This window comes from Micromonospora sp. ZG13 (genome assembly GCF_059359355.1).
Map to the genome: position 1 here is coordinate 1 of NZ_JCADBQ010000005.1, position 113,551 is coordinate 113,551.

General features: G+C 73.6%; 104 protein-coding genes (1 of these 104 cut by a window edge). 39 read left to right on the forward strand and 65 right to left on the reverse strand.

Translation table 11 applies throughout. The features are described 5' to 3' along the window. Positions 1-339 precede the first annotated feature (339 nt). Entirely contained in the window at positions 340-696 is a 357-nt protein-coding gene (locus tag AC5L34_RS12780) for a VOC family protein (RefSeq protein WP_441174680.1), read from the reverse strand. 161 nt (positions 697-857) lie between these two features. On the opposite strand from AC5L34_RS12780, the gene AC5L34_RS12785 reads away from it, so the two are divergent. Beyond that, entirely contained in the window at positions 858-3,713 is a 2,856-nt protein-coding gene (locus AC5L34_RS12785; RefSeq protein ID WP_494825026.1) for an aconitate hydratase, read from the forward strand. Positions 3,714-3,997: 284 nt separating this feature from the next. On the opposite strand, the gene AC5L34_RS12790 is transcribed toward AC5L34_RS12785, so the two are convergent. From AC5L34_RS12790 to AC5L34_RS12825, 8 genes are all read right to left on the reverse strand, one after another. Continuing rightward, a complete protein-coding gene (locus AC5L34_RS12790; RefSeq protein ID WP_358090356.1) occupies positions 3,998-4,609 on the reverse strand; it encodes a GTP-binding protein in 612 nt (203 codons plus the stop codon). Then, the gene (locus tag AC5L34_RS12795; RefSeq protein WP_363902771.1) at positions 4,590-4,976 is read right to left on the reverse strand and encodes a DUF742 domain-containing protein; all 387 of its coding nucleotides are present in this window, start codon (positions 4,974-4,976) and stop codon (positions 4,590-4,592) included. The genes AC5L34_RS12790 and AC5L34_RS12795 overlap by 20 nt, the downstream gene beginning before the upstream one ends. A 5-nt stretch (positions 4,977-4,981) precedes the next feature. After that, positions 4,982-5,404: a roadblock/LC7 domain-containing protein gene (locus AC5L34_RS12800; protein WP_088999398.1), complete on the reverse strand. Its 423-nt coding sequence runs from the start codon at positions 5,402-5,404 to the stop codon at positions 4,982-4,984. Positions 5,405-5,495: 91 nt separating this feature from the next. Continuing rightward, positions 5,496-8,051 (reverse strand): nitrate- and nitrite sensing domain-containing protein, encoded by a 2,556-nt coding sequence (locus AC5L34_RS12805; RefSeq protein ID WP_441174682.1) that lies wholly within the window; start codon positions 8,049-8,051, stop codon positions 5,496-5,498. A gap of 190 nt (positions 8,052-8,241) precedes the next feature. Then, the gene (locus AC5L34_RS12810) at positions 8,242-9,810 is read right to left on the reverse strand and encodes a prenyltransferase/squalene oxidase repeat-containing protein (RefSeq protein WP_494825029.1); all 1,569 of its coding nucleotides are present in this window, start codon (positions 9,808-9,810) and stop codon (positions 8,242-8,244) included. Next, entirely contained in the window at positions 9,807-10,724 is a 918-nt protein-coding gene (locus tag AC5L34_RS12815) for a terpene synthase family protein (RefSeq protein WP_441174684.1), read from the reverse strand. Before AC5L34_RS12815 ends, AC5L34_RS12810 begins: the two co-directional genes overlap by 4 nt. After that, positions 10,721-12,061, reverse strand: coding sequence for a cytochrome P450 (locus AC5L34_RS12820; protein ID WP_441175127.1), 1,341 nt, complete (start codon positions 12,059-12,061; stop codon positions 10,721-10,723). Before AC5L34_RS12820 ends, AC5L34_RS12815 begins: the two co-directional genes overlap by 4 nt. A 229-nt stretch (positions 12,062-12,290) precedes the next feature. Continuing rightward, positions 12,291-13,208, reverse strand: a complete 918-nt coding sequence (locus AC5L34_RS12825) for a GNAT family N-acetyltransferase (protein WP_494825031.1) — start codon at positions 13,206-13,208, stop codon at positions 12,291-12,293. Positions 13,209-13,287: 79 nt separating this feature from the next. Between AC5L34_RS12825 and AC5L34_RS12830 the strand changes: the two genes are divergently transcribed. Further along, a complete protein-coding gene (locus AC5L34_RS12830) occupies positions 13,288-13,536 on the forward strand; it encodes a DUF2630 family protein (RefSeq protein WP_101411608.1) in 249 nt (82 codons plus the stop codon). 43 nt (positions 13,537-13,579) lie between these two features. Here the strand turns inward: AC5L34_RS12830 and AC5L34_RS12835 are convergent, their stop codons facing one another. From AC5L34_RS12835 to AC5L34_RS12845, 3 genes are all read right to left on the reverse strand, one after another. Next, a complete protein-coding gene (locus AC5L34_RS12835) occupies positions 13,580-14,515 on the reverse strand; it encodes a serine protein kinase RIO (RefSeq protein ID WP_357721418.1) in 936 nt (311 codons plus the stop codon). A 173-nt stretch (positions 14,516-14,688) separates the two neighbouring features. Then, positions 14,689-15,333: an HAD family hydrolase gene (locus AC5L34_RS12840; RefSeq protein WP_088999391.1), complete on the reverse strand. Its 645-nt coding sequence runs from the start codon at positions 15,331-15,333 to the stop codon at positions 14,689-14,691. Positions 15,334-15,395: 62 nt separating this feature from the next. After that, positions 15,396-16,262 (reverse strand): carbon-nitrogen hydrolase family protein, encoded by an 867-nt coding sequence (locus AC5L34_RS12845; RefSeq protein ID WP_494825351.1) that lies wholly within the window; start codon positions 16,260-16,262, stop codon positions 15,396-15,398. 109 nt (positions 16,263-16,371) lie between these two features. Here AC5L34_RS12845 and AC5L34_RS12850 point away from each other — a divergent pair, with 109 nt between their 5' ends. From AC5L34_RS12850 to mug, 6 genes are all read left to right on the forward strand, one after another. Beyond that, positions 16,372-16,944: a TetR/AcrR family transcriptional regulator gene (locus AC5L34_RS12850; RefSeq protein ID WP_101411614.1), complete on the forward strand. Its 573-nt coding sequence runs from the start codon at positions 16,372-16,374 to the stop codon at positions 16,942-16,944. Positions 16,945-17,059: 115 nt separating this feature from the next. Then, positions 17,060-17,971: a TIGR04222 domain-containing membrane protein gene (locus tag AC5L34_RS12855; RefSeq protein ID WP_441174689.1), complete on the forward strand. Its 912-nt coding sequence runs from the start codon at positions 17,060-17,062 to the stop codon at positions 17,969-17,971. Continuing rightward, a complete protein-coding gene (locus tag AC5L34_RS12860; RefSeq protein ID WP_441174690.1) occupies positions 17,968-18,786 on the forward strand; it encodes an MbnB/TglH/ChrH family RiPP precursor modification enzyme in 819 nt (272 codons plus the stop codon). Before AC5L34_RS12855 ends, AC5L34_RS12860 begins: the two co-directional genes overlap by 4 nt. After that, positions 18,783-19,229, forward strand: coding sequence for an SCO6045 C-terminal-like domain-containing protein (locus tag AC5L34_RS12865; RefSeq protein WP_494825035.1), 447 nt, complete (start codon positions 18,783-18,785; stop codon positions 19,227-19,229). Before AC5L34_RS12860 ends, AC5L34_RS12865 begins: the two co-directional genes overlap by 4 nt. A gap of 130 nt (positions 19,230-19,359) precedes the next feature. Beyond that, positions 19,360-20,127, forward strand: coding sequence for an SDR family oxidoreductase (locus AC5L34_RS12870; protein ID WP_494825037.1), 768 nt, complete (start codon positions 19,360-19,362; stop codon positions 20,125-20,127). Further along, complete coding sequence (mug, locus tag AC5L34_RS12875; protein WP_441174695.1) at positions 20,127-20,753, forward strand: G/U mismatch-specific DNA glycosylase; 627 nt, start codon at positions 20,127-20,129, stop codon at positions 20,751-20,753. Before AC5L34_RS12870 ends, mug begins: the two co-directional genes overlap by 1 nt. A 65-nt stretch (positions 20,754-20,818) precedes the next feature. Here the strand turns inward: mug and AC5L34_RS12880 are convergent, their stop codons facing one another. From AC5L34_RS12880 to AC5L34_RS12890, 3 genes are all read right to left on the reverse strand, one after another. Then, the gene (locus tag AC5L34_RS12880) at positions 20,819-22,798 is read right to left on the reverse strand and encodes an ABC transporter ATP-binding protein (protein ID WP_494825353.1); all 1,980 of its coding nucleotides are present in this window, start codon (positions 22,796-22,798) and stop codon (positions 20,819-20,821) included. Positions 22,799-22,910: 112 nt separating this feature from the next. Then, positions 22,911-23,678, reverse strand: coding sequence for an enoyl-CoA hydratase/isomerase family protein (locus tag AC5L34_RS12885; protein WP_088999386.1), 768 nt, complete (start codon positions 23,676-23,678; stop codon positions 22,911-22,913). 46 nt (positions 23,679-23,724) lie between these two features. After that, complete coding sequence (locus AC5L34_RS12890) at positions 23,725-23,952, reverse strand: helix-turn-helix domain-containing protein (RefSeq protein WP_007462679.1); 228 nt, start codon at positions 23,950-23,952, stop codon at positions 23,725-23,727. A gap of 237 nt (positions 23,953-24,189) precedes the next feature. On the opposite strand from AC5L34_RS12890, the gene AC5L34_RS12895 reads away from it, so the two are divergent. Further along, a complete protein-coding gene (locus tag AC5L34_RS12895; RefSeq protein WP_357659236.1) occupies positions 24,190-24,789 on the forward strand; it encodes a cadmium resistance transporter in 600 nt (199 codons plus the stop codon). Between the two features lie 77 nt (positions 24,790-24,866). Here AC5L34_RS12895 and AC5L34_RS12900 read toward each other — a convergent pair whose 3' ends face one another. After that, positions 24,867-26,471 (reverse strand): ABC-F family ATP-binding cassette domain-containing protein, encoded by a 1,605-nt coding sequence (locus AC5L34_RS12900; RefSeq protein WP_494825044.1) that lies wholly within the window; start codon positions 26,469-26,471, stop codon positions 24,867-24,869. A 245-nt stretch (positions 26,472-26,716) separates the two neighbouring features. On the opposite strand from AC5L34_RS12900, the gene ypfJ reads away from it, so the two are divergent. Continuing rightward, positions 26,717-27,634, forward strand: coding sequence for a KPN_02809 family neutral zinc metallopeptidase (ypfJ, locus tag AC5L34_RS12905; protein ID WP_441175129.1), 918 nt, complete (start codon positions 26,717-26,719; stop codon positions 27,632-27,634). Positions 27,635-27,719: 85 nt separating this feature from the next. On the opposite strand, the gene AC5L34_RS12910 is transcribed toward ypfJ, so the two are convergent. Next, positions 27,720-29,060, reverse strand: a complete 1,341-nt coding sequence (locus AC5L34_RS12910) for a carbohydrate-binding protein (RefSeq protein WP_494825046.1) — start codon at positions 29,058-29,060, stop codon at positions 27,720-27,722. A 217-nt stretch (positions 29,061-29,277) separates the two neighbouring features. On the opposite strand from AC5L34_RS12910, the gene AC5L34_RS12915 reads away from it, so the two are divergent. After that, on the forward strand, positions 29,278-30,273 hold the full coding sequence (locus AC5L34_RS12915; RefSeq protein ID WP_494825048.1) for a helix-turn-helix domain-containing protein: 996 nt from the start codon (positions 29,278-29,280) through the stop codon (positions 30,271-30,273). 179 nt (positions 30,274-30,452) lie between these two features. After that, positions 30,453-31,238, forward strand: coding sequence for a dioxygenase family protein (locus tag AC5L34_RS12920; protein WP_441174702.1), 786 nt, complete (start codon positions 30,453-30,455; stop codon positions 31,236-31,238). A 122-nt stretch (positions 31,239-31,360) separates the two neighbouring features. On the opposite strand, the gene AC5L34_RS12925 is transcribed toward AC5L34_RS12920, so the two are convergent. The 12 genes from AC5L34_RS12925 to AC5L34_RS12980 all read right to left on the reverse strand — a co-directional run bounded on the left by AC5L34_RS12925 (position 31,361) and on the right by AC5L34_RS12980 (position 42,571). Beyond that, a complete protein-coding gene (locus tag AC5L34_RS12925; RefSeq protein WP_494825050.1) occupies positions 31,361-32,692 on the reverse strand; it encodes a helix-turn-helix domain-containing protein in 1,332 nt (443 codons plus the stop codon). After that, the gene (locus AC5L34_RS12930) at positions 32,689-34,038 is read right to left on the reverse strand and encodes a helix-turn-helix domain-containing protein (RefSeq protein ID WP_494825052.1); all 1,350 of its coding nucleotides are present in this window, start codon (positions 34,036-34,038) and stop codon (positions 32,689-32,691) included. The genes AC5L34_RS12925 and AC5L34_RS12930 overlap by 4 nt, the downstream gene beginning before the upstream one ends. Positions 34,039-34,082: 44 nt before the next feature. Beyond that, entirely contained in the window at positions 34,083-34,736 is a 654-nt protein-coding gene (locus tag AC5L34_RS12935; protein ID WP_441174706.1) for an acVLRF1 family peptidyl-tRNA hydrolase, read from the reverse strand. Positions 34,737-34,873: 137 nt separating this feature from the next. Then, positions 34,874-35,500 (reverse strand): LysE family transporter, encoded by a 627-nt coding sequence (locus AC5L34_RS12940; protein ID WP_441174707.1) that lies wholly within the window; start codon positions 35,498-35,500, stop codon positions 34,874-34,876. A gap of 214 nt (positions 35,501-35,714) precedes the next feature. After that, positions 35,715-36,149, reverse strand: coding sequence for a metal-sulfur cluster assembly factor (locus AC5L34_RS12945; RefSeq protein ID WP_494825054.1), 435 nt, complete (start codon positions 36,147-36,149; stop codon positions 35,715-35,717). Then, positions 36,146-36,622, reverse strand: a complete 477-nt coding sequence (gene sufU / locus AC5L34_RS12950; RefSeq protein ID WP_494825055.1) for a Fe-S cluster assembly sulfur transfer protein SufU — start codon at positions 36,620-36,622, stop codon at positions 36,146-36,148. Before sufU ends, AC5L34_RS12945 begins: the two co-directional genes overlap by 4 nt. Before the next feature lie 43 nt (positions 36,623-36,665). Further along, the gene (locus AC5L34_RS12955; RefSeq protein ID WP_441174712.1) at positions 36,666-37,970 is read right to left on the reverse strand and encodes a cysteine desulfurase; all 1,305 of its coding nucleotides are present in this window, start codon (positions 37,968-37,970) and stop codon (positions 36,666-36,668) included. A gap of 32 nt (positions 37,971-38,002) precedes the next feature. Continuing rightward, positions 38,003-38,776 carry a Fe-S cluster assembly ATPase SufC gene (sufC, locus tag AC5L34_RS12960; protein WP_088999375.1) on the reverse strand — a complete coding sequence of 258 codons (774 nt, stop codon included), beginning with the start codon at positions 38,774-38,776 and terminating at the stop codon, positions 38,003-38,005. Continuing rightward, positions 38,776-39,102, reverse strand: coding sequence for a non-heme iron oxygenase ferredoxin subunit (locus tag AC5L34_RS12965; protein ID WP_494825057.1), 327 nt, complete (start codon positions 39,100-39,102; stop codon positions 38,776-38,778). Before AC5L34_RS12965 ends, sufC begins: the two co-directional genes overlap by 1 nt. After that, complete coding sequence (gene sufD, locus AC5L34_RS12970) at positions 39,102-40,244, reverse strand: Fe-S cluster assembly protein SufD (protein ID WP_441174715.1); 1,143 nt, start codon at positions 40,242-40,244, stop codon at positions 39,102-39,104. Before sufD ends, AC5L34_RS12965 begins: the two co-directional genes overlap by 1 nt. Before the next feature lie 138 nt (positions 40,245-40,382). Next, positions 40,383-41,813 (reverse strand): Fe-S cluster assembly protein SufB, encoded by a 1,431-nt coding sequence (gene sufB / locus AC5L34_RS12975; RefSeq protein WP_441174716.1) that lies wholly within the window; start codon positions 41,811-41,813, stop codon positions 40,383-40,385. Next, a complete protein-coding gene (locus tag AC5L34_RS12980) occupies positions 41,810-42,571 on the reverse strand; it encodes a helix-turn-helix transcriptional regulator (protein ID WP_441174717.1) in 762 nt (253 codons plus the stop codon). The genes sufB and AC5L34_RS12980 overlap by 4 nt, the downstream gene beginning before the upstream one ends. 97 nt (positions 42,572-42,668) lie before the next feature. Between AC5L34_RS12980 and AC5L34_RS12985 the strand changes: the two genes are divergently transcribed. Further along, positions 42,669-43,631, forward strand: coding sequence for a COX15/CtaA family protein (locus tag AC5L34_RS12985; protein ID WP_441174719.1), 963 nt, complete (start codon positions 42,669-42,671; stop codon positions 43,629-43,631). A gap of 40 nt (positions 43,632-43,671) precedes the next feature. Here the strand turns inward: AC5L34_RS12985 and AC5L34_RS12990 are convergent, their stop codons facing one another. The 3 genes from AC5L34_RS12990 to AC5L34_RS13000 all read right to left on the reverse strand — a co-directional run bounded on the left by AC5L34_RS12990 (position 43,672) and on the right by AC5L34_RS13000 (position 46,291). Beyond that, positions 43,672-44,595 carry an ATP-grasp domain-containing protein gene (locus AC5L34_RS12990; protein WP_441174721.1) on the reverse strand — a complete coding sequence of 308 codons (924 nt, stop codon included), beginning with the start codon at positions 44,593-44,595 and terminating at the stop codon, positions 43,672-43,674. Positions 44,596-44,601: 6 nt separating this feature from the next. Then, a complete protein-coding gene (locus tag AC5L34_RS12995; RefSeq protein WP_088999368.1) occupies positions 44,602-44,934 on the reverse strand; it encodes a hypothetical protein in 333 nt (110 codons plus the stop codon). A gap of 397 nt (positions 44,935-45,331) precedes the next feature. Continuing rightward, a complete protein-coding gene (locus tag AC5L34_RS13000; RefSeq protein WP_441174722.1) occupies positions 45,332-46,291 on the reverse strand; it encodes a heme o synthase in 960 nt (319 codons plus the stop codon). A gap of 265 nt (positions 46,292-46,556) precedes the next feature. Between AC5L34_RS13000 and tkt the strand changes: the two genes are divergently transcribed. The 6 genes from tkt to pgl all read left to right on the forward strand — a co-directional run bounded on the left by tkt (position 46,557) and on the right by pgl (position 55,035). Beyond that, positions 46,557-48,695, forward strand: a complete 2,139-nt coding sequence (gene tkt, locus AC5L34_RS13005) for a transketolase (protein ID WP_441174723.1) — start codon at positions 46,557-46,559, stop codon at positions 48,693-48,695. A 16-nt stretch (positions 48,696-48,711) separates the two neighbouring features. Beyond that, on the forward strand, positions 48,712-49,890 hold the full coding sequence (gene tal / locus AC5L34_RS13010) for a transaldolase (protein WP_101411662.1): 1,179 nt from the start codon (positions 48,712-48,714) through the stop codon (positions 49,888-49,890). Beyond that, complete coding sequence (locus AC5L34_RS13015) at positions 49,887-51,536, forward strand: phosphoglucose isomerase-related protein (protein ID WP_441174724.1); 1,650 nt, start codon at positions 49,887-49,889, stop codon at positions 51,534-51,536. Before tal ends, AC5L34_RS13015 begins: the two co-directional genes overlap by 4 nt. An 11-nt stretch (positions 51,537-51,547) precedes the next feature. Further along, positions 51,548-53,089 (forward strand): glucose-6-phosphate dehydrogenase, encoded by a 1,542-nt coding sequence (gene zwf, locus AC5L34_RS13020; RefSeq protein WP_374208799.1) that lies wholly within the window; start codon positions 51,548-51,550, stop codon positions 53,087-53,089. A gap of 91 nt (positions 53,090-53,180) precedes the next feature. After that, complete coding sequence (locus AC5L34_RS13025) at positions 53,181-54,197, forward strand: glucose-6-phosphate dehydrogenase assembly protein OpcA (protein WP_441174726.1); 1,017 nt, start codon at positions 53,181-53,183, stop codon at positions 54,195-54,197. Between the two features lie 67 nt (positions 54,198-54,264). Next, positions 54,265-55,035, forward strand: coding sequence for a 6-phosphogluconolactonase (gene pgl, locus AC5L34_RS13030; protein ID WP_357721353.1), 771 nt, complete (start codon positions 54,265-54,267; stop codon positions 55,033-55,035). Between the two features lie 77 nt (positions 55,036-55,112). Here pgl and AC5L34_RS13035 read toward each other — a convergent pair whose 3' ends face one another. From AC5L34_RS13035 to rapZ, 8 genes are all read right to left on the reverse strand, one after another. After that, positions 55,113-55,463 (reverse strand): RNA polymerase-binding protein RbpA, encoded by a 351-nt coding sequence (locus AC5L34_RS13035; RefSeq protein ID WP_441174730.1) that lies wholly within the window; start codon positions 55,461-55,463, stop codon positions 55,113-55,115. 131 nt (positions 55,464-55,594) lie between these two features. Continuing rightward, positions 55,595-55,858 carry a preprotein translocase subunit SecG gene (gene secG / locus AC5L34_RS13040; protein ID WP_088999360.1) on the reverse strand — a complete coding sequence of 88 codons (264 nt, stop codon included), beginning with the start codon at positions 55,856-55,858 and terminating at the stop codon, positions 55,595-55,597. A gap of 95 nt (positions 55,859-55,953) precedes the next feature. Continuing rightward, on the reverse strand, positions 55,954-56,745 hold the full coding sequence (gene tpiA, locus AC5L34_RS13045) for a triose-phosphate isomerase (protein WP_441174732.1): 792 nt from the start codon (positions 56,743-56,745) through the stop codon (positions 55,954-55,956). Then, positions 56,745-57,944 carry a phosphoglycerate kinase gene (locus AC5L34_RS13050; protein ID WP_441174733.1) on the reverse strand — a complete coding sequence of 400 codons (1,200 nt, stop codon included), beginning with the start codon at positions 57,942-57,944 and terminating at the stop codon, positions 56,745-56,747. Before AC5L34_RS13050 ends, tpiA begins: the two co-directional genes overlap by 1 nt. Continuing rightward, on the reverse strand, positions 57,941-58,945 hold the full coding sequence (gene gap / locus AC5L34_RS13055) for a type I glyceraldehyde-3-phosphate dehydrogenase (RefSeq protein WP_088999357.1): 1,005 nt from the start codon (positions 58,943-58,945) through the stop codon (positions 57,941-57,943). Before gap ends, AC5L34_RS13050 begins: the two co-directional genes overlap by 4 nt. 264 nt (positions 58,946-59,209) lie before the next feature. Then, positions 59,210-60,190, reverse strand: a complete 981-nt coding sequence (gene whiA, locus AC5L34_RS13060; RefSeq protein WP_088999356.1) for a DNA-binding protein WhiA — start codon at positions 60,188-60,190, stop codon at positions 59,210-59,212. Between the two features lie 54 nt (positions 60,191-60,244). Beyond that, entirely contained in the window at positions 60,245-61,327 is a 1,083-nt protein-coding gene (locus tag AC5L34_RS13065) for a gluconeogenesis factor YvcK family protein (protein WP_494825065.1), read from the reverse strand. After that, positions 61,324-62,211 (reverse strand): RNase adapter RapZ, encoded by an 888-nt coding sequence (rapZ, locus tag AC5L34_RS13070; protein ID WP_089003340.1) that lies wholly within the window; start codon positions 62,209-62,211, stop codon positions 61,324-61,326. Before rapZ ends, AC5L34_RS13065 begins: the two co-directional genes overlap by 4 nt. Before the next feature lie 212 nt (positions 62,212-62,423). Here rapZ and recQ point away from each other — a divergent pair, with 212 nt between their 5' ends. Continuing rightward, positions 62,424-64,262 carry a DNA helicase RecQ gene (gene recQ, locus AC5L34_RS13075; RefSeq protein ID WP_441174737.1) on the forward strand — a complete coding sequence of 613 codons (1,839 nt, stop codon included), beginning with the start codon at positions 62,424-62,426 and terminating at the stop codon, positions 64,260-64,262. Positions 64,263-64,406: 144 nt separating this feature from the next. Here the strand turns inward: recQ and uvrC are convergent, their stop codons facing one another. Next, the gene (gene uvrC, locus AC5L34_RS13080; RefSeq protein ID WP_494825067.1) at positions 64,407-66,413 is read right to left on the reverse strand and encodes an excinuclease ABC subunit UvrC; all 2,007 of its coding nucleotides are present in this window, start codon (positions 66,411-66,413) and stop codon (positions 64,407-64,409) included. A 197-nt stretch (positions 66,414-66,610) separates the two neighbouring features. Between uvrC and AC5L34_RS13085 the strand changes: the two genes are divergently transcribed. Beyond that, positions 66,611-67,891 (forward strand): MFS transporter, encoded by a 1,281-nt coding sequence (locus AC5L34_RS13085; protein ID WP_494825069.1) that lies wholly within the window; start codon positions 66,611-66,613, stop codon positions 67,889-67,891. A gap of 48 nt (positions 67,892-67,939) precedes the next feature. Here AC5L34_RS13085 and AC5L34_RS13090 read toward each other — a convergent pair whose 3' ends face one another. The 3 genes from AC5L34_RS13090 to rsgA form a co-directional block, all read right to left on the reverse strand. Next, positions 67,940-68,422, reverse strand: coding sequence for a Rieske (2Fe-2S) protein (locus AC5L34_RS13090; RefSeq protein WP_088999351.1), 483 nt, complete (start codon positions 68,420-68,422; stop codon positions 67,940-67,942). Positions 68,423-68,623: 201 nt separating this feature from the next. Next, positions 68,624-71,563 (reverse strand): excinuclease ABC subunit UvrA, encoded by a 2,940-nt coding sequence (uvrA, locus tag AC5L34_RS13095; protein ID WP_088999350.1) that lies wholly within the window; start codon positions 71,561-71,563, stop codon positions 68,624-68,626. 345 nt (positions 71,564-71,908) lie between these two features. Then, positions 71,909-72,961, reverse strand: coding sequence for a ribosome small subunit-dependent GTPase A (gene rsgA / locus AC5L34_RS13100; RefSeq protein WP_494825071.1), 1,053 nt, complete (start codon positions 72,959-72,961; stop codon positions 71,909-71,911). Between the two features lie 171 nt (positions 72,962-73,132). Between rsgA and AC5L34_RS13105 the strand changes: the two genes are divergently transcribed. Then, entirely contained in the window at positions 73,133-73,849 is a 717-nt protein-coding gene (locus tag AC5L34_RS13105) for a maleylpyruvate isomerase family mycothiol-dependent enzyme (RefSeq protein WP_441174741.1), read from the forward strand. An 8-nt stretch (positions 73,850-73,857) separates the two neighbouring features. Then, positions 73,858-74,511, forward strand: coding sequence for an MBL fold metallo-hydrolase (locus AC5L34_RS13110; RefSeq protein WP_494825073.1), 654 nt, complete (start codon positions 73,858-73,860; stop codon positions 74,509-74,511). A gap of 124 nt (positions 74,512-74,635) precedes the next feature. On the opposite strand, the gene AC5L34_RS13115 is transcribed toward AC5L34_RS13110, so the two are convergent. Both AC5L34_RS13115 and AC5L34_RS13120 read right to left on the reverse strand, forming a co-directional pair. Continuing rightward, positions 74,636-75,247 carry a DedA family protein gene (locus tag AC5L34_RS13115; protein WP_101411692.1) on the reverse strand — a complete coding sequence of 204 codons (612 nt, stop codon included), beginning with the start codon at positions 75,245-75,247 and terminating at the stop codon, positions 74,636-74,638. Between the two features lie 96 nt (positions 75,248-75,343). Further along, positions 75,344-76,027 (reverse strand): class I SAM-dependent methyltransferase, encoded by a 684-nt coding sequence (locus tag AC5L34_RS13120; RefSeq protein ID WP_363902621.1) that lies wholly within the window; start codon positions 76,025-76,027, stop codon positions 75,344-75,346. Between the two features lie 185 nt (positions 76,028-76,212). Here AC5L34_RS13120 and AC5L34_RS13125 point away from each other — a divergent pair, with 185 nt between their 5' ends. Continuing rightward, positions 76,213-76,416, forward strand: a complete 204-nt coding sequence (locus tag AC5L34_RS13125; protein ID WP_088999344.1) for a cold-shock protein — start codon at positions 76,213-76,215, stop codon at positions 76,414-76,416. A gap of 51 nt (positions 76,417-76,467) precedes the next feature. On the opposite strand, the gene AC5L34_RS13130 is transcribed toward AC5L34_RS13125, so the two are convergent. The 5 genes from AC5L34_RS13130 to AC5L34_RS13150 form a co-directional block, all read right to left on the reverse strand. Further along, the gene (locus tag AC5L34_RS13130; RefSeq protein WP_494825076.1) at positions 76,468-77,841 is read right to left on the reverse strand and encodes an MFS transporter; all 1,374 of its coding nucleotides are present in this window, start codon (positions 77,839-77,841) and stop codon (positions 76,468-76,470) included. After that, positions 77,838-78,413: an ArsR/SmtB family transcription factor gene (locus tag AC5L34_RS13135; RefSeq protein WP_494825078.1), complete on the reverse strand. Its 576-nt coding sequence runs from the start codon at positions 78,411-78,413 to the stop codon at positions 77,838-77,840. The genes AC5L34_RS13130 and AC5L34_RS13135 overlap by 4 nt, the downstream gene beginning before the upstream one ends. Before the next feature lie 105 nt (positions 78,414-78,518). After that, entirely contained in the window at positions 78,519-79,427 is a 909-nt protein-coding gene (locus AC5L34_RS13140) for a hypothetical protein (RefSeq protein ID WP_494825080.1), read from the reverse strand. 147 nt (positions 79,428-79,574) lie between these two features. Continuing rightward, positions 79,575-81,257 carry a CocE/NonD family hydrolase gene (locus AC5L34_RS13145; RefSeq protein ID WP_494825082.1) on the reverse strand — a complete coding sequence of 561 codons (1,683 nt, stop codon included), beginning with the start codon at positions 81,255-81,257 and terminating at the stop codon, positions 79,575-79,577. Positions 81,258-81,261: 4 nt separating this feature from the next. Continuing rightward, positions 81,262-81,777 (reverse strand): MarR family winged helix-turn-helix transcriptional regulator, encoded by a 516-nt coding sequence (locus tag AC5L34_RS13150; protein WP_441175130.1) that lies wholly within the window; start codon positions 81,775-81,777, stop codon positions 81,262-81,264. Between the two features lie 169 nt (positions 81,778-81,946). Between AC5L34_RS13150 and AC5L34_RS13155 the strand changes: the two genes are divergently transcribed. Next, positions 81,947-84,082, forward strand: coding sequence for an MMPL family transporter (locus AC5L34_RS13155; RefSeq protein ID WP_494825084.1), 2,136 nt, complete (start codon positions 81,947-81,949; stop codon positions 84,080-84,082). A gap of 126 nt (positions 84,083-84,208) precedes the next feature. Here the strand turns inward: AC5L34_RS13155 and AC5L34_RS13160 are convergent, their stop codons facing one another. Beyond that, entirely contained in the window at positions 84,209-85,606 is a 1,398-nt protein-coding gene (locus AC5L34_RS13160; RefSeq protein ID WP_494825086.1) for a DedA family protein, read from the reverse strand. A gap of 135 nt (positions 85,607-85,741) precedes the next feature. Here AC5L34_RS13160 and typA point away from each other — a divergent pair, with 135 nt between their 5' ends. Further along, positions 85,742-87,610: a translational GTPase TypA gene (typA, locus tag AC5L34_RS13165; RefSeq protein ID WP_441174756.1), complete on the forward strand. Its 1,869-nt coding sequence runs from the start codon at positions 85,742-85,744 to the stop codon at positions 87,608-87,610. A gap of 75 nt (positions 87,611-87,685) precedes the next feature. Here typA and AC5L34_RS13170 read toward each other — a convergent pair whose 3' ends face one another. Then, entirely contained in the window at positions 87,686-88,351 is a 666-nt protein-coding gene (locus AC5L34_RS13170; RefSeq protein WP_494825089.1) for a class I SAM-dependent methyltransferase, read from the reverse strand. A gap of 65 nt (positions 88,352-88,416) precedes the next feature. Between AC5L34_RS13170 and AC5L34_RS13175 the strand changes: the two genes are divergently transcribed. Further along, positions 88,417-89,274, forward strand: coding sequence for a serine hydrolase (locus AC5L34_RS13175; RefSeq protein ID WP_494825091.1), 858 nt, complete (start codon positions 88,417-88,419; stop codon positions 89,272-89,274). A gap of 8 nt (positions 89,275-89,282) precedes the next feature. Here AC5L34_RS13175 and AC5L34_RS13180 read toward each other — a convergent pair whose 3' ends face one another. After that, a complete protein-coding gene (locus AC5L34_RS13180; RefSeq protein WP_494825093.1) occupies positions 89,283-90,080 on the reverse strand; it encodes a tyrosine-protein phosphatase in 798 nt (265 codons plus the stop codon). Positions 90,081-90,205: 125 nt separating this feature from the next. Here AC5L34_RS13180 and AC5L34_RS13185 point away from each other — a divergent pair, with 125 nt between their 5' ends. Together AC5L34_RS13185 and AC5L34_RS13190 are read left to right on the forward strand one after the other, a co-directional pair. Next, complete coding sequence (locus tag AC5L34_RS13185) at positions 90,206-91,303, forward strand: mandelate racemase/muconate lactonizing enzyme family protein (protein ID WP_101415118.1); 1,098 nt, start codon at positions 90,206-90,208, stop codon at positions 91,301-91,303. Between the two features lie 58 nt (positions 91,304-91,361). Then, positions 91,362-92,279: a C40 family peptidase gene (locus AC5L34_RS13190; RefSeq protein WP_494825095.1), complete on the forward strand. Its 918-nt coding sequence runs from the start codon at positions 91,362-91,364 to the stop codon at positions 92,277-92,279. 85 nt (positions 92,280-92,364) lie between these two features. Here AC5L34_RS13190 and AC5L34_RS13195 read toward each other — a convergent pair whose 3' ends face one another. Beyond that, complete coding sequence (locus tag AC5L34_RS13195) at positions 92,365-93,366, reverse strand: TerC family protein (RefSeq protein WP_441174761.1); 1,002 nt, start codon at positions 93,364-93,366, stop codon at positions 92,365-92,367. Positions 93,367-93,816: 450 nt separating this feature from the next. Here AC5L34_RS13195 and AC5L34_RS13200 point away from each other — a divergent pair, with 450 nt between their 5' ends. Further along, the gene (locus tag AC5L34_RS13200) at positions 93,817-94,110 is read left to right on the forward strand and encodes an antibiotic biosynthesis monooxygenase family protein (protein ID WP_091629929.1); all 294 of its coding nucleotides are present in this window, start codon (positions 93,817-93,819) and stop codon (positions 94,108-94,110) included. 137 nt (positions 94,111-94,247) lie between these two features. Continuing rightward, complete coding sequence (locus AC5L34_RS13205) at positions 94,248-95,006, forward strand: SDR family oxidoreductase (protein ID WP_441174762.1); 759 nt, start codon at positions 94,248-94,250, stop codon at positions 95,004-95,006. Between the two features lie 6 nt (positions 95,007-95,012). Here AC5L34_RS13205 and AC5L34_RS13210 read toward each other — a convergent pair whose 3' ends face one another. Next, positions 95,013-95,873, reverse strand: coding sequence for a helix-turn-helix domain-containing protein (locus tag AC5L34_RS13210; protein WP_441174763.1), 861 nt, complete (start codon positions 95,871-95,873; stop codon positions 95,013-95,015). Between the two features lie 136 nt (positions 95,874-96,009). Beyond that, positions 96,010-98,118 carry an excinuclease ABC subunit UvrB gene (uvrB, locus tag AC5L34_RS13215; protein ID WP_441174764.1) on the reverse strand — a complete coding sequence of 703 codons (2,109 nt, stop codon included), beginning with the start codon at positions 98,116-98,118 and terminating at the stop codon, positions 96,010-96,012. Positions 98,119-98,519: 401 nt separating this feature from the next. Here uvrB and AC5L34_RS13220 point away from each other — a divergent pair, with 401 nt between their 5' ends. Then, positions 98,520-99,887: a hypothetical protein gene (locus AC5L34_RS13220; RefSeq protein WP_494825099.1), complete on the forward strand. Its 1,368-nt coding sequence runs from the start codon at positions 98,520-98,522 to the stop codon at positions 99,885-99,887. 4 nt (positions 99,888-99,891) lie between these two features. On the opposite strand, the gene coaE is transcribed toward AC5L34_RS13220, so the two are convergent. Then, positions 99,892-101,073 (reverse strand): dephospho-CoA kinase, encoded by a 1,182-nt coding sequence (coaE, locus tag AC5L34_RS13225; protein WP_494825101.1) that lies wholly within the window; start codon positions 101,071-101,073, stop codon positions 99,892-99,894. A gap of 72 nt (positions 101,074-101,145) precedes the next feature. On the opposite strand from coaE, the gene AC5L34_RS13230 reads away from it, so the two are divergent. Beyond that, entirely contained in the window at positions 101,146-101,679 is a 534-nt protein-coding gene (locus AC5L34_RS13230; protein ID WP_494825103.1) for a PadR family transcriptional regulator, read from the forward strand. Next, a complete protein-coding gene (locus AC5L34_RS13235) occupies positions 101,663-102,298 on the forward strand; it encodes a GyrI-like domain-containing protein (RefSeq protein WP_441174768.1) in 636 nt (211 codons plus the stop codon). Before AC5L34_RS13230 ends, AC5L34_RS13235 begins: the two co-directional genes overlap by 17 nt. 69 nt (positions 102,299-102,367) lie before the next feature. Here the strand turns inward: AC5L34_RS13235 and rpsA are convergent, their stop codons facing one another. Further along, positions 102,368-103,963, reverse strand: a complete 1,596-nt coding sequence (gene rpsA / locus AC5L34_RS13240; protein ID WP_088999324.1) for a 30S ribosomal protein S1 — start codon at positions 103,961-103,963, stop codon at positions 102,368-102,370. A 296-nt stretch (positions 103,964-104,259) separates the two neighbouring features. Between rpsA and AC5L34_RS13245 the strand changes: the two genes are divergently transcribed. From AC5L34_RS13245 to AC5L34_RS13265, 5 genes are all read left to right on the forward strand, one after another. Next, on the forward strand, positions 104,260-105,081 hold the full coding sequence (locus AC5L34_RS13245) for a class I SAM-dependent methyltransferase (protein ID WP_441174769.1): 822 nt from the start codon (positions 104,260-104,262) through the stop codon (positions 105,079-105,081). 103 nt (positions 105,082-105,184) lie between these two features. Then, positions 105,185-105,406 carry a hypervirulence associated TUDOR domain-containing protein gene (locus AC5L34_RS13250; RefSeq protein ID WP_441174770.1) on the forward strand — a complete coding sequence of 74 codons (222 nt, stop codon included), beginning with the start codon at positions 105,185-105,187 and terminating at the stop codon, positions 105,404-105,406. Next, a complete protein-coding gene (locus AC5L34_RS13255) occupies positions 105,393-105,743 on the forward strand; it encodes a DUF3140 domain-containing protein (RefSeq protein ID WP_441174771.1) in 351 nt (116 codons plus the stop codon). Before AC5L34_RS13250 ends, AC5L34_RS13255 begins: the two co-directional genes overlap by 14 nt. A 52-nt stretch (positions 105,744-105,795) precedes the next feature. After that, entirely contained in the window at positions 105,796-106,545 is a 750-nt protein-coding gene (locus AC5L34_RS13260) for an SDR family NAD(P)-dependent oxidoreductase (RefSeq protein ID WP_441174772.1), read from the forward strand. Positions 106,546-106,592: 47 nt separating this feature from the next. Beyond that, on the forward strand, positions 106,593-106,958 hold the full coding sequence (locus AC5L34_RS13265) for a MerR family transcriptional regulator (protein ID WP_088999318.1): 366 nt from the start codon (positions 106,593-106,595) through the stop codon (positions 106,956-106,958). Between the two features lie 115 nt (positions 106,959-107,073). Here AC5L34_RS13265 and polA read toward each other — a convergent pair whose 3' ends face one another. The 6 genes from polA to AC5L34_RS13295 all read right to left on the reverse strand — a co-directional run. Further along, positions 107,074-109,773, reverse strand: a complete 2,700-nt coding sequence (gene polA / locus AC5L34_RS13270) for a DNA polymerase I (RefSeq protein ID WP_441174773.1) — start codon at positions 109,771-109,773, stop codon at positions 107,074-107,076. A gap of 176 nt (positions 109,774-109,949) precedes the next feature. Beyond that, a complete protein-coding gene (locus AC5L34_RS13275; protein WP_494825107.1) occupies positions 109,950-110,759 on the reverse strand; it encodes an amino acid ABC transporter ATP-binding protein in 810 nt (269 codons plus the stop codon). After that, entirely contained in the window at positions 110,756-111,736 is a 981-nt protein-coding gene (locus AC5L34_RS13280; RefSeq protein ID WP_494825109.1) for an amino acid ABC transporter permease, read from the reverse strand. Before AC5L34_RS13280 ends, AC5L34_RS13275 begins: the two co-directional genes overlap by 4 nt. Before the next feature lie 2 nt (positions 111,737-111,738). Then, entirely contained in the window at positions 111,739-112,650 is a 912-nt protein-coding gene (locus AC5L34_RS13285) for an ABC transporter substrate-binding protein (RefSeq protein WP_441174776.1), read from the reverse strand. A gap of 33 nt (positions 112,651-112,683) precedes the next feature. Next, entirely contained in the window at positions 112,684-113,394 is a 711-nt protein-coding gene (locus AC5L34_RS13290; RefSeq protein ID WP_088999313.1) for an ABC transporter ATP-binding protein, read from the reverse strand. Next, a protein-coding gene (locus AC5L34_RS13295) for an ABC transporter ATP-binding protein (protein ID WP_441174777.1) crosses the window boundary here: on the reverse strand, positions 113,384-113,551 show its end. The gene runs 678 nt beyond the window's last position; 168 of the gene's 846 nt are visible here — the last part of the coding sequence; its start codon lies beyond the right edge, outside the window; the stop codon is at positions 113,384-113,386. The genes AC5L34_RS13290 and AC5L34_RS13295 overlap by 11 nt, the downstream gene beginning before the upstream one ends.

The window sequence follows — 113,551 nt, forward strand, 5'->3', positions numbered from 1 at the left end:
ACCGCATGAGCGTCGACAACCTCGCCGACTGGATCGCCACCCGCGGCTACACCGCCTGACCAGCAGCCCCGCACCACCCAACGACGACAAGGGCCGACCCCCACCCGGGGGCCGGCCCTTTCGTCATACCGTTGTCGGGCGTCGAGCTAGCCGGAGGCGCCACGCCGCCGAGCCGGGACGTTGCGCCGAGCCCGGGGACCAGCCCTCTCGCCATGCCGCTGAGCCGGGCGTGAGGCGCGGGGGCGACTCAGCCGGCCGAGCCCAGCAGCCCGGGCGGGGCGGGCGCGAACAGCGATTGCGGCCGTAGCGGCCAGAGCGCGCCTCGGGGGCAGTGGCGGGTCAGTCGATCGGGGCGAGGAACTCCAGTCGGTTGCCGTGCGCGTCCTGGGAGTGGAAGCGGCGCATGCCCGGCAGCTCGTCGTCGCCCCAGGTGACCGGGTATCCGGCGGCGGCCAGCCGGGCGGCGAGCGTGTCCAGGTCCGGCCTGAGCAGACCGGGATGGGCCTTGCGGGCGGGGCGGAAGTCGTCCTCCACGCCCAGGTGCAGCTCCGCGCCGTGACCGGTGAACCAGCAGCCGCCACGGGCCGCGAGCGCGGGTGGCTTGGGCTTCTCGGTCATCCCGAGCACGCCGACGTAGAAGGCCCGCGACGCCTCCTCGGAGCCGCGTGGGCAGGCGAGCTGGACGTGATGGATCATGGTGGCACCTCCTCGTCCCGAACGATGGCACGAGGTTGCGAAGTTAGCAAGACGGACGTACGGTTTTGTTGACGACGGAGAATCGGCGGTAAGTGTCCCCTAACCACGGCGGCACCCCGACCGGTGCGACAGACTGCTCAGGACTACTCACGGTCGCTGGTGTGAAGGAGTACGACGTGGCGAGCCTCGACACCTTCGGTGCGAAGACCCAGCTACGCGTCGGAGACGCGAGCTACGAGATTTTCAAGATCAGCAAGGTGGAGGGCCACGAACGGCTCCCCTACAGCCTGAAGATCCTCCTGGAGAACCTGCTGCGGACCGAGGACGGCGCGAACATCACCGCCGACCACATCCGGCAGCTCGGGGCCTGGGAATCCGACGCCGACCCGAGCGTCGAGATCCAGTTCACCCCGGCGCGGGTGCTCATGCAGGACTTCACCGGCGTGCCCTGCGTGGTGGACCTGGCCACCATGCGCGAGGCCGTCCGCGAGCTGGGCGGCGACGCCACCAAGGTGAACCCGCTCGCCCCGGCCGAGCTGGTCATCGACCACTCCGTCATCGCCGACCTGTTCGGTCGCGAGGACGCCTTCGAGCGCAACGTCGAGCTGGAGTACGAGCGCAACAAGGAGCGCTACCAGTTCCTGCGCTGGGGCCAGACCGCGTTCAACGAGTTCAAGGTCGTCCCGCCGGGCACCGGCATCGTGCACCAGGTCAACATCGAGTACCTGGCCCGTACGATCATGGAGCGCAACGGCCAGGCGTACCCGGACACCGTGGTCGGCACCGACTCGCACACCACGATGGTCAACGGCCTGGGCGTGCTCGGCTGGGGCGTCGGCGGCATCGAGGCCGAGGCCGCGATGCTCGGCCAGCCGGTCAGCATGCTGATCCCGCGCGTGGTGGGCTTCAAGCTCTCCGGCGAGATGCCGGCCGGCACCACCGCCACCGACCTGGTGCTCACCATCACCGAGATGCTGCGCAAGCACGGCGTGGTCGGCAAGTTCGTCGAGTTCTACGGCCCCGGCGTGAGCGCCGTGCCGCTGGCCAACCGCGCCACCATCGGCAACATGTCCCCGGAGTACGGCTCGACCGTCGCGATCTTCCCGATCGACGCCGAGACCGTCCGCTACCTGGAGCTGACCGGCCGCGACGCCGCGCAGGTCGCGCTCGTCGAGGCGTACGCCAAGGAGCAGGGCCTCTGGCACGACCCGGAGGCCGAGCCGGAGTACTCGGAGCGCCTGGAGCTCGACCTGGGCACGATCGAGCCGTCCCTGGCCGGCCCGAAGCGCCCGCAGGACCGGGTCCCGCTGGGCAACGCCAAGACGCTGTTCCGTTCGGCGCTGACCGACTACGTGGCCGCCGACGAGACCGGCGGCGACCGTGGCCGCAAGTCGGGCGTACCGCAGCAGGAGAAGCCGTTCGGCGTGGAGGGCCACGCCGACGAGGCGAGCGCCGAGTCCTTCCCGGCCAGCGACTCCCCGGCCAACGGGGTCAGCGACCCGGCCGACGCGCCGCGCGACCTAAAGACGGCGGCCGTCGGCTCCGGCGGGCGGGCCAGCAACCCGACCCGGGTCACCGGCGCCGACGGCGTCGAGTACGAGCTGGACCACGGCGCCGTGGTGATCGCGGCGATCACCTCCTGCACCAACACCTCCAACCCGCAGGTGATGATCGGCGCGGCCCTGCTGGCCCGCAACGCCGTCGACAAGGGCCTGAACCGCAAGCCGTGGGTGAAGACCACCCTGGCCCCGGGCTCCAAGGTCGTCATGGACTACTACGAGCGGGCCGGCCTCACGCCCTACCTGGAGAAGCTCGGCTTCCACCTGGTCGGCTACGGCTGCACCACCTGCATCGGCAACTCCGGCCCGCTGCCGGAGGAGGTCTCCGCCGCGGTCAACGAGGCCGACCTGGCCGTCGTCTCCGTGCTCTCCGGCAACCGGAACTTCGAGGGCCGGATCAACCCGGACGTCAAGATGAACTACCTGGCGTCCCCGCCGCTGGTGGTCGCGTACGCGCTGGCCGGCACGATGGACATCGACCTGGCCAACGAGCCGATCGGCGAGGACAGCGAAGGCAACCCGGTGTTCCTGCGGGACATCTGGCCCAACAGCGCCGAGATCCAGGACGTCATCGCCTCGGCGATCGGCGCCACCGGCTTCAGCGCCGCGTACGAGGACGTCTTCGCCGGTGACGAGCGCTGGCAGTCGCTGCCCACCCCGACCGGCGACACGTTCGCCTGGGCGGACGAGTCGACCTACGTCCGCAAGCCCCCGTACTTCGAGGGCATGGAACGCGAGCCGAAGGCGGTCGTCGACATCACCGGCGCCCGGGTGCTGGCCAAGCTGGGCGACTCGGTGACCACCGACCACATCTCGCCGGCCGGTTCCATCAAGGCCGACTCGCCCGCCGGCACGTACCTCGCCGAGCACGGCGTGCCGCGCCACGAGTTCAACTCGTACGGCTCGCGCCGGGGCAACCACGAGGTGATGATCCGGGGCACCTTCGCCAACATCCGGCTGCGCAACCAGCTGGTCCCGGGCGTCGAGGGCGGCTTCACGGTCAACCACCTGACCGGCGAGCAGACCTCGATCTACGACGCCTCCGTGGCCTACCAGGAGGCCGGCATCCCGCTGGTCGTGCTGGCCGGCAAGGAGTACGGTTCCGGCTCGTCGCGCGACTGGGCGGCCAAGGGCACCATGCTGCTCGGCGTCCGGGCGGTCGTCGCCGAGTCGTACGAGCGGATCCACCGCTCGAACCTGATCGGCATGGGCGTGCTCCCGCTGCAGTTCCCGGCCGGCGAGACCGCCGAGTCGCTCGGCCTCACCGGCACGGAGACGTTCTCCATCACCGGGGTCACCGCGCTGAACGACGGCGAGACCCCGCGTACGGTCAAGGTCAGCACCGACACCGGCGTCGAGTTCGACGCGGTGGTCCGGATCGACACCCCGGGCGAGGCGGACTACTACCGGCACGGCGGCATCCTGCAGTACGTGCTGCGTCGCATGATCGCCAACTGACGACACGGACGAGGGGCCCCCTGCCACGACGGCAGGGGGCCCCTCGCGTGTCCGCTCAGATGCGGCCGGTGCCGGCGCGCTGGCACCGGTGCACGCCCGGAGATCTTGGTACGGAAGTGCCCCCGGAGGGGCCATTCCCTACCAAGATCTCATCCGGGAGCGCGGCGCAGCAGGCAGCAACGCGCCAGAAGACGCGACGCAGCGGGCACGGAACAGCGACGCGGGGCAGCCGCAACGGCGGCCACCCCGCAACAGCGGCTGCGGTGGTGGTGGCGGTGGTCCGGTTACTCGGTTGCGGCGGCGCGGCGGCGGGCCTCGCGGGTCTTCATGGCGTGCTCCATCAGCGTGATGAGCACCTCCTTGCTGGACTCCCGCTGCCGCGCGTCGCAGAGCAGCACCGGCACCCCCGGATCGAGGTTGAGCGCCGCCTGCACCTCGTCGAGCCGGTACTGCCGGGCCCCCTCGAAGCAGTTGACCGCCACCACGAACGGCGTGCCCCGGCCCTCGAAGTAGTCGATCGAGGGGAAGCAGTCGGCCAGCCGCCGGGTGTCGGCCAGCACCACCGCGCCGAGCGCGCCGAGCGCCAGTTCGTCCCAGACGAACCAGAACCGGTCCTGGCCGGGGGTGCCGAAGAGATAGAGCACCAGGTCGTCGCTGATGGTGATGCGGCCGAAGTCCATGGCGACGGTGGTGGTCGTCTTGCTCTCCACCCCGGAGAGGTCGTCGATGCCGACGCCGGACTCGGTCAACACCTCCTCCGTACGCAGCGGGCGCGTCTCGCTGACCGCGCCGACCATGGTGGTCTTGCCGACGCCGAAGCCGCCCGCGACGAGGATCTTGATTGCGGTGGGCAGTGGCGTCGCTCCCGCCGGCCGCTCAGAGTGCCCGTAGTCCATTGATTACCGCCTCGAAAACGCTGTTGTCGGGAAGGCCGGCCGTGGTGTGCGGTTCGCGTACCTGCACCAGGCTGCGGGCCGCCAGGTCACCGAGCAGGACCCGGATGGTGCCCACCGGCAGGTCAAGGTGGGCGGCGATCTCGGCGACGGACTGGATCCGCTGGCAGAGCCCGACTATCGCCAGGTGCTCCGGGCCCAGCCCGACCTCCGGGGTCACGTCCGCGCGGGTCGCCGTCACCAGGGAGATCAGGTCGAACGTGCCGGTGACCGGCCGGGCCCGGCCACGTGTCACCGCGTACGGGCGCACGACCGGGCCGGCATGGTCATCGACCCACTGGTGCTCCGAGGACTCCCCCTGCACCGTCATCGCGGCTACTTCTCACCGGTCTGCTGCTCGCCGGTCCGCGTCGGCGACGCCACGTACTTGCCGACGCGGGTGACCAGCATCGCCATCTCGTAGGCGATCAGGCCGACGTCGGCGTCCTCGCTGGCGAGGACGGCGAGGCAGGCGTTGCGCCCCGCCGCTGTGACGAACAGGAACGACGACTGCATCTCGATGATGGTCTGCTGCACCTGGCCGCCGCCGAAGCGCTTGCCCGCGCCCCGGGCCAGGCTCTGGATGCCGGCCGCCATGGCCGCCAGGTGCTCGGCGTCGTCCCGGCTGAGCCCTCGCGAGGCGGCCATCAACAGGCCGTCCGTCGAGAGCGCGACCGCGTGGTCGGCCTGCTTCACCCGGCCGACCAGATCATCCAGCAACCACGTCAGGTCGGCACTCGAAGCCGTCTTCTGCGCCACTCGTCGTCCTCTTCTCCCCCGGCAGTTGTCGCCGTGCTCGTCTCGGCTGACCGTCACGGCGCGGAGGTCCCCCGCGCCGTCGCGGCGCCGGTCAGGTCGCTTGCAGGTCGTCGCCGGCGTCGGGTTCCCCGCCGGCCTCGGTACGGCTGTCGCCCGCTCCACCGAGCAGCCGGGCGGCGTCCGTACGGCCGCGCCGGGTGCCGGTCTGGTAGGAGCTCATCATCCGGCGTACCTGCTCCGGCGGGCGCGCCGTTTCGTCGTCGGTGTCGTCGTCCCCGCCGGCGGCCGGATCGTCACGAAGCTCCGGCACGATGCTGGCCTGGCGCACCCGCACCGGCAGCCCCGAGTCGGTGCGCGCGGTCACCTGGCGGGCCGTCGGCGCCGGGCCGCCGGTCGCGGTGGACCCGGTGTCCGCCTCCGGCGCGTCCGGCGTTCCGGGCGCCTCGGGCGGCGCGGGCCGGGCGGCGGCCACCGGCAGGCCGGTCGGGAAGGTCGGGCCGTCGAGGGCGTACTGCTCGGAGCCGGCACGCGGCCGGACGGGCAGCCGCGCGTCGAGGGCCGGGGCGGCCGTCGACAGGCTCCGGCCGCGCGACCGGGTCGGCAGGCCGCCCGTGTCGGCGTCCCCCTCGGCGGGTGCGTCGGTGTCCGGAGCCGGCCGCGTACGGGGCGCGAGCGGCTCGGCGAGCGCCACCGGCACCGCGGCGAGCGGCGGCTCGGCGGTGGGCGGCACCTGGCCGGGCGTGCCGGGTGCCCGGGTAGCGGCGGGCAGACCGGCCGGGAAGCCGCCGGAGGTGCTCGGGTCCTCGTCGTCGGCGGTGACCAGCTCGGCCGGGATCAGCACGACGGCCGTGGTGCCGCCGTACGCGGACTCCTTGAGCTGCACCCGCACGCCGTGCCGCTCGGTCAGCCGACTGACCACGTAGAGCCCGAGGCGGGAGGCGTTGGCCAGGTTCAGCTCGGACTGGTCGACGATCCGGTGGTTCGCGGCGGCCAGGTCCTCCTCGCTCATGCCCAGGCCACGGTCCTCGATCTCGATGGCGAAGCCGTTGGCCACCATCTGCCCGCGCACCTCGACGGAGGTGTGCGGCGGCGAGAACGACAGGCCGTTCTCGATCAGCTCGGCGAGCAGGTGGATGACGTCGCCGACCGCGCGCCCGGTGAGCGAGACGGCGCCGAGCGGCAGCACGTTGACCCGGGTGTAGTCCTCCACCTCGGCGACCGCGCCGCGCACGACGTCGACCATCGGCACGTTACGCCGCCAGGCGCGGCCCGGGGTGGAGCCGGAGAGCACGATGAGGTTCTCGGCGTTGCGCCGCATCCGGGTGGCCAGGTGGTCGACCCGGAACAGGTCTTCCAGCTCCTCGGCGTCGTGCTCGCGGCGCTCCATCGCGTCGAGCAGGGTGAGCTGGCGGTGCACCAGCGCCTGCGTGCGCCGGGCCAGGCTGAGGAAGACCTCGCGGACGTTGCGGCGCAGCTCGGCCTGCTCGACGGCGGTGCGGATCGCGGTCTCCTGCACGGCGTTGAACGCCTTGCCGACCTGGCCGATCTCGTCGTCGCCGAACTCCAGCGGCGGCGCCTCCTTGGCGACGTCGACCTCCTCGCCGTGGCCGAGCCGCTCGACCACGCCGGGCAGCCGCTCGTTGGCGAGCCGGAAGGCGGCGTCGCGCAGCCGCTCCAGCTGCTGCACGAGGGCCCGGGCGGTGGTGATCGACACGACGATCGAGGCGATGACGGCGAGCAGGCCCAGACCGGCGGCCAGCACCAGCCGCAGGACGACACCGACGGCGATGGGCGCGGCCCGCTCCACGAGCGCGTCACCGGCCTCGATGATGAAGCGCTGCTGCTCCTCGACCACCACGTCGGCCGCCGCGCGCCACTCGGTCGCCGACACCGGTGGCGCGCCGCCCGCGCGTCCCTGCACGACGACCCGGTCCTCCAGGGCCCGGAACGTGGTGTACGCCTCGCCGCTGAGCAGCGCCTCGTAGCGGGTCCGGTCGGCGCTCGACAGGTCGGTGCGGACCTGGCTGTCGAGGTAGCGCTGGGCGCCGGTGGCGCGGGCGAACGCGGCGGTCTCCTCGGGCGTCATCCGGCCGGCGGCCAGGGCGCCGGTGACGAGGGCGTCCTCCTGGGACATGAGTTCACGGATCCGGACGAGGTCGATCAGCGCCGCGGTCTCCTGCGTGAACCGTTCGTCGTCCAGGTTGCCCAGCGACCCGTACATCCGCAGCACCGAGTCGATGAGCTCGGTGTAGGCGCGGGTGGCGGTGGCGCGGTCGACCTGCCGGTCGCGGATGGACTCGCGTACGCCGCCGAGCCGGTCGAGCCCGCTGACGACCGCGTCGATCTGCCGTTGGCTCTCGTCGGCCGCCAGGTCCACCCGCCAGCTGCTGACCGACTTGCGGAAGTCGTCGGCGACGCCCTCGGTGCGCCGCCACTGCGCGTCGAGCTGTTCCCGCTCGGCCGCGCCGGAGCCCCCCAGGTACGCCGCGGACGCGCGACGCTCGGCCTGCAACTCCAGCACCAGCGGCTCACCCGGCTGGGCGACCTGCGCGTCGAGCACCTGCACCCAGAGGAGACTGACGCCTTCCCGGAGGGTCACCCACGCGGCGAACGCCCACAGCGCAACGAGTGAGGCCAGTAGAGCCACGACTTTCCGGCGCAGATTGGAGCTGCGGGAACCCATTGAAAACCATCCCTGGCGGGGAGTCTGATTCATCCGATCGGCGGCTTCCGCATGGCGCTTCGACCGACCCGGCGCACGGTAGCAGTGTCACGACGATCACTCAAGCAGTCCTGATCATGACCGGTGCGTCATGGCGGGCACCCGATCGCCGCGCTCACCGTCCCGCGTGGCCGGTCAGCCGGGCCAGGTGCCGCGCCGCGAGCACGGCGGCCCGCACGATCAGCACCGGGTGGTAGAGATCCTTGTCATGCCACAGTGGAACGTCGACGGTGCCCTCGCCGTGGTCGTCGAGGTAGGCGAGCGCCCGGCGCACGACGCGGGCCAGGCCCGGCCGGGGCGCGCGCCCGGAGCCGAGCAGCACCTGGAGGGCGTACGCGGTCTCCTCCGGCGTGCCGGCCCACAGTCCCCACGAGCCGTCGTCGCGCTGGGTGTCGCGCACCCAGTCGACCGCCCGGTCGAGCCGCTCGCCGACGGTGTCGGGCGCGTACTCGGCGAGGCTGGCCGCGACGCTGGCCGTCGCGTAGTACGGGGAGGCGTGCCAGCGGTCCGTCCAGCTGCCGTCGGCGTGCTGGCCGTCGACCAGCCAGCCGGCCACCCGCCGCACGACGTCGGCGTACGGGCGACCCGGCCGGTGCCGGGCGTGCCAGCCCAGCGCCTCCAGGACGTGGGCGTTCGTGGTGACCGAGGCGCCGTCCTCGCCCTGCCAGGTGCAGAAGTGCGCCCCCGTGTCGTACGCCAGGAGGCTGTCAGGCGAGACCGGGCGCCCGAGGCGGGCCAGCGCGAAGAGGGTGACGGCGGTGGTGTCGGCGTCGGTCGGCAAGCCGGGCGAGGTGGCCGCGCCCGTCGGTCCGAGCGCGGCGGCCAGCCCGCCGGTCAGCTCGGCGGGGACGCCCGTCGCCGCGCCGACCCGGGCCAGCCCGCTGAGCACCCAGGCGCGCTCGAACACGGCGATGGGCGTCGTGCACGGCACGGGCCCGCCGCCGCGCGCGACGGCGCCGGTCAGGTAGGCCAGCGCGGCGGGGTCCGCACCCGGACGGGTGGGATCGCCCAGCCAGGCCGCGGTGGCGGCGGGCGAGGCGCCGACGGCACCGGAGACGGGCCGGGCCGGCAGGCACACCCGCGCCCGCGCGTCCAGCACCTCGAAGGCGTGCCACAGCTTCTGCGGCACGGGCCCGCCGGTGGCGAGGAGCCGCCCGACCGCCTCGGCCCGGTGCCGGGTCATGCCGTACGGCATCGGCAGCGCGGGCGCCGCCGGCCGGCTCCGACCGACCGCGCCGCCGTCGAGGAGCGCGTCGATCCGGTCGATCAGGGCGGGCACGATCAGGTCGACGCCCGGCATGTCCGGCACGGGCTCGACGGCCACCAGCAGGCGGTCCCGCAGCGCCGCCACTCCCCGGTCCACGGCCGGTGCGAGCCGGTGCGCCTCCCGACTGTCGGTACGCCGGGCGCTCAGCAGCGCCTCCACCGCGCTGAGGGTCGGCACCAGGCCGTACGCGCCGGGCGCTCCCCATCCGCCGTCGGCGCGCTGAGCGGCCAGCAGGTACCGCAGCCGCTCGGCGTGCCCCGGCAGCCAGGGCGCGTCGCCGACCAGCCGGCCGGTCTCGTAGATCGAGGGCGAGACCGTGCCGGCGGGGGCGGCCAGCATCGCCGCCACCAGTTCACGGCCGGCGGCGGCGAGCCCGGCGCCGCCGACGTCGGGTGCGGCGACGGGCGCCGCCGTCACGACATCCCCCAGAAGTCGGCCAGTTGGTAGAAGCCGCTGCTGAAGCCGACCTGCCGGGCCAGGTAGTCCGCCTCGCGCGGGCAGGTCGTGCGGAGCGGGACCAGCATCCGGCGGCAGCTGTCCACCAGCGCGGCGAGCCGCTGCTCCACCTCGGCGCGGTCCTCGACCAGCAGCAGCGCGTTCAGGTCGCCCCAGCGCAGGTCGCGCTCGTAGGTGCCGAGGTCGTTGACGAGGCGCAGGGCGCGCTGCACCTGGTCGCTGACCGCGACCAGCTCGTCCAGCCGGGCGAGGGTGGCCTCGTCGCCGGTGTAGAGCCAGTGCGCGACGTTGACGATCGTGCAGGCGTGGTTGTCGGCGTTGTCGAGGTAGGCGTCGAGGCTCGGCAGGGACGCCCGGTCCCCGGGCCGCCAGGCCGCCTTCCACTCCCACTCGCGGGCCATCGCCCGCACCGTCGCGTCCACCCGGTCGCGCCACAGCGGACGGTACGCGGCGAAGGCGGGGACCGTCGCCAGCTCCTCCTGGAGTGCCGCCAGGTAGGTGCCGAGATGGTCGTCGGGGGCGGGCGGCTCGCCGGCGGCCACCGCGCGGCAGCGCGCGACGAGCCCGTCGACCTCGTCGCGGGTACGCGCCCGGTGGTCGATCAGCCAGTCGAGGGCGAAGCCCCACAGCACGGTGCGGTTCGCGGCGCGCAGCTGCTCGGCCGTGCACCACGGGGCACCGAAGGCGATGGCCAGCGAGATGTTGGCGAACAGCATGGTGTCGAACGGTTCGGCGGGGAACAGTTCGGGGCGGGCCGCGGCCGACGCCTGGAGGTCGCGTTGGCCGCGTACCGCCAGGCCGCAGATGCGGCCCTGCTCCTGGGCGTCGCGCAGCTCGTCGCGCCCGTCGGGCGTCGCCGTCGGCAGCGCGGTCATGCCGGCCTCCGCTCGCGGACCGGGCTCAGCGCCATGACCACCGGCCGGCCCGGCCGCAGGGCCGCCGCCAACTGCTTGGGCGGCATGCCGGGCTCCCGCAGCCGGAAGCGGTAGCGGCTGAGCATGGTGGCCACCACCAGCGGGGCCTCCAGATTGAACAGGTACATGCCGAGGCACTGGTGCGGGCCGCCGCCGAACGGGAAGTACGCGTACCGGTGGCCGCGGCGCGACTGGTCGCCGCGGAAGCGCTCGGGGTCGAAGACGTCCGGACGGTCCCAGAAGCGGGCGAGCCGCTGGGTGATGTAGGAGCTGACGACGACGATGCTGCCCGCCTTGATCCTGGTGCCACCGATGACGTCGTCGGCGAGGGCGGTGCGCGGCAGCAGCCAGCCCGCCGGGTACATCCGCAGCAGCTCGTCCACCACGGCCCGGGTGTAGGTGAGCGCCCGCAGCTGCTCCCGGCTGATCGTCCGGTCGGTCCCCACCACCTCGTCCAGCTCGGCGTAGAGCCGTTCGGCGATCTCGGGGTGGGCGTCCAGGATCGGCCACAGCCAGGTCAGCACGGCGTACGTGGTCTCGGTCGCCGTGGCGAAGGACGCCACCACGTCGTCGCGGACCTGCCGCTCGTCGAGGGGGCGGCCCTGCTCGTCGCGGGCGCGTGCCAGGGCGGCCAGCAGGTCGTCGCCGTCGCGCGGGTTGGCCATCTCCGCGCGTACGAGCGGCAGCATGATGTCGTCGACGACGCCGATCGCGCGGCTCAGGGCGCGGTCGCCCGGCACCGGCACCGCGTCGGGCACGAACGGCAGGAGCAGCCGGGCGCGCAGCGCCGTCACGATCGTGCCCTGGGCGGCGACGATCCGCAGCTGGTCGGCGAGGCTCACCCGGTCGGCGAAGAAGACGCTGCTGATCGCCCGGCAGATGACCCGTCCCAGCTCGGTGCCGGCGTCGAACCACCGGCCGGTGCGCGCCGGCTCGTCGAACTCGTCGACGGCGTCGCTGACGGCGCGGCTCATGGTGTCCACGAGGGAGTCGATGCGCTTGGCGGTGAAGTGCGGCTGCATGCGCGCGCGGCTGGCCTGCCACTGCGGCCCGTCGGACAGGATGCCCTCGCCGGTGAGCCGCCGCACCGGACGCCAGAGCATGCTGTTGCCGCCACGCGTGTAGTTGGCCTCGTTGTCGCGCAGGACGTGCTGCACGTGGGCCGGCTCGGTGACCAGGTACGGACGGATCGTCCCGAGGTTGAGCCGGACGATCTCGCCCTCGGCGGAGTCGGCCACCGCGACGAGCTGGCCCAGCGGGTCACGCAGCAGACCCGGGAGCATCCTCCACAGTGGTATCGAGCGGGCGGCCCGCCCTCGCGCGTCGTCGACGCTCCGCCCGGCCATGGCATCCCGCACCCGCGGCTCCTCCCCCTTGGTCACGCTCCGCTGTGACAGACCGTCACGCAGACGGCTGCCTTGCGTCACGATTCGGGAAGCATGCCACCACCCGCCGAGAATCCGCTAGCCGTCGAACGAGAATTTTGCTCATGGGAATGCTCGTCCATGAAGGATTTCGTGTCGGGCGTCACTCGTGGAGGGTGCGCAGGTGGCGCCACTCGGCGGCCATCGGGCGGTACCCGCACCAGGCGTTCACCGCCCGCATCGCGTCGTTGCCGGCGTCGTTCAGGGTGCACGCCCACCGCAGGCCCGCCGACCGGGCCGCCCGCAGCGACGCGTGCTTGACCAGCCGGGCGAGGCCCCGACCCCGCCACCCCGCCCGGGTGCCCGTCATGCCCGACAGGTAGCGGTCGCGCCCGTCGGTCAGCGCGACGGTGAACGCCACCACCACCCCGTGGGCCGTCGCCACCGTGCTGAGCGCCCGGTCCAGGTCCGGCCGGTCCCAGTACGCGGCCCGCCAGTCGCCGAAGCTGATCTCGTCCATCCCGACGTCGCCCGGCTCGTCGGCGGCGGCGGTCAGGTCCGCCTCGTACAGCGGACGGGGGTCGGGCAGGTCCGCCGCCGTGACCAGCCGCACCCCGGTCGGCGGGGCGGGCGCGGGCGGCAGCACCGCCGTCGCCAGGTCCAGCCCCAGGATCACGTTGCGCCGGCCGGACCGGTACCCGTGCCGCTCGGCGAAGGCGAGCGACGCCGGCTCGTCGACGACCCGGGCGTACGCCAGGCGCACGCCGAGTCCGACGAGGCGCTCCTCGGCGGCGGCGAGCAGGGCCGAGCCGACGCCCCGCCGACGCTCCTCGGGGTGCACGACCAGGTTGACGAAGCCGAGCCCAGGCTCCGCGCTCTCGTGCAGCAGCCCCGTACGGGCGACGCCGGCGATCCCGCCGCCCGCCTCGGCGACGAGCATCCCGAAGCGCTCCGCCGGCTTGCCGGTCGCCTGCCAGGCGAGCACCTGCGGCGTGACCACCAGATGGGGGCGGGCGGCGCGGAGCAGGGCGACGACCCCTGCCGCGTCGGTGGGGCCGGCGGCCCGGACGGTGGGGACCATGGCTGGGCAACCTACCGCAGCGGCGGGCACGGCGGTGGAACCCGGGCGCGCCCCGCACGGCCTGTGCCAGGCTCAGGGGATGGACGACAAGACCATCCTGAACCGCATCTCCGAGCTGGTCGACGAGGAGCACCGGTTGCGCGCCGACGCGCAGGCCGGCGAGTCGGGCACGGACGACGACGCCCGTACCCGGCTGCGCGAGTTGGAGGAGTCCCTCGACCAGTGCTGGGACCTGCTGCGGCGACGGCGAGCCGCCCGGCAGACCCACGGCGACCCCGACGCCCAGGGCCTGCGTCCCAAGCCGGCGGTCGAGCGCTACCTCCAGTGACCCGGTCCCGGGCGGCAGGTGCCGGCCGCCCGGGACGTCGCGGTCAGCGGATCCCCGCCTCCCGCAGCAGCAACGCGGTCAGCGCGGCCGGATCGGCGTCCGCCGCCGGCAGGCCGCGGGCCGCGAACCAGGTGGCGACCACCCGGACGTCGCGGGCCAGGAACTCCGGCCCCTGCGGGTTGGCCACCACGTCGACCACCTGCGGCAGGTCGATCAACACCAGCCGCCCCGCGTGCACCAGCAGGTTGTACGGCGACAGGTCACCGTGCGCGAGGCCGGCGCGGGCGAGCACCACGAGAGCGTCGACGAGCTGTCCCCACAGCTCGCGCAGCTCCCCCGCCTCCGGCCGCAGCTGGGCCAACCGGGGCGCGGCCAGCCCCTCGTCGTGGTCGCCGAGGAACTCCAGCATCAGCTCGGTGCCGCGCACCTGCACCGGGTAGGGGACGGAGATCGTCCCGTACCGGCTGCCGACCTCCCAGAGCCGGGCCAGCGCGGCGAACTCGGCCGCCGCCCACTGCCCGGCGATCATCTGCCGGCCGAAGGCGGTGCGCCCGGCCATCGCGCGGTTCTCCCGGGACCGGCGGACCCGGCGCCCCTCCAGGTAGCCGGCGTCGCGGTGGAAGAGCCGGTGCTGGGGGTCCCGGTACCGTTTGACGGCCAGCAGGCAGGACCGGTCGGTGTCAGGGACCGCCCGGCGGACCAGGTGGACGTCCGCCTCCTTGCCGGTCTTGAGCACCCCCAGCTCGGTGTCCCTGGCGGCCAGCTCGGTGACCAGCCAGTCGGGGTGGGGCTGCGGGCCCTGCACGGCGTCGTCCCAGGAGGACCAGCTGTCCCCCGTCTCGGGGTCCGGCTCGGCGTCCGGGTCGGCGGGGGCGGGACCGGCGGCCCGGCCCCGCTTCAGGAAGAGCTGCTCGTCGTCGTCGAAGCGGCGCTTGCCGCGGGTACGGCGCTCGCGCGCCGGAAGGTCGTGATCGCGCACTGCGGTGGTGTTCCCTTGCTCGAGGCTGATGGGGGCAGGTGGAAGTGACCTGCGAAGACGGCCATGACCGACCCCCTCTCCTCGACCGGGCGCGCCCGGTTGCACGATGCGCCGACCATGCTCACGCGCCGGCGCCACCCGGGTCAACCGATTTACGCCCGGCCCGCCGCCCGTCAGGCGGCGAGCACCGCCGCGACGGCGGCGATCACGCCGTCGGCGGTGCGGGTGGGGGCGAACCGGCTGTCGACCCAGCTCCGCCCCCGGTGCAGCCAGACGCTGGGCAGCCCCACGGCGGCGGCGCCCCCGATGTCCACCTCCGGGCCGTCGCCGACCACCCAGGCGCCGCGTAACGGCAGCCGCACCCGCCGGGCGGCCAGCGCGAAGATCCTCGGGTTGGGCTTGCTGACGCCGACCTCCTCGGAGATGACCCAGTCGGCGACGAAGCGGTCCAGTCCGGTACGCCGGATGACGGCCTCCTGCTGCCGTACCGCGCCGTTGCTGACCACCACGGGCGTCCATCCCGCCTCGTCGGCGATCCGCAGCGCGCAGGCCACCAGCGGATCGAGCCGGACGTCGGCCACCACGCAGTCGTGCAGTTCCTCGACCAGGTCGATGGACGGGATCCGCAGCCGGTAGCGGTCCCGTACGGCGTCGGCCACGTCCCACCGGTCGGTCAGCCCGTCGGCGTCGATGGACAGCAGCCAGTCGATGTCGGCCGGCGGCGCGCCGACACCGGCCAGGAAACGCTCCCCCCAGGCGCGGAACGGACCGGCCCGGTCGAGCAGCGTGTTGTCCAGGTCCAGCAGGAGCAGCGGCACTCGGGCACCCTACGGGACCGCCACCGCCCGCCGACAGTGCCGAGCCGGCTTCCGGCGACCCGTCAGGCCGGCAGGGCCGCCCGGGGCCCGCCCTGGTCGGGCAGGCGGTCGAGCAGCATGCAGTGGGCGGACCGGGTCGCCGCGAGGGGCTCCGGGGCCAGCGCGACGACCAGCACGGCCTCGCCGGTGTCCGCGCCCCGGGCCAACGGGCGGCCCTCCGGGTCGTAGACGGCGGCGCCACCGTTGAACCGCCACGGGTCGGCGCCGCCCACGAGGTTGGCGAACACCACGTACATCGTGTTGTCCAGCGCGCGGGCGGCGTAGTAGAGGTCGCGGCGGTGCTCGGAGCCGGCCAGGTAGCCGCTCGGGCAGAGGTAGCCGTGCGCCCCGTCGGCCGCGGCGGCCCGGCCGTGCTCGGGGAAGCAGCCGTCGTAGCAGATGCCGAGCCCGAGCCGCCAGTCGTCGACGAGCAGGGTCGCGCCCCGGTCACCGGCGACGAACAGCTCCCGCTCGCCGCTCCACAGTTGCTGCTTGTCGTACCCGACGCGGACGTCGCCGGCCCCGTCGACCAGCAGGGCGGAGATCGTCCGCCGGCCGTCCGGGTGCCGGACGGCGGCGCCGACCACCACGGCCGCGCCGCCGTCGCGGGCCGCCTCGCGCAGCGGGTCCAGCCGCGCGTCGTCGACCGTGGCCGCCGCATCGGCCGCGACGTCGGTGCCGGCGGGATCGGCCGCCAGCGTCGGCAGGTGGTACGCGGGCAGGAAGAGCTCCGGCAGCACGGTCACCCGGGCGCCGCGCTCCGTGGCGCGGCGGACCAGCCGGGCGGCGCTCGCCGCGTTGCCGACCACGTCGCCGGGTACGGGCTCGGCCTGCACGGCCGCGACGGTCAGCGGCGCGGCGGGGACCGCGACGGCGGTGGGGAGTGGCATCACGGGGCGATCCTAACCGGCGCGTGCCCTACGGATGATCATGCGCGCGCCCCAAACCAAGCCGTACGTACGGTTTGCACAACGGAGGGTGAGCTGTCACGATCGACCCGTGCCCAGAGTAAGTCAGGACCAGCTCGACGCGCGCCGACAGGAGATCCTCGCCGCCGCGCGGGCGTGTTTCGCCCGGCACGGCTACGAGGGCGCCACCGTCCGCAGGCTGGAGGAGGCCACCCGGCTGTCCCGGGGCGCGATCTTCCACCACTTCCGCGACAAGGACTCGCTCTTCCTCGCCGTCGCCGAGGACGACGCCGCGGCCATGGTGGAGACCGTGGCCCGCAACGGCCTGGTCCAGGTCATGCGGGACCTGCTGGCCGGCGCCGTCTCCCCCGACACCACCGGCTGGCTGGGCAGCCAACTGGAGGTGTCCCGGCGACTGCGGACCGACCCGGCGTTCGCCAAGCGGTGGGCGCAGCGGTCGGCGGCGGTCGCCGAGGCGACCCGCGACCGGCTGGCCCGGCAGCGGGAGGCGGGCGTGCTCCGCGAGGACGTGCCGATCGACGTACTGGCCCAGTTCCTCGAACTCGCCTACGACGGCCTGGTGCTGCACCTGGCGATGGGCCGCCCCGCCGGCGACCTCGGCCCGGTGCTCGACCTGGTCGAGGAGGCCGTGCGCCGCCGCTGACCGTCCGCCCGCTGCCACGCGTATCGGTCCGGTAACTCGGCCCACGCGGTGGGTACGCCCTGGCGGGGCTGCTCCACAATTGGGCCGCGATCCCCCTCGCCCGAAGGAGCAGCAGATGACCGTCCCCGCCGCACCTGGTGACACCTGGGGCATCTCCGGCCCTACCTTCCTCCGGGTCTATCTCCTCGTGGCCGTCGTGATCGTCGTCGGTACGCTCGTCCACCGGCTCGCGGTCCTCGCCGGCCCGTCGGTGGGTCACGTCGGCCAGCTCGGCCCGCAGCAGGTCGCCTACCTCAACGGCGGGCAGCAGCTGGCGATCTGGGCCTCCGTCGGCGCGCTGCGCAGCAGCGGCGCCATCGGCGTACGACCGGATCGGCGGCTGACCACCGGCGGGCCGCTGCCGGCCGGGATCACACCGCTGGACCAGGCGATCCACTTCGCGGCCGGCCGCAACGCCACCACCCGGCAGCTGGCCCGCGACGAGTGGGTCGTCCGGGCGCTCGATCAGCTGCGGGCCAGCCTGGAGCAACGCGGGCTCGCGCTCGCACCGGCCCGCCGGTCCGCGCTGCGCCTGGGCGCGTTCCTGCTCACCGCCCTGCTGCTGGTCGGCGTGGCACGCATCGTCGCCGGGCTGGCCAACGACCGTCCGGTGGGCTGGCTCGTGCTGAGCCAGATCCCGCTGATCGTCGTGGCCGTCCTCCTGCACCGGGTGCCGTGGCGCACCCGCGCCGCCACCCGGGCACTGCGCGACCTGCGGCGCCAGCACACCTACCTCGCGCCCGCCTCGGCCCCGGCCTACGCCACGTACGGCGCGGCGGGCGCCGCGATGGGCGTCGCGTTGTTCGGCACCGCGTCGCTCTACGCCATGGACCCCGGCTTCGCCAGCCAGGCCGAGATCCAGCGCCAGGCCATCAGCGGCACCGGCGCCTCCTCCAGCGGCGGCGGGTGCGGCGGGGGCAGCTCGTGCAGCGGGGGCAGCTCGTGCGGGGGCGGCGGGGGCTGCGGCGGAGGCGGGTGCGGCGGATGACCGGCCCACACGGGGTGGGCATCGGCTGGCGGCCGGAGATCGCCGGGTTCGTCGCCGACCTGCCCGGGCTGCGCTTCGTGGAGGTGGTCGCGGAGGGCGTCGCCGCCTCCGGGCCGCTGCCGGCGGGGCTGGCCGCGCTGCGCGAGCGCGACGTGACGGTCGTACCGCACGGCGTGCGCCTGTCCCTCGGCGGCGCGGAACCGGTCGACCCGGCCCGCGTCGCCCACCTGGGCGCGGTGGCGGAGCTGGTCGGGGCGCCGCTGGTCAGCGAGCACATCGCCTTCGTCCGGGCCGGCGGCGTCGAGGCCGGCCACCTGCTGCCGCTGCCGCGCAGCCGCGAGGCGGTCGACGCGGTGTGCGCCAACGTCGCCCGGGCGCAGGCCGGGCTGCCGGTGCCGCTCGCGCTGGAACCGATCGCGGCCCTGTTCGACTGGCCCGACGACGAGCTGGACGAGGCCGACTTCCTCACCGAGATCCTGGACCGCACCGGCGCGTTCCTGCTGCTCGACGTCGCCAACGTGTACGCCAACGCCCGCAACCGGGGCACCGACCCGGCCGCGCTGCTCGACCGGCTGCCGCTGGACCGGGTCTCCTACGTGCACGTCGCGGGCGGCGCCGAGCACGGCGGCTACTACCACGACACGCACACCGATCCGGTGCCGCCGCCGGTGCTGGACCTGCTGCGCGAGCTGTGCGCCCGCCGCCGGCCACCCGCGCTCCTGCTGGAACGCGACGGGCACTACCCGCCCGCCCCGGTGCTGCGCGCCGAGTTGGACGCCCTGGCCGCCGCGTCCGGCTTCCCGGTGGTGACGTGAGCGGCGACCTGGCCGAGCGGCAGGCGGCGCTGGTGGCGGCGCTGGTGGCCGGTGGCCCCGCGCCGGCGGGTTTCGACCCCGCGGCGCTCGCCGCCGCCGGAGCCGCGCTGCTGCGCAAACGCGCCGGGGAGGTGGCCCGGCACTGGCCGTTGCTCGCCACCGGTCTCGGTCCGCAGTGGTCGGCGACCTTCGCCCGCTGGGCGTCGGGGCGGCCGACCGGCGGCTCGCTGCGCGACGGCTGGGACCTGGCCCGTGACCTGCGCGACCGGAGCGCGCTGCCGCCGCTGGGCGCGGAGGAACTGGCCGCGCGCGAGGCCGCCCACCGCTACGACGGGCACGCACCGCCGCGCCCGCGTCGGCTGCCGGCGTGGGGGCGCGCCGGCGGCGCCGTCGCGGTCCAGGTCGCCGGTCGGGTACGCCTGCTGCGCCCCGCCCACCGCTGAACCGCCCGCCGCTGGCCCCTCCACCGTTGGACCGTCCGCTGCCACTGGACCGTCCGCCACTGGTCGTCGGCCGCCTGGCGGTCCGAGGGCCCCGCTGGCGGATCCGGCCGGGTGCGGCAGGATCGACGGCATGGATCTCGGACTGACCGATCGGGTGTACGTACTCACCGGCGCCTCCCGGGGGCTGGGCTACGCCACCGCGGAGTGCCTCGTCGCCGACGGCGCCCGCGTCGTGCTCTCCGCCCGCGACGCCGACGCGGTGGCCGCCGCCGCGCAGCGCCTCGGCGGGCCGGAGCGGGCGATCGGGCTGACCGCCGACCTGGCCGGCGCGCAGACGCCGCAGCGCCTCGTCGCGGCGGCCCGGGAGCACTTCGGGCGGCTGGACGGGGCGCTGGTCTCGGTCGGCGGACCGCCGCCCGGCAGCGCCGCATCGGTCACCGACGAGCAGTGGCGCCACTCCTTCGAGACGGTCTTCCTCGGCACCGTACGCATGGTCCGTACCGTCGCCGAGAACCTGGCCGGGGACGCGGGCGGGGCCGTCGGGCTGGTCCTGTCGACCTCGGCGCGCGGGCCGGTGCCCGGCCTGGGCATCTCCAACGGCCTACGGCCCGGCCTGGCGGGCATGGCCAAGGACGTCGCCGACGAGTACGGCCCCCGGGGCGTACGGGTGGTCGGGCTGTTGCCGGGGCGGATCATGACCGACCGCAACGTGGAGCTCTTCGCGGCCACCGGCGACCCCGAGCGGGCACGCGCGGAGGCCGAGGCCGCCATTCCGTTGCGCCGCATCGGCGCCCCCGCCGAGTTCGGCCGGGTGGCCGCGTTCGTGCTCTCCCCCGCCGCGAGCTACCTGACCGGGGTCACCGTGCCGGTCGACGGCGGCGTACTGCGGAGCCTGTGATGCCCGCGCCCGCCGGCAGGTCGGCCCCCGGCTCCCCCGCCCGGCGGCGGGCGGGAACGACGGACGCGGCCGCACGGCATCCGCGCCCCACCCGGGAGGAACTCGCCGCGGCCGCTCAGCGCACCATCCCCGACGTCATCGCCCCCGGCCTGGACGTGCTCTTCGTCGGGATCAACCCGGGCCTGTGGTCGGCGGCGACCGGATGGCACTTCGCCCGGCCGGGCAACCGGTTCTGGCCGGCGCTGCACCGGGGCGGGTTCACGCCCCGGCTGCTGCACCCCAGCGAGCAGGACGAGCTGCCGGGCTACGGCCTGGGCATCAGCAACATGGTCGCGCGGGCCAGCGCCCGCGCCGACGAGCTGACCCCGGCCGAACTTCTCGAGGGGGCGCAGATCCTCACCGCCAAGGTCGCGCGGTACCGGCCCCGGTGGGTGGCCGTGGTGGGGGTGACCGCGTACCGGATCGGGTTCGCCCGGCCGAAGGCCGCCTTCGGGCCGCAGCCGGAGCCGCTGGCGGGCGCCCGCCTGTGGGTGCTGCCCAACCCCAGCGGGCTGAACGCGCACTTCACCCCGGAGACGCTCGGCGCCGCGTTCGGGGAGTTGCGGGCGGCGGTCACCGCCGACTGAGGCGCCGATCGGCAGCGGCAGTCGCGCCGCCGACCGGCGGTGATTGGCCGCGACTCCCGGCAGCGTCAGTTGGCCGCCGCCGGCGGGAGCGCCTCGTCGGCGAGGTAGGGCCGCAGCGGCGGCACGGCCACCGGCTCGGGCCCGGTCGCGTCGACGTACGGGGTGGGCGAGTCGGCGACCGCGAACTGGGTGCGGTAGAGCTCGGCGTAGAGCCCGCCCACGGCCACCAGTTCCTCGTGGCGACCCCGCTCGACGATCCGCCCGCCGTCGAGCACCAGGATCTGGTCGGCGTCGCGGACGGTCGAGAGCCGGTGCGCGATCACCAGCGCGGTACGCCCCGTCAGCGCCACCGACAGCGCCCGCTGCACGGCGGCCTCGCTCTCCGAGTCGAGGTGCGCCGTCGCCTCGTCGAGGATCACGATCGACGGGGCCTTCAGCAGCAGCCGGGCGATCGCGATGCGCTGCTTCTCGCCGCCGGAGAAGCGGTAGCCGCGCTCGCCGACCAGCGTGTCCAGCCCTTCCGGCAGCGCCCGGACCAGGTCGGCGACCTGCGCCCCGGCCAGGGCCGCCCAGATCTCGTCGTCGGTGGCGTCCGGCTTGGCGTAGCGCAGGTTCTCGGCGATGGTCTCGTGGAACAGGTGCGAGTCCTGCGTGACCACCCCGATCTCGTCGCGCAGCGAGTCGAGGGAGGCGTCACGGACGTCGACCCCGCCGACCAGCACCTGCCCGTCGGTGACGTCGTAGATGCGGGAGATCAGCATGGACAGCGTCGACTTGCCGGCGCCGGAGGGGCCGACCAGCGCCACCATCTGCCCCGGCTCGACCGCGAACGAGACGCCCCTGAGCACGGGCTCGTTGACCGTACGGTCGAGGGCGGCGACCTCCTCCAGGGAGGCGAGCGAGATCTCGGCGGCGCTGGGGTAGCGGAACCGCACGTCGCGGAACTCGATCCGACCGGCGTCACGGGGCACCGGCACGGCGTCGGGCCGCTCCTCGATCGTCGGCTTCAGGTCGAGCACCTCGAAGACCCGGTCGAAGGAGACCAGGGCACTCATCACGTCGACCCGGACGTTGGACAACGCGGTCAGCGGGCCGTAGAGGCGGGTGAGCAGCAGGGCGAGGGTCACCACGGTGCCGGCGCTGACGTTGCCGGTGACCGCCAGCCAGCCGCCGAGCCCGTAGGTGAGCGCCTGGGCCAGCGATGCCACCAGCAGCATCGCCACGAAGAAGGTCCGCGAGTACATCGCGGACTGGATGCCGATGTCGCGCACCCGCTCGGCCCGCCCGGCGAACCGACGCGCCTCCACCTCGGGGCGGCCGAAGAGCTTCACCAGCAACGCGCCCGAGACGCCGAACCGCTCGGTCATCGTCGCGTTCATCTTCGCGTCGAGGTTGTAGGACTCCCGGGTGATCTCGGCGAGCCGCTTGCCGACCCGGCGGGCCGGGATGATGAAGACCGGCAGCAGCACCAGTGAGAGCGCGGTGATCTGCCAGGAGAGGGTGAACATCACCGCGGCGGTGAGCACGAGCTGGATGACGTTGCTGACCACCCCGGACAGCGTCGAGGTGAACGCCCGCTGCGCGCCGAGCACGTCGTTGTTGAGCCGGCTGACCAGCGCCCCCGTCTGGGTACGCGTGAAGAACTGCAACGGCATCCGCTGGACGTGGTCGTAGACCCGGGTGCGCAGGTCCAGGATGATGCCCTCGCCGATGCGGGCCGAATACCACCGCTGGGCGAGCGAGAGCAGCGCGTCGGCCACCGCGAGGCCGGCGATGACGAGCGCCAGCCGGATCACCGCGCTGCCGGCGTCGGCACTGCCCCGGGTGATCGTGTCGATCACGTCGCCGGCGAGCACGGGGGTCGCGACCCCGATGACCGCCGCCAGCACCACGGTGACCAGGAAGACGACGATGTCCCGGCGGTAGGGCCGCGCGAAGGCCACGATCCGCCGGGCCACCCCGCGCTTGAGGCGGTGCGTGGAGATCTCGTCGCGGTTGCGCATCGACCGGAGCATGCTCCAACCGGCCATGCCGCCGCCCGACATCGAGTTGGACACGTTCACCTCCGGGTCGTCGGGCTGACCGCACCGTCAGGTCAATTGTCCCGACGACTCTGACAACCTCGGCCGTAACCCGGGTCTTCCCGAACGGTCCTTACTATTCTCCGCGCCCGGCGAGATCGCGCAGCCGGCGGGTCTGTGCCTCCCGCTCGGCCCGCTGCTGCTCGGCGGCGGACCGACCGGCCGCGCCGGCGAGCAGGGCCTTGATCTCCACCACGGCGTTGCGGTCGTTGGCGAGCAGCCCGGCGGTCAGGTCACGCACCGCGGCGTCCAGCTCGGCGTTGGGCACCACCAGGGTGGCCAGGCCGATCCGGTCCGCCTCGGCGGCGTCCATCCGCCGACCGGTCGCGCAGATCTCCAGCGCGCGGCTGTAGCCGACCAGGTCGACCAGGCGTCCCGTGCCGGCGAGGTCCGGGACCAGGCCGAGCGTCACCTCGGCCATGGAGAGCTTCGCGTCCTCGGCGAGCACGCGCAGGTCGCAGGCGAGCGCCAACTGGAAGCCGGCGCCGATCGCGTGCCCCTGCACGGCGGCGACGGAGACGACGTCGGGGCGGTGCAGCCAGGTGAAGCCGCCCTGGTATTCCGCGATCCGGTCGGCACACTCCTGCTCAGGCAGGGTGGCCAGCTCGGCGAACGACCCCGGACCGGAGGCACCGGCCACGGACAGGTCGAGGCCGGCGGAGAACGCCCGCCCCTCGCCGCGCACGACCACGACGCGTACGTCGCCGGGAAGGTCGCGGGAGAATTCGCTCATCGCGCGCCACATCGCCGGAGTCTGGGCGTTGAGCACGTCGGGCCGGCACAACGTGACCGTCGCGACCGGCCCGTCGCATTCCAGCCGGACCCCGGTCGTCTCGGCGGTCACCGAGCGACCCGGGGAGCGGCGCTGATGGACGACGCTGGTGGGCGGGTCACGCCTTCTTGCGGCGTCGGGCGCCGCCACGCTGCCGCAGCTGAACCCCGGACTCGGTGAGCACCCGGTGGATGAACCCGTAGGAACGGCCGGTCGAGGCCGCGAGCGCGCGGATGCTCTCACCCGAGGTGTACCGCTTTACCAGGTCCTTGGCGAGCGTCTGACGCTCGGCTCCGACGATCCGGCGACCCTTCTCAGTGCTGGTGGCTGTGCCAGTGGCTGCCATGCTGTGTCCTCACGTCCCAGACTGTGCGGTTCGGATACGGTCCCACCTATTAGACCGCCTCGAACGATCATGCGCCAGATATCAACTCTTCGCCAACCGACACGCTATGCAATGTCAGCTTCCCGATAGAGTGATGCTCCCGACCTCCGGGACGCCCGCCCCGACCACGCGCGGCAGACTCGGCGGGCGCGACGGGCTCAGCCGGCTCGACGGGCGGCCCGCCCGTACCCTGCTGGCGTGATCGACCTGTTGGGCACCGCCGCCGGTGCCGCCGTGGTGTTCGCCGCCACCGACGTCGACGACATCGTCGTCCTGACGCTGCTCTTCGTCGCCGCCCGCACCACCGGCCGCCCCCGGCCCTGGCAGATCGTCGCCGGGCAGTACCTGGGCATCGGCGCCCTCGCCCTGGCCAGCGCCGTGGTCGCGGCCGGGCTCCTGGTGGTGCCCGATCCCTGGACGGGGCTGCTCGGCCTGCTGCCGGTCGCTCTCGGCGTCCGCGCGCTGCTCGACCGCGACGCCGACGAGACACCCGCGGTGGTGGGCTCCACCATCGGCGTGGCCGGAGTGACCATCGCCAACGGCGCCGACAACATCGCCGTCTACGTACCGGTGTTCCGGGCGCTCGGCCCGGCGGACAGCGCGGTCTTCCTACTGGTCTTCGTGGTGCTCATCGCGCTGTGGTGTGCGGCCGGCGCCTGGCTCGGCAACCACCCCCGGGTGACGCGGCTGGTCGGGCGCGCGGGCCACTGGCTCGTTCCGGCGATCTTCATCGCCATCGGCGTGGTCATCCTGGCCACCTCGGGCGTCCTGCCCCACCTACGCGACCTCCTGCGCTGACCGCACGACCCACCCGCACCCACCGCAACCCGCCCCACCGGGTCGCCCCGGCCCGGGGGGCGGGTCAGAGCGGATGGTCAGGCCAGTTCCACCAGTTCCAGGAGGTCGTCGCTCCAGGCGTCCTCGTCGCCGTCGGGCAGCAGGATGGCGCGGTCGGGCTTGAGCGCCATGACCGCGCCGGGGTCGTGGGTGACCAGCACGATCGCGCCCGGGTAGCGGGCGATGGCGTCCAGCACCTGCTCCCGGCTGACCGGGTCGAGGTTGTTCGTCGGCTCGTCGAGCAGCAGCACGTTGGCGCCGGAGCAGACCAGGGTCGCCAGCGCGAGCCGGGTCTTCTCACCGCCGGAGAGCACCCCGGCCGGCTTGTCCACGTCCTCACCGGAGAAGAGGAACGCGCCGAGGATCTTGCGCAGGTCGGTGTCGGTCTGCTCGATGGCGGCGCTGCGCATGTGCTCCAGCACCGTACGGTCCACGTCGAGCGTCTCGTGTTCCTGCGCGTAGTAGCCGAGCCGCAGGCCGTGCCCGGCGTGCACCCCGCCGGTGTCGGGCTCCAGCAGCCCGCCGAGCATCCGCAGCAGGGTGGTCTTGCCGGCACCGTTGAGCCCGAGGATGGCCACCCGGGAGCCCCGGTCGACCGCCACGTTGACGTCGGTGAAGATCTCCAGTGAGCCGTACGACTTCGACAGGCCGGTCGCGGTGAGCGGGGTCTTGCCGCACGGGGCCGGGCTCGGGAAGCGCACCTTCGCCACCTTGTCGGCGACGCGTACCTCCTCCAGGCCCGAGATCAGCTTTTCGGCCCGGCGGGCCATGTTCTGCGCGGCGACGGTCTTGGTGGCCTTGGCCCGCATCTTGTCGGCCTGCGCCATCAGCGCGCCGGCCTTCTTCTCGGCGTTGGCGCGCTCCCGGCGGCGGCGCCGCTCGTCGGTCTCGCGGGCCTCCAGGTACGCCTTCCAGCCCAGGTTGTAGACGTCGACGACCGAGCGGGTGGCGTCGAGGAACCACACCTTGTTGACCACCGACTCGAGCAGCGAGCCGTCGTGGGAGATCACGATCAGGCCGCCCTTGTGGTTGGCGAGGAAGCTGCGCAGCCAGGTGATCGAGTCGGCGTCGAGGTGGTTGGTCGGCTCGTCGAGCAGCAGGATGCCGCCGCCGTTCTCGCCGGCGTCGCGGAACAGGATCCGGGCCAGCTCGATGCGGCGGCGCTGACCGCCGGAGAGCGTGCCGATGGTCTGGGCGAGGGCACGGTCCGGCAGGCCGAGGTTGGCGCAGATCCGGGCGGCCTCGGCCTCGGCCGCGTAGCCGCCGAGGGAGGCGAACTGGTCCTCCAGCGCGCCGTAGCGGCGGACCAGCTTGTCGTCGGCGTCGTCGGCGAGCTTGGCCTCGATCTCCTTCATCTGGGCCATCAGCACGTCCAGGCCGCGGGCGGACAGGACGCGGTCGCGGCCGGTGACCTCCAGGTCGCCGGTGCGCGGGTCCTGCGGGAGGTAGCCGATGGCGCTGCGCCGGTCGATCTGCCCGGCGTACGGCTGGCCCTCGCCGGCGAGCACCTTCAGCGTGGTGGTCTTGCCGGCGCCGTTGCGGCCGACCAGGCCGATCCGGTCACCCGGCTGCACGCGCAGCGTGGTGTCGGACAGCAGGATCCGGGCGCCGGCGCGCAGCTCCAGGCCGGTGGCAGTGATCATGTCGGAGGACTCGCTCTCGGGGTCTGGAAGGGCTGACTCAGGGCACGCGAAAGCGCCGGCGAGCACGAGGCCCGTCGGCGCGGGGCGGTTCAGCCTTCGCAGAGCAGCACGGGGCAAGTGTACCGGGCGCCGCCCGGCCACCCCTCCGGATTACCGATCAAGATCATCGGGTACCGGAACGCCGTCCGGACCCGGTCCGGTACCGCAACCACCAAAACGGATCAAATCGGGTGATCGGGGTTGACATGGAGCTGAACGAGAACGCGCGGATCGACACCAGCCAGGTGGACGACCGGCGAGGATCCGGCGGAGGCGGCGGGCTGGGAGGCATCCCCATCCCGATCGGCGGCGGCCGGGGCGGCATCGTCGGCCTGGTCATCGCCGTGCTCGTCGCGCTCGTCGGCGGCGGCTTCGGCCTGAACGCGGCCACGAACGGCGGCGACGAGCCGCAGGGCGACAACGCGTCGCTGGAACAGAAGTGCTCGGCCGAGGACGCGCTCCAGCAGCTCGACTGCCGCAACACGCTCTACGTCAACTCCATCCAGGCGTACTGGCAGAAGGCCCTGCCCGAGGCGTTCGGCGAGCAGTACCGCCCGTCGCGCACGGTGTTCTTCAGCCAGGGCGTCAGCACCGCCTGCGGGCAGGCCGACTCCGGCGTCGGCCCGTTCTACTGCCCCGCCGACGACCAGGTCTACATCGACCTGACCTTCTACCGGGTGCTCGCCCAGCAGCTCGGCGCCGCCGGCGAGTTCGCCCAGCCGTACGTGCTCGCCCACGAGTACGGCCACCACGTGCAGGACCTCCTCGGCACCGAGGCCCAGATGCGCCGCCAGCAGCAGCGCGACCCGGACAGCGCGAACGCGCTCTCGGTGAAGCTGGAGTTGCAGGCCGACTGCTACGCGGGCGCCTGGGCCAAGAACGCCACCGGCACCGCCGACGCGAGCGGCCAGAAGATCTTCACCAGCATCAGCGAGCAGGACATCCAGCAGGCCATCGACGCCGCCGAGAAGATCGGCGACGACGCCATCTCGGAGCGGGCCAACCGGCCGGTCAATCCCGACGAGTTCACCCACGGCTCCTCCGCCCAGCGCAAGGAGTGGTTCACCCGGGGCTACTCCACCGGCGACCCGAAGTCCTGCGACACGTTCCGCGGCAGCCTCTGAACACGCAGAACCCCGTCCTGACGGACGACGCCACGGGCCCGGTCGGTGACCGGGCCCATGGCGTACGCGTACGGGGCGGCGGCGGTCAGACCCGCTGCCAGAGCGCCGGCACGTTCGGCGGCTCCCAGCCCGGTTGGGCGGTGTGTCCCTGCAGGCAGCGGTAGGACACGCCCGCGTAGGTCACCGTCGCGCCGGCGGCGTACCCGGTGCCGGCCTGCCAGGTCGTGCCGCCGGGCGGGTTGCCCGTCGAGGTGGGCGTGGGGGTCGGCGCGGGGCCGCCGGCGGTGACGAGGGTCAGCCCGTACGCGGCCAGGATCGCATTGACCGGCTGGAAGTACATGGTTGCGCCGGAGGTGCAGTTGCCGGAGCCGCCCGAGGTGACCCCCTGCGCCTGGTCGCCGGAGATCCACGAGCCGCCGGAGTCGCCCGGCTCGGCGCAGGCGTTGCTGCGGGTCAGCCCGGTGACGGTGCCCTCCGGGTAGGTCACCGAGGCGTTCTTCTGCTGGATGGTGCCGCAGCGCCAGCCGGTGGTGGAGCCGGACCGGCAGACCGCCGCCCCCACGGCGGCCTCGACGCTGCCCGCCACCTGGACCGTCCCGCCGCGGTAGTCGTTCACCAGCCCGCGCGGGGTGTTCCCGGCGTCCACCTGCACCCAGGCGTAGTCGCGGCCCGGGAAGGTGGAGCCGCGCACGGTGCCACCCGGCTGCGAGGTGCGGGCGCCGGTCCGGCCGCAGTGCCCGGCGGTGACGAAGCCCCCGTCGACGGAGAACCCGATCGAGCACCGGCTGCTGCCGGTGTAGTAGGCGTTGCCACCGATCACGTCGGCGTACGGCCTCGGGTTCTCGGTGCTGGCCTGGACCCGCACCGCGCCGGCCGGCACCCCCGCGGCGGCGGCGAAGGCCCGGGCCGCGGCCGAGCCGCCGTCGCGGGCCAGCAGCACGACGGAGTTGCCGGGAAGGTCTGCGTACCAGCCGACGACGGCCTGCGGCGCGGCGGCGGCCCTGCGGTTCAGCCGGTCGACCGCGCCGTCGAGGGCGTCCTCGCCGTACGTGACGGGGACGGGGACTGCGCCGAGGGCGCGGACCCGTGCGGCGTCGGCGGCGCGGGTGACGCCGACCGCCACGGCGGCTCCCCCGTCGGCGACCCAGGTGCCGCCGTAGCCGGCGCCGAGGGTGGCCCCCAGCACCTGCTGCACCCGGCTGGCGTGCTCGTCGACCTCGAGGCGGGCGCGGGCCTGGGCCGGGGTCAGCCGAAGGTCCCGCTGCAGGGCGGCGAACATCTCGGGCGCGACGCCGTCGGGGCCGGCGGCCGGCGCGGCGGAGGTGGGGGCGGTGTCGGCGCCGGCCTGGGTGGCCAGGGCCACGGTCAGCACCAGAGCGGCAGCACTCAGGGTAGTTGCCACCACGGTGGCTGGTCGTCGGAGCATGGGGGTCTCCTCGCGGTCAGAACGATGTGGAGGGTCAGATCGAGCCCGCCTGATCAGGCACGCGAGTGCCAAACGGCGGGATCGCGCCGATGCGCTACAGACACAACAACAAATGTTGTTAACTGTGTTGCCCTCACCGTAGGTTAGACATCCGACGCCGTCAATACAGGCAGCGATCGATCGTCATCCCGTCCCTCCATTGCGAACGGAGCCGCCCGTGTCCCCGCCGCGCCCGTACGACCGCCGGACCTGGACCGTCCCCGCACGACCCGCCGTGGCCCCCGGGCCGGCCACCCGCTCCCCCGCGCCGGCGCCCGCGCCCGGCCCGTCGCCGGCGCTGCCCCGGCACGACCTGGCGGTACCCGCCCCGGACGAGCTGCCCTTCGCCGTCGGCTCCTTCGAGGAGATCGGCCCGCTCTCCCGCGCCGACTTCCCGCACCGGCACGCCTTCTACGAGCTGGTGTACGTGACCCACGGGCGGGCCACCCACGTCATCGACCTCGACGCCCACCCGGTTCGACCGCCGCACCTGTTCGTCGTCACGCCCGGCCAGGTGCACCACTGGCAGGACCAGCGCGACCTGCGCGGGCACGTACTGCTCTGCGCCGCCGAGTTCCTGCTGACCTTCCCGGCCGACCGCGACGCGCTGCGCCGCTCGGGGCACCGCTCCTGGCGCCCGCGCGACGACGCGCAGGCGAGGCGGATCGCCACCCTGATGCGGTGGACGACGGCCGAGTACCGCCGGGGTGGGCCGAGCCGGACGAGCACCCTGCGCGCCTACCTGCACCTCCTGCTCACCGAGGTGCGCCGGTCCCGGCCCACGGGCCCGCCGCCCGGCCCGCCGCCCGAGCCGGGCACCCGCAACCAGCGCGCCGCCGCGATCGCCCGCCGCTTCGAGGAGTTGCTCGGCGAACCGGATCTCGTCGGCGAGCCTCCCCGCGCGTACGCCCGCCGCATCGGCGTGTCGGTGCGCCACCTCAACGACGCGGTCCCGCTGGCCACCGGCACCACCCCCGCCCGGCTGATCCGCCGGGCCCGGGTCCTGGAGGCGAAGCGCCTGCTGACCCGCACCGACCTCACCGTGGCCGCGATCGCCGACCGGCTCGGCTTCGCCGACCCCGCCTACTTCTGCCGCTTCTTCCGCCGGGAGGCCGGCGACTCCCCCGGCGCGTTCCGCCGGCACGGCGGAAAACACCACGATCCCGCCGGCTGACACATCGACGCACCCCGACGTCCGTCAATAGCGTCGGGTCGCCGGCCCGGCCGGCCCGGGTGTGCCAGGGACCTCCCGGGCCGGCCGGGCCCCGATACCCGCCCCCACCAGGAGGAACGCTCATGAACGGTGCAGCCAGCGGCGCACGGGAGCCAGACGGTGCCCGCCCCCACAGCGGCGTGACACGCAAGAGCGTGCTGCGGGCGGCGGCGCTCGCCCTGCCCGCCCCGTTCCTCGTCGCCGGCGCCGCGCGGGCGGTGGGCGCGAGGACGGCCGACCCCGTGTCGGCGCCGCCCCTCACCCCGTACTGCGACGACGGCGACGACCCGACGCCGCCGCAGATGGAGGGTCCCTACTTCAAGCCGAACTCACCACGCCGCTCCTCGCTCGTCGAGGCCGGTACGGTCGGCACCCGACTCACCGTCACCGGGCACGTCTTCGGGCTGGACTGCCGGCCGCTGCCCGACGTGCTGCTGGACTTCTGGCAGGCCGACGCCAACGGCGGCTACGACAACGTCGGCTACCGGCTACGTGGCCACCAGTTCACCGACGCGTCGGGCGCGTACCGGCTCAGCACGATCGTGCCGGGCCTCTATCCCGGACGGACACGGCACATCCACGTCAAGGCGCAGGCGCCGAACCAGCCGGTGCTCACCACCCAGCTGTACTTCCCCGGCGAACCCCGCAACAGCACGGACACGCTCTTCGACCCCGCGCTGCTGATGACGGTGCGCACGGTGAACGGCGTCCGGGAGGCGAGTTTCGACTTCGTCCTCAGCGTGACCCCGGGTCCCACCCCCACCCCGACCGGCACCGCCCCCGGTGGCACCTGGGCGGCCGGCACCGCGTACCCGGTCGGGGCCCGGGTCACCTACGGCGGTGTCGGTTACCGCTGTCGGCAGGCGCACACCGCCCAGCCCGGCTGGGAACCGCCGAACGCGCCCGCGCTCTGGGCCCGGGACTGACGCCACGGGTACGCACCGGTCGCCCGCCCCGCCGAGGTATGGCCGACGGGTGACCGGTCCACGGGCGGGCCGGCCCGACGGCCCGGCCGAGGGCCCCCGGCGGCGTACCCGTCGCCGGGGGCTCAGGCCGTGGCGCGCGGCACTTCGACCCGCTCGCCGAGCTGCTCCACCTGGTGCAGCCCCTCGCGGAGCAGATCGAGCGCGTCGTCGGGGCGGTCCCACCCCCGCATCAGGTCGGCCAGCAGCAGGACGACCGCTGCCAGCTCCCGGCGCCGCCCGGCAGCCCGGTAGCCGGCGAGCGCCGCCCGCAGGTGCCGCTCGGCACCGGCCCGGTCGCCGTCGTCGTCGCGCAGCAGGCCACGCACCCGCTCGGCGCGGGCCGCCACCACCGGATCGCCGCCGAGGTCGACGGCGTCGCGCAACAGTGCGTCGGCCCGCCCCGGCTGGCCCAGCGCGTGGTACACCTCCGCCAGCTCCACCCCCACCTCGCGGGCCAGCGCCGGCTGCCCGGCGTCCATCAGCACCGCGTGGGCCCCCGCCAGGTCGGCCAGCGCGCCGGCCAGGTCGCCGGCTCCCCGGCGCCCCTGCCCCCGGGCCCGGTGACAGCACGCCAGCAGCCACCGCAGGGCGACCTGCCGGGCCGCCTGGCGAGCCTGCTCGGCGGCGACGGCGGCCTCCGTCGTCCGCCCCGACGCGAGCAGCGAGGCCGCAACGCTCAGGTGCAGGCCGGCGACCCGGGCCGGCGCGGGGAGCACCGCCAGGGCCAGGGCCTGCGTGGCGGCCCCCGCCGCCGCTTCCTCGTCGCCGAGGGCGACGTGGCAGCGCACCAGCTCGGCGTGCAGGATCAGCAGGACCGACGGATCCGGGTACCCGTCGCGCAGCAGCGCGTCGCGGGCCTCGGTGAGCAGGTAGCGGGCGTAGCGCGGGTCACCGTCGTGGTACGCCAGCCCGGCGCGGCCGGCCGCCGCCTCGGCGCGTACGTGCGGCGCCGCCCCCGCCAGGAGGGCCTCCGCCCGGTCGAGCTGGGCCGACGCGGTACCGGGTTCGTCGCGGCGCAGCGCCACGCCCGCGAGGCCGAGCCGGGCCCGGGCTTCCAGCACCGGCTCCGCCAGGTCGGCGGCGGCCCCGGCCACCTCGCGGCAGATGGCGGCCGTCTCGTCGACGGAGCCGGCCAGGTCGGCCTCGGCCAGGCGCAGCCCCAGGCGCACCACCTCGGCCGGCGAGCGGCCGGTGGTCAGGTCCGAGGGCGTGACACCGAGCCGCTCGGCGAAGTGGGCGACGGCGTCGCCCGAGGGCACCCGGCGACCGCTCTCCACGGCGGAGACGTACGCCGCGGTGTAGCGGGGCTCGGCCAGGGCGCGCTGCGTGAGCCCCCGTTGCGCGCGCAGCCGCTGCACCCGCGCGCCCAGCCCGCTCGTCGCCGTGTCCGCCCCGTCCGGCTCCGGCTGGCTCACGACAGCCGCTCCGCCGCACGCAGGCCGCGGCGCAGCACCGCCGCCGCCTCGTCCCGCTCCGCCCGGGCCAGCAACAGCTCCGCCAGGTGGCGGCAGGTGATCACCACGTCGCCCATCAGGCCGGCCCGCTCGTACCGGTCGACCGCCCGCAGCAGCAGCCGCCGCGCCCGCTCGCCGTCGCCCTGGGCGGCCCGCACCAGCCCGCGTACCCGGTCGGCCTCGGCCATGATCTCGCGGTGGTCGCTGGCGGTCGCCGCCCCGGCCGCCTCCTCGGCCAGCTCGGCCGCCTCGTCCAGCGCGCCCTCGCGCCGGCGGGCCTCGGCCAGCTCCAGCGTCGCCCCGGCGTGGTCGAGCACCGCGCCGACGTCGCCCAGCGTCTCCCGGGCGCGCCGCAGCGGCGTCCCCGCCTCCCCCGGCCGCCCGGCCCGCAGCAGCACGTAGCCCCGGGCCCAGTGGCACAGGCCGATCTCCCGGGTGAGCCCCAGCTCGGTGTAGCGACGGACGGCCTCCCGCAGGTGCCGGTCCGCCTCGTCCAGCTCGCCGTCGCGCCGCAACTGCCCGGCGACGGCGTGGAACTGCGCCACCCACTCCCGGTTGGTCGCCCGGGTGAGCAGGGGCGTCACCTCCCGCTCCAACCGCCGGGCCCGCTCCCGCCAGCTCAGCTCGAGGAACGTGTACATCAACGCGTTGGTCAGCCGCAGCTCGGCGTCGGCGTCCACCGGCGGCGCCGCCCGCAGGGCCCGCAGGCCGCCCTCCAGGATCGCCACCGCCCGCGGCGCGTCCCCGGCGACCAGCAGGCAGTACGCCTGCCGGGCCAGCACCGCCGCGCGCAGCGCCGGGCAGTCGTCGGGCAGGTCCCCTGCCAGCTCGTCGTACCGGGCGGCCGCGTCCTCGGTGCGCCCACGGTGCAGTTGGGCCTCCGCCAGGTGGTATCCGGCCCAACCGGCCAGCTCGGACAGTCGGTAGCGCTCCGCGCGGCGGCGTATCCCGGTCAACGCCCGCTCGGCGGCGTCCAACCGACCGGCGGAGAGGTCCCGGCGGGCCGCCGCCTGCTCGGCGGCGAGCTGGGCGGCGGCGTTCGCCGGCCGGCCGTGGCGCAGGTCGTCCACCGCCAGCCCGAGGCGGTCGGCGAAGTGGGCCAGCGCCTCGGGGCTCGGCATCCGGGCACCCGACTCCACGGCACCCAGGTAGGCGCGGGTGTAACGGGAGCCGACGACCTGCTGCTGGGTCAGGCCCCGGGCCAGGCGCAGCCGTCGGATCCGGTCACCCAGGCTCTCCCCGACCGCATCGTCGTGGGAGTCGACGACCCCGACCACGGCGACGTCGGCCGCCGCCGTCTCCGCCATCCTGGCTCCCTCCCCGACCGTCGCGCCCAGCCTAGTGCGCCGGGTCAGGACGGGGCGGGATCGCGCACCAGGATCCGGACCGCCCGGGCCGCCGCGACCGCGCCGACGAGCACGGCGTGGCGGGGCTCGGGCACGTCCAGCAGCCGCTCCGCGCGCAACGCCGCCAGCGGGGCGAGCCGCCGGTCGGCCAGCACGGTGTCCACCGCCCGCCGGTCGCCGCCGCAGACCACCGCACGCAGGGACGACGCCTCCGGCAGCAGCAGCCGTACGGCCAGCTCGGCGGCGTCGCCCAGCGCCGCCTTCGCCTGGTTGTCGCGCCGCCGGGCGAAGCGCTGCTGCGACCAGCCCCCGGCGGCGGTGCGCCCCTGCACGTAGCGGGTGTCCACCTTGGAGACGACCAGCTTCTCCCCCGCCGCCACGCCGAGGGCCACCGCGCCCTTCCGGGCGAGCAGCAGGCCGATCCGGCGGGGCGCGGCCGCGGCGGCCACGAAGCCGGGCAGGTCGGAGGCGGCGGGCGCGCCGGGCGGGGTGTGCAGCTCGGCGGTCGCGCCGTCCGCGGCGGCGAGCAGCAGCCCGTACGCCTCGACGGTGGCGGTGGGCGGGCCGTGCCGGTCGGCGAAGCCCTCCACCCAGCGGGCCACCCGGGCCGGGTCCACCTCGACCCACCGGCCGCCTCCGGCTGCGGGTCGGCTGCTCATACGCCGAACCTACGCCACGGGTGGGTGGACGCGCGGCGGCGGGCCGCCGCCCAGCCGGGCAGCGGCGGCCGGCCCGGGCTCAGCCGGGCAGCGGCGGCCGGCCCGGGCTCAGCCGGGCAGCGGCGACCGGCCCGGGCTCAACCGCGCAGCAGCATCGCCACGGCCAGGGCGACGATGATCGCGCTGGAGAGCAGTGCGGTCACCAGCCGGCCGCGCGGGCCGGTCAGCACCCGGCCGACCAGGCTGCCTCCGCCGGCGATCACCAGCTGCCAGCTCGCCGAGGCGACGAACGCGCCGAGCACGAAGAGGCCGGCGGCGAGCGGATCCGGCTCGGCGCGGTCCGCGCGGCCCAGCACGAGCGCGGCGAAGTAGACCACGGTCGCGGGGTTCAGCAGGGTCAGCGCGAGCACGCCGGCGAAGGCACGGGCCGGGGTGTCCAGGGCCCCGCGACCGGCGGCGGCCCGGGTCGCGGGGCGGGGACGCAGCGCACGCCAGGCGCCGTGGCCGGCGATGACGAGCAGCACCAGCGCGGCGGCCAGCCGCAGCGGCCCGGCGACCGGGGCGACGAGCCCGGCGACGGCGGCCCCGCCGAGGGCCGCCACGGCGGCGTAGAGCCCGTCGGCGGTGGCCACCCCGAACGCGGCGGCGGCGCCGACCCGGAACGAGGTGCGGGCGCTGAGCCCGAGGATGAGCACCGCGATCGCGCCGACCGGGATGGCGACGCCGTAGCCGGCGACCAGGCCGGCCAGGAACGCGCCGGTCACGACGGTCGGCTGCGGACCGGGACGCGACCGGACGACGTCCACTGTCGGCGCGCGGCGGTGGCCGCGGCGACGGGGACGGTCTTCGTCGGGTACGTCTCGATCACCCGCTCATCCTCGGTCCCGCCCGGCCACCCCGCCAGCGAATTCCGCAGTACGGGTCGAGCGCGCCGCCCCGTGGGGGCGACGCGCTCGACGGGGACCGGCGCCGGGCCGGTCAGACGTTGAAGCCGAGGGAGCGGAGCTGGTCGCGCCCCTCGTCGGTGATCTTGTCGGGCCCCCACGGCGGCAGCCACACCCAGTTGATCCGGATGTCGTCGACCAGACCGCCACCCGGGCCGGTGGTCAACGCCTGCCGGGTCTGGTCCTCGATCACGTCGGTCAGCGGGCACGCCGCCGAGGTCAGCGTCATGTCCAGGGTGGCGACGTTGTCGTCGCCGACGTGCACGCCGTACAACAGGCCGAGGTCGACCACGTTGATGCCCAGCTCGGGGTCGACGACGTCCTTCATCGCCTCCTCGATGTCGGCGACGGCGGCCCTGCCCCCGGCGGCCGACGCGCCGTTCGTCGCCGGTGCGGCGGCGTCCGCGGCCGGGGCGGTGGCGCCCCCGGTCGCCGGGGTCGCCGCGGTGGCGGTGTCCTCGCTGCTCATGCCTCAACCTCCGTCGGGCTCACGCCCACACCGGCGCGTGCCGCGGCGTCCTTGAACGCCATCCACGGCAACAGCGCGCACTTGACCCGGGCGGGGTAGCGGGCGACGCCCGCGAACGCGACCCCGTCACCGAGCACGTCCTCGTCCGGCGTGACCTGGCCACGGCCGGACATCAACTCGACGAACGCCTCGTGCACCCGGAACGCGTCGCCCGTGCCCCGGCCCACCAGCAGTTCGTGCAGCACGCTCGCCGACGCCTGGCTGATCGAGCAGCCCATGCCGTCGTACGAGACGTCGTGCAGCACGTCGCCGTCGGTGGCCACCCGTACGGTGACCTCGTCACCGCAGGTCGGGTTGACATGGTGCGCCTCGGCGACCCGGGCGCCCGAGGCGTCCGGGTCGCGCAGGCCGCGACCGTGCGGGTGCTTGTAGTGGTCCAGGATGATCTCCTGGTAAAGAGATTCAAGCTGCATCAGGCTGAACTCCCGTCGATCCGCGGGCTCCTGCGTCGCCGCTTCACTCGAACACCTTCCGCACCTGCTCCAGGCCCGCCACCAGGGCGTCGATCTCCGCGGTGGTGGTGTAGAGGTAGAACGAGGCCCGCGTCATCGCCGGCACGCCGAACCGGGTGCACACCGGCTTGGCGCAGTGGTGGCCGACGCGCACCTGCACGCCGAGCGAGTCGAGCACCTGCCCGACGTCGTGCGGGTGGATGTCGCCGAGGGCGAACGAGATCGTGCCGCCCCGGCCCACCGGCACGGTCGGCCCGAAGATCCGCAGGCCGGGCACCGTGGCGAGGGCGTCCAGCGCGTACGCCGTCAGCTCCTTCTCGTGCCACTGGATGGCCTGCATCCCGATGCCGGTGAGGTAGTCGACGGCCGCGCCGAGCGCGACCGCCTCGGCGATCGGCGGGGTGCCCGCCTCGAACCGGGCCGGCGGCGCGGCGAACGTCGAGCGGGCCATGGTGACCGTCTCGATCATCGATCCGCCGCCCAGCACCGGTGGCATCGCCGCCAGCAGCTCGCCCCGACCCCAGAGCACCCCGATGCCGGTCGGGCCGCACATCTTGTGCCCCGTGAAGACGATGAAGTCGGCGTCGTAGTCGACCACGTCCATCGGCATGTGCGGCACCGACTGAGAGCAGTCGAGCAGCAGCAGCGCCCCCACCTCGCGGACCCGCTCGGTGATCCGCGAGGTGGCGTTGACCGTGCCGAGGATGTTGGACATGTGCACCAGCGAGACGATCTTCGTCCGCTCGGTGACCAGGTCCTGAAGCCCCGACTCGTCCAGGCGCCCCTGGTCGGTGACCGGGAACCAGCGCAGGGTCGCGCCGGTACGCTCACAGAGCAGCTGCCACGGCACGATGTTCGAGTGGTGCTCCATCTCGGAGATCACCACCTCGTCGCCGGGGCCGAGCCGGAAGCGCGGGTCGGCGTCGGGCCGCAGCGAGGCGTTGGAGAAGGCGTACGCCACGATGTTGATCGCCTCGGTGGAGTTCTTCGTGAACACCACCTCGTCCACGCTCGGCGCGTTGATGAACGCGGCGATCTTCGCCCGCGCGCCCTCGTACGCCTCGGTGGCCTCGGTGCCCAGGGTGTGCACCGAGCGGGACACGTTGGCGTTGTGCATCGCGTAGTGCTCGCCGAGCACGTCGAGCACCTGCCGCGGCTTGTGCGAGGTGTTGGCGCTGTCGAGGTAGACCAGCCGGTGCCCGTTGACCTCCCGGTCGAGGATCGGGAAGTCGGCGCGCACCGCCGCCACGTCGTAACGCGGCACGTCGTCGTACTGCGGCATCCCCGACGGGATCGCGATGGAAGTCATGTCGACCGGCCCACCCATTCTTCCGAGAGGACTCAGGCCCGCGCCGCGCCGGCCCCGGCGGCGTACCGCTCGTAGCCCTCTTCCTCGAGCTTGTCGGCCAGCTCCGGGCCGCCCTGCTCGACGATCCGGCCGGCGACGAAGACGTGCACGAAGTCCGGCTTGATGTAGCGCAGGATCCGCGTGTAGTGGGTGATCAGCAGCATGCCGGTGTCGCCGTTGTCGCGGACCCGGTTCACGCCCTCGCTGACCACGCGCAGCGCGTCCACGTCGAGGCCGGAGTCGGTCTCGTCGAGGATCGCGATCTTCGGCTTGAGCAGCTCCAGCTGCACGATCTCGTGCCGCTTCTTCTCACCGCCGGAGAAGCCCTCGTTGACGTTGCGCTGGGCGAACGCCGGGTCCATCTGGAGGCGCTCCATGGCCCCGCGCAGCTCGCCACCCCAGGTGCGCAGCTTGGGCGCCTGGCCGTCGATGGCGGTCTTGGCGGTACGCAGGAAGTTCGCCACCGAGACGCCGGGGACCTCGACCGGGTATTGCATGGCCAGGAAGAGGCCGGCGCGGGCCCGCTCGTCCACGGACAGGGCCAGCACGTCCTCGCCGTCGAGGGTCACCGAGCCGCCGGTGATCTCGTACTTCGGGTGGCCGGCGATCGAGTAGGCCAGGGTGGACTTGCCGGAGCCGTTCGGGCCCATGATCGCGTGGGTCTCGCCCGAGCGGACGGTCAGGTCGACACCGGCCAGGATCGGCTTGAGCTCACCCTCGGGCAGCTTGACCGACACCTTCAGGTCGCGGATCTCCAGGGTGCTCATTATCGGGTCACTCCATTGCTCGGCGTGAGACTGACGTAGATGTCGCCGTCTCGGACTTCGACGGGATAGACGGGAACGGGTTCGGTGGCGGGCAGCCCGGTCGGCTCGCCGGTCCTCAGGTCGAAACGGGATCCGTGCAGCCAGCATTCCAGCGTGCAGCCGGAGACCTCCCCCTCGGAGAGGGCGACCGAGGCGTGCGAGCACTCGTCGTAGGCGGCGTAGAAGACGCCGTCCTCGCCGTGCACCAGCGCGATCGGGGTGCCGTCGACGTCCGCGCTGATCACGGTGCCCTTCGGCACGTCCTCGGTGGAGCAGAGGCGGATCATCAGGCGCCGACCTTGGTCAGCCGGGCCTCGATGGCGTCGCCCAGCCGCTCGCGCAGCTCCTCGACCGGGATCTTGTTGATCAGCTCCGCGAAGAAGCCGCGGACCACCAGGCGCCGCGCCTCGGCCTCCGGGATGCCCCGGGCCATCAGGTAGAACAGCTGCTCGTCGTCGAAGCGCCCGGTCGCGCTCGCGTGCCCGGCGCCGGCGATCTCGCCGGTCTCGATCTCCAGATTGGGTACGGAGTCCGCCCGCGCGCCGTCGGTCAGCAGCAGGTTCCGGTTGATCTCGTACGTGTCGGTGCCGGTCGCCTCGGCGCGGATCAGCACGTCGCCCACCCAGACGGTGCGCGCGCTCTCACCCTGCAGGGCGCCCCGGTAGCCGACGTAGCTGCGGCAGTCCGGCACGGTGTGGTCGACCAGCTGGCGGTGCTCCAGGTGCTGGCCCGAGTCGGCGAAGTAGAGGCCGTACAGCTCGGCCTCGCCGCCCCGCTCGGTGTACTCCACCGAGGTGTACTGCCGCACCAGGTCGCCGCCGAGGGAGACCTGGACGTGCACCACCTTGGCGTCGCGGCCCAGTCGGACCCTCAGGTGCTGGGCCTGCACGGCGTCGCCGGCCCAGTCGGCGACGGTGACCAGGGTCAGCTTCGCCCCGTCGGCCACCGCCACCTCGACGTTGTCGGCCAGCGTGGCCGAGCCGACGTGCTCCAGCACCAGGGTCACCTCGGCGAAGCGGCCCACCTCGACGAAGGTGTGCCCGAAGGCGATGCCCTCGGCGCCCTCGCCGACCACCCGCAGGCTCACCGGCTCGGCCACCACGGCGTCGCGGGCGACCTGCACCAGCAGCGCCTGCCCGGCCCCGCCGTAGGCCAGCGCGCTGACCCGGTCGACCGGGGTGAGCACGCTGCCCACCCGCGGGTCGTCGGAGCCGATCCGCTCGACGGTGACGCCCTCGGGCAGGTCGCCGTACTCGTGACGGACCGTGCCGGTGGCGGTCTGCGCCTCGCCGGTAAGCCCGCGCAGCCGCTTGAGCGGGGTGAAGCGCCACTCCTCCTCCAGGCCCGTGAGGGCCGGGAAGTCGGCGACGTCGTACGAGCGGAGCGCCTGCGACTTGGTGCTGGGCGGCGCGGAAGCCTGGGTAGTCATCTCTTCCTTGGTCTGTTCTACGACGACGGTGTCATTAACTGGAGGGTCGGTCGGTGTTCGCGCGGCCCGGCCAGAGGGGTCGGCGTCCGGCGGCCCCGCAACGGGTCGGCGTTCGCGCGGCCCGCCGGCGGGCCGGCGTCAGCCGACCGCGCCCTCCATCTGGAGCTCGATCAGGCGGTTGAGTTCCAGGGCGTACTCCATCGGGAGTTCCTTGGCGATCGGCTCGATGAAGCCGCGCACGATCATCGCCATCGCCTCGTCCTCGCTCAGACCACGGCTCATCAGGTAGAAGAGCTGGTCGTCGCTGATCTTGGAGACGGTCGCCTCGTGCCCCATCGACACGTCGTCCTCGCGGATGTCGACGTACGGGTAGGTGTCCGAGCGGGAGATGGTGTCGACCAGCAGCGCGTCGCACTTGACCGTGCTCCGGCTGCTGTGCGAGCCCTCCAGCACCTGGACCAGGCCCCGGTACGACGTGCGGCCGCCGCCCCGGGCGATCGACTTGGAGATGATGGTGGAGGAGGTGTGCGGCGCGGCGTGCACCATCTTGGCGCCCGCGTCCTGGTGCTGCCCCTCGCCCGCCATGGCCACCGAGAGCACCTCGCCCTTGGCGTGCTCGCCGGTCATGTAGACCGCCGGGTACTTCATGGTGACCTTGGAGCCGATGTTGCCGTCGACCCACTCCATGGTCGCGCCCTCGTGGCACACGGCCCGCTTGGTGACCAGGTTGTAGACGTTGTTCGACCAGTTCTGGATGGTCGTGTAGCGGCACCGGGCGTTCTTCTTGACGATGATCTCCACGACGGCGCTGTGCAGCGAGTCGGAGGAGTACAGCGGCGCGGTGCAGCCCTCGACGTAGTGCACGTACGCGCCCTCGTCGACGATGATCAGCGTGCGCTCGAACTGGCCCATGTTCTCCGTGTTGATCCGGAAGTAGGCCTGCAACGGGATCTCCACGTGCACGCCCTTCGGCACGTAGATGAACGAGCCGCCGGACCACACGGACGTGTTCAGCGCGGCGAACTTGTTGTCGCCGACCGGGATCACCGTGCCGAAGTACTCCTTGAAGACGTCCTCGTGCTCGCGCAGCGCGGTGTCGGTGTCCAGGAAGATGACACCCTGCTCCTCGAGGTCCTCACGGATCTTGTGGTAGACGACCTCGGACTCGTACTGCGCCGCGACGCCCGCGACCAGGCGCTGCTTCTCCGCCTCGGGGATGCCCAGCCGGTCGTAGGTGTTCTTGATGTCCTCCGGCAGGTCCTCCCAGCTGGTGGCCTGCTTCTCGGTGGACCGCACGAAGTACTTGATGTTGTCGAAGTCGATCCCCGTGAGGTCGGCGCCCCAGGCGGGCATCGGCTTGCGGCCGAACAGCCGCAGGCCCTTCAGTCGCAGGTCGAGCATCCAGGCCGGCTCGTTCTTCTTGGCCGAGATGTCCCGCACCACCGCCTCGTCGAGGCCGCGCTGGGCGACCGCCCCGGCGACGTCGGGGTCGGCCCAGCCGTACTCGTAGCGACCCAGGGCGGCGAGCTGCTCTTCCTGCGTCAGGGGCTGGACGATCTGCTCGGTCATCTATCTGTCCTCACAGTGGTGACGGTCTTACCGGAACGGGCACGCCCCGGCTGGGTGGGGATGTGCGTGGTGCACACCCCGTCGCCGTGGGCGATGGTGGCCAGGCGCTGCACGTGGGTGCCGACCAGGCGGGAGATGACCGCGGTCTCGGCCTCGCACAGCTGGGGGAACTCGGCGGCCACGTGCGCCACCGGGCAGTGGTGCTGACAGAGCTGGCCGCCGGAGGCGATCGTGGACGCGTTCGCAGCGTAGCCCTCGGCGGTCAGCGCTCCGGCGAGTGCCTCGGCCCGCGCGAGCGGGTCGTCGCCGGCGTCCTCCATGGCGGCCCGGCAGCGGGCCTCCAGCGCGGCGACCTGGTCGGCCGCGAACGCCTCGACCGCCTCGGCGCCGCCGTTGCGGGAGATCCAGCGCAGCGCGGCGGTGGCCATGTTGTCGTAGTGGTGGGTGCCGCAGCGGACCCGGGCCGCGTCGGTCAGCAGGAAGACCTTCGCCGGCCGGCCGCGGCCGCGGTGACCCCGGACGGTCTGCTCGCGGGCGAGCACGTCGCCGTCGGCGAGCATCGCGTCGAGGTGCCGGCGGATCGCGGCCGGGCTGAGCCCGAGCGCCGAGCCGAGCTGCGCGGCGGTGGTCGCGCCGCGCTCCAGCAGCAGCTGGGTGACCCGGTCGCGGGTGGAGAGGTCCGCGACGGACGCGGACCGGCCGGCGGCCGGGGTGGTGGCCGTCGGCCGGTCCCCGGAGAGCCCCGCCACGTATTTCACAACGCCAACGTTACGTAATTCGGCCGAGGCCCGCAAACCGGGTCCCGGTGATCCGAACCACCGCACGGGCGGAGTCACCCGATCGTGCTCCACTACGGTGCGTAGGATTTGCGCCGTGAAGCGATCCGTCCGGTTCCCGGTCTCCACCGCCCTGCTGCGCCGTCTCGCGCTCGCCTCGATCATCGCGAACGTGGGCATCGTCGTCACCGGCGGGGCCGTCCGGCTCACCGCGTCGGGCCTCGGCTGCCCGACCTGGCCCCGGTGCACCGACGACTCGTACGTCACGACCTCCGAGATGGGCGTGCACGGGGTGATCGAGTTCGGCAACCGCCTGCTCACCTTCGCGGTCGGCATCATCGCGCTGGCGGTGCTGGTGGCCGTGCTGCTGCACCGCCCCCGTCGGCGGGAGCTGATCCCGCTCGCGGTCGCGGTGCTCTTCGGCATCCCGGCCCAGGCGGTCGTCGGCGGGATCACCGTGCTCACCAACCTCAACCCGTGGGTGGTCGGCCTGCACTTCCTCGCCTCGATGCTGGTGATCGCGGCCGCGTACGCCCTGTGGCGGCGGATCAAGGACCCGGCGGGCCCGCCGGTGGCCGTCGTGCCGGCCCCGCTGCGGACCCTCACCGCGCTCACCACCGTGGTCAGCGCGGCGGTGCTGGTGATCGGCACCTGGGTGACGGGCAGCGGCCCGCACGCGGGCGACCAGGGCGCCGCCCGCAACGGGCTCGACCCCGAGACGATCTCCCAGGTGCACGCCGACAGCGTCTTCCTGCTCATCGGCCTGTCCGTGGCGCTGGTCTTCGCCTTCCGCGCGGTCGGCGCGCAGCGGGCCGCGCGGGCCGCGCTGGTGCTCGTCGCCGTCGAGCTGGGTCAGGGCCTGATCGGCTTCGTGCAGTACTTCACCAACCTGCCGGCGCTGCTGGTGGGCGCGCACATGCTGGGCTCCTGCCTGGTCCTGCTGGCCACCCTGTCGGTGCAGTGGTCCACCCGCGAGCGCCGCCCGGTCGCGCCGTCGCCGGCCCCGGACGCCGTCGACCGGGCCGTCCCGGTCGCCGCCTGAGCGCTCCCCGGCCCGTCCGGCCGCGCACCTGGCGGGCCGGTCAGCCGGCGGCGCGACCCAGGTGGAGCAGGATCGCGTCGGCCAGCCGGTCGGCGGCCCCGTCGGCGTGGCCGAGGAACAGCGACGGCTCGGTCAGCTCCAGTTCCACCAGGACCGGCGCGCCGTCCGGGCCCGGGATGAGGTCCACCCGGGCGTAGAGCAGGCGCCCCGACCCGCCGGGCACCGCCGCGAGGGCCCGGTCGGCCACCGCCAACTGCGCGGCGGTCGCGGTGCGGGCGGTGATCTCCTCGGGCCGGTGCAGCCCGTCGACCCCGAGGTCCGGGCCGGTCAGCATCGGCCCCTTGCGGATCGCGTGGCTGAACGTCGGGCCGTCCGGGCCGGCCAGGAAGAGCAGGGCCGTCTCGCCGGCCGTGTCGACGGCGTCGAGGTACGGCTGCACCATGGCCAGCCGCCCGGCGTCCGACAGCCGCCGCACGTGCGCCACGGCCAGTTCCCGGTGGTACGGATCGGCCAGGTCGTAGCGGCCGGTGTCCTGGCTGCCCGCGCTGACGGCCGGCTTGACGACGTACTCGCCGTGGGCGGCGGGCGGCTGCCAGTCCTCCCCCGGCGCGACCCAGGACGTCGGCACGGTCGGCACCCCCGCCGCGGACAGCTCGGCCAGGTACCGCTTGTCGGTGTTCCAGCGCACGACGTCCGCCGGGTTGGCCAGGGCGGGAACCCGCGACGCCCAGGCGACGAACTCGTCGCGCCGCAGCGCGTAGTCCCACGGCGAGCGGAGCACCGCCAGGTCGTACGCGGGCCAGTCGGCGCCCGGGTCGGCCCAGTCCAGCACGTCGGCGGTCACCCCGCGGCGGACCAGCGGGTCGAGCAGCAGCCGGTCGTCGGGGTCGAGGTCCGGCAGATCGGCACAGGTTATGAGAGCGACCCGGGGTTTCCCCCGGGTCGACTGGTGGTGGTCGGTCAATTTATGTCAACGGGCCATCGTGCGCCGGGCCATCGACCGCCAGAGGTCGTTGCTCGGACGCATCTGGTCCATCAGTTCACGCTCCCAGGCGTTCTCGACGGTGACTCCCGCCGTCGCGCAGGCCTGCCGCGCCACGACGGTGTCGTCGGCGAACTGGTCGCCCCACACCCCGTCCTCACCCACGAGGACGATGCGCGCGCCACGCTTGCCGACGTACTCGATGACCGCCTTCGCCCCGCCGTGACCGGCGGCGAACGACTTGATGCCCGCGACCAGGCCCTGCGGGGCGTGCCCGGGGGTCTGCTCGGCCGTCAGCGTCGTATCGGAACCATCTGCCATGACGCGAAGCGTAAGCAGACTTCCACCCGGGCGGGCGAGAACCATGAACCTTTTGTGATGCCAATTACCCGCAGGTTTAAGGAGAACCACAGACGATATGCCCTGATCATCCCTACTTATCATGCCAAAACGTCGTCCCGAACCGGCCCGGCCCGGGGCATCCGAAGCGGTTCAGGACCGATGCGAACGGTGTCACCGATGTGACGGGAAACCCGGACAAGGCATACACAACAATGACTTTGCGGTACGGCAGCGGCGGCCGGACCCGACCCACGATCCGCAAGCGGACCCGGCGCGGCGCGGCGCGGCCCCGTCAGGGGGCCGGCGCGGCCCGGTCGGGGCGGCGCGCCGCGGTCGGGGCGGCGCGCCGCGGTCGGGGCGGCGCGCCGCGGTCCGGTCAGATAAGGGCGTCGAGCGCGACGGCGGCGAAGAGGATGGTCAGGTAGGTGGTCGACCAGTGGAACAGCCGCATCGGCTTGACGGCCTGCCCCCGCGCGACCCGGCGGGCCAGCTTGTGCGCCTCCACCACGAAGATCGCGCCCACCACCACGGCGGGAACGCCGTAGATCAGGCTCATCCCCAGCGGCCACACGGCCAGCGAGGACGCCACGGTCAGCCAGGCGAAGCCGATGATCTCGGCGTTCACCCGCCGGGTGGAGGCCACCACCGGCAGCATCGGGATGCCGGCCCGGGCGTAGTCGTCCTTGTACTTCATCGCCAGCGGGTAGAAGTGCGGCATCTGCCAGAAGAAGACCACCGCGAACAGCGCCCACGCGGCCGGGGCGAGCGTCCCGGTCACCGCCGCCCAGCCGATCAGCACCGGCGCCGCCCCGCAGGCCCCGCCCCAGAACGTGTTCGCCGTCGTGGTGCGCTTGAGCCAGAGGGTGTAGACGACGTCGTAGTAGACGATCGCGGCCAGCGTGAGCCCGGCGGCCAGCAGGTTGGTGAACGCCGCCATCATCGCGACCGACACCGCCGCCAGCACCAGCCCGAAGATCAGCGCGTTGCGCGGCGTCACGGTGTGCGCCGGCAGCGGGCGACGCTTGGTGCGCCGCATCAGCTGGTCGATGTCGCGGTCGATGTAGCAGTTGATGACGCTGGCCGCGCCGGCCGCGAGCGAGCCGCCGACCAGCACCACGGCCACCAGCCAGAGCGACGGCATCCCGCCGTCCGCGAGCATCATCGCCGGAACCGTGGTGACGAGGAGCAGCTCCACGATCCGCGGCTTGGTCAGCGTCACGTAGGCCGAGACCACCGCGCGGACGTCCCGGCGGGCCACCGCCGACGTCTCCACCGTGGTCCGCACCGGCGGCTGCCCGGCAGAGTTGCTGACGGGGCGCTCGGTGATCATGCTCACGGATTGCCACCTTCCGGCGTCGGCAGGGGAGGTCGGATCGGCCGGACCCGGGTGGGGCCACACACCGCACCACAGACTACGCGTCGTCGTTTTGGCTGCCCGGGCGACCCGACAACGGTGCGGGCCGTCACACCGTCGGGCCGGTACCGGTCAGCGGTGCCGACCAGTACAGACCGGCATGCAGAGATCCCTGGGCGGACGTTTAGGACCGCTCGATAGGGTCATCACTGAGGGTTCCGCCCATCTGCCGAGGAGCACAACCATCGTGGCTGCCAACCGATCTGAGCACCCCGCACTCAACTGGTCCGACCTCGACCGCCGGGCCGTCGACACCGTCCGCGTACTGGCCATGGACGCCGTGGAGAAATCCGGCAACGGCCACCCGGGCACCGCGATGAGCCTCGCGCCCGCGGCCTACCTGCTCTTCAACCGGGTCATGCGCCATAACCCGGCCGACCCGAACTGGCCCGGCCGGGACCGCTTCGTGCTCTCCGCGGGCCACTCCAGCCTCACCCTCTACATCCAGCTCTTCCTCTCCGGCTACCCGCTGGCCCTGCAGGACCTGGAGTCGCTGCGGCAGTGGGGCTCGCTGACCCCGGGCCACCCCGAGCACGGGCACACCCCCGGCGTGGAGACCACCACCGGGCCGCTCGGGCAGGGCCTCGGCAACGCGGTCGGCATGGCGATGGCCGCTCGCCGCGAGCGCGGCCTGTTCGACCCGGAGGCCGAGCCGGGCCGGTCGGTCTTCGACCACGACATCTGGTGCATCGTCTCCGACGGCGACATCGAGGAGGGCATCAGCCACGAGGCGAGCGCGCTCGCCGGGCACCAGCAGCTCGGCAACCTCACGGTGATCTACGACGACAACGAGATCTCGATCGAGGACGACACCCGGATCGCCAAGAGCGAGGACGTCGCGGCCCGTTACGAGGCGTACGGCTGGCACGTGCAGACCGTCGACTGGCGCGCCGGCGACGCCGACCAGGGCGACTACCACGAGGACGTCGAGGCCCTGCACCGGGCGCTGCTGGCGGCGAAGGCCGAGACCGGCCGCCCCTCCTTCATCGCGCTGCGCACCATCATCGGCTGGCCCGCGCCCAACAAGAAGAACACCGGCAAGATCCACGGTTCGGCGCTGGGCGGCGACGAGGTGGCCGCCACCAAGAAGCTCCTCGGCTTCGACCCGGCGCGGACCTTCGAGGTCGACGAGGAGATGCTCGGCCACGCCCGCACGGTGATGGAGCGCGGCGCCCGGGCCCAGCAGGAGTGGACCACGGCGTTCGACGGCTGGGCGAAGGCCAACCCGGAGCGTCACGCGCTCTACGACCGGATGGCCGGGCGGATCCTGCCGAGCGGCTGGACCGAGGCGCTGCCGGAGTTCCCGGCCGACGCCAAGGGCGTCGCCACCCGGGCCGCCTCCGGCAAGGTCCTGGAGGCGCTCGCCGGAGTGCTGCCGGAGCTGTGGGGTGGCTCGGCCGACCTGGCGGAGAGCAACAACACCACCATGAAGGGCGAGCCGTCCTTCGTCCCCGCCGTCCACGCCACCAAGGGCTTCCCCGGCCACGAGTACGGCCGCACGCTGCACTTCGGCATCCGTGAGCACGCCATGGGTGCGATCCTCAACGGCATCGCGCTGCACGGCGGCACCCGCCCGTACGGCGGCACCTTCCTGGTGTTCAGCGACTACATGCGCCCGGCGGTGCGCCTCGCCGCGCTGATGAAGCTGCCGGTGGTCTACGTCTGGACGCACGACTCGATCGGCCTCGGCGAGGACGGCCCCACGCACCAGCCGGTGGAGCACCTGACCGCGCTGCGCGCCATCCCCGGCCTGGACGTGGTCCGGCCGGCCGACGCCAACGAGACGGTCTGGGCCTGGCGGCAGGCCCTGGAGCACACCGACCGGCCGACGGCGCTGGCGCTGAGCCGGCAGGCGCTGCCGACGATGGACCGCTCGGCCCTGGCCGGCGCGGAGGGCGTGACCAAGGGCGGCTACGTGCTGGCGGAGGCGTCCAACGGCAAGCCGCAGGTGATCCTCATCGGCACCGGCTCCGAGGTGCAGCTCTGCCTCACCGCCCGCGAGCGGCTGGAGGCCGACGGCACCCCCACCCGGGTCGTCTCGATGCCCTGCCAGGAGTGGTTCTTCGAGCAGGACGAGGCGTACCGGGAGTCGGTACTGCCGCGCGGGGTAAAGGCACGGGTGAGCGTGGAGGCGGGCATCGCCATGTCCTGGCACGGCATCGTCGGCGACTGCGGCGAGAGCGTGAGCCTGGAGCACTACGGCGCGAGCGCCCCGCACTCCGTGCTCTTCGAGCAGTTCGGCTTCACCCCCGACCGGATCGTGGCCGCCGCGCACGCGGCGCTGACCCGGATGGGCGACATCACCGGTTTCACGACCGGCAACTGAGGGGAGCGTGGACGGCATGACGGACAGGCTTAGTGAACTCACCGCCGCAGGCGTGGCGGTCTGGCTCGACGACCTTTCCCGGGTACGGCTGTCCTCCGGCGGGCTGGACCAGCTCCGCCGGGAGAAGCACGTGGCCGGGGTGACCACCAACCCGACGATCTTCGCCAAGGCGCTGAGCGACGCCGACGAGTACGACTGGCAACTGCGCGACCTCGCCGCCCGTGGCGTGGAGGTCGAGGAGGCCGTACGCATGCTCACCACGTACGACGTGCGGTGGGCGTGCGACGTGATGCGCCCGTCGTACGAGGGCAGCGGCGGCGTCGACGGCCGGGTCTCCATCGAGGTGGACCCGCGGCTGGCCCACGAGACCGACAGGACGGTCGCCGAGGCCAAGGCGCTGTGGTGGCTGGTCGACCGGCCCAATCTCTTCATCAAGATCCCGGCCACCGAGGCCGGCCTGCCGGCCATCACCGCCACCCTGGCCGAGGGGATCAGCGTCAACGTCACGCTGATCTTCGGGCTGGAGCGCTACTCGCAGGTGATGGAGGCGTTCCTGGCCGGTCTCGAGAAGGCCAAGGCCAACGGCCACGACCTGTCGAAGATCGGCTCGGTCGCCTCGTTCTTCGTCTCCCGCGTCGACAGCGAGATCGACAAGCGCCTGGAGAAGCTCGGCTCCGACGAGGCCAAGGCGCTGCGCGGCAAGGCCGCCGTCGCCAACGCCAAGCTGGCGTACGAGCGCTACGGCGAGGTGTTCTCCTCCGACCGGTGGCAGGCGCTCGCCGACGCCGGCGCCCACCCGCAGCGGCCGCTGTGGGCCTCCACCTCGACCAAGAACCCGGACTACCGGGACGTCATCTACGTCGAGGAGCTGATCGCCCCCGGCACGGTCAACACCATGCCGGAGCCGGTCGTGCACGCGTACGCCGACCACGGCGAGACCCGCGGCGACACCATCACCGGCTCGTACGACGAGGCCCGCAAGGTCTTCGCGGACCTGGAGTCGGTCGGGATCGACGTGGCCGACGTGATCGAGACCCTGGAGCGCGAGGGCGTGGAGAAGTTCGAGACGAGCTGGCAGGAACTGCTCGACGGCGTCCGCAAGTCGCTGTCGGCCGCGGGCCGGGGCGCCGGGCACCCGGGCGACGCCGCGAAGGGCAACGCGCAGGCCGCGCAGCAGGCGGGAGGTAACGCGTGAGTGACCTGCTGGCCGGGGCGGTCGAGGCCGCCGCCGGGCTCTCCGTGCACGGGGCCGACACCGTCGACAAGTCGGCGCCCGCCTCCACCCGGGAGGCGCTGGTCGGTGCCGGCGTGCCGGGCAAGCTGGCCGCGAAGGACCCGACCCTGTGGGGCCCGGACGCCGAGGCCGAGGCGAAGATCCGCCTCGGCTGGGTGGACACCCACCTGCGCAGCCGGGAGCTGCTCCCCCAGCTCGCCGAGCTGAAGGCGGAGCTGGCCGACCTGGACCACGTGGTGCTCGCCGGGATGGGCGGCTCGTCGCTGGCCCCCGAGGTCATCGCCCGCACCCTCGGCAAGCAGCTGACGGTGCTCGACACCACCGACCCGGGACAGGTCCGGGCGGCGCTGGCCGACCGGCTGGAGCGCACCGTGGTGGTGGTGGCCAGCAAGTCCGGCTCGACGGTCGAGACCGACAGCCACCGCCGGGCCTACTGGCAGGCGTTCCTCGACGCGGGGATGACCGAGGCGGAGGCCGGCCGGCACTTCGTGGTCGTCACCGACCCGGGTTCGCCCCTGGAGCAGACCGCCGCCGAGATGGGTGCCTTCACGGTGCTCGCCGACCCGAACGTCGGCGGCCGCTACTCCGCGCTGACCGCGTTCGGGCTGGTCCCGTCGGCGCTGGCCGGCGTCGAGGTGGGCGAGCTGCTCGACCAGGCCGACGCGCTGGCGCGGTCGCTGGGCGGGGACCGCGACAACCCGGGCCTGGCGCTCGGCGCGGCGCTCGGGGCCGCGGCCACCATGGGCCGGGACAAGGTCGCCCTGATCTCCGACGGCACCGGCATCGAGGGCCTCGGCGACTGGGCGGAGCAGCTCATCGCCGAGTCCACCGGCAAGGCCGGCGTCGGCATCCTGCCGGTCGTCGTGGAGTCGCCGCAGAGCCCCGGCGCCGCCGGCGACGACGTGCTCACCGTGACCTACGGCGGCGCGCTGCCCGCCGGCGCCGTCCCGGCCGGCGGCGTCGACGCCGACGTGGCGGTCAACGGCCCGCTCGGCGCGCAGTTCCTGGCCTGGGAGTACGCCACCGCGATCGCCGGCGTGGTGCTGGGCATCGACCCGTTCAACCAGCCCAACGTCACCGAGAGCAAGGAGAACACCAACCGGATCCTCGCCTCGGGTCCGCCGGCGGAGACGCCGTCGTTCACCGAGGGCGCGATCGAGGTGTACGCGCCGCAGGGCGCCCCGGGCGACCTGGCCGGCGTGCTGCGCCTGCTGATCGACGGGGCGGGCGACGACGGCTACCTCGCGGTGATGGCGTACCTCGACCGGTTCGCCGACGCCGACGCGGCCCGGCTGCGGCCGCTGCTGGCCGGCGCCGCCGGCCGTCCCGTCACCTTCGGTTGGGGCCCGCGGTTCCTGCACTCCACCGGCCAGTACCACAAGGGCGGTCCGCAGGTCGGCAGCTACCTCCAGCTCACCGGCGCGGTCGTCGACGACCTGCCGGTGCCGGGGCGGCCGTACACCTTCGGCGAGTTGCAGGCGGCGCAGGCCGCCGGCGACCGGCAGGCCCTGGCCGAGCGGGAGCGCCCGGTGGTCCGGCTGCACCTGACCGACCGGTCGGCGGGCGTGGCCCAGCTGCTCGATGCGGCCGGGGCGTTGCGGGCGTGACGATGAGGACCATGGACGACGCGGAGCGAGGAGGCGGTGTGAACCCGCTGCGCGACCCGCAGGACCGCCGGCTGCCGAGGATCCCGGAGTCGTGCGCTCTGGTGATCTTCGGCGTCACCGGTGACCTGGCCCGCAAGAAGCTCCTCCCGGCCGTGTACGACCTGGCGAACCGGGGGCTGCTGCCCCCGGGCTTCGCCGTGCTCGGCTTCGCCCGCCGGGACTGGGGCGACGGGGACTTCGAGTCGCTCGCCCACGAGGCGGCAAAGAAGCACGCCCGCACCCCCTGGCGGGAGGAGGTGTGGGCGCGCCTGGCGGGCAACATCAAGTTCGTCGGCGGCTCGTTCGACGACGACGCCGCGTTCGACCACCTCTCCGAGATGCTGGACGAGCTGCGCCAGACGCACGGCATCCCGGGCAACGCCGCCTTCTACTTCTCCATCCCCCCGGCGGCGTTCCCCGTGGTCCTCAAGCAGCTGGCCCGCACCGGGATGGCCGACAACGCCAAGTCCGGCGGCTGGCGCCGGGTGGTGGTGGAGAAGCCCTTCGGGCACGACCTGCCGTCGGCGAAGGCGCTCAACGACCTGGTCGACGACGTCTTCACCCGCAAGGACGTCTTCCGCATCGACCACTACCTGGGCAAGGAGACCGTCCAGAACATCCTCGCCCTGCGGTTCGCCAACAACCTGTTCGAGCCGCTGTGGAACTCCAAGTACGTCGACTCGGTGCAGATCACCATGGCCGAGGACGTCGGCATCGGCACCCGCGCCGGCTTCTACGACTCGGCCGGCGCGGCCCGCGACGTGTTCCAGAACCACCTGCTCCAGCTGCTGGCGCTGGTGGCGATGGAGGAGCCGACGAGCTTCGACGCCGACGAGATCCGCACGGAGAAGCTCAAGGTGCTCCGGGCGATCACCCTGCCCAAGGACGTCGCCGAGGGCACCGTACGCGGCCAGTACCTGCCCGGCTGGGTGGGCGGCGAGCGCGCCGTCGGGTACCTGGAGGAGGAGGGCGTCCCGGAGGACTCCACCACGGAGACCTACGTGGCCGTCCGGCTCGGCATCCAGAACCGCCGCTGGGCGGAGGTGCCGTTCTACATCCGGGCCGGCAAGCGGCTACCGCGGCGCGTCACCGAGGTCGCCATCATGTTCAAGCGGGCGCCGCACCTGCCATTCAACGAGGCCGACATGGAGTCGCTGGGCAACAACCAGCTCGTCATCCGGGTGCAGCCGGATGAGGGCGTGGTGCTCAAGTTCGGCTCCAAGGTGCCCGGCACCACGATGGAGGTCCGCGACATCGCCATGGACTTCCAGTACGGCGAGGCGTTCACCGAGGCCAGCCCCGAGGCGTACGAGCGGCTCGTGCTGGACGTGCTGATCGGCGACCGCACGCTCTTCCCCGACGCCGCCGAGGTCGAGCAGAGCTGGCAGGTGGTGGACCCGCTGGAGCACGCGTGGGCGGGCACCACCCCGGAGCCGTACCGGGCCGGCGAGTGGGGCCCCCGGGCCGCCGACGAGATGCTGGCCCGTGAGGGCCGCGCCTGGCGGCGCGCGTGAGCGCGAGGAGTGAGCCGGTTCTGCGAGCCTCGCGGTCGCGAACGAAGGCAGGTGCCGTGAGCAGGCGCAGCGAGCAAACCAGGAGGCTCCAGTGATCGGCCTGTGGGACACCACCGGGAACGAGGTGGTCAAGGCGCTCGCCGCCGAGCGGCGCAGCGCCGGCGGGGTGGCCAGCGGCATGGCGCTCACCCTGATCGTCGTGGTGGACGAGAAGCGGGTCCGCGAGGCGGAGGCGGCGGCGACGATAGCCGCCGCCGCCCACCCCTGCCGGCTGCTGGTGGTGGTCCGCACCGACGTGGAGCGCGAACGCAACCGGCTGGACGCGGAGATCGTCGTCGGCGGCCGGCTCGGCCCGTGCGAGGCGGTGGTCACCCGGATGTACGGACGGCTGGCCCTGCACGCCGAGTCGGTGGTGATGCCGCTGCTGGTGCCGGACGTACCGGTGGTGACGTGGTGGCACGGCGAGCCGCCGACCGAGATCTCCACGGACTTCCTCGGCGTGGTGGCCGACCGGCGGATCACCGACAGCGCGCAGGCCGCCGACCCGATCGAGGCGCTGCGCCAGCGGGCCCGGGACTACGCGCCCGGCGACACCGACCTGGCCTGGACCCGGATCACCCCGTGGCGCACCCTCGTGGCGGGGGCCTTCGACACCACCCAGGCCAGGGTCACCGAGGCGACCGTGGTGGCACCGCCGAGCGACCCGACCGCCGCGCTGATGCAGGGATGGCTGGCCGCGCGGCTCGGCATCCGGCCGACGTGGGAGCACAGCGACGCGTCCCCCCGGATGCGCGAGGTGCAGCTGCGCTGCGCCAACGGCGACACGCTGACGCTCACCCGCGACGACAGCGTGGCGACGTTCCGCCGTACCGGCCAGGAGGACCGGCAGCTGCCGCTCGTCCGGCGGCCGCTCGGCGACGAACTGGCCGAGGAGTTGCGCCGGCTCGACGCCGACCAGGTGTACGCGGAGGCGCTGGGTACGGCGGCCGGGCTGACCGACCTCGACCAGCGCCCGCCGCAGCGGGTGCACGTCTGGAAGGACCCGGCCACCGCCCAGCGGGCCGAGGCGGGGGTCACGGCGCACGTGGGTACGAGCGCCCAGCACTGAGCGCCCGACTGTCGGGGGCACCACGGAAGACCGGCCGCGCGGCGGCCGGAGAAACGAAGGCACACAGATGAGTGAGGCGAGTGTCGCCGTCCACGCCGACGCCGACCTGCTGGCCCAGGCGGTGGCCGCCCGGTTGCTGGTCAAGCTGCTCGACGCACAGGCCGAGCGGGGTCACGCGTCGGTGGTGCTGACCGGCGGGCGGATAGCCGCGGCGGTGCACCGGGCGGTGGCGGCGCTGCCGGCCCGCGACGCCGTCGACTGGTCGCGGGTGGACGTCTGGTGGGGCGACGAGCGGTTCCTGCCCGCCGGCGACCCCGAGCGCAACGAGACCCAGGCGCGCGCCACGCTGCTGGACGCGGTGCCGCTGGACCCGGCCCGGGTGCACCCCATGCCGGCCTCCGACGGCCCGGCCGGGCCGGACCCGGAGGAGGCGGCGGCCCGCTACGCCCAGGAGCTGGCCCGCGCGGCGCGTCCGGGCCACGCCGCGCTCCCCCACTTCGACGTGCTGATGCTGGGCGTCGGCGAGGACGGGCACGTCGCCTCGGTCTTCCCCGAGCATCCGGTGCACCACGACAGCCGGCCGGTCAGCGCGGTGCGGGGCAGCCCGAAGCCCCCACCGGTGCGGACCACGCTGACCCTCCCGGCGATCAACACCGCCGAGGAGGTCTGGCTCGTGGCCAGCGGGTCCGACAAGGCCCGGGCGGTCGGCATGGCGCTGGCCGGGGCGGGGCCGGTGCAACTGCCGGCGGCCGGCGTGCAGGGCACCGGCCGTACCCTCTGGCTGCTGGACCGGGCGGCGGCGGCCGACGTGCCGGCCCGCCTGCGCAGCCTGCGCTGAACAACGGAGGACCCCTCGTCCGCGCCCTGGCGGCGACGAGGGGTCCTTCGCTGTCCGCCGTGGGCGGGGAAAGTCGTCTAGCCGGCGGGACGGCCCCGCCGGCGGCGCAGGGCGGCGAGGGCCTCGGCCAGGATGGCCTCGCCCTCCTCGGCGGTGCGCCGCTCCTTCACGTACGCCAGGTGGGTCTTGTAGGGCTCGGGACGGGCGCGGCCCGGCGGGTTCTGCGCGTCCCGGCCGGCCGGCAGGCCGCAGCGCGGGCAGTCCCACACCTGCGGCACCTCGACCTCGGCGGCGAGCCGGATCTCGGTGCGGTGGGCGTTGCGGCACCAGTAGGTCACCGTCCGGCACGGGGCCGGCTGGTGGCGTTGGGCGCGGTGGTCCGGCGCGGACCCGACCCGGGTGCCCCGGATGACGTTGCCAATGGGCACGGCTGCTCGCTCCTGTCGTCGGAGGGGAACCGCCGCCGGAGGGGCGGCGGGCGACGCGGTGCAGCGGGTGGAACGAACTGCGCGCGGCCCGTCGGTGACGGACCGCGCGCAGATTCTACGACTCGGCGGGCTCAGACCGTGCCGCTGGCCATCTGGAGGCGGAGCCAGAGCCCCAGCCCGACGATGCAGGCGAACCAGACGATGCCCACCAGGACGGTGTAGCGGTCGAGGTTCTTCTCCGCCACCGAGGACCCGGCGAGGCTGGAGCTGACGCCACCGCCGAACATGCTCGACAACCCGCCGCCCTTACCGCGGTGCAGCAGGATCAGCATGGTCAACAGAACGCTCGTGATGACCAGCAACACGATCAACGTGTATGCGAACCAGATCGGCATGGCTGGGGTCAGTCCTCTCGTTACGATCCTCGCCCGGGCAGATCGGGCACGGTGGCACCGACCGACGGACGGGCGGAGTCAAGGATAGCGAGCGATCAGCGGGAGATGTGCTCCGGGAACCGGCAGATCTTCGCGAACTCCTCGGCGTCCAGGCTCGCGCCGCCCACCAACGCCCCGTCGACGTCCGGCTGGGCCATGATCGCCGCGACGTTGGAGGACTTGACCGACCCGCCGTAGAGGACCCGGACCGTGTCGGCGGTGTCCTGACCGAAGGACTCGGCCAGGCGCTGACGGACCGCGCCGCACACCTCCTGGGCGTCGTCGGGGGTGGCCGTCTTGCCCGTGCCGATCGCCCAGACCGGCTCGTAGGCCACCACGACCTTCGCCACCTGCTCGGCGGTCAGCCCCTTCAGGGCGCCGTCGAGCTGGTCGCTGCAGTGCGCCACGTGGGTGCCCTGGTCGCGCACGTCGAGCCCCTCCCCCACGCAGAGGATCGGGGTGAGCCCGTGGGTCAGCGCCGCCTGCACCTTGGCGTTGACGACCGCGTCGTCCTCGTGGTGGTAGGCCCGCCGCTCGGAGTGCCCGATCACCACGTACGTGCAGCCGAGCTTCGCCAGCATGGAGCCGGAGATGTCGCCGGTGTAGGCCCCCGACGCGTGCGGCGAGAGGTCCTGCGCGCCGTAGCCGATGAGCAGCTTGTCGCCGTCGACGGCGGTCTGGACCGTACGCAGGTCGGTGAACGGCGGCAGGACCACCGTCTCGACGTCGGTGAGCTGCTTCTCGGTGAGGCTGGCCGCCAGCTTCTGCACCAGCAGGTTGGCCTCGAGGTGGTTGCAGTTCATCTTCCAGTTGCCGGCCATCAGGGGCCGGCGGGTGACGCTCGCCATCAGTTCTCCAGGGCCGCGATGCCGGGGAGGGTCTTGCCCTCCAGGTATTCCAGGGAGGCGCCACCGCCGGTGGAGATGTGCCCGAAGGACGACTCGTCCAGCCCGAGCGCCCGGACCGCGGCGGCGGAGTCACCGCCACCGACGACCGTGAACGCGTCGGCCTTGGCGATCGTCTCGGCGATCCCCCGGGTGCCGTGGGCGAACGCCGGCATCTCGAACACGCCCATCGGGCCGTTCCAGAAGATCGTCCGCGCGCCCTTGAGGGCGGCGGCGAAGCCGGCGACCGTCTCCGGCCCGATGTCGAGCCCGACCCGCTTGCTCGGGATGCCGTCGGCCGGCACGGTGTCGTGCGCGGCGTCCGGGGCGAACGCGTCCGCGGCCACCACGTCGACCGGGAGCATGATCTTGCCCTCGGAGCGCTCCAGCAGGTTGCGGCAGGTCTCGACCATCTCCTCCTCCAGCAGCGAGGAGCCCACCTCGTGGCCCTGGGCCTTGAGGAAGGTGAAGCACATGCCGCCGCCGATCAGCAGCCGGTCGACCGTCGGCAGCAGCGCCTCGATCACCGCCAGCTTGTCGGAGACCTTCGAGCCACCGAGCACCACCACGTACGGGCGCTCCGGCTCGCCGGTCAGCCGGGACAGGACCTCCACCTCGCGCAGCACCAGCCGGCCGGCGACGTGCGGCAGCCGGGCCGGCACGTCGTGCACGCTGGCGTGCTTGCGGTGCACCGCGCCGAACGCGTCGTCGACGTAGGCGTCGCCGAACGCGGCGAGCTGGTCGGCGAAGGCGCCCCGCTCGGCGTCGTCCTTGCTGGTCTCACCGGCGTTGAAGCGCAGGTTCTCCAGCAGCGCGACCTCGCCGTCGGCGAGCGCGTCCACGGTGGAGCGGGCGGCATCGCCGACGGTGTCGGTGGCGAAGTGCACCCGCGTGCCGAGCAGCTCACCGAGCCGCCCGGCGACCGGGCCCAGGCTGAACTGCGGGTCCGGCGCGCCCTTCGGGCGGCCCAGGTGCGAGCAGACGACCACCTTGGCGCCGGCTCCGGTGAGGGCGCTGAGGGTCGGCAGCACGGCCCGGATGCGGCCGTCGTCGGTGATGTCGCCGGTCTGCTTGTCGAGCGGGACGTTCAGGTCGGCGCGCACCAGCACGCGCCGACCCGACACCCCCTCGGCGAGCAGGTCGTCGAGGGTACGGATGCTCACAGCGACTGACCGACCAGCTTGACCAGGTCGACCAGGCGGTTCGAGTAGCCCCACTCGTTGTCGTACCAGCCGACGACCTTGACCTGGTTACCGACAACCTTGGTCAGCGGCGCGTCGAAGATGCACGACGCCGGGTCGGTGACGATGTCGGCGGAGACGATCGGGTCCTCGTTGTAGACCAGGACGCCCTTGAGCGGCCCCTCGGCGGCGGCCTTCAGCGCGGCGTTGACCTCGTCCACCGTGGTCTCCCGGGCGACGTCGACCGTGAGGTCGGTGGCCGAGCCGGTCGGGATCGGCACGCGCAGCGCGTAGCCGTCCAGCTTGCCCTTGAGCTCCGGCAGCACCAGGCCGATCGCCTTCGCCGCGCCGGTCGAGGTCGGCACGATGTTCAGCGCGGCGGCGCGGGCCCGACGCAGGTCCTTGTGCGGCGCGTCCTGGAGGTTCTGGTCCTGGGTGTACGCGTGGATCGTCGTCATCAGGCCGTGCTGGATGCCGAACGTGTCGTGCAGGACCTTCGCCATCGGCGCCAGGCAGTTGGTGGTGCAGGAGGCGTTCGAGATGATGGTGTGCTTGGCCGGGTCGTACTGGTCGTGGTTGACGCCCATGACAACCGTGACGTCCTCGTTCTTCGCCGGAGCGGAGATGATGACCTTCTTGGCCCCGCCGTCGACGTGCGCCTTCGCCTTGGTGGCGTCGGTGAAGAAGCCGGTGGACTCGATGACGACGTCCGCGCCGACCTCGCCCCACGGCAGCTTCGACGGGTCCTTCTCGGCGTACGCCTTGATGGTCTTGCCACCCACGGTGATCTCGTCGGCGGTGGCCTTCACCTCGTGCGGGAGGCGGCCCAGGATGCTGTCGTACTTGAGCAGGTGGGCGAGCGTCGCGTTGTCGGTCAGGTCGTTGACCGCCACGACCTCGATGTCAGCGCCGGACGCCAGCACTGCCCGGAAGAAGTTGCGGCCGATCCGGCCGAAGCCGTTGATGCCAACCCGGATGGTCACAGGTCCCATCTCCTTGCGTTCTGGTCCGCCGGCGTCAGACCCGGGCCGGCGGAGGTGTGTGCGCCGACCGTTGGAGCCGGCCGTTGACGATTCATCTCGGCCACCCCGCCGCGGTCTCGAAGGACCTGACCGCCCGAGGCGGTGTGCACGGCGAGGAATGCCTGTGCCGGCCTCCTTGCCGTACGCAGCGACCCTATCCGAGCGTGCGGCGCAGTGCAGCGCCGGGTGGTGGCCCCACCGGCACCGCCGACCCGCTCCGTCCTATCAGACCACGAGCATGTCGGGCGTGACGGCCGCTTCCGTATCCGGGATGCCCAGGTCCCGGGCCCGCTTGTCGGCCAGCGCGAGCAACCGGCGGATCCGGCCGGCGATGGCGTCCTTGGTCAGCGGCGGGTCGGCCAGCGCGCCCAGCTCCTCCAACGAGGCCTGCCGGTGCTCCAGGCGCAGCCGGCCGGCCGAGGTGAGGTGGTTGGGCGCGTCCTCGGCGAGGATCTCCAGCGCCCGGGTCACCCGGGCGGCGGCGGCGACCGCGGCCCGCGCCGAGCGGCGCAGGTTGGCGTCGTCGAAGTTGGCCAGCCGGTTGGCCGTGGCCCGCACCTCGCGGCGTACCCGGCGCTCCTCCCAGGCCAGCACGCTGGAGTGGGCGCCGATCCGGGTGAGCAGCGCGGCGATCGCGTCGCCGTCCTTGACCACCACCCGGTCCACGCCGCGCACCTCGCGGTTCTTGGCGGTGATGCCGATGCGCCGGGCCGCGCCCACCAGGGCCAGCGCCGACTCCGGGCCGGGGCAGGTGATCTCCAGCGCGCTGGAGCGACCCGGCTCCGTCAGCGAGCCGTGCGCCATGAACGCGCCACGCCACGCCGACACCGCGCAGCAGACGTTCGCGGCCACGACGTGCGGCGGCAGGCCCCGCACGGGGCGTCCCCGCACGTCGAGCAGCCCCGTCTGCCGCGCGAGGGCCTCACCGTCCTTGACCACCCGCACGATGAAGTGGCTGCCCTTGCGCAGGCCACCGGACGCGAGCACGTGGATCTCGCTCGGATAGCCGTAGACCTCCGCGATCTCCCGTCGCAGCCGCCGGGCCACCGCCCCCGTGTCGAGTTCGGCCTCCACCACGACCCGACCGGAGACGATGTGCAGCCCGCCGGCGAAGCGCAGCAGCGCCGCCATCTCCGCCCGCCGGCAGCAGGGCTTGGGCACGTCGACCCGACTCAGCTCGTCCTTGACCGCAGCCGTCATCGCCATTGTGCGTCCCCTCACGGACCTGTTCCGGCGTGTCGCCGGAGATTACGTACGTGTCTAACGATCGGCGCCCAGGACAGGCACCAGTGCGGCGCCCAGGGCGGCCGGATCATGACGGGGAGTGCCGTCGGTGACCGCGACGGGAGCGAGGACCAGGCGGGCACCCAGCGATTCTGCCGCACGTTCGACCGGTTCGGGGTCACCCGCCGCCTTGGAATCGGCGACCACACGGTCGACCCTCAGCTCCGGCAGGTACGCGCGCAGCGCGGCCAGATGGTCGGCCTGGGAGAGCCCGGAGGTCTCCTTCTCGGCGGCGAGGTTCAACGTGACGAGCCGCCGCGCCGGGCTGGCGACGATCGCGGCGGCGAGCTGCGGCACCAGCAGGTGCGGCAGCACGCTCGTGTACCAGCTGCCCGGCCCGAAGATCAGCCAGTCGGCCGCGCCGATCGCGGCGACCGCCTGCGGGCAGGCCTCCGGCGCGGCCGGGGTGAGCCGCAACGACTCCACCCGACCGGTGGTCACCGCGACCTGGTGCTGGCCGGTGACCGTACGCACCTCGTCCGGCCGGCGCGGATCGGCGCCGCGCACCCGCGCCTCGATCCCCACCGGCTCGCACGACATCGGCAGCACCCGGCCCACCGCGCCGAGCATCGCGCCCGCGTGCTCCAGGGCGGCCACCGGGTCGCCGAGCAGCTCCATCAGCCCACACAGCACCAGGTTGCCCACCGCGTGCCCGGCCAGCCCGACACCGTCGGCACCCGGCCGTCCACCGGCGCTCCCGGCCCGGGCGGGAACGGCCGCGCCGGGGACGTGCGGCAGGGCCGCCCCCGACCCGCCTGCGGGCGAAGCCGGGTCGGCGACGCGCGGCGCCGGCACCTCGGCGAAGCGGTGCTGGAAGAGCCCCGCGCTGCGGCGGGTGGCCGGGTGGTCCCCGGCCAGCGCCACGAGCGCCTGCCGCAGGTCGCCCGGGGGCAGGCCGCCCCGCTCCGCGCGCAGCCGGCCGCTGGAGCCGCCGTCGTCGCCGACGGTGACCACCGCCGTGATGTCCAGGTCCAGCTCGGGGGCGCAGCGGCGCAGGGCACGCAGCGAGGCGGACAGGCCGTGCCCGCCGCCGAACGCGACCACGCGCGTCGCCGTCACTCGCGCCCCAGGTCGCGGTGCTGGGCGTTGGCGGCCAGACCGGAGTGGCGCAGCCGGGCCGCCAGCTCCTCGGCGATGGCGACGCTGCGGTGCTTGCCGCCCGTGCAGCCGACCGCCACGGTCAGGTAGCGCTTGCCCTCGCGCTCGAAGCCGACGGTGGTGGCGTTGACCAGGTCCGCGTACGAGCCGACGAAGGCGTCCGCGCCCTCCTGCCCGAGCACGTACGAGCTGACCGCCTCCTCGCGGCCGGTGTGCTCGCGCAGCTCCGGCACCCAGTACGGATTGGGCAGGAACCGGGCGTCGAGCACGAAGTCGGCGTCGGGCGGCAGGCCGTACTTGAAGCCGAAGGAGAGCACGGTGACACGCAGCCGGCGGGCGTCCTCGCCGCCGAAGAGCTCCTCGACGCGCCGGCGCAGCTGGTTGACGTTCAGGTGGCTGGTGTCGATGATCACGTCCGCCTGGTCGCGGGCCTCCTCCAGCAGGCCGCGCTCGACCGCGATGCCGTCGGCGAGGCGCCCGTCGCCCTGCAACGGGTGCGAGCGCCGGACGCTCTCGAACCGGCGGATCAGCACCTCGTCGTCGGCGTCGACGAAGACGACCCGGGGCGAGAAGCCGCGCTCCTTCAGCTCCCGGATCGCCCCCGCCAGGTCGGTGGAGAAGGCGCGCGAGCGCACGTCCAGCACCATCGCCGTACGCCGGGCCGCCCCGCCCGCCTTGAACGCCAGCTCGGCCATGTCGAGCATGAGCGCCTGGGGCAGGTTGTCCACCACGTAGAACCCGACGTTCTCCAACGCCCTCGCCACCGTGCTGCGACCGCCGCCGGAGAGACCGGTGACCACCACCAGGGTGGTGTCCGACTCCGCCGGTGTGTGCTGCCCGGTCACCGTCACGCTCCGTTCCTCGGCCGTACGCGCCTCGCTCACCCGCTACCCCCAAGCCCTGGCGCCGCGGCCGGCACCCCCGGCCGCGCGTGGTCAATCAGCGACTCTATCCCGCCGCGCCGGGCCAGCCGTCGTACGCCCGCGGTGCCGGCCGCCCGGCGCGCCCGGGCCGCTCACCCGCACCGGCTGTCGGGGGAGGTTCGTAGAATCCCCGGATGGCTTCCCCCACCGACCTGCGCTCCTCCGCCGCCCTGGAGGTGCTGCGCCGGGTCTTCGGCTACGACGCCTTCCGCGGCTTCCAGCAGGAGGTCATCGACCACGTGGTGGCCGGCGGCGACGCGCTGGTCCTGATGCCCACCGGCGGCGGCAAGTCGCTGTGCTACCAGATCCCGGCGCTGGTCCGCGACGGCGTGGCGGTGGTGGTCTCCCCCCTGATCGCGCTGATGCAGGACCAGGTCGACGCGCTGACGGCGGTCGGCGTGCGGGCCGGCTTCCTCAACTCCACCCAGGATCTCGACGCCCGCCGCACCGTGGAGCGGGCGTTCGTCGCCGGCGAGCTGGACCTGCTCTACCTCGCCCCCGAGGCGCTGGGCACCCGAGGCGTGCAGCAGCTGCTCGACCGGGGCCGCATCGCCCTGTTCGCCATCGACGAGGCGCACTGCGTGTCGCAGTGGGGGCACGACTTCCGCCCCGACTACCTCGCCCTGTCGATGCTGCACGAGCGCTGGCCGGACGTGCCCCGCATCGCGCTCACCGCCACCGCGACCAGTGCGACCCGCGACGAGATCGCCACCCGGCTCAAGCTCACCGACGCCCGGCACTTCGTGGCCAGCTTCGACCGGCCCAACATCCAGTACCGGATCGTGCCCAAGCGCGAGCCGCGCAAGCAGCTGCTGAGCCTGCTGCGCGACGAGCACCCCGGCGACGCGGGCATCGTCTACTGCCTCTCGCGCGCCTCCGTGGAGAAGACGGCGGACTTCCTGGCCGCCAACGGCGTCACCGCGCTGCCCTACCACGCCGGGCTCGACGCGGCGACCCGCGCGCGCAACCAGCAGCGGTTCCTGCGCGAGGACGGCCTGGTGATGGTGGCGACCATCGCGTTCGGCATGGGCATCGACAAGCCCGACGTCCGTTTCGTCGCCCACCTCGACCTGCCCAAGTCGGTCGAGGGCTACTACCAGGAGACCGGTCGCGCCGGGCGTGACGGGCTGCCGTCGACCGCCTGGCTGGCGTACGGGCTCCAGGACGTGGTGCAGCAGCGCAAGATGATCGAGACCTCCGACGGTGACCTCGCGCACCGGCGCAACCTCGCGGCCCACCTCGACGCGATGCTCGCCCTCTGCGAGACGGTCCGTTGCCGGCGCGGCCAGCTGCTCGACTACTTCGGCGAGAAGGCGACGGCCGCCTGCGGCAACTGCGACACCTGCCTCACCCCGCCGGAGTCCTGGGACGGCACCGTCGCGGCACAGAAGCTGCTCTCCACGGTCTACCGGCTCGACCGGGAACGCAACCAGCGCTTCGGCGCGGGGCACTGCGTCGACATCCTGCTCGGCCGCACGACGGACAAGGTCACCCAGTACGGCCACGACTCCCTGACCGTGTTCGGCATCGGCGGCGAGCTGCGCGAGGCCGAGTGGCGCGGCGTGGTGCGGCAACTGCTGGCCGAGGGCCTGTTGGCCGTCGAGGGCGACTACGGCACGCTGGCCCTGACCGAGGCCAGCGCCGAGGTGCTGGGCCGCCGCCGCACGGTGATGATGCGCCGCGAGCCGGAGAAGGTCGCGTCGTCGCGGTCGAGCAAGCCGCGCGGGGCGGCCACCGTCGTCGCCGAGCTCTCCCCGGCGGCGGCCGGGGTCTTCGAGCGGCTGCGCGCCTGGCGGGGAGCCGCCGCGAAGGAACAGGGCGTCCCGGCGTACGTGATCTTCCACGACGCCACGCTGCGGCAGATCGCCACCGACGCGCCGACGTCGCTGGCCGAGCTGTCCGCGGTCAGCGGCGTCGGCGAGAACAAGCTCGCGAAGTACGGCGAGCAGATCCTGGCGGTCCTGGCGGAGTGACCACCGGCCGGCGGAGTGACCGCCGACGGCGGAGCCACCCGGCCGGGTTGGTGGGCGTCCGCCCGGCGGAGCCACCCGGCCGGGTTGGTGCCCGGCGGACCCATCCGGCCGGCCCTCGGCGCGCGTGGGCCGGGGGCGGCGCGGTCAGTCCGCCGCCGGGGCCTTCGCCTCGCCACCGAGCGCGGCGAGGATCGCCTCGGCGGTGCGCCGGCCGACGCCGGGCACCTCGGTGATCTCCTCCACCGTGGCGGCGGAGAGGCGCTTGAGTGAGCCGAAGTGCCGCAGCAGCGCCTTGCGCCGCACCTCCCCCAGGCCGGGCACCCTGTCCAGCGCCGACTCGGTCATCCGCTTGGAGCGCCGCTGCCGGTGGAAGGTGATGGCGAAGCGGTGCGCCTCGTCGCGTACCCGTTGCAGCAGGTAGAGCCCCTCCGAGGTACGCGGCAGGATGACCGGGAACTCGTCGTCGGGCAGCCAGACCTCCTCCAGCCGCTTGGCCAGGCCGCACAGCGCCACGTCGTCGATGCCCAGCTCCGCCAGGGCCTGGGCCGCCGCCGCGACCTGCGGCGCACCGCCGTCGACCACCACCAGCTGCGGCGGGTACGCGAACCTGCGCGGCCGGCCGGTGGTCGGGTCGATCAGGGCGCCGACGGTGCGCTCGTCGGACCCGTCGGGCTGGTGGGGCTCGCTCGGCGCGGGCTGCCCCGCCGGGGCGACCGGGTCGTCGGCCGGCTCGACGCCCGCCTCGCCGGTCTCGGCGCGGGCGTCGAGGTAGCGGGCGAAGCGGCGGCGCAGCACCTCGGACATCGCGGAGAGGTCGTCGGTGGCGCCACGGATGATGAAGCGCCGGTATTCGCTCTTGCGCGGCAGCCCGTCCTCGAAGACGACCATGCTCGCCACCACGTCGGTGCCCTGTATCTGCGAGATGTCGAAACACTCGATGCGCAGCGGCGAGGTGCGCATGTCGAGCGCCTCGGTGATCTCGTCGAGCGCCTTGCTCCGGGTGGTCAGGTCGCCGGCCCGGCGCAGCTTGTGCCGGGCGAGGGCGTCCTTGGCGTTGCGCTCGACCGTCTCCAGCAGGGACCGCTTGTCGCCGCGCTGCGGCACCCGCAGGCTCACCCGGCTGCCCCGGTGACCGGAGAGCCAGTCGGCCAGGGCGTCGGCGTCGGCGGGCAGCGCCGGCACGAGCAGCTCGCGGGGCACGTCGGCCTCGCCCTGCTCGCCGCCGTAGACCTGGGTGCAGAAGTGGTGCACCAGGTCGCCGGTGCTCAACTCCTCGGTCTTCTCCACCACCCAGCCACGCTGGCCACGGACCCGGCCGTCGCGGACGTGGAAGACCTGCACCGCCGCCTCGAGGGGATCGTCGGCGAACGCGACCACGTCGGCGTCGGTGCCGTCGCCGAGCACGACGGTCTGCTTCTCCATGGCCCGGCGCAGCGCGGCCACGTCGTCGCGCAACCGGGCCGCCCGCTCGAACTCCAACTGCTCGCTGGCGTCGGTCATCTCCCGCTCCAGCCGGCGCACCATCGTGTCGGTGCGCCCGGCCATGAAGTCGCAGAAGCCGTCGACGATCTCCCGGTGCCGCTCGGGCGTGACGCTGCCGACGCAGGGGGCCGAGCACTTGCCGATGTAGCCGAGCAGGCAGGGGCGGCCGACCTGGCTGGCCCGCTTGAACACCCCGGCGGAGCAGGTGCGCGCCGGGAAGACCCGCAGCAGCAGGTCGAGCGTCTCGCGGATCGCCCAGGCGTGCGAGTAGGGCCCGAAGTAGCGCACCCCCTTGCGCTTGGCGCCCCGCATCACCTGCAACCGGGGGAACTCCTCGTCGAGGGTGACCGCGAGGTAGGGGTAGGACTTGTCGTCGCGGTAGCGGACGTTGAAGCGCGGGTCGTACTGCTTGATCCAGGTGTATTCGAGCTGGAGCGCCTCGACCTCGGTGCCCACCGTGACCCAGTCCACCGACTCGGCGGTGGTGACCATCTGCTGCGTGCGCTGGTGCAGGCCCCACAGGTCGGCGAAGTAGGAGTTGAGCCGGCTGCGCAGGTTCTTCGCCTTGCCGACGTAGATCACCCGGCCGGTGCCGTCGCGGAACCGGTAGACCCCCGGCGACTCCGGGATGGTGCCGGGCGCGGGACGGTAGGTCGAGGGGTCAGCCACGCCAGCAAGCGTAGTCCGAGCCCCCGACAGCCCCCGGGGACGCCGGTTCCGCCCCGACGCCGGAAGCCGGGGTGGTTGCGGCGCCGGAGCCCGGTGCCGTTGCGGCGCCGGAGGTCCGGGTTATTGCGGTGCCGCCGGAGCCGCTCCCGGCTAGCATCCGCCCCTGGCCGGGCAGACGCGAGGGGGGCACGGGGGACATGGGCGCACACCCCGGGGGACGCAGCCGAGGGGGCGCGGTCCTCGTGGCGGCGCTCACCGTCGACTCCATCGGCAACGGGCTCTTCCTGCCCCTGTCGCTGGTGTACTTCCTGCGGCTGACCGACGTGCCCCTGGCGCTGCTCGGTGTGCTGCTCAGCGCGGCCACGGTACTCACCCTCCCGGTACCGCTGTGGGCAGGGTCGCTGGCGGACCGGGTGGGGGCGCTGCCGGTGGTCGTCGCCTCGCAACTGCTCCAGGCGGCCGGCTATCTGGCGTACGCCTGGGTGCGGGGCCCGGTCGGCGTCTTCGTGGCGGCGGCGCTGGTCGCCGTCGGCGTGCGGTTCTTCTGGTCCACCGTCTTCACGGCGGTCGCCGACCACGCCGACGGCAGCCCGGGCGGCTGGACCCGCGACACCTGGTACGCGATCAGCAACGGCGCCCGTACCGCCGGGCTGGCGGTCGGGGGCCTGACCACCGGGATGGTGGTGGCCGACGGGCGGGCGGCGACCTACCGCGCGGTCGCCTACGCGGCGGCGGCCTGCTTCGCCCTCGCCGCGGTGCTGATCGCCGTGTGCGTACGCATCCCGCCGCCCGCCGGTGGGCCGGCGGGATCCGGCCGGGGCGGGTACGCGACGCTGGTCCGGGACCGCCCGTTCCTCGCCCTCATCGGCCTGAACACCGTCTTCGCGCTGAGCAGCATGATGCTCGGCCTGGCCCTGCCGACGGTGATGCTCACGGACCTGCGGGGTCCCGCGTGGCTGACCTCCGCCGTCCTGGCCGGCAACGCCTTCCTCGTCGCCCTGCTGTCCGCGCCCGTCGGCACCCGCCTGCCGCGCCACCGCCGCACCCGCGCGCTCGCGCTGGCGGCGGCCCTGTGGACGGTGTGGGGAGTCGCCATGGCCACCCTCGGCCCGGGACGCCTCGGCGTGGTGGCCGCGCTGCTGGTCGCGGCGACGCTGCTGTTCACCGTCGCGGAGGTGGTGCACGCGCCGGCGTCCGCCGCGCTCGCCGCCGCCGCCGCACCGGTCGCCGCCCGGGGCCGCTACCTGGCGGCCTTCCAGTACTCGTTCGCCCTCGCCTCGATGGTCGCGCCGGCCTTCTTCGGCGCCCTGTACGAGGCCGGCACCGCCGCGCCCTGGCTGGCGCTGGCGCTGCTCAACGCCCTCGGCGTCGTCGGCGTCCTGCTGCTGGAGCGGCGCCTGCCGCCCGCCGCCCTGCGCGACCCGCCGCGGGCGGCTGGCGAGCGGCCGAGGGCCGGCGCGAACGCTGCGACAGAGTGACCGGGGCCGGCGGCCGTGGGGCCGGGGCCGGCGGCCCCGCTCCCTCGGTCAGGCCAGCGAGATCTGGTCGCCGGTGACCTTCACGTTCTTCGGCGGGAGCGGCTTGGTGGCCGGGCCGCCCTTCACCGAGCCGTCCTCGATCGAGAACTTGCTGAAGTGGCAGGTGCAGTTGATGGTGCCGCCGTCGACGTTCGTCACCGGGCAGCCCTGGTGGGTGCAGATGGAGTCGAACCCCTTGAACTCGCCCTCGCGGGGCTGGGTGATCACCACGCCCTGCGCGGGATAGACGGTGCCGCCGCCGACCGGGATGTCGGCCGTACGGGCCAGCGACTGGGCGCCCTCCCGGTCGCCGCCGCCGGCGTCACCGGTGCTGGGCACCGCCGGGCCGCCGCTGGTCGGGGCCGCCCCGTCGCCGGAGTCGTCGCTGCCGCAGGCGGCCAGGACCACCGCCGCGCCGACGGCGCCCGCGCCCGTGAGGAGGGCGCGTCGCGTCCGCGTCGCCGGTCCGGTCAGCCCCTGATCGTCACTCATGCCTCGCCCTTCTCTCGGCTGCCGCCGCCTGGTCATGATCCGCGGCCACACTCGGGTACACGGATCACTCTGCCCGACGGTTCACCCGATCGGCGACCGCGGGGCCACCCGGGTGGGCCGACGGCCCGCCGGGTGACCCCGTCAGCGATCCGCCCCCGCGGGCGGGCCGCGTGGCCGGGGCCGACCGGGCGGAGCACGCCGTCAGCGCGCCCCGGCCGGCACCTTACGGGCGCGGGACTTCGTGCCGTTGGCCTTGGCCGCCCGGGAGGTGGCCGCCGCCGCGCCCTTCGCCTCGCCGTCGAGCTTGAGCACCTGACGCAGGAACTGGCCGGTGTGGCTGCCGGGCACCTCGGCGACCTCCTCGGGGGTGCCGGTGGCGAGCACCGTGCCGCCCCGGTGGCCGCCCTCGGGACCCATGTCGATCAACCAGTCGGCGGTCTTGATCACGTCGAGGTTGTGCTCGATGGTGATCACCGTGTTGCCCTTGTCGACCAGCCCTTCGAGCACCATCAGCAGCTTGCGGATGTCCTCGAAGTGCAGGCCGGTCGTCGGCTCGTCGAGGACGTAGACCGTCCGCCCCGTCGAGCGCTTCTGCAACTCGGAGGCGAGCTTGACCCGCTGTGCCTCGCCGCCGGAGAGCGTGGGCGCGGGCTGGCCGAGCCGTACGTAGCCGAGGCCGACGTCGACCAGCGTCTTGAGGTGCCGGTGGATGGCCGGGATGGCGGAGAAGAACTCGGCCGCCTCCTCGATCGGCATCTCCAGCACGTCGGAGACGGTCTTGCCCTTGTAGTGCACCTCCAGGGTCTCCCGGTTGTAGCGGGCGCCCTTGCAGACCTCGCAGGGGACGTACACGTCGGGCAGGAAGTTCATCTCGATCTTGATCGTGCCGTCGCCGGAGCAGGCCTCGCAGCGACCGCCCTTGACGTTGAACGAGAACCGGCCGGGGCCGTACCCCCGGACCTTGGCCTCGGTGGTCTCGGCGAAGAGCTTGCGGACGTGGTCCCAGACCCCCGTGTAGGTGGCCGGGTTGGACCGCGGCGTGCGGCCGATCGGCGACTGGTCGACGCCGACCACCTTGTCGACGTGCTCCAGCCCCGAGACCCGGGTGTGCCGGCCGGGGACCAGCCGGGCGCCGTTGATCTGGTTGGCCAGCACCGCGTAGAGGATGTCGTTGACCAGCGTCGACTTGCCGGAGCCGCTGACCCCGGTGACGGCGATGAGCTGGCCCAGCGGGAACGACACGGTCAGGTTGCGCAGGTTGTGCTCGCGCGCGCCGTGCACCACCAACTCCCGCTCCGGGGTCTGCGGGCGGCGCCCCTGGGGGGTCGGGATCGACCGGCGCCCCGACAGGTAGGCCCCGGTCACCGACTCCGGGTTCTCCAGCAGCGCCGGCACGGAGCCGCTGTGCACGATCTTGCCGCCGTGCTCACCCGCGCCCGGGCCGATGTCGACGATCCAGTCCGCCGTGCGGATCGTGTCCTCGTCGTGCTCGACCACGATCAGCGTGTTGCCCAGGCCCCGCAGCCGGACCAGGGTCTCGATCAGCCGGTGGTTGTCGCGCTGGTGCAGCCCGATCGACGGCTCGTCGAGGACGTAGAGCACCCCGACCAGGCCGGAGCCGATCTGGGTGGCCAGCCGGATGCGCTGCGCCTCGCCGCCGGAGAGGGTGCCGGCCGGGCGGTCCAGGGAGAGGTAGTCGAGACCGACGTCGAGCAGGAACTTCAGCCGGGCGTTGATCTCCTTGAGCACCCGCTCGGCGATCATCTTCTGCCGGTCGGTCAGCTCGATGCCGGCGAGCAGGTCGGCGGCCTCCCCGACGGAGAGGTTGCAGACCTCGGCGATGCTCCGGCCGGCCAGGGTGACCGCGAGCACCTCGGGCTTGAGCCGGGCCCCACCGCAGGCCGCGCAGGGCACGTCGCGCATGTAGCCCTCGTACTTCTCCCGCGACCACTCCGACTCGGTGTCGGTGTGCCGGCGCTCGATCCACTGCACCACGCCCTCGAAGCCGGTGTAGTAGGAGCGCTCGCGGCCGAACTTGTTGCGGTAGCGCACGTGCACCTGGTCGTCGGAGCCGTGCAGGATCGTCTTCTGCGCCCGCGACGGCAGGGCCCGCCACGGCGTGTCGACGTCGAAGTGCTCGGCCGCGCCGAGGGCCTCCAGCAGGCGCAGGAAGTATTCCAGGTTGTGCCCGGTCGACCAGGGCTGGACCGCGCCCTCGCGCAGGGTGCGCTCCGGGTCGGGGACGACCAGCTCCGGGTCGACCTCCTTCTTGGTGCCGAGGCCGGTGCACTCGGGACACGCGCCGTAGGGCGCGTTGAAGGAGAAGACCCGGGGCTCCAGGTCCTCGATCGCGAGCGGGTGGTCGTTGGGGCAGGCCAGGTGCTCGGAGTAGCGCCGCTCGCGCTCCGGGTCGTCCTCCGGCAGGTCGACGAAGTCGAGCAGGACCAGGCCGTTGGACAGGCCCAGGGCGGCCTCGACCGAGTCGGTCAGCCGCTGCTTGGCGCTCGGCTTGACCGTGAGCCGGTCGATCACCACCTCGATGGTGTGCTTCTCCTGCTTCTTGAGCTTCGGCGGCTCGGTGAGCGGGTGCACCACGCCGTCGACCCGGGCCCGGGCGTAGCCCTTGGCCTGGAGCTCGGCGAACAGGTCGACGTATTCGCCCTTGCGGCCGCGCACCACGGGCGAGAGCACCATGAACTTGGTGCCCTCGGCCATGGCGAGGACCCGGTCGACGATCTGCTGCGGGGTCTGCCGGGAGATCCGCTCGCCGCAGACCGGGCAGTGCGGCTCGCCGATGCGGGCGAAGAGCAGCCGGAGGTAGTCGTAGACCTCGGTGATGGTGCCCACCGTCGAGCGCGGGTTGCGCGAGGTGGACTTCTGGTCGATGGAGACCGCCGGGCTCAGACCCTCGATGAAGTCGACGTCCGGCTTGTCCATCTGGCCGAGGAACTGCCGCGCGTACGACGACAGCGATTCTACGTAGCGGCGCTGCCCCTCGGCGAAGATCGTGTCGAAGGCCAGGCTCGACTTGCCCGACCCGGAGAGCCCCGTGAACACGATCAGGGCGTCCCGGGGCAGGTCGAGACTGACGTCACGCAGGTTGTGCTCGCGCGCGCCACGGATGATCAGTCGGTCGGCCACTGTCCGTGTACTCCCGGGAGAAGAAGATGAGGAGGAAATGTCCGCTCCAAGGCTGGTCTGAGCGGTTGTCTGAGTGGTTGTGGGCGCGCAGAAAGGCGCCTCGGCAACTCTAGCCCCGAGGTACGACAACTTCCCTCGCCGGCACATTCCCCCAGCTCAGCCCGGTCCGCCGCGCCCCGAGGAAGCCGGCCCGCAGCGCCCGAGGAAGCCGGCCCGCAGCGCCCGAGGAAGCCGGCCCGCAGCGCCCGAGGAAGCCGGTCCGTCGCGCGCGAGGAAGCCGGTCCGTCGCGCGCGAGGGAACGGGCGGGACCGGTGGTCGACCGGTCCCGCCCGTGCGTACCTCCGTCAGGGGCGGGCCGCCCGCCGCCGGCCCGCGCGCCAGCCGCCACGCCGCTGCGCGGCCAGCCGGACCTCCCGCCGCCGGCTCTCGAAGGCCAGCTCCCGCTGGAGCTTGCGCCAGCTCTCCCAGCGCCGCGTCGGCAGCTCGCCGCTCTCCAGCGCCTCGCGCACCGCGCAGGCGGGCTCCCCGTCGTGCCCGCAGTCGGCGTAGCGGCAGCCGGTGGCCAGCTCGGCGATGTCGGCGAACGCCCGGTCCAGCCCCGCCGAGCCGTCCAGCAGGCCGACCGCCCGTACGCCCGGGGTGTCCAGCACGGCGCCCCCGCCCGGCACCGGCAGCAGCGCCCGCCAGGTGGTGGTGTGCCGGCCCTTGCCGTCGACGCGCCGGATCGCCTGGGTGGGCATCAGCGCCGCCCCCGCCAGCGCGTTGACCAGGCTCGACTTGCCGGCCCCGGACGGCCCGAGCAGGCCGAGCGTGCGGCCGGGGGCCACCTCGGCGCGCAGCGGGCCGAGCCCGGTGCCGTGCTCGGCGCTGACGGCCAGCACCGGCACCCCGGGGGCGACCCCGGCGAGCTGACGTGCGACGGCCCCCGGGTCGGCCGCCAGGTCGGCCTTGGTGAGCACGACCAGCGGCCGGGCGCCGGATTCGTGCGCCAGCGAGAGCAGCCGCTCGATCCGGCCGACGTCCGGCTCGGGGTGCACGGGCTCCACCACGGCGGCGGCGTCGAGGTTGGCGGCCAGCACCTGCCCGCTGGCGTCCTTGCCGGCGGTCCGCCGGACGAGGGCGGTGCGCCTGGGCAGCACCGCCTCCACGGTGACGTTGCGGTCCGGCCAGGTGCCCAGCAGCACCCAGTCGCCCGCGCAGGGCAGCCGGGTCAGGTCGCGGGCGGCGGCGGCCAGGACGGCCCCGCCCAGGGTGGCGCGGACCGGGCCGTCCGCGCACAGCACGGTGCAGACGCCGCGGTCCACCCGGGCCACCCGGCCCGGTCGGTGGCCGCCGCGTCGTGGTACGTGTGCCGCCCGGTCGGCGTCCCAGCCGAGGGCGGTCAGATCGATGGTCATGGCATCCTCATCGGTGTCGGAGCGGTTGACGCACGCGTACTGCTACCGGCATGGTCACCACCTCCCCCGCCGTTCCGGTGCCGCGTTCGACGCCGACGGTAGGACGTGCCGCGACGCGCCGAAAGCGATTTCCCCGGCGACGCGGGGCGGCCCGGCGGATAGGGTCGGTGGGTGACCATGGATCCGCTTCTGCTGACGGGCGAGGTGGACGGGGCCACGGACCGTCTGCTGCGGACCGCGGCCGCCTTCGACGGCGCCGACCTCGCCGCCGCGTCGCTGCTACCGGGCTGGAGCCGGGGGCACGTCCTGGCCCATCTGGCCCGCAACGCCGACGGCTTCGTCAACCTGCTCACCGCGGCGCGCACCGGCGAGCCGATCCCGATGTACGCGTCCGCGACGGCCCGGGACGCCGACATCGAGGCCGGCGCGCCCCGCCCGCCGGAGGCCCACCTGGACGACCTGCGCCGCTCGGCCGACCGGTTCACCGAGGCTGTCGCCGCGATGCCGGTCGAGGCGTGGGCGGCCACCGTCCAGACGCGGCGCGGCCCGTGGCCGGCGGCCATGCTGGTCTGGGGCCGGCTGCGCGAAATCGAGGTGCACCACGTGGACCTCGACGCCGGCTACCGGCCGGCCGACTGGCCCGAGGCGTTCGGCCACCGGCTGCTGCACGAGGTGGCCGGCGACCTCGCGGGCCGGACGGACGTACCGCCGATGGTGCTGCGCTTCGACGGCAGCCGGCACGAACTCGTCGTCGGCGACCGGGCCACCGCGCCCACGGTCACCGGTGCCGCCCCCGAAATCGCCGCCTGGCTGATCGGCCGCAGCCCCGGCACCGTGCTGGCCGTCACCCCCGACGGACCCCTGCCGCAACCACCGGAATGGATATAGACGACCTCATGACCTACAGCGGAGACGTCACGCCCGGCGGCACGCCGGCCGTACGCGAGCTCGACCGGCTCACCATCACGAAGGTGTCGGTGGGCCCGATGGACAACAACGCCTACCTGCTGCGCTGCCGGGCGACCGGCGAGCAGGTGCTGATCGACGCCGCCAACGAGGCGCCCCGGCTGCTCGAGCTGGTGGGCGACGCGGGGCTGGCCACCGTGGTCACCACCCACCAGCACATGGACCACTGGGTGGCGTTGGAGGAGGTCGTCGCCAAGACGGGCGCCCGGGCGCTGGTGCACGCCGACGACGCGGCCGGGCTGCCGATCGAGGCCGCGACGCTCGCCGAGGGCGACAGCGTGGCGGTGGGCGACTGCGCGCTGGAGGTGATCCACGTCAAGGGTCACACCCCCGGCTCGATCGTGCTGCTCTACCGGGATCCGGCCGGGACGCCGCACCTGTTCACCGGCGACAGCCTTTTCCCGGGCGGGGTGGGCAACACCGACAAGGACCCGGAGCGCTTCGGCGCGCTCATCGACGACGTCGAGCACAAGCTGTTCGACCGGCTGCCCGACGAGACCTGGTTCTACCCGGGTCACGGCAAGGACGGCACGCTCGGCGCGGAACGCCCCGCGCTGCCCCAGTGGCGCGCCCGGGGCTGGTGAACCGCAGCGGGGCCGGGCGCTGATCGCGCCCGGCCCCGCTCCCCCCGTCGGTCCCCCGCTCCCCCCGCCGGCCCCCGGCTTCCGTCGCCGGCCGGCCCCCCGCCGGTCCGCGCCGGGCGGCGGCTCAGGCGCCGGTGACGGCGCGCAGCCGCCGCCGCGTACCCATCAGCACCACGCCCGCCAGCAGCAGGCCGACCGCCATGGTGACCAGCATCGGGCTGGACTCCCCCGGCAGCAGCCCGGCCACCGACCGTGAGGCGGTGCCCAGCACCAGGTAGAGACCGGCCCAGGCCGCCGCGCCGAGCGTCGCGCAGCCGAGGAATCGCGGGTACGACATCCGCAGCCCGCCGGCCGCCAGCGGCAGCAGCGCGTTGAACACCGGCAGGAAGGGCGCGACCAGGACCATCCGGCCGCCCCCGCGCTGGAGGATCCCCTCCGCCGCCGCCCAGCGCGCCTCGCCGATCCAGCCGCCGAGGCGGCTGCGCCGCAGCTGCTCGCCGTACCGCCGGCCGGCGAGGAAGCTCAGCGACCAGCCGGCCAGACAGCCGGCCACCACCACGGCGAAGGTGGCGGCCCCGGTGGTCGGTCCGCCGACCCCCGTCGCGGCGAGGATCGCCACGTCGCCGGGGACCAGCACCCCGAGCAGCGGTACGGCGTCGAAGAGCATCACCACCCCGAGCACCCCCATGAGCAGGGTGGTGGGGAGTTCTCCGAGCTGGGTCAGCCAATCCGCCATGCCCGTACGCTATGGCCGCCCGGCCACCCGGAGCATCGGGTCCGATCCCCCAGCGCCCCCTGGTATCGGGCTCGGGGTCGACCCTGAGGGCCGGGGTCACCGGGGACGCAGCACCTGCACCCGGCGCACGGACGAGTCGACCGAGGGCTCGGTGGTCGGCACGGGGTAGCTCGCCACCGCCGCCAGCAGGCCCGGTGGCAGGTGGCCCCGCCCGGGGTCGCCGACCAGCACCTCGGCGCCGGTGGCGGCGGCCCGCCGCAGGAAGGGCAGTACCCGCGCCGCCATCGTCGCGTCGTAGAGCACGTCGCCGGCAACCAGCAGGTCCGTCCCGTCGGGTTCGGAGTCGAGCAGGTCGCCGCCGGCGGCCGCGACCGTCACGTGGTTGGCCCGGGCGTTGACGGTGACCGCCGCCACGGCGTAGGGATCGATGTCGTTGGCGACGACCCGCTCGGCGCCGGCGAGCGCGGCGGCGATCGCGACCAGGCCGGAGCCGGCGGCGAGATCGAGCACCCGGCGGCCGGCGGCGAGGCCGGGGTGGTCCAGCAGGTGGCGGGCGAGGGCCTGCCCGCCGGCCCAGACCGAGGCCCAGTACGGCGGGGGCAGGGCGTGCCCGGCCTGCGCCTCCATCCGGGCCCACCAGACGATGGCGTCCTCGGCGAGGTGCAGCCGCACCTCGGGGACGAACGGGATCCGCACCAGCCGCAGCCGGTCCAGCCCGGTGCCCGGAGCGTCGATCTCCCGCTCCAGCTCGGTCAGCGCGTCGACTGTGGCACTCCCCATCGGGGCAAGCATGCCCCAGTCGGCCGGCCGCCGCCCGGCTTTCGCGTCCCCCGCGCCGAGAGTTTGCCGCAACGCCTGCGGCACTTCGGCCAGCAAATCCGGGTTCGGCCAGCTACTCTCGGGGTGGCACCGGGCGATCATCGGTCGAAGACCGGGGTCACCCGCTTTGGAACAGGGAGAGATGCATGGCAACCGGCACGGTTAAGTGGTTCAACTCGGAAAAGGGCTTCGGCTTCATCGAGCAGGATGGCGGAGGGCCGGACGTGTTCGTCCACTACTCGGCCATCGCGTCGAGCGGTTACCGGGAGCTGAACGAGGGCCAGAAGGTCGAGTTCGAGGTGACCCAGGGTCAGAAGGGTCCGCAGGCGGACAACGTCCGTTCGCTGTAGATCCCGTGCCGGTGGCGGCGGCCGGACGCCGGCCGCCGCCGCAGCGCGTTCTCAGGGCCGCTTCGGCGCGACGGGCAGGTCCCGTCGCCGCCGCAGCGGCCCCATCAGCAGGATCGCCGGGGTGAGCGCCAGCCAGCCCGTCATCACCGCGATCGCGGTGCCGGCCCCGTAGGCTGCGCCGATCACCCCGGCCACCACCGCGGCCAGCGGGATCGTGCCGTAGTTGAGCATGTGCATGCTCACAGTGACTCGGCCCAGCAGGTGGTGCGGCGTGTAGGTCTGCCGGAAGCTGCCCTTGAGCACGTTGCCCACCGCCACCCCGAGGCTGACCAGCATCCCGCCGATCGCCGGCAGGGCGAGTCGGCCACCGGGCCCGGCGAGCGGGATCAGCAACGCCGGCGGCCCGGTGAACGCCGCCGCCAGGAGCAGGGTGCGGGCGGTGCCGAACCGACGGCCGAGCGTGGTGGCCGCCAGCGCACCGACGATGCCGCCGAGGCTCATCGCCGCGACCAGCATGCCCACGGGAGCCGGGGCGAGCCGCGCCTCCCGCACCAGGAAGACCACCAGGACGGCCTGGTAGCCGACCAGCCCGATGTTGCTGGCCGCCCCGAATGCGGTGAGCACCCGCAGGTACGGGTCCCGGACGACGAACCGGATCCCCTCGCCGATCTCCCGCCGCAGCGACCGCACGGGTCCGGCGCGTACGGGACGCGGCTCGACGGTGCGGATGCGCAGCAGGCACACGGCGGAGAACAGGAAGCTCAGCGCGTCCAGCAGCAACGCGATGACCGCGCCGGCGGCCTGCGCGACCGCGCCGGCGAGCCCGGGGCCGAGCACGTAGCTCGCGGTCCGGGTGGCCTGGAGCTTGGCGTTGCCCTCCGGCACCTGCTCGGGGCGCAGCAGCACGGGCAGGTAGACCTGGTCGGCGGTCTCGAAGAAGACCCGGGCGAGGCCGGCGCCCAACGCCACCACCAGCAACTGCGCCACGGTCAGCACGCCGAGCGCGGCGGCGGCGGGAACGCTGAGGAACAGCAGCGCGGAGAGCACGTCGCAGGCGATCATGAGCGGCCGGCGTGGCAGCCGGTCCACCCAGGCACCGGCCGGCAGGCCGACGAGCAGCCACGGCAGCCAGGCGGCGGCGGTGAGCACCGCGACGCCGAAGGTGCTGGCGTCGAGCACCGTCACCGCGACCAGGGGCAGCGCCACGGCGGTGACGTTGCTGCCGACGGCGCTGGCCGTCTGCCCGGCCCAGAGCAGCCGGAAGTCCCGGTGCCGCAGCAGCCCGCCCCGGGGCCGCGTCGCCGCCGGTGGTGGGCCGGCGGCCCGTACCGTCGAATCGGCGGGCGGGTGGCGCCCGGCCGCCGACCCGACGGCCGTGGCCTCGGCGGTACGAGCCGGCGGGGTGGCGCGGGCGGGTGGCGTCACGGCGTGGCCGGGATCCCGTAGGCGAACAGGAAGACCGGCTCGCGCTTCTGCCCGTCGTCGGGCACGTCGCGCTCGCCCCACCGGGCGAGCACGGCGTTGAGCTCCTCGGCCAGTCGGGCGAGTTCCGCGTCGGTCAGGTGCAGCCAGCGGTCGGTGGAGAACGGGCCCTGCGGCCAGGCGGCCTGGTTGGCCTCGTCGGTGGCGTGCCAGGCCCGGGCGAGGGCGACGTGCCGGTCCAGGTTGAGCGAGATGGCGGCGTCGGCGACGGCCCGGGCGGCGGGGTCGGCGTCGAAGTCCGACTGGGACCAGCGCACGCCGCGGGTGACCAGGCGCCACCACCGTTCCCGCCGGTCGCGGGCCCGCTCGGGCGCTTCCTCGACCAGTTCGGCGCCGGCCAGCACCTTGAGGTGGTGGCTGACGTTCGCTGGCGCCTGGCTGGTCCGCTCGGCGAGCAGGCCGACGGTGGCCGGGCCGTGCACCTTGAGCACGTCCATCAACCGTCGGCGCAGCGGATGGGACAACGCGGCGAGGACCCGCGAGTCGGTCACGCGGCGCACGTCGGGGTTCGTCATGCCGCCAGCCTGACATTCGCAACGGCAGTTGCGCAACAGCTATTGCGCAACTGCCGTTGCCGGATCGCGAGCGCCGGGGGCGCGACGGCACGCGGACGCGGGAGGTCAGGCCGCCAGGCGGCGGGCCAGTTCGTCGGTGACCTGCTGGGCGATGGTGGGCGGGATGGCCTCCGCGATCTGCTCCGGCGACAGGCCGGCGAGCACGCCGGCGATGATCGCCTGCTCGTCGCTGAAGTCGCCGTCGGTCAGGGCCTTGACCTGGGTGGCCAGGGCCGGGTAGCCGCGCGCCATCGCAAGCAGGAGTGTCAACGGCGACTGATCCATCGGCGGGCTCACCAGGCCCGTCGTTCCGACGGGCGAGATCAGCCAGTTGCGCAGGTTCTCCAGGTCGGCGAGGACCTGACCGACGGTACGGGTGGGCACGTCGGTCTTGTAGGCGAGTTGGTCGGTCTGCTCCATGGTGGACTCCTCTGCGGGTGGGGCGATCAGTCCGATGGCGGTCAGGTAGCGGCGGAACAGCGGCGTCTGGTCCCGGTTGGCCTTGGTCGAGTCGCGGAAGAAGCTGAAGTGGGTGTGCCACAGGTGGGAGTTGTCGCCGCTGGTCCGCCTGCGCAGGCGGTCCCACCGTCGGACGACCTTGCCGTCCGGGGAGTAAATGATCTCCCGGATGTCGCGGCTGTCCGCGCTGTTCGCGGCGCACTGCTCGACGCACCAGGTGGAGAAGCTCCGCAGATCGTGGGTCCGCCCACCGACGCTGACCCGGAAGGGCCCGACGTCGAGCGCGGACGCGTCGAGGGTGAGGCCGGACGAGTCCCGGGAGGACTCGACGACGGAGTAGTCCCGCGTCACGACCCGGTCGGAGCCGCAGTGGTAGCCGCCCCGGTGGGCGGGGTCGCCGACGATGCCGACCTCGGCGGGTTCGAGGTCCTGGTCGCGGGATCTGTCGGGATCGATGTCGAGGTGGTCGAGTAGCAGGCGGCGGACGGCCAACAGGTTTTGCGGTGCCCGCGTCATGGGATTCCCCCTTGCGGATGGTCGGGGCCGGGCACGACAGTGACACCGCGTAGGCGGCGTGAGGGCCTCACAGGCAGGCCCGACCGAGTGGTGCACAGCGTCGGGCATTGGCCCAACCATAGCCCCATCGATTGATGAACGCCCAGCTCAGGCGGGGTTTTTTCGATTGGGAGAAAGCTGTGGTGCCGCCGGCATGATCGGCAGGACCACTGCGGACGGACACTGTGGGTCGTGCAGGATCTCCCGCCATCCGGCACGCAGGGTGACTGCCGAGCCGAGGGCTTCGCCGGTGCCGGGGTTGCGCGCGTAGCGGGGGTGGGCGCCGCCGGAGACCTGCACCCGCAGCCGGTGCCCCGGCGCGAAGCGGTGCGCGGTGGGCCAGAGTTCCACGGGTACGCGCACCACGCCCGCCCCGTCGGCGGCGAACCGGTCGGGGGCGACCCGGACCAGCCCGTCGCAGACGTTCCACGACCGGCCGCGCCGGTCCACGTCGCACAGTCGCACGAAGACGTCCAGGTGAGACAGCTCGCTGCGCAGGTGGATCTCGGCGCGTACCGGGCCGATCACCTCGACGGGCGCGTCGAGCGGGGCGCTGGTGTAGGTGAGCACGTCGGGCCGGGCCTCGACCGGCCGGTTGTCCACGGGGCCGGCCCGCTGGGCGACGAGCAGCGGGCCGCCGAGCGAGGGCGTCGGGTCGGCCGGGTCGTAGTGGAAGCCGTCGGGCGCCGACGGCACCGGTGCGGCGGTGTCGAGTCCGCCCGCCGGGTGCAGGTGCCACGGGGTGGGCACCGCCGGGGGCGGCCAGTCGGGCAGGTCCCGCCAGCCCCCGCCGGCACCGCCGACGTGCCCCCGTACGGGGGCGGCGGCGCCCGCGCGCGGGCGCCGCCCGGCGAGCTGCGCGTCGAGGTGGTCCAGCCCGTCGCGCAGCGCCGCGACGAAGAGCCCCGGGCTGCCGTGGGTCCACGGCCCGACCGTCAACCGGGGACTCCTGCCGGCCGCCCGCAACGCGGCGAAGTCACGCAGCTGGGCCGGCAGGAAGATGTCGTGCCAGCCACTGACCATCGCCACCGGCGCGCGGACCTCGGCGATCCGGTCGCCGAAGACCCGCGCCCGCCAGTAGTCGGCGTCCGGGGTGTGATGGCGCAGCCACTCCTGGAAGAACGGCACGGTGACGCCGGTGGCCACCCGGTCCGCCTCGGCCAGCGGCAGGTGGGCCAGGGCCGCGACCAGCCGGGGCTGGCCGCGCTTGAGTTCCCACTGCCGGGCCAGCCACGGCACGGTCTGCGCCTGGAGCAGCTCGGCCCAGGTGAGCACCGTGTCCAGGGCGAAGGACTCCCCGGCGTACGTCGAGTCGCGGGTGCCCGACGCGGTCACCACCGCGACCATCGCGCGCAGTTCCCCGCCGGCGTCGGCGGCGAGGGCCCACTGCACGAAGCCCTGGTAGCTGGCGCCGAACATGCCGAACGCGCCGGACCACCAGGGCTGGCGGCGCAGCCAGTCGAGGGTGTCGAGCCCGTCCTCGCGTTCGTGCACCAGCGGGTCGAAGACGCCGCCCGAGCCGAACGTGCCGCGGCAGGACTGGATCACCACGTGGAAGCCGCGCTCGGCGGCGAGCCGGCCGAGCAGCCGCATGGGTCCACCCCGCCCGTACGGGGTGCGGATCAGCACGGTGGGCGCGCCGGGCAGGTCCGGGGCGTAGTGGTCGGTGCGCAGCGGCACGCCGTCGCGCACCCGCACCGGGATGCCCCGGGTGAGGGTGACCCGCCGGGTGCGCGCGGGCGGCAACCGCAGGGCGGCGGTGGCGAGGCGGGTTGCCAGCCGGTCGAGCACGCCGTCAGCCGTTCGCGCGCCGGGCCGGCTCGTCGCGGGCGGCGCGTATCGCGTCGCGGTGCTCCGCCATGGAGGTGGTCATCGCGGTCATGAACCGGTGCACCACCTCCAGCTCGTCGTCGCTGAAGCCGGCCATCACGTCGTCGGTACGCCGGCCGAGGGGGCGGAAGAAGTCCATGGCGAGGGCGGCGCCCCGCTCGGCGTAGTGCAGGAAGACCTTGCGGCGGTCGGCGGTGTCGCGGTCGCGGCGGATGTGCCCCGCGCGCTCCAGGCGGTCGATCAGCGCGGTGACCGAGCCGGATGACAGGTTCAGCTGCTCGCCGAGGCGGCCGGGGGTGATCGGCTGACCGATCAGCTCGGCGTCCATCACCGCGATGAGCGCCTGGAGGTCGGTGGCGTTGAGCCCGTGCAGGCCGGCGAAGGCGTGCCCGATGTGCTGCGCGTCGACCGAGTAGCGCCGCAGCTCGGCCCCGATCTCGGCGATGAGGCGTTCGCGGCGCGTGTCGCGCCGCCGGTACATGCCGTGACCTGCCACGTCGGTCGCCGCCTCCTGCCGTCCGTTCCGGTTGCAGCATAACTCAGCAGTCGATAATCTCGTTTATCAAGATACTCGACTGTCGGCACTTTGCGTCGTTCGCGAGGTCTTGAGCGTCGTACGAAATCCATCGAGAGACCGTGAAGGGCATCCGATGTCAGTGTTCACCCGCGTGGCGCGCGGACGGCTCACCGCGTGGCTCACCGTGGTCGCCGCGATCGTCTTCGGGGCGGTCGTCTTCGGGCTGCCCAAGCCCGAGAACCCGGCGCCCGTCTCGTCCACCGGCCTCTCCGTCGAGTGGCAGTCGACCCAGGTGGAGCGCCTCCAGGATCGACTGCCCTCCCGCGACGTCCAGCCGGCGATCGTCGTCGTCAGCCGCGCCGACCGGGCAGCCCTCACCGAGGCCGACCGCGCCGCCCTCACCGGCCAGTCCGGTGACCTCGGCCAGTTCGCCGTCGGCGGGCAGGTCAGCCCGCCACAGGTCTCCCCCGACGGCACCGTCGCACTCGTCGCCGTACCGCTGTCGACCGCCGGCGGGCAGGAGGAGGTCGCCGGCCGGATCGACCAGCTACGCGCGTCCCTGGACGACGTGCCGGACGGGCTGAACGTGGAGGTCACCGGCGGACCCGCGTTCGCCACCGACCTGACCAAGGTCTTCGACGGCGCCGACACCACGCTGCTCGCCGTCACCGCCGGCGTCGTGGCGCTGCTGCTGCTCATCACCTACCGCAGCCCGTTCCTGTGGATCGTGCCGCTCGTCGTCGTCGCCGCGACCGAGCAGCTCACGCTGCGCGCCCTCGACACGGTCGTCCCGGCCGTCGGCATCAACCTGCCCGGCGGCGCCGTCACCGGCATCGCCAGCGTCCTCGTCTTCGGCGCGGCCACCAACTACGCCCTGCTGCTCATCGCCCGTTACCGGGAGGAACTGCGCCGCGAGGAGGACCGCTTCGTGGCGATGCGCGCGGCGCTGCGTCGGGTCGCCGAACCCATCCTCGCCAGCGGCTCCACCGTCGTCCTCGGCGTGCTCACCCTGCTGCTGTCGGAGCAGGAACTCAACCGCGCCCTCGCCGTGGCCTGCGCGACGGGCGTCGTCCTCGCCATGCTCTCGGCGCTGTTCGTCCTCCCGGCCGCCCTGGTGATCTTCGGACGCGGCCTGTTCTGGCCGTTCGTGCCCCGGGTCGGCGGAGAGGTCCGCGAGGGCCGGCTGTGGGGCCGGCTCGGTGCCGCCGTCGAGCGCCGTCCCGCACCGGTCGCGCTGCTCGCGACGCTGCTGCTCGCCGGGCTCGCCCTCGGCGGGCTCGGCATCAACACCGGCCTGTCGGAGACCGAGCAGTTCCGGGTCAAGCCGGAAGCCGTCGCCGGTGCGGAGACCCTCGCGCGGTCCTTCCCCGCGGGCACGACCCAGCCGGTCGCCGTGCTCACCACCCCCGCGGCGGTACGGGCCGTCACGGACACCGCCGCCGGGGTCCCCGGCGTGGCCTCCGCGCGTCCCGGCGAGGCGGGCGCCCAGGTCGCCCAGGTCGACGTCGTGTTGGAGGCCGAGCCCGGCACCGACGCCGCGAGCCGGGCCGTCGAGGCCCTGCGGGACGCGGTCGCGGCGGTGCCCGACTCCGCCCCGCCCGCGGTCGAGGGCGCGCCCGCGTTCGACGGCGCGGTGGTAGGTGGCGCCGTCGCCGCCACCTACGACGAGAACGAGGCCAACGGCAGGGACCTGCGGCTGATCCTGCCGATCATCCTGCTGCTCGTCGGCGCGGTGCTGGTGCTGCTCCTGCGCGGCCTGGTCGCCCCGGTGCTGCTCGTACTCACGGTGATCGCCTCGTTCTTCGCCAGCATCGGCGCGTCGTGGCTGCTCTTCGACCACGTGCTCGACATGCCGGCGCTCGACAGCGGCGTGCTGCTGCTGGCCTTCGTGTTCCTGGTGGCGCTCGGCGTGGACTACAACATCTTCCTCGTCACCCGGGCCCGCGAGGACGCCCGGCGCAGCGGCACCCGCGCCGGCATGCTCTCGGCCCTGCGGGTGACCGGCGGCGTCATCACCAGCGCCGGCATCCTGCTCGCGGCGGTCTTCGCCGTCCTCGGCGTCCTGCCGCTGCTCCTGCTGACCCAGATCGGGGTCATCGTCTGCATCGGCGTCCTGCTGGACACCCTGCTCGTCCGGACGGTCCTGGTGCCGGCGCTGGCGTTCACGCTCGGCGACCGCTTCTGGTGGCCGGGGCGGATCAGGCGCGAACCCGCCGGGGACGAGGACGAGGCCTCGCCGGGACGCGAGTCGGTCACCACCCGGGACTGACCGGCCCCTGGGAGGCGGCGGGGGCCGTGGCGGCGACGCCACGGCCCCCGCTTGCCGTCGGTGCCGGCAGGCCGGTCGGCCCGGGTCGGCTCAGGTGGTGCGGGCACGCCGGCGCTCCGGGTCGGCTCAGACGTCCGCGCGCAGCGCCACCGGCGCCGACTCCGCCGGGTCGTCGCCCACCGCCTTGTCGCGGGTCGCCCAGGCGACCATGAACAGCGCCGTCCAGGCCACCCCGAGCAGCACCGTGGTTGCGCTGCCGCTGGCGGTGCTCAGCCCCAGGTAGAGGCGGGCGCCGACGATGCCGACCACGCCGGCAGCCGCGGCGGTCCAGGCCGCCACCGCCACGGGCCAGCGCGCCCCCCGCGACGACAGCCAGGCCAGCGTGCAGAGGCTGGCCGCCACCACGGCGTTCTGCGTCGGGAACAGGGCGCCGCCGCGGCCGTCCGGCCCGCCCGCCGCCGGCCCGGCCAGGTCGACCACCACGGCCAGCACCACCAGCGGTACGAACGCCCCGACCGTGCCGACCACGCTGAGCAGGTCCGCCCGCCAGGGCCGGTTGCGCCAGGCCAGCACCGCGGCGACGACGGCCACCAGCACGATCAGCGACGAGCCGCGCAGCGCCGAGACCACCGCGAGCGTCACGTCGACCGCCCCGGGCGTACGCCGGTCGGCGAACCAGTCGGCGATCGCGCCGTCGAGCACCGCCAGGCCGCTGTGCCGCACGACCGCCCCGAGCACCCACGCGATGGCGAACCCGGCCACGAAGAGCAGCAGCAGGCCGGCGACCAGGTTGATCAGCAACGTCCAGGCCGGCCCGACGTGCATGGCGAGCAGGAAGAACAGCACCCCGTAGCGGCCACTGAGCCAGCGCACCGGCCGCAGCCCCGCCGCCCGCGACGCCAGCGCCCGGATCGGGTCCGGGTTGCGGCCCAGCCACCGCCCCGCCAGCACCACGGCGACCAGCGCGGCCACCAGCACCAGCACCGCGCCCGTGGCCCGCCCGAGCAGCCGGGACACCGTCTCGTACGACTCCCCCGCCAGGTTGCCCGCGAGCACCGAACCGCCCACCCAGGTCACCACGCCGGCGAGGTTCCACGGCGCGAACCGCCGGTACGGCATCCCGGCCGCCCCGGCCAGCCGAGGCACCAGCGTGCGGGCGAAGGCCACCCAGCGGGCGGTGAGCACCCCGCGACCGCCCAGCCGGCCGAGCATCGCGTCCGCCCGGCTCCACCGCTCGTGCCCCACCCGGGCGCCCAGCCGGCCGGCCCGCAGCCGGGGCCCGTGCCGCCGGCCCGCCCGGTACGCCAGTGTGTCGCCGATCACTGCTGCAAGGATCATCACCAGCAGCGCCGGTACGAGCCGCAGCGTCCCCGCGTACGCTAGGAAGCCGATCAGCAACAGGGTCGCCTCGCCCGGCACCAGCAGACCGAAGATCACGGCGGTCTCCCCCGCGACGACAATCGCGGCGATCACATAGATCAGCAGGGGCGGCAGGCCCTGCAGCGAGGTCAGCAGGTCGTGCATCGGGCCCCCATTCCCACGGGGGTCAGCATGCCAGGCGCTGAAACGGTCGGAACATCAGTTTCGGCAGAGATCCGGGTCATTCGCGGGTAGACCCCGACGCGTGCCCCGGCAACCGCAGACAGGAGTATGGAGGGTATGCAGCTTCGCACCGACCTCCGCAACGTCGCCATCATCGCCCACGTCGACCACGGCAAGACGACCCTGGTCGACGCCATGTTGCGGCAGGCCGGCGCCTACGGCGCCCGCGGCGAGGTAACCGAACGGGTCATGGACTCGATGGACCTCGAACGGGAAAAGGGCATCACCATCCTGGCCAAGAACACCGGCGTGCGGTACCTGCCGGCCGACGGCTCCGACCCGGTGACCATCAACATCATCGACACCCCCGGCCACGCCGACTTCGGTGGCGAGGTGGAGCGCGGCCTGACCATGGTCGACGGTGTGGTGCTGCTGGTGGACGCCAGCGAGGGCCCCCTGCCGCAGACCCGGTTCGTGCTCCGCAAGGCGCTCAAGGCCCGCATGCCGATCATCCTGGTGATCAACAAGGTGGACCGTCCCGACGCCCGGATCAAGGAGGTCGTGGACGACACCTACGAGCTCTTCCTCGACCTGGACGCCGACGAGGAGCAGATCGACTTCCCGATCGTCTACGCCTGCGCCCGCGACGGCATCGCCTCGCTGACCCAGCCGGCCGACGGCGCGGTCCCCGACGACAGCACCAGCCTGGAGCCGCTGTTCCGCACTCTGCTGGACACCATCCCGCCGCCCGCGTACGAGGAGGACGCGCCGCTGCAGGCGCACGTCACCAACCTCGACGCCTCCCCGTTCCTCGGCCGGCTGGCGCTGTGCCGGGTGCGGCAGGGCACCATCAGCAAGGGTCAGACCGTGGCCTGGTGCCGCACCGACGGCAACACCCAGCGGGTCCGCATCTCCGAGCTGCTGATGACCGAGGGCCTGGAGCGCAAGCCGGCCGACTCGGCGGGCCCGGGCGACATCATCGCCGTCGCCGGCATCCCCGAGATCATGATCGGTGAGACCCTGGCCGACGCGGAGGACCCGCGCCCGCTGCCGCTGATCACCGTCGACGAGCCGGCCATCTCGATGACCATCGGCACCAACACCTCGCCGCTGGTCGGCCGGGTCAAGGGCGCCAAGGTCACCGCCCGGATGGTCAAGGACCGGCTCGACAAGGAGCTGGTCGGCAACGTGTCGCTGCGGGTGCTGCCCACCGAGCGCCCCGACGCGTGGGAGGTGCAGGGCCGCGGCGAGCTGGCGCTGGCCATCCTGGTCGAGCAGATGCGCCGTGAGTCCTTCGAGCTGACCGTCGGCAAGCCGCAGGTCGTCACCAAGGAGATCGACGGCAAGACCTGCGAGCCGGTCGAGCGGCTCACCATCGACGCCCCCGAGGAGTACCTGGGCGCGATCACCCAGCTGCTGGCGACCCGCAAGGGCCGGATGGAGCAGTTGGTCAACCACGGCACCGGCTGGATCCGGATGGAGTGGCTGGTCCCGGCCCGGGGCCTGATCGGCTTCCGCACCGAGTTCCTCACCGACACCCGGGGCACCGGCATCCTGCACCACGTCTTCGAGTCGTACGAGCCGTGGTTCGGCGAGCTGCGCACCCGCAACAACGGCTCCCTGGTCGCCGACCGGGCCGGCGCCGTGACGTCGTTCGCGATGATCAACCTCCAGGAGCGCGGCCAGCTCTTCGTCGAGCCGACCACCGAGGTGTACGAGGGCATGATCGTCGGGGAGAACTCCCGCTCCGACGACATGGACGTCAACATCACCAAGGAGAAGAAGCTCACCAACATGCGCGCGTCGACCTCCGACGAGACCGAGAAGCTGATCCCGCCGCGCAAGCTGTCGCTGGAGCAGGCCCTCGAGTTCTGCCGCGAGGACGAGTGCGTCGAGGTCACCCCGGCCGCGATCCGGATCCGCAAGGTGGTGCTCGACCAGACCGCCCGTGGCCGGGCCGCCGCCCGCCGCAAGCACGCCGGCTGACGTACGACCGCAGCCGCCCCCGGAGCCCGGACCGCCCCGCGCGGTCCGGGCTCCGGCCGTTTCCGGCGGTAGCGGTCAGGCGGGGCGGGTGGCGAGGAAGGCGAACAGGTCGGGCACCGGACCGGAACCGGCCTCGGCCGTGCGGACCAGGGTCAGGCCGGCCTCGGTGACCGCGTTGAGCAGGTCGGCCAGCGGCACGTGCCACGCGCCGACGCGCACCCGCACCCCGTGGGGCGCCCACGCCCGGAAGCTGCGCTCCCGCTCGGCGTAGCCGCCGTCGATCACGATCCGCTGCGGGTCGGAGCGGTCGGCGAACGCCCCGATGAAGCACGGGTGTACTCCCACGTGGACGAACCGCCCGCCCGGCGCGAGCACCCGCGCGGCCTCGGCGATCACCGCCGCGTAGTCGGGCACGTCGGTGTGGGCCAGTACGCACGCCACCGCCGGCACCGAGGCGTCGGCCACCGGCAGCACCGCCGCGTCGGCGCGGGCCACCGGCAGGCGCGGCCGGGCGTGCCGCAGCTGTCCGGCGGACAGGTCGACCCCCACCGGGTCCCAGCCCAGCCGGCGCAGCTCCGCCGCCTGGAGCCCGGTGCCGCAGCACAGGTCGAGGCAGCGGCCGGGGCCGGGGCCGAGCAGATCGCCGAGCAGATCGCGGACCCGCGTCATGTAGTCACTGGACGTGTCGGTGGCGAACGCCTCGTACCAGTCGGCGTGCGCGTCGTAGGCGGCAACCGTCATCCCCGCACGGTACGACCGATCGCCCCGGCCCGCCGCCCCGTCGCCGATCCGCTACGGTCAGCCGCATGACCTGGGACGAACTCGACGCCCGCCTTGACGGGGTGCCCGGCACCGTGTCGGCGTACGTGGCACGGGTCGGCGCCGCCCCCGCCTGGACCCGGCACGCCGACGCGACCCACTACGCGGCCAGCACCATGAAGGCCGCGGTGCTCGTCGCGCTGCACCGCGCCGCCGAGGCCGGCACCCTCGACCTCGACGCGCCGGTGCCGGTGCGCAACGAGTTCGACTCGGCGCTGCCCGGCGCGCCCCGGTTCTCCTGCGCCCGGCACTACGACAACGACGAGGCCGTCTGGGAGCGCGTCGGCGCCGACGCGACGCTGCGCTGGCTCGCCCACCGGATGATCGTCCGCTCCAGCAACCTCGCCACCAACCTGGTCATCGACCACGTCGGACTGCCGGCCGTGGCACGGGTGTGGGACCTCGCCGGGGCCCGGCACAGCGTCACCGGCCGGGGCATCGAGGACTTCGCGGCCCGCGAGGCGGGCGTCACCAACCTGGTCACCGCCGCCGACCTGGCCGCGCTGCTCGGTGCGCTGGCCGCCGGCGCCGACCGCCCGGGCCCGCTCGCCTCACCGGCCGGCTGCGCCGCCATGCTCGACGTGCTGTTCGCCCAGGAACACCGCGAGGACCTGGCCGCCGGCCTGCCCGAGGGCACCCGCATCGCGCACAAGAACGGCTGGGTGCGCGGCGTGCGGCACGGCGCCGGGGTGGTCTTCCCCGACGACGCGCCGCCGTACGCCGTCGTCGTCTGCACCACCACGGACCTCGCCGACGGCGGCCCCAGCGGCGAGGAGGACGACGACGCCTGCCGGCTGATCGCGCGGGTCTCCGCCGCGGCCTGGGACGCCCGGCGCGACCTGTGACCTGACGCTCAGTCCAGCAGCTGCGCCCGCAGCGCCACCACCACGTCGTCGGTCACCCCGAGCCCGTCACGCAGGTACGCCCCGAACGACCCGTGCACCCGACGCACCTCCGCGTACGCGGCGTCCAGGTACTCCTCGCGCACCTCCAGCACCGGGCGCACCGCCTCGACGTCCAGCCCCGGCATCCGCCGGCGCATCGCCTCCAGCAGGACCTCCCGCAGGCTCTCGGTCAGCCGGTTGTTCGCCAGGTAGTCCGCCCGGATCGTCGCCTCGTCCACGCCGAGCGCGTTGAGCAGCAGCACCGTCAGCCAGCCGGTCCGGTCCTTGCCCGCCGAGCAGTGGTAGACCAGCGGCAGGTTCTCCGCCTGGGCCGCCAGCCGCACCGCCGCGCCGAAGTTCGCCCGCGCCGACTCCCCGCTGACGAACCAGCGGTAGATCGCCGCCATCGCCGCCGGCGTGCCCTGCTCCGCCAGGGCCTCGTACGCGCCCAGGTCGTGCCCGAGCAGCACCGCCGAGACGTACGTGAAGACGGGGTGCTCGGCGTCGTGCACCGGCAGGTGCACCACCCGCGGCTGACCGGTCAGCCGGTCCGGCGGAGCCACCGCCGTCTCCGAGTGGTCCCGCAGATCGACCACGCAGGACGGGCCGAGCTTGGCCAGCACCGGCAGGTCCTCGTCGGTCAGCCGGCCCAGCGCCGGGGTACGGATCAGCACCCCGGGACGCACCCTGCGGCCGTCGGCGCCGACCAGACCGCCGAGGTCACGGGCGTTCGGCGCCCCCACCAACTCCCATTCCCGCTCGCTCATGACCGCACTCCGCTGCGTTCCGTGCCGCCATGAGGCACCACCGCCCTGCACCTGATGATTCGCTCGCTCCGCTCGCTCATGACGGCCTCCCCTTCGCCTGCCCGTGTCCGTATAGGGTGCCGCACATGACGATCGCCGCGGTACGCACCCATCGGCTCTCCGCCCCCTTACACACGCCGTTCGTCACCGCGCTGCGCCGTACCACCACCGTGGAGACCCTGGTGGTGGAGGTCGTCGACGCCGACGGCCGGTCCGGCTACGGCGAGGCGCCGCAGGTGTGGCAGGTGACCGGCGCGTCGGTCGCCGGTTCCGAGGCGTGCGTCCGCGAGCTGATCGGCCCGACGCTCACCGGTCGCGACGCCGACGACCTGGTGGCCCGCTGCACCGAGGTGCAACGGGCGGTCGTCGGCAACGAGGCGGCCAAGGCGGCCGTCGACGTCGCGCTGCACGACCTGGCGGCGCGGCGGCTCGGCGTACCGCTGGTGCGGCTGCTCGGGGGCACCGCCCTGCGGGTGCCCACGGACGTCACGCTCGCCGCGGGCGACGCGGTGGACCTGGCGGCGGCGGCCCGGCAGCGGCGCGCGGAGGGCTTCGACGTGCTCAAGCTGAAGGTGGGCACCGACGCGGCCGGCGACCTGGAGCGGGTCCGCGCGGTGCGCTCCGCCGTCGGCGACGGCGTCCGCATCCGGCTCGACGCCAACCAGGGCTGGACCCCGCGCGAGGCGGTCCGGGTCATCCGTGGCGTCGAGGACGCCGGGCTGAACGTGGAGCTGGTCGAGCAGCCGGTCGCCCGTTGGGACCTGGACGGGCTGGCCTGGGTCAGCGACCGGGTGGACGTGCCGATCCTCGCCGACGAGTCGGTCTTCGGCGTCCGCGACCTGGTCGAGGTGATCCGCCGGCGGGCCGCCGACATGGTCAACGTCAAGCTCGCCAAGTGCGGCGGCCTGCACCCGGCCCGGACCCTGCTCGACCTGGCCGCCGCGCACGGCCTCGGCACCGTCGTCGGGTCGATGATGGAGAGCCAGGTCGGCATCGGCGCCGCCGCGAGCCTGGTCGGCGCCTACGGCACGACCGCCGTCGCCGACCTGGACGCCGCCTGGTGGCTGGCCTGGTCGCCGGTGCGCGGTGGCCTGCGGTACGACGGCGCGACCGTCGTCCTGCCGGACGCGCCGGGCCTCGGCATCAGCTCCGTGACTGAAGTAAAGATGCAGACTCGTAGTTGATGCCCGTCGAAAACTTTCATATGGTCGCGGGAACATTCGGCGCGAGCTGGGGGTGGACGTGGAGCTGCAACCGGGCCGGGAGGCCGTGGTCCGGGTCGCGGTCGCGACCCTCTGGAGCTGCCCCGAGGCGGTACGCGCGGTCGACGCCCCCGCCCTGGCCGCGCGTACCGACATCGCGGCCTGGATCTCCGGCATGGACACCGACCAGCAGGTCGGCGACTGCGTACTGAGCCAGCTGCTGCTCGGCGAGCGGGTGCTGGTCACCGAGCTGCGCGACGACGGCTGGGCCCACGTGGTGGCGGTCGAGCAGCCGGCCCCCCGGCTGCACCCGCGCGGCTACCCCGGCTGGCTGCCCACCGAGCAGCTCGCCCCGGCCACCGGCACCGTCGACGCCGACCCGCTCGTCGTCGACGCCACCGTCACCGCGCTACGCGACGCGCCCGGCGGCGCCGAGGTGCTTTCCGGAGTCGTCCTGGGCACCCGGCTGACCCCGGCCGGACCGGCGGTCGACGGCTGGCAACCGGTGCACGCGCCGGGCCACGCCGCGCCGCTCTGGCTGCCCGGCGGCGACGCGGTGCCGGTGCCCACCACGCCCCCGTCGGCCGAGGAGGTGCTGGCCGTCGCCCAGCGCCTGCTCGACGTCGTCTACATCTGGGGCGGGGTGTCGGCGCACGGCATCGACTGCTCCGGCCTGGTCCACCTGGCCTGGCGGCGGCTCGGCGTGCTGCTGCCCCGCGACGCCAGCGACCAGGCAACGGCGACCAGGCCGGTGCCGCTGGGCGAGGAACGCCCCGGCGACCTCTACTTCTTCGCCCGGCCGGGACGCCGCATCCACCACATCGGGATCGTCACCGCCGAGCCGCGCCCGGGCGACGACCGGCGGATGCTGCACGCCTGCTACCTGCGGCGCCGGGTGCTGGAGGAGCGGCTGCCCGACGAGCGCACCGCCACCCTGGTCGGCGCGCACCGGGTCTGACCCGGGCCCGTCCGACGACGACCCCGTACGACACGAAGCGGGGCGCCCCGTTCGGGGGCGCCCCGCTTCGTCGTCCGCGTACGCCTCAGGGGCGGGCGTCGACCAGCACCCGCCGCCGGTCGCGGGAGGACTTGACCAGGCTGGCCGCCGTGGCTACGGCCAGGGTGCCGAGGATGATCGTCAGCGACAACCAGATCGGGATGTGCGGGGCCCACGAGACGTGCTCGCCGCCGTTGATGAACGGCAGCTTGTTGTCGGCGAGGGCCTCCAGCACCAGCTTGACGCCGATGAAGCCGAGCACCACCGCCAGGCCGTAGCTGAGGTAGATCAGTCGGTTGAGCAGGCCACCGAGCAGGAAGTAGAGCTGCCGCAGGCCCATCAGCGCGAAGACGTTGGCGGTGAAGACCAGGTACGGCTCCTGCGTGATGCCGAAGATCGCCGGAATGGAGTCGAGCGCGAAGATCAGATCCGTGGTGCCGATGGCGATCATGACGATCAGCATCGGGGTGAAGATCCGCTTGCCCTTCACCGTGTGGGTGGTCATCCTGGCGCCGTCGTAGTCCCGGGAGATCGGCAGCGCCTTGCGGCTCCACCGGATCAGCGCGTTCTCGGAGAACTCCTCCCCGTCGGGCTCCCCCTGCCGGGCGAGGTTGATCGCGGTGTAGATCAGGAACGCGCCGAAGATGTAGAACACGAAGGAGAACTGCGAGATGAGCGCCGCGCCGGCCGCGATGAAGCCGCCGCGCATGACCAGCGCCAGCACGATGCCGATGAGCAGCACCTTCTGCTGGTACTGCCGGGGCACCCCGAACCGGGCCATGATGATCACGAAGACGAACAGGTTGTCGACCGAGAGGCTGTACTCGGTCAGCCAGCCGGTGTAGAACTGCCCGGCCGCGCTGGCCCCGGAGGTCAGCCACAGGCCGGCGCCGAAGACCAGGGCCAGGGCGACGTAGAAGCCGACCCAGAGGCTCGACTCCCGCACGCTGGGCTCGTGCGGTCGCCGACCGATGATCAGCAGATCCACGAGCAGGATCCCGGTGAGGGCGACGAGCGTCCCCGCCCAGACCAGTCCGGACACGTCCAAGGTTCATTCCTCCGGCAGACAGGCAGCGACGGGCACACCGTACGCCCCCGTTGGGCGCGGTGTGCCGGCGACGCTGACACTGGTGACTGTCGGAGGTCTCTTCCGTCGCCGCCTGCGGGGCGGCGACCGACGGGGCCGGGTCGGGCATCCAGATCGGCGCTCGACCGTGCTGACGACCCCGTCGCGGGGGAATACTCCCCTCCTCGCCCGCCATTGTTGCCCATCGTGGCGAGCGGCCGCAGCCCGGGCGGCCGGTGTCCTTCCCCACTCGCGAGCATCTATCAGAAGGCGCGTGGCGGGGTACGCCACCTGTACGCATCCTAGGAGGCTAGGTGTTCGGATGAGAGGCATGCGCCTCCCTTTTCCGCGCGCCCGCCCTGGATCCGCCCGGGCCGCGGGAACAGGCCCCCGCGACGCGCGGCCCGGGCGGCGGCGTGAAAGGCTGCCGGCATGGTGCTTGAGGTCGCGCTCATCGACGTACTGCCGGGCCACGAGGACGAGTTCGCCGCCGCGTACGCCGAGGGGCATCCGGTGCTCGCGGGCACGCCCGGCTGCCGGTCGGTGCGGATGACCCGGGGCGTCGAGTCCCCGAGCCGCTTCGTGCTGCTGGTCGAGTGGGACTCGGTCGAGGCGCACAACGACAACTTCCGCGGCACCGAGCGCTTCGCGCGGTGGCGGGCGCTCATCGGCCCGCACTTCGCCAACCCGCCGCTGGTCGAGCACTTCGTGGACGTGCCGGCCTGAATTGTCGTACCCCTGGCCTAGGGTGCGCCGTGCACGCGTCGGCCGCCGGTCCCGACGGGCTCGGGGGCGCCGGGCCCGGTTGCCGCGCGGCGATAACCGCTGGCCCCCGGGCACCAGGCCCCGGTTGACTGGTCCCCATGACGCAACGGGTAGCCCTCGTGACGGGCGTGAGTCGACGCATCGGGATCGGCGCGGCGGTCGCCCGCACCCTCGCCGCGGACGGCTGGCGGCTGCTGCTCACCGGCCTGCCGGAGTTCGACGACGCCCAGCCCTACGGCGGTGATCCCGAGGGCGTGCCGGCCCTGCTGGGCGAGTTGGACGACGCCGCACACGTCCGCGCCGACCTGCTCGACCCGGCGGCGCCCGCCGACCTGGTCGGCGAGGCGCTGCGCCGGCACGGCCGGCTCGACGCGGTGGTCGCCGTGCACGCGTACTGCACCGACACCCCGTTCGGCGCACTGGACGCGGCCGAGATCGACCGGCACCTGCTGGTCAACGTGCGGGCCACGCTGCTGCTCGCCGAGGCGTTCGCCGCGGCCTTCACCGCCGGCGAGGGCGGCCGGTTGGTGCTCTTCTCCAGCGGCCAGCGCCTCGGCCCGATGCCGCAGACCCTCGCCTACGCGATCAGCAAGGCGGCGGTGGAGAACGCGACCTTCCAGCTCTCGCCGCTGCTGATGCCTCGCGGCATCACCGTCAACTGCGTCCACCCCGGCCCGACGGACACCGGGTACGCCTCCCCCGAGGCGTACGCCGAGGTCGCGAAGCTCTTCCCGGGCGGGCGCTGGGGCACCCCGCAGGACGCCGCCCGGCTGGTGCGGTTCCTCTGCTCGCCCGACGCCGACTGGATTACCGGCCAGGTGATCGACTCGGAGGGCGGCTTCCGCCGCCACGCGTGAGCGGGCTCAGTCGACGGCGAGGCGGTTCAGGGCCGCGACCGTCTCCTCCGGGCCGAGGGCCGCGTCCAGCAGCCAGCCCGTGAGCCGCTCGTAGCGGTCGACGTCGACCGCCGTCACGAGGCGTACGTCGGTGGTCAGCGCCTCCAGCATCACCGTGCGCGGGTCGGCCGGGTCGGGGAACGAGTAGCAGGAGTAGGGCGTGAGCGGCTGCGCCCCGCCCCGCGCGGCGACGCCCCGGGGCAGCAGCCGGATCGTCACGTGCGGCAGGCCGGCCAGGTCGACCAGGTGCCGCAACTGCTCCCGCCACACCTGCGGCGGGGTGTCACCGGCGTCGCAGGCCGCCTCGGCGAGCAGCGCCGTGTAGCGGGGCGGGTCGGCCCGCCGCAGCACCTCGTGCCGCAGCGCCCGGGCGCGCACGTCGGCGTCCACGTCGAGGGCCGGGTCGAGCAGCCGGCCGGCGGCGATCCGCAGCCGCGCGTACGCCGGGGTCTGGAGCAGCCCCGGCACGACGGCGGGCTGCCAGTCCACGATGCTCGCCGCCCCCGCCTCCAGCTCGGCGTACGTGCGCTGCCGCTCCCCCATCTCCCCCAGCGCCTTCCACCAGCCCCGGCTGGTGGCGGCGTCGCGGGCGATGACGATGAGCGCGTCGCGCTGCGGCGGCGGCACCTCGTAGACGTCGAGCAGGTCGAGCACGTCGGCCAGGTCGGGCCGGCTCTGCCCCAGCTCGATGCGGGACAGCTTCGAGGTGGAGGCCCACCCCAGCCGGTCGCAGACCTGCTCCAGGGTCAGCGCCTCCCGCCGCCGCAGCTGACGCAGCTCGGCGCCCAGCCGGGCGCGACGAATGACCGGACTCGTTGGCAACGGCATCCCCTGCCTCCCCACCGAGGGAGAGTACGCAGGACGATCACTGAGCGCAATAGCCCGCTCGCGTACCGCAATCAGAGACCACGCCGCGCGCTCCGGGCCCGCCTCCGTCAGCCGGACGGGTGCGGGCCCGGACAGCTCACTTCACGCCTGCGGCGTCCATGCCGCGCAGCTCCTTCTTCAGGTCCGCGACCTCGTCTCGGATCCGCGCGGCCAACTCGAACTGGAGCTCCCGGGCGGCGGCCAGCATCTGGTCGTTGAGTTCCTGGATGAGCTGGGCCAGCTCGGCCCGGGCCATGCCCTCCCGCGCCGGGCCCGCGCCGCCGGTCCGGCTGCGGCTGCGGGTCTCCTTGACCGGCGCCTTGCCCCGGGAGAGCTGCCGTACGGCGCCGCCGACGCGGCTGTTCTCGGTGTCCTCCGCCTCGCGGTAGATGTCGTCGAGGATGTCGTGGATCTTCTTGCGCAGCGGCTCGGGGTTGATGCCGTGGGCCTCGTTGTGCGCGATCTGCTTGTCGCGCCGCCGGTTGGTCTCCCCGATCGCCTCGGCCATCGACGGGGTGATCTTGTCGGCGTACATGTGCACCTGGCCGGAGACGTTGCGGGCCGCCCGGCCGATGGTCTGGATCAGCGACCGGCCGCTGCGCAGGAAGCCCTCCTTGTCGGCGTCGAGGATCGCCACCAGCGACACCTCGGGCAGGTCGAGACCCTCCCGGAGCAGGTTGATGCCGACGAGCACGTCGTAGTCGCCCTTGCGCAGCTCGCGCAGCAGCTCCACCCGGCGCAGCGTGTCGACCTCGGAGTGCAGGTAGCGCACCCGGATGCCGTTCTCCAGGAGGTAGTCGGACAGGTCCTCGGCCATCTTCTTGGTCAGCGTGGTGACCAGCACCCGCTCGTCGCGCTCGGTGCGCAGCTTGATCTCGTGCATCAGGTCGTCGATCTGGCCCTTGGTCGGCTTGACGACGACCTCCGGGTCGATCAGGCCGGTCGGCCGGATCACCTGCTCGACGAACTCGCCCTGGGCCTGCTCCAGCTCCCACGGGCCGGGCGTGGCGGAGAGGAAGACCATCTGGCCCACCCGCTCCAGGAACTCGTCGAAGCGCAGCGGCCGGTTGTCGGCGGCGCTGGGCAGCCGGAAGCCGTGGTCGATCAGCATCCGCTTGCGGGACGCGTCGCCCTCGTACATGCCGCCGATCTGCGGGATGGTCACGTGCGACTCGTCGACGACCGTGAGGAAGTCGTCGGGGAAGTAGTCGAGCAGACAGTGCGGCGGGCTGCCGGGCAGCCGGCCGTCCATGTGCATCGAGTAGTTCTCGATGCCGGAGCAGAACCCGACCTGGCGCATCATCTCGATGTCGTAGGTGGTGCGCATCCGCAGCCGCTGCGCCTCCAGCAGCTTGCCCTGCCGCTCCAGCTCGGCCAGCCGCTCGGCCAGCTCGGCCTCGATGTCGCGGATCGCCCGCTCCATCCGCTCCGGCCCGGCCGCGTAGTGGGTGGCCGGGAAGATGACCAACCCGTCGACCTCCTTGACCACGTCGCCGGTGAGCGGGTTGAGGTAGTAGAGCTTCTCCACCTCGTCGCCGAAGAGCTCGATCCGCACGGCCAGCTCCTCGTAGGCCGGGATGATCTCCAGCGTGTCGCCGCGGACCCGGAAGGTGCCCCGGTTGAAGGCCATGTCGTTGCGCGTGTACTGGATGTCGACCAGCCGGCGCAGCAACTGGTCACGGTCCAGCTCCTGCCCGACCGCGACCCGCACCGCCCGGTCGAGGTATTCCTCCGGGGTGCCCAGCCCGTAGATCGCCGAGACGGTGGCCACCACGATCACGTCGCGGCGGGTGAGCAGCGACATGGTCGCCGAGTGCCGCAGCCGCTCGACCTCCTCGTTGATCGAGGAGTCCTTCTCGATGTAGGTGTCGGTCTGCGGGATGTAGGCCTCGGGCTGGTAGTAGTCGTAGTAGGAGACGAAGTATTCGACAGCGTTGTGCGGCAGCAGCTCGCTGAACTCCTTGGCCAGCTGCGCGCAGAGGGTCTTGTTGGGCGCCAGCACCAGCGTCGGCCGTTGCACCCGCTCGATCAGCCACGCGGTGGTGGCGCTCTTGCCGGTGCCGGTCGCGCCGAGCAGCACCGTGTTGCGGTCGCCGCGCCGGACCCGGCGCTCCAGATCGTCGATGGCCGCCGGCTGGTCGCCGGCCGGCTGGAACTCGCTGATGACCTGGAAACGGCCGTCGAGCCGGGGAATGTCGAGCGCCATGACCCCAACGGTACGCCGGGGGTCCGACACCGCGACGCGACTACGCCCGGTCCGTGATCGGCTTCAATATTCGCATTGTGTGGCGCATCTCACCGGACTACGCTCTCCGTGTAGGCCGCTCGCGGCGGCCGACCGGGCAGGTGGCCAGGCCGTCAGGGCCGGCCCGCCCCCGGCACAGGGGTCGCAGCACCCGGTAGGCCCGGCGTGCGCACCCGACGTGGTCGCGCGTGAGGCGCTGACCGGCCGCCGCGAGCGCCCCTGCTCGTCACCCCACCGGGGCGAATCGCGTTCAACCTCCCGTGGAGACCTCCGCCGACCGGACCGCCCGTCCCGGCCCGACGCACCCGCCGCCGGGCCCCCCGCCGCACGACGACGCCCACACCGGCGGCGTCCCTCGGGTGGTGACCGGCCGTCGGCGTACCGCCCTGCTGGTGCTCACGGCCGTGGCCGTGCTCTCCGCCGCCGCGCTGGTGGTGGGGCTGCTGACCTGGGCGCCCGAGCGGGCGGAACAGCCGCGGGCGCTGACCGTCGACGAACGCGAGCGGCTGGCCGCGATGCGGGTCACCAACTACCGGGACCTGCGGGCCGGGGTGCGCGTGACGGCGGGCGCCGGCGGGGCGCGTACCGAACTGGTCGGCTGGATCGACTGGTCCCGGCCGATGGTCTACCTCGACGTCGGCGGACCCGGCGCGGGCGCCGAGCGCGGACTGCTCCAGGCCACCCCGACGGTGGCCCTGCTGCGGCCCGACCCGACGGCCGTGCCGACCCCCGCGCCGCCCCCGCTGGTGCCGCCGACGGACCGCTGGCGGCTGCACGACCCGCCCGGCGGGCGGTGGCTGGCCGCCGTGCTCGACCTGGTCTTCCGCCTCGCCACCGACCGCCCGGATCCGCCGGCCGACGCGGCACGCCGCGTCGGTGGCGCCACCGTCGGGGCGGCGCCGGTCGACATCCTCCAGGCGCCGCCGCCCGGTCCCGGCGCGTCGGCCCCGCCCTCGTCGCCGGACGGGCACCCGCGCTACTGGCTCGACCACGACGCCCGGCTGCACCGGCTGGAGACCGTGCTGGCCGGCGCGGGACCGGTGACCGTGCAGCTCAACCGGGCGGACCGGCCGACGCTGCGGCCCGTCGACGCCCTCGGCGGGCGGCCGGGGCAGCCCCGGGCGCTGAGCACCACCGAACGCGGCCGGCTCGACCGGTTGCCCGCCCGGCTGCGCGCCCGCGGCGGCGCCGCCGTGACCCTGACCGCGCCCGTCGCCACCGTCACCAACCTGCGCGGCGCCGGCTGGGTGAGCTGGAGCACGCGGGCCGCGTACGTGGCCGTCGCCGACCTCGGCGTGCCGGAGCGCCGGACGCTGCTGCGCGTGGACCGCACCGGCGTCAGCCGCGCGGACGTGCCGGCCACGACGGTCCCGGGCGGCGTGGAGTCGCCCGGCCGGCCGCCGCTGCCCCCGCCCGCCGAGGGGTGGCGCGCCGACCCGCGCCGCGCGGGCGAGCTGGGGCTGCTGCTCGACGCGGCGCTGCGGGCCGCCGGCCCGGGCGGGCGGGACGCCGCCCGCCGGATCCGCGGCGACGCCGTCGCCGGGAGGACGGTCGACGTGGTCGAGCTGCGCACGGCGCGGGGGCCGCTGCGCTACTGGATCGACCGTTCCGGCGAGCTGCGCCGCCTGGAGCTGCGTACCCGCGTCGGCGCGTGGGCCCAGCTCGACCTGACGCCCGACACGGTGCCCCGGCTCGTGCCGGTGCCCCGGCCCCCGGCCGGGGGCCGCTGACCGGTCAGGGACGCCAGCCCGTCTGCGCCGCCCACTGCTCGGCGCGCAGGTGCTCCTCGTCGAACCACGGGTCCTTCGCGGTGGTCCAGGTGGCGCTGTCGGGGGCGGAGGCCGCCAGCTCCCGCTTCAGCGTCAGGTAGGCCGACCGCTGGTCCGGGTCGGCACGCAGGTGGTCGCGCATCAGCAGCGCGTACCGCCAGCCGGGCGAGTCCACCGGGCGGACGTGCAGGTGCACGGGACGGCCGGGGTCGGCACTGGCGTGCAGCCGCTTCTCCCAGCGGGCGCTGCCGGGCGGGCGGGGGTTGTCCCACCAGTCGCCGGGCAGGCGCGGGAAACCCGCCGCCGCGAGTCGTTCGGCCAGCGGCCCGTCCGCGTCGGCGAGGGTCGGGACGGTGAGCTGGATGTCGATCACGTCCTTGGCGGCGAGTCCCGGGACCGCGGTCGAGCCGATGTGGTCGATGCGCGGGTCGGCGGGGGCGACCGCGTGCCGGATCCGGGCGGCCAGCCGCGCGTACTGCTGCGGCCAGGTCGGGTCGGCCTCCGTCAGGACGACGTGCTCCGAGGTGGCCGCCCGCCGCTCGCGCAGGTTCGCCTCGTAGGGCCGCAGCCGCTCGTGCCACAGCGCGTCGACCGCCGCGTGCAGGTCGGCGAGGCTGCCGTCGTTGGTCAGCAGCACGTCCGCCGCGGCCCGGCGCCGGGCGTCGTCGGCCTGCGCGGCGATCCGCCGCTCGGCCTCCGCCCGGTCCATCCCCCGGTCGCGGGCCAGCCGCGCGAGTCGGGTGGCGACCTCCGTCTGCACCACGACCACCAGGTGGTACGAGGGGGCGAGCCCCACCTCCACCAGCAGCGGCACGTCGTTGACCACGATCGCGTCGGGCCCCGCCGCGGCGGCCAGCTCGGCGGAGCGGGCCCGTACGCGGGGATGGGTGATCGCCTCCAGGCGGCGGCGCGCCGTCTCGTCGGCGAACACCAGCGCGCCCAGTGCCGCCCGGTCGAGGGCGCCCTCGGCGTCGAGGACCCGGTCGGAGAAGGCCGCGACGATCTCGGCCAGCCCTTCCGTGCCCGGCGCGACCACCTCCCGGGCAAGGCGGTCGGAGTCGATCACCACCGCGCCGCGTTCCACCAGGCGCCTCGCCACGGCGCTCTTGCCCGACCCGATGCCTCCGGTCAGTCCCACCTTCAACACGGGCACCAGTCAACCGGATCACCCCCGTGCCGCCGGCACCGGGGCACTCTATTCTAGTATTAGAATACGAGCGTGGAGCTGACCCCCGCCGAGCTGACCGTGCTGGGCCTGATCGTCGAACGCGCCCGGCACGGCTACGACCTGGAGCGGGTCATCGCGCAACGCGGCATCCGGCAGTGGACCGACGTCGGGTTCTCCTCGATCTACTACCTGCTCGGCAAGCTGGAGAAGCGCGGCCTGGTCCACGCTCCCGAGGCTCCCGCCACCGCGAAGTCCCGCCGCGTCTTCCACGCCACCGCCGAGGGCCGGGAGGTCGCGACGCGCACCGCGCTGGCCCTCGTCGCGCAGCCGCAGCCGGCCCGGCACCCGTTGCTCGTCGGCCTCGCCAACCTGCCCCTGCTCTCCGACCGGGAGTACGCGGCGGCGCTGCGTACCCGGCTGGCGGGGGTCGAGGCCCACATCGGGGCGATCCGGGCGGCGCAGCAGGCGCAGGCCCCCCTCCCGCGACCGGCGCGCGAGGTGTTCTCGTACTCACTGAGCCTCCTGGAGGCGGAAAGGCAGTGGCTCGCCGCCCGAGCCCAGGTGCCCGATGACGGACAAGACTGACTTCAAGAAGTCCCTCGACACGTACCGGGCCGAACGGGGCCGGTTCCGGATCGTGGACGTGCCCGACACGCAGTACCTGATGATCGACGGCCACGGCGACCCGAACACCTCGCCGGCGTTCACCGACGCCGTCGAGGCCCTCTACCCCGTGGCCTACAAGCTGAAGTTCACCGGCGGACGCGACCTCGGACGCGACTACGTCGTACCGCCCCTGGAGGGCCTGTGGTGGGCCGAGGAGATGGCGTCCTTCACCACCGCCCGCGACAAGTCACGGTGGAGCTGGACGTTGATGATCATGACTCCGGACTGGATCGGCCGGGACCTGTTCACCGCCGCCGTGGCGCAGGCCGGGGCCCGCAACCGCCCGTCGCGTCTCGACGACGTCCGGCTGGAGACGCTGTCCGAGGGTCGGTGCGTGCAGACGCTGCACGTCGGTTCGTTCGACGACGAGGCCGAGGTGCTGGCGCGCCTGCACGACGAGTTCGTGCCGGGCAACGGGCTGCGGATGGTCGGCCGGCACCACGAGATCTACCTCAGCGACTTCCGCAGGGTCGTCCCCGAGAGGCGACGCACCATCCTGAGGCAGCCGGTCGCCGACGCCGCGCCGCCTGGCGCGTAGGAAACGACGGAGGCCCCGCCCCCGGCGATCTCGCGATCGCGGGGACGGGGCCCGTCGTCGTTCAGCGGGTCACTTGCCGCCGGCGAGCTTCTCCCGCAGAGCGGCGAGCGCCTCGTCGGTGGCCAGGGTGCCGGCCGGCTCCTCGGCCTGGCGGCTCGGGGCCGCGCTGGTCGAGGTGGTGGTGCCACCACCGGTGACGGCCGGAGCCGGGTTGGCAGCGGCCTCGGCGTCGGCGGCCCGGGAGGTCTGCACCTGCTTGGTGTGGGCCTCCCAGCGCTGACGCGCCTCGGCGTACTGGTTCTCCCAGGTCTCGCGCTGCTTGTCGTACCCCTCGAGCCACTCGCCCGTCTCCGGGTCGAAGCCCTCCGGGTAGATGTAGTTGCCCTCGGCGTCGTACGTCGCGGCCATGCCGTAGAGGGTCGGGTCGAAGTGCTCCTCGCCCTCGACGAAGCCCTCGTTGGCCTGCTTGAGCGACAGCGAGATCCGGCGGCGCTCCAGGTCGATGTCGATGACCTTGACCATGACCTCGGAGCCGACCTGGACGACCTGCTCCGGGATCTCCACGTGGCGCTCGGCCAGCTCGGAGATGTGGACCAGACCCTCGATGCCGTCGTCCACCCGGACGAAGGCGCCGAACGGCACCAGCTTGGTGACCTTACCCGGCACGATCTGCTGGATCGCGTGGGTGCGGGCGAACTGACGCCACGGGTCCTCCTGGGTCGCCTTCAGCGACAGCGAGACCCGCTCGCGGTCCAGGTCGACGTCCAGGACCTCGACCTCGACCTCCTGGCCCACCTCGACGACCTCGGACGGGTGGTCGATGTGCTTCCAGGACAGCTCGGAGACGTGCACCAGGCCGTCCACGCCGCCCAGGTCGACGAACGCGCCGAAGTTGACGATCGAGGACACGACGCCCTTGCGGACCTGGCCCTTCTGGAGCTTGTTGAGGAACTCGGTGCGCACCTCGGACTGCGTCTGCTCCAGCCAGGCCCGGCGGGACAGAACCACGTTGTTGCGGTTCTTGTCCAGCTCGATGATCTTGGCTTCGAGCTCGCGGCCGACGTACGGCTGCAGGTCACGCACCCGACGCATCTCGACCAGGGAGGCGGGCAGGAAGCCGCGCAGCCCGATGTCGAGGATGAGGCCACCCTTGACCACCTCGATGACCGAGCCGCGGACGACGCCGTCCTCGTCCTTGATCTTCTCGATGGTGCCCCAGGCCCGCTCGTACTGCGCCCGCTTCTTGGAGAGGATCAGACGACCCTCCTTGTCCTCCTTCTGGAGGACCAGGGCCTCGATGTGGTCACCAACCGAAACGACCTCGGCCGGGTCCACGTCGTGCTTGATCGACAACTCCCGAGAGGGGATGACGCCCTCGGTCTTGTAGCCGATGTCGAGCAGGACCTCGTCCCGATCGACCTTGACGACGGTGCCTTCGACAATGTCGCCGTCGTTGAAGTACTTGATGGTCTCGTCGATCGCGGCGAGGAAAGCCTCCTCGGAACCGAGATCGTCGTGGGTGACCCGGGTGGCGCTCGAGGGGGCCTCGATGCTGCTCGTCATGTGGGCGGTTGCTCCGGTCGGATGGTGTGTCACAGCAGGCTGGTGTGTCGCGGTGACCTGTTCGCGCCAGCGGATCCGTCGCCGGGCACACCGAAAGATCATCGCGTGAGATCATGGATGTGGCTCCGCCAGTGGTCCCGGAGACCGCGCACCTGCTCCCTGCCGAGGCACACGATCCGCGAGCGCATCGTCTAGCCTACCCGCTGTATTACCACAGCGTGCAAGGCCTCCCGCCCTCTCGTCGCCTCGTCAGCTGCGAAAGCGGAGATATCGGTAGGAAGACGTCGCAGATGTAGCGTCCGTCACAGGAGCATCAGGGTGAACGGTAGCGCCGCACGCCACGCCACGCACCGCGGGGGTAGGCCGGCGCGCGGGTCCCCCGGGGCTAGCGTGGGCGCGTGGATGACGACAGCCGGGTGACCCGGCGCCGGGTCGGCGACGCCGAGGCCCGCCGCGCGAACCGCCGCTGGTGGGACGCCGACGCCGACGACTACCAGGCCGAGCACGGCCGGTTCCTCGGCGACCTGGACTTCGTCTGGTGCCCCGAGGGCGTGCGGGAGGCCGACGTACGGCTGCTGGGTGAGCTGGCCGGGCGGCGGGTGCTGGAACTCGGCTGCGGGGCCGCCGCCGCCGCGCGGTGGCTCGCCACCCGCGGCGCCCGGCCGGTCGCCCTCGACCTGTCCGCCGGGATGCTGCGGCACGCCGCGCTCGCGGCCGCCCGCACCGGCGTACGCGTGCCGCTGGTGCAGGCCGACGCGCTGGCGCTGCCCTTCGCCGACGCCGCGTTCGACACCGCCTGCACCGCGTTCGGGGCGATCCCCTTCGTGGCCGACTCGGCGGCGGTCATGCGCGAGGTGTTCCGCGTGCTGCGCCCCGGCGGCCGATGGGTGTTCTCGGTGACCCACCCGATGCGGTGGATCTTCCTCGACGATCCCGGCGAGGGCGGGCTGACCGCCGTGCACTCGTACTTCGACCGCTCTCCCTACGTCGAGCAGGACGAGACCGGCGACGCCACCTACGTCGAGCAGCACCGCACGCTCGGTGACCGGGTCCGCGAGCTCGTGGGTGCCGGATTCCGCCTGGTCGACCTGGTGGAACCGGAGTGGCCCGAGGGGCACGAGGAGATCTGGGGGCAGTGGAGCCCACTGCGCGGCCGGCTGTTCCCCGGCACCGCCATCTTCGTCGCGGAGAAGCCCGCCCGCACGACAGCGCGGAGCTGATCGGGCTGGTCGAACCGTTCGAGATCAAGCTGCCGATCGCCTACATCACGCCGTAGCCCGCGGCTCGTCGTTTCGGCCCGTCGACGCCGGGTACCCGCGCGGCATGGCCGAGCAGAGCGAGTTCCGCAGAGGCGACCACGTCTCCTGGGCCAGCCACAGCGGCCGGGCGTACGGCGTGGTGAAGGAGAAGATCACCGAACGGACGCACGTACGCGGGCACGCCGTGAACGCGTCCCCGGACGACCCGCAGTACCGGATCCGCAACGACGACTCGGGACGCGACGTCGCACACCGACCGGAGGCGCTGCGCCATGAGCAGGGGTGACGAGGGCCGCGACACCTACCGGGAGTTCACCGAGGCGGTGAACATGAAGCCGACCGAGCTGTCGAAGTGGCTGGAGACCGACGAGTCGAAGCAGGTCGGCTGGCACAAGGGCGGGCGCTCCGGCGGCGGCGAATCGGTCGGGCACGAATCCGGGAGGAAGATCATCAGTCTGCTGCGGCGCAAGCGTGCCGAGCTCTCCGAGGGCGACTACCGGCACATGCGCAAGGTCGTCGGCTACGTCCGCCGGCACATGGCGCAGCGCCCCTCCGGCGACGTGCGCGACACGAAGTGGCGCTGGTCGCTGATGAACTGGGGCCACGACCCGCTGAAGCGCTGAGCGGCGCCGCGCTTGACCCTGCCGCTGACGGCAGGGTCCGACGATGCGCGCCATGAGTCGTACGCAGCGCAGGATCGTCGTCGTCACCGGGGCGGGCACCGGAATCGGACGGGCCACCGCCCACGAGTTCCGCGCCCGGGGCGCGCACGTCGTCGCCGTGGGCCGACGGGCCGCGCCCCTGGCGGAGACCGCCGCCGGTGACGCCGGCATCGAGCCGCTGGTCGCCGACGTCACCGCACCCGGCGCCGCCGAGCGGATCGTCGGCGCCGTCACGCGGCGGCACGGCCGCCTCGACGTGCTGGTCAACAACGCGGGCGTGGCCGGCGGCGGTCCGCTCGGTTCGCTCGCCCCCGAGGCCGTCGAGCGCCAACTGGCGACGAACCTGGTGGCGCCGCTCCTACTCACCCAGGCGGCGGTGCCGGCGCTGACCGACAGCCGGGGCGTCGTCGTCAACGTCACCACGTCGGTCGGGTCGCGGGCCTGGCCGGGCAGTTCGCTGTACGCCGCGGGAAAGGCCGCCCTGGACTCGCTGACCCGCAGCTGGGCGGTGGAGCTCGCGCCGTACGGGATCAGGGTGGTGGCGGTCGCGCCCGGCGCCGTCGACACCCCGATCGGCGCGCACCAGGGGTTGACGCCGCAGCAGCAGGCCGAGGTACGCCGGTGGCAGGTGGCCCGCACGCCGCTGGGACGCGTCGGCCGCCCCGAGGAGGTGGCGTGGGTGATCCTGCACCTCGCCGACCCGGCGGCCGGCTTCGTCACCGGCGTCGTGCTGCCGGTCGACGGCGGCGCCGTGATCGCGTGACGGCGCCGCGCGCCGCACTGGTAGAACGGTGCCCGGAGGTGCGGACCATGCTGATCGGCGAGCTGGCGGCGGCCACCGGCGCCACCCCGCGCGCGCTGCGGCACTACGAGCGGCACGGGCTGATCGACTCCCGGCGGGCCCACAACGGCTACCGCGTCTACGACGCGCGGTCGGTCGGCCGGGTGCGCAACATCCGCCACCTGCTGGCCGCCGGCCTGACGCTCGACGACGTACGGACGTTCCTGCCCTGCCTGGACGGCGACGTGGCCGCAGCCGCGCCCGCGCCGGCCGGCGTCCGGGTCGCCCTGGACCGGCTCGCGGTGCTCGACGCCCGCATCGCGGCGCAGACGGCGGTACGCGACCGGCTGGCGGCGGCCCTGCGCGCGGCGGGCACGGCCGTCCCCAACGGCTGACGGCGACGCGGGCCCTGCCCCGATCACATCCGTTCCGCGCGGTTCGACGGGCGACGCCGGCCCTGCCGCCCTCCCCGGGCGGGGCCGGCGCCGACGCGCGGCGGGACGGTGCCCGTCAGTGGTCGGCGCTGTTCCAGTCCCGGCCCTCGCCGACCGAGACCTCCAGCGGCACCGACAGCGGGTGCGCCCCGCCCATCTCCCGCCGCACCAGCGCCTCCAGGGTCTCCCGTTCGCCGGGGGCGACCTCGAAGACCAGCTCGTCGTGCACCTGGAGCAGCATCCGCGAGCGCAGGCCCGCCTCGCGCAGGGCGGTGTCGACGTGCAGCATGGCGACCTTGATGATGTCGGCCGCCGAGCCCTGGATGGGGGCGTTGAGCGCCATCCGCTCGGCCATCTCCCGGCGCTGCCGGTTGTCGCTGACCAGGTCGGGCAGGTAGCGGCGGCGGCCCAGGATGGTCGAGGTGTAGCCGTCGTGGCGGGCGCGGGCGACGACCTCCTGGAGGTAGTCGCGCACCCCGCCGAACCCGGCGAAGTAGTTCTCCATCAGCCCGCGCGCCTCCTCGGCGGTGATCCCGAGCTGCTGGGAGAGGCCGAACGCGCTCAGCCCGTACGCCAGGCCGTAGTTCATCGCCTTGATCTTGCGGCGCTGGTCGGCGGTGACCTCGTCCACCGGCACCCCGAAGACCGACGAGGCGGTGGCGGCGTGGAAGTCGGCGCCGGAGTTGAACGCCTCGATCAGCGCCTCGTCCGACGACAGGTGCGCCATGATCCGCATCTCGATCTGGCTGTAGTCGGCGGTCAGCAGGCAGTCGTAGCCCTCCCCCACCACGAAGGCGCGCCGGATGCGGCGGCCCTCCTCGGTGCGGATCGGGATGTTCTGCAGGTTGGGCTCGGTCGAGGAGAGCCGACCGGTGGCCGCCACCGTCTGGTTGAAGGTGGTGTGGATGCGGCCGTCGTCGGAGACCGACTTGAGCAGCCCGTCGACGGTCGTCTTCAGCTTCGCCACGTCGCGGTGGCGCAGCAGGTGGGCCAGCACCGGGTGCGGGTTCTGCGCGTAGAGCCACTGGAGGGCGTCGGCGTCGGTGGTGTAGCCGGTCTTGATCTTCTTGGTCTTGGGCAGGCCCAGCTCGCCGAAAAGGATCTCCTGCAACTGCTTCGGCGAGCCGAGGTTGAACTCCCGGCCGACAGACTCGTACGCCCCCTGGGCGGCGGCCTTCACCTCGGCGGCGAAGTGCGCCTCCAACTCGGAGAGGTAGTGCGTGTCGGCGGCGATGCCGGTGCGCTCCATGCCGGCGAGCACCCGCATCAGCGGCAGCTCCACCCCGGCCATCAGCCGCGCCGACTGCTCGCCGTCGCGGGACAGCTCGGCGTCGATCGCGTCGGCCAGGTCGAGGGTGGCCCGGGCCTGGAGCATGAGGTTCTGCTCCGCCTCGCCGTCGTTGCCGAGCCCCTCCAGCGTGAGCTGGCCGGTCTCCGGGGCGTCGACCCGCAGCTCGCGGTGCAGGTAGCGCAGGGCCAGGTCGGTCAGGTCGTAGGAGCGCTGGTCGGGGCGGGCCAGGTAGGCGGCGATCTGCGTGTCGCGCAGGATGCCCTCCAGGCTCCAGCCGTGCGCGGCGAACGCCAGCACCGCCGGCTTGCTGTCGTGCAGGACCTTGGGCCTTCCGGCGTCGGCCAGCCAGGCCGCCAGGGCCGCCTCGTCGATCGGCTCCAGGGTGGCGGGGTCGACCCAGGCCGCCGCGCCGCCGGCGGTGGCCAGCGCCAGCCCGGTCACGGAGGCGGTGTGCCGGCGGTTGGGGCCCGTGTCGAGCTTCGCGGCCACGCCCACCGGGGTGTCGGCCGGCGCGTGCGTCTCCAGCCACCCGGCGAGCGCCCCGGGCTCGGTGAGCACCTCGCCGGTCAGGTCGAACCCGGACTCGGCCTCCGGCTCCACCGCCTCCAGGTACTGGTAGAGCCGGTCGCGCAGGATGCGGAACTCGAGCGTGTCGAAGACCTGGTGGACGGCCTCGCGGTCCCACCCCTCCCAGCGCGTGTCCTCGGGGCGCAGCGGCAGCTCCAGGTCGGAGACGAGGCAGTTGATCTCGTAGTTGCGGATCACGTCGGCGAGCCGCTCACGCAGGCTGTCGCCGGCCTTGCCCTTGATCTCGTCGGCCCGCGCGATGACCCCGTCGACCCCGCCGTACAGGTTGATCCACTTTGCGGCGGTCTTCGGGCCGACGCCCGGGACGCCGGGCAGGTTGTCGCTGGTCTCGCCGACCAGGGCGGCCAGGTCGCGGTAGCGCTCCGGGGCGACGCCGTACTTCGCCTCGATCGCCGCCGGGTCCATCCGGGCCAGGTCCGAGACGCCCTTGCGCGGGTAGAGCACGGTGACGTTCTCACCGACGAGCTGGAAGGCGTCCCGGTCACCGGTGCTGATCAGCACCGACATGCCCTGGTCGCGGGCCTGGCAGGCGAGGGTGGCGATGATGTCGTCGGCCTCGTAGCCCTCCTTCTCCACCACCGGGATGCGCAGCGCCGCCAGGACCTCCTTGACCAGGCTGACCTGGCCCTTGAAGTCGGTCGGGGTCTCGCTGCGGCCGGCCTTGTACTCCGCATATTTCTCCGTGCGGAAGGAGCGGCGGGAGACGTCGAAGGCGACCACGATGTGCGTGGGCTGCTCGTCACGCAGCACGTTGATCAGCATGGACGTGAAGCCGTAGACGGCGTTGGTCGGCTGCCCCGTCGTGGTGGAGAAGTTTTCCACGGGCAGGGCGAAGAACGCCCTATATGCCATGGAATGTCCGTCGACGAGGAGCAAGCGCGGCGTCGTAGCTGTCACGGCAGCGACTCTAGCCGCCCGCTCCGACACTCCGGGACACCGGCACGGGCGCGCCCCGGCACGGACGTCACCGCCAGGAGGCGCGGCCGACACGGACGTCACCGCCAGGGCCGCGATGGCCGTCACCGGCACGGGCGCCGGCGCGGCCCTCGCGGGGACCGCGCCGGCATCCCGTCTCAGAGCACCTTGGCCAGGAACGCCTTCGTCCGGTCGTGCCGGGGGTTGGCGATCACCTCGCGGGGCACGCCGGACTCGACCACGACGCCGCCGTCCATGAAGACCAGCGAGTCGCCGACCTCGCGGGCGAAGCCGATCTCGTGGGTGACCACGATCATCGTCATGCCGTCGCGGGCCAGGTCCTTCATCACGTCGAGCACCTCGCCGACCAGCTCCGGGTCGAGCGCGCTGGTGGGCTCGTCGAAGAGCATCAGCTTCGGCTGCATCGCCAGCGCCCGGGCGATCGCCACCCGCTGCTGCTGCCCGCCGGAGAGCTGGCTCGGGTAGTTGCCGAGCTTGTCGCCCAGCCCCACCCGCTCCAGCAGGGCGGCGGCCCGGTCCCGGGCGGCGGCCTTGGACTCCCGGCCCAGCAGCACCGGCGCCTCGGCGACGTTCTGCAGGGCGGTCATGTGCGGGAAGAGGTTGAACCGCTGGAACACCATGCCGATCGCGCGGCGCTGGGCGGCGACGTCCTTCTCCCGCATCTCGTGCAGCTTGCCGCCGCGCTCGCGGTAGCCGATCAGGTCGCCGTCCACCCAGATCCGACCGGCGTTGATCTTCTCCAGGTGGTTGATGCAGCGCAGGAACGTCGACTTGCCGGAGCCCGAGGGGCCCAGCAGGCAGCACACCTCGCCGCTGCGGACCTCCAGGTCGATGCCCTTGAGCACCTCGATCGCCCCGAACGACTTGTGCACCTGCTCGGCCCGGACCATCGGCCCGGACTCCACCGCCGGCCCGCCGGTCTGCGCCGGCACCGTCAGCTCGGTCATGCGCCGTCCGCCTTCCCGGTCGTGCCGCCGCTCTCCGCCGCGATCCCCCGCAGCCTGGTCCTCGCCCGCCCGCTGCGCCGCACGCCCTTGGAGAAGTGCCGCTCCAGGTAGTACTGCCCGACCAGCAGCACGCTGGTCAGCAGCAGGTACCAGATGGTCGCCGCCACCAGCATCGGAAAGACCTGGAAGGTACGGCTACCCACGGCCCTGAGCTGGAAGAACAGCTCCATCGAGACCGGCACGAAGGCCACCAGCGAGGTGTCCTTGAGCATCGCGATGGTCTCGTTGCCGGTCGGCGGGACGATCACCCGCATGGCCTGCGGCAGCACGATGCGGCGCAGGATCTGCCCCCGCCGCATGCCCAGCGCCTGGGCGGCCTCCGTCTGGCCCTCGTCGACCGACTGGATGCCGGCCCGGACGATCTCCGCCATGTAGGCGGCCTCCGACAGGCCCAGCGCCAGCATGCCGGCGACGAACCCGGTCAGGATGTCCACCGCCGAGAAGCCGAACAGCCGCGCCTCGAAGTCGTCGACCCCGAACAGGGCGCCGATCTGCCGGTCGAAGGGCAGCCCGAACTCGATGCGGGCCCACAGGATGCCCAGGTTGCCGAAGAGGATCGCCAGCACCAGCCGGGGCACCGCCCGGAAGAACCAGGTGTACGCCCACGCGACGCCGCGCAGGATCGGGTTCTCCGACAGCCGCATGACGGCGATGACGACGCCCAGCACGATGCCGATCAGCATGGCGGTCAGCAGCAGCGCGATGCTGCCGCGTACCCCCGCCATGATCGGCGGGCGGAACATCTCGTCGATCATGAACGACCAGTTGAACGCCTTGTTCGTCACCAGCAGGTGCACGAACATGGCCACCAGCACCCCGATCACGGCGACGGCGACCCACCGCCCGGGATGCCGCACGGGCACGGCGCGGATGGGTTCCGGCCGTGCCCGTTCGGGTGTGTCCGTCTCGACCGGCATGGTCAGCTGGTCGGGTTCAGCGCCGGCGTCGTGATGGCGCCGCCCTCGACGCCCCACTTCTTCAGCGCGCCCTCGTACGTGCCGTCGGCGATGACCGCCGCGACGGCCTCCTTGAGCACCTCGGCGAACGCGGCCTGGTCCTTCTTCACCGCGTAGCCGTACGGGGCCGACTCGTAGATGTCGCCCAGCAGCTCCAGCTGGCCGCTGCTCTGCTTCACCGCGTACGCGCCGACCGGGGAGTCGGCCAGCATGGCGTCGTCCTTGCCGCTGACCACGGCGGCCGTGGCGTCGCTCTGCGCCTGGTACTGGTCGATGGTGATCGCCGGCTTGCCGGCGTCGGTGCACTTCTTCGACCGGGCGGTGATGTCGTCGAGCTGCACGGTGCCGACCTGCACGGCGATCTTCTTGCCGCAGGCGTTCTCGGGGTCGACCTTGGCCGGGTTGCCCGACTTGGTCGCCCACTGGGTGCCGGCGGAGAAGTAGCTGACCATGTTGACGGTCTTCATCCGGTCGGCGTTGATGGTGAACGACGAGACGCCGACCTCGTACTTGCCCGAGTCGACACCGGGCAGGATGGCGTCGAACGGCGCCGACTCGTACTCGGCCTTGAGGCCGAGCTTCTGCGCTACCGCGTTGAACAGCTCGATGTCGAAGCCGACGACCGTCTTGCCGTCGGCGTCGAGGAACTCCGCCGGGGCGTACGTCGAGTCGGTGCCGACCTTGATCACGCCGTCGGCCTTGATGGCGTCGGGCACCTTCGCGGCCAGCGCCGAGTCGGCGGCGGCGGTGACGCTGGGGCCGGCGCCGGGCTGCTCGGTGTTCTCCTTCTCGCCGCAGCCGGCCAGCGAGAGGGCGAGCAGCGCGGCGCCGGTGACGCCGAGGGCGGCCCGGCGGCCACCACTGATGAGGAACATGGGGTACTCCTTGCGATGAGGGGTGACGGCCGGTCAGGCCACGCCGAGGTAGGCCTCTTTGACCGCCGGGTCGTGCAGCAGCTCGGCGCCGGTGCCGCTCTTGACGATCCGGCCGGTCTCCAGCACGTACGCCCGGTGGGCGCGGGCCAGCGCCTGCTGGGCGTTCTGCTCCACCAGCAGGACGGTGGTGCCCTGCTGGTTGATCTCGACGATGATGTCGAAGATCTGCTGGATCAGCATCGGCGCCAGACCCATCGAGGGCTCGTCGAGCAGCAGCAGCTTCGGCCGGCTCATCAGCGCCCGCCCGACGGCCAGCATCTGCTGCTCGCCGCCGGAGAGGGTGCCGCCCTGCTGCCTGCGCCGCTCGGCCAGGCGCGGGAAGAGCCCCAGCACCCGGTCGAGGTCCTGGGCGATGCCGGCGCGGTCACGCCGGGTGTACGCGCCCATGTCCAGGTTCTCCAGCACCGTCATGCCCGGGAAGATCCCGCGGCCCTCGGGGGCCTGGCACAGCCCGCGCCGGACCCGCAGGTCCGCCCGGAGCTTGGTGATGTCCTCGCCGTTGAACCGGATGCTGCCGCTGGCGACCGGCCGGATCCCGGAGATCGCCCGCATCGTGGTCGACTTGCCGGCGCCGTTGGCGCCGATCAGGGCGACGATCTCGCCCTCGTCCACCGTCAGGCTGATGCCGTGCAGCGCCTGGATCCGCCCGTAGAGCAGGCTCACATCGTCGATCTCAAGCAGCATCGTCCGGCACCCCCAGGTACGCCGCGATAACCTTCGGGTTCTCCCGCACCTCGGCGGGCAGCCCCTCGGCGATCTTCTTTCCGAACTCCAGCACCACGATCCGGTCGGTGACCCCCATGACCAGGCGCATGTCGTGCTCGATGAGCAGCACGGTCAC

What these genes read in the sequence shown, in the direction of transcription:
- AC5L34_RS12780 (WP_441174680.1), bottom strand. Translation starts at nt 696, where the DNA reads ATGATCCATCACGTCCAGCTCGCCTGCCCACGCGGCTCCGAGGAGGCG.
- AC5L34_RS12790 (WP_358090356.1), bottom strand. Translation starts at nt 4,609, where the DNA reads ATGGACTACGGGCACTCTGAGCGGCCGGCGGGAGCGACGCCACTGCCC.
- AC5L34_RS12795 (WP_363902771.1), bottom strand. Translation starts at nt 4,976, where the DNA reads ATGACGGTGCAGGGGGAGTCCTCGGAGCACCAGTGGGTCGATGACCAT.
- AC5L34_RS12815 (WP_441174684.1), bottom strand. Translation starts at nt 10,724, where the DNA reads ATGACCGCGCTGCCGACGGCGACGCCCGACGGGCGCGACGAGCTGCGC.
- AC5L34_RS12825 (WP_494825031.1), bottom strand. Translation starts at nt 13,208, where the DNA reads ATGGTCCCCACCGTCCGGGCCGCCGGCCCCACCGACGCGGCAGGGGTC.
- AC5L34_RS12830 (WP_101411608.1), top strand. Translation starts at nt 13,288, where the DNA reads ATGGACGACAAGACCATCCTGAACCGCATCTCCGAGCTGGTCGACGAG.
- AC5L34_RS12845 (WP_494825351.1), bottom strand. Translation starts at nt 16,262, where the DNA reads ATGCCACTCCCCACCGCCGTCGCGGTCCCCGCCGCGCCGCTGACCGTC.
- AC5L34_RS12855 (WP_441174689.1), top strand. Translation starts at nt 17,060, where the DNA reads ATGACCGTCCCCGCCGCACCTGGTGACACCTGGGGCATCTCCGGCCCT.
- AC5L34_RS12860 (WP_441174690.1), top strand. Translation starts at nt 17,968, where the DNA reads ATGACCGGCCCACACGGGGTGGGCATCGGCTGGCGGCCGGAGATCGCC.
- AC5L34_RS12870 (WP_494825037.1), top strand. Translation starts at nt 19,360, where the DNA reads ATGGATCTCGGACTGACCGATCGGGTGTACGTACTCACCGGCGCCTCC.
- mug (WP_441174695.1), top strand. Translation starts at nt 20,127, where the DNA reads ATGCCCGCGCCCGCCGGCAGGTCGGCCCCCGGCTCCCCCGCCCGGCGG.
- AC5L34_RS12880 (WP_494825353.1), bottom strand. Translation starts at nt 22,798, where the DNA reads ATGTCGGGCGGCGGCATGGCCGGTTGGAGCATGCTCCGGTCGATGCGC.
- AC5L34_RS12890 (WP_007462679.1), bottom strand. Translation starts at nt 23,952, where the DNA reads ATGGCAGCCACTGGCACAGCCACCAGCACTGAGAAGGGTCGCCGGATC.
- AC5L34_RS12900 (WP_494825044.1), bottom strand. Translation starts at nt 26,471, where the DNA reads ATGATCACTGCCACCGGCCTGGAGCTGCGCGCCGGCGCCCGGATCCTG.
- ypfJ (WP_441175129.1), top strand. Translation starts at nt 26,717, where the DNA reads ATGGAGCTGAACGAGAACGCGCGGATCGACACCAGCCAGGTGGACGAC.
- AC5L34_RS12910 (WP_494825046.1), bottom strand. Translation starts at nt 29,060, where the DNA reads ATGCTCCGACGACCAGCCACCGTGGTGGCAACTACCCTGAGTGCTGCC.
- AC5L34_RS12930 (WP_494825052.1), bottom strand. Translation starts at nt 34,038, where the DNA reads ATGGCGGAGACGGCGGCGGCCGACGTCGCCGTGGTCGGGGTCGTCGAC.
- AC5L34_RS12935 (WP_441174706.1), bottom strand. Translation starts at nt 34,736, where the DNA reads ATGAGCAGCCGACCCGCAGCCGGAGGCGGCCGGTGGGTCGAGGTGGAC.
- AC5L34_RS12945 (WP_494825054.1), bottom strand. Translation starts at nt 36,149, where the DNA reads ATGAGCAGCGAGGACACCGCCACCGCGGCGACCCCGGCGACCGGGGGC.
- sufU (WP_494825055.1), bottom strand. Translation starts at nt 36,622, where the DNA reads ATGCAGCTTGAATCTCTTTACCAGGAGATCATCCTGGACCACTACAAG.
- AC5L34_RS12955 (WP_441174712.1), bottom strand. Translation starts at nt 37,970, where the DNA reads ATGACTTCCATCGCGATCCCGTCGGGGATGCCGCAGTACGACGACGTG.
- sufC (WP_088999375.1), bottom strand. Translation starts at nt 38,776, where the DNA reads ATGAGCACCCTGGAGATCCGCGACCTGAAGGTGTCGGTCAAGCTGCCC.
- AC5L34_RS12965 (WP_494825057.1), bottom strand. Translation starts at nt 39,102, where the DNA reads ATGATCCGCCTCTGCTCCACCGAGGACGTGCCGAAGGGCACCGTGATC.
- sufD (WP_441174715.1), bottom strand. Translation starts at nt 40,244, where the DNA reads ATGACTACCCAGGCTTCCGCGCCGCCCAGCACCAAGTCGCAGGCGCTC.
- sufB (WP_441174716.1), bottom strand. Translation starts at nt 41,813, where the DNA reads ATGACCGAGCAGATCGTCCAGCCCCTGACGCAGGAAGAGCAGCTCGCC.
- AC5L34_RS12995 (WP_088999368.1), bottom strand. Translation starts at nt 44,934, where the DNA reads ATGGCAGATGGTTCCGATACGACGCTGACGGCCGAGCAGACCCCCGGG.
- tal (WP_101411662.1), top strand. Translation starts at nt 48,712, where the DNA reads ATGACGGACAGGCTTAGTGAACTCACCGCCGCAGGCGTGGCGGTCTGG.
- zwf (WP_374208799.1), top strand. Translation starts at nt 51,548, where the DNA reads ATGGACGACGCGGAGCGAGGAGGCGGTGTGAACCCGCTGCGCGACCCG.
- pgl (WP_357721353.1), top strand. Translation starts at nt 54,265, where the DNA reads ATGAGTGAGGCGAGTGTCGCCGTCCACGCCGACGCCGACCTGCTGGCC.
- secG (WP_088999360.1), bottom strand. Translation starts at nt 55,858, where the DNA reads ATGCCGATCTGGTTCGCATACACGTTGATCGTGTTGCTGGTCATCACG.
- tpiA (WP_441174732.1), bottom strand. Translation starts at nt 56,745, where the DNA reads ATGGCGAGCGTCACCCGCCGGCCCCTGATGGCCGGCAACTGGAAGATG.
- whiA (WP_088999356.1), bottom strand. Translation starts at nt 60,190, where the DNA reads ATGGCGATGACGGCTGCGGTCAAGGACGAGCTGAGTCGGGTCGACGTG.
- recQ (WP_441174737.1), top strand. Translation starts at nt 62,424, where the DNA reads ATGGCTTCCCCCACCGACCTGCGCTCCTCCGCCGCCCTGGAGGTGCTG.
- AC5L34_RS13085 (WP_494825069.1), top strand. Translation starts at nt 66,611, where the DNA reads ATGGGCGCACACCCCGGGGGACGCAGCCGAGGGGGCGCGGTCCTCGTG.
- AC5L34_RS13090 (WP_088999351.1), bottom strand. Translation starts at nt 68,422, where the DNA reads ATGAGTGACGATCAGGGGCTGACCGGACCGGCGACGCGGACGCGACGC.
- rsgA (WP_494825071.1), bottom strand. Translation starts at nt 72,961, where the DNA reads ATGACCATCGATCTGACCGCCCTCGGCTGGGACGCCGACCGGGCGGCA.
- AC5L34_RS13110 (WP_494825073.1), top strand. Translation starts at nt 73,858, where the DNA reads ATGACCTACAGCGGAGACGTCACGCCCGGCGGCACGCCGGCCGTACGC.
- AC5L34_RS13115 (WP_101411692.1), bottom strand. Translation starts at nt 75,247, where the DNA reads ATGGCGGATTGGCTGACCCAGCTCGGAGAACTCCCCACCACCCTGCTC.
- AC5L34_RS13120 (WP_363902621.1), bottom strand. Translation starts at nt 76,027, where the DNA reads ATGGGGAGTGCCACAGTCGACGCGCTGACCGAGCTGGAGCGGGAGATC.
- AC5L34_RS13125 (WP_088999344.1), top strand. Translation starts at nt 76,213, where the DNA reads ATGGCAACCGGCACGGTTAAGTGGTTCAACTCGGAAAAGGGCTTCGGC.
- AC5L34_RS13135 (WP_494825078.1), bottom strand. Translation starts at nt 78,413, where the DNA reads ATGACGAACCCCGACGTGCGCCGCGTGACCGACTCGCGGGTCCTCGCC.
- AC5L34_RS13140 (WP_494825080.1), bottom strand. Translation starts at nt 79,427, where the DNA reads ATGACGCGGGCACCGCAAAACCTGTTGGCCGTCCGCCGCCTGCTACTC.
- AC5L34_RS13150 (WP_441175130.1), bottom strand. Translation starts at nt 81,777, where the DNA reads ATGTACCGGCGGCGCGACACGCGCCGCGAACGCCTCATCGCCGAGATC.
- AC5L34_RS13155 (WP_494825084.1), top strand. Translation starts at nt 81,947, where the DNA reads ATGTCAGTGTTCACCCGCGTGGCGCGCGGACGGCTCACCGCGTGGCTC.
- AC5L34_RS13160 (WP_494825086.1), bottom strand. Translation starts at nt 85,606, where the DNA reads ATGCACGACCTGCTGACCTCGCTGCAGGGCCTGCCGCCCCTGCTGATC.
- typA (WP_441174756.1), top strand. Translation starts at nt 85,742, where the DNA reads ATGCAGCTTCGCACCGACCTCCGCAACGTCGCCATCATCGCCCACGTC.
- AC5L34_RS13170 (WP_494825089.1), bottom strand. Translation starts at nt 88,351, where the DNA reads ATGACGGTTGCCGCCTACGACGCGCACGCCGACTGGTACGAGGCGTTC.
- AC5L34_RS13175 (WP_494825091.1), top strand. Translation starts at nt 88,417, where the DNA reads ATGACCTGGGACGAACTCGACGCCCGCCTTGACGGGGTGCCCGGCACC.
- AC5L34_RS13180 (WP_494825093.1), bottom strand. Translation starts at nt 90,080, where the DNA reads ATGAGCGAGCGGGAATGGGAGTTGGTGGGGGCGCCGAACGCCCGTGAC.
- AC5L34_RS13185 (WP_101415118.1), top strand. Translation starts at nt 90,206, where the DNA reads ATGACGATCGCCGCGGTACGCACCCATCGGCTCTCCGCCCCCTTACAC.
- AC5L34_RS13200 (WP_091629929.1), top strand. Translation starts at nt 93,817, where the DNA reads ATGGTGCTTGAGGTCGCGCTCATCGACGTACTGCCGGGCCACGAGGAC.
- AC5L34_RS13205 (WP_441174762.1), top strand. Translation starts at nt 94,248, where the DNA reads ATGACGCAACGGGTAGCCCTCGTGACGGGCGTGAGTCGACGCATCGGG.
- AC5L34_RS13210 (WP_441174763.1), bottom strand. Translation starts at nt 95,873, where the DNA reads ATGCCGTTGCCAACGAGTCCGGTCATTCGTCGCGCCCGGCTGGGCGCC.
- uvrB (WP_441174764.1), bottom strand. Translation starts at nt 98,118, where the DNA reads ATGGCGCTCGACATTCCCCGGCTCGACGGCCGTTTCCAGGTCATCAGC.
- AC5L34_RS13235 (WP_441174768.1), top strand. Translation starts at nt 101,663, where the DNA reads ATGACGGACAAGACTGACTTCAAGAAGTCCCTCGACACGTACCGGGCC.
- rpsA (WP_088999324.1), bottom strand. Translation starts at nt 103,963, where the DNA reads ATGATCTTTCGGTGTGCCCGGCGACGGATCCGCTGGCGCGAACAGGTC.
- AC5L34_RS13250 (WP_441174770.1), top strand. Translation starts at nt 105,185, where the DNA reads ATGGCCGAGCAGAGCGAGTTCCGCAGAGGCGACCACGTCTCCTGGGCC.
- AC5L34_RS13255 (WP_441174771.1), top strand. Translation starts at nt 105,393, where the DNA reads ATGAGCAGGGGTGACGAGGGCCGCGACACCTACCGGGAGTTCACCGAG.
- AC5L34_RS13260 (WP_441174772.1), top strand. Translation starts at nt 105,796, where the DNA reads ATGAGTCGTACGCAGCGCAGGATCGTCGTCGTCACCGGGGCGGGCACC.
- AC5L34_RS13265 (WP_088999318.1), top strand. Translation starts at nt 106,593, where the DNA reads ATGCTGATCGGCGAGCTGGCGGCGGCCACCGGCGCCACCCCGCGCGCG.
- AC5L34_RS13275 (WP_494825107.1), bottom strand. Translation starts at nt 110,759, where the DNA reads ATGACCGAGCTGACGGTGCCGGCGCAGACCGGCGGGCCGGCGGTGGAG.
- AC5L34_RS13280 (WP_494825109.1), bottom strand. Translation starts at nt 111,736, where the DNA reads ATGCCGGTCGAGACGGACACACCCGAACGGGCACGGCCGGAACCCATC.
- AC5L34_RS13285 (WP_441174776.1), bottom strand. Translation starts at nt 112,650, where the DNA reads ATGTTCCTCATCAGTGGTGGCCGCCGGGCCGCCCTCGGCGTCACCGGC.
- AC5L34_RS13290 (WP_088999313.1), bottom strand. Translation starts at nt 113,394, where the DNA reads ATGCTGCTTGAGATCGACGATGTGAGCCTGCTCTACGGGCGGATCCAG.